Source organism: Xanthomonas sp. (genome assembly GCF_017163755.1).
GTDB lineage: Bacteria > Pseudomonadota > Gammaproteobacteria > Xanthomonadales > Xanthomonadaceae > Xanthomonas_A.
This window is the reverse complement of record NZ_JAFIWC010000011.1, coordinates 57,540-150,663: the sequence shown is the minus strand read 5'-3', so window position 1 is coordinate 150,663 and position 93,124 is coordinate 57,540. Positions and strand designations below refer to the sequence as shown.

The 93,124-nt window shown below is 70.6% G+C and carries 72 protein-coding genes and 1 pseudogene (1 of these 73 running past the window's edge); 34 read left to right on the top strand and 39 right to left on the bottom strand.

Annotation, left to right across the window (positions count from 1 at the left end; genetic code table 11):
• Positions 1-33: 33 nt before the first annotated feature.
• Together JR065_RS09535 and JR065_RS09530 are read right to left on the bottom strand one after the other, a co-directional pair.
• On the bottom strand, positions 34-1,524 hold the full coding sequence (locus JR065_RS09535) for an MFS transporter (RefSeq protein ID WP_206233847.1): 1,491 nt from the start codon (positions 1,522-1,524) through the stop codon (positions 34-36).
• Between the two features lie 184 nt (positions 1,525-1,708).
• Positions 1,709-4,660 (bottom strand): TonB-dependent receptor, encoded by a 2,952-nt coding sequence (locus JR065_RS09530; protein WP_206233846.1) that lies wholly within the window; start codon positions 4,658-4,660, stop codon positions 1,709-1,711.
• A 520-nt stretch (positions 4,661-5,180) separates the two neighbouring features.
• On the opposite strand from JR065_RS09530, the gene JR065_RS09525 reads away from it, so the two are divergent.
• The 8 genes from JR065_RS09525 to JR065_RS09490 all read left to right on the top strand — a co-directional run bounded on the left by JR065_RS09525 (position 5,181) and on the right by JR065_RS09490 (position 14,876).
• On the top strand, positions 5,181-6,479 hold the full coding sequence (locus JR065_RS09525; RefSeq protein WP_206233845.1) for an MFS transporter: 1,299 nt from the start codon (positions 5,181-5,183) through the stop codon (positions 6,477-6,479).
• Positions 6,480-6,710: 231 nt separating this feature from the next.
• Positions 6,711-8,129: a glucuronate isomerase gene (gene uxaC, locus JR065_RS09520; protein WP_206233844.1), complete on the top strand. Its 1,419-nt coding sequence runs from the start codon at positions 6,711-6,713 to the stop codon at positions 8,127-8,129.
• Positions 8,130-8,365: 236 nt separating this feature from the next.
• On the top strand, positions 8,366-11,113 hold the full coding sequence (gene galB / locus JR065_RS09515; RefSeq protein WP_206233843.1) for a beta-galactosidase GalB: 2,748 nt from the start codon (positions 8,366-8,368) through the stop codon (positions 11,111-11,113).
• 83 nt (positions 11,114-11,196) lie between these two features.
• On the top strand, positions 11,197-12,390 hold the full coding sequence (locus JR065_RS09510; protein ID WP_206233841.1) for an endo-1,4-beta-xylanase: 1,194 nt from the start codon (positions 11,197-11,199) through the stop codon (positions 12,388-12,390).
• Between the two features lie 83 nt (positions 12,391-12,473).
• Positions 12,474-13,511 (top strand): SMP-30/gluconolactonase/LRE family protein, encoded by a 1,038-nt coding sequence (locus tag JR065_RS09505; protein ID WP_206233840.1) that lies wholly within the window; start codon positions 12,474-12,476, stop codon positions 13,509-13,511.
• A gap of 92 nt (positions 13,512-13,603) precedes the next feature.
• On the top strand, positions 13,604-14,065 hold the full coding sequence (locus tag JR065_RS09500) for a DMP19 family protein (RefSeq protein ID WP_206233838.1): 462 nt from the start codon (positions 13,604-13,606) through the stop codon (positions 14,063-14,065).
• A gap of 37 nt (positions 14,066-14,102) precedes the next feature.
• On the top strand, positions 14,103-14,606 hold the full coding sequence (locus JR065_RS09495; protein WP_206233837.1) for a YfbM family protein: 504 nt from the start codon (positions 14,103-14,105) through the stop codon (positions 14,604-14,606).
• Between the two features lie 132 nt (positions 14,607-14,738).
• A complete protein-coding gene (locus JR065_RS09490; protein WP_206233836.1) occupies positions 14,739-14,876 on the top strand; it encodes a hypothetical protein in 138 nt (45 codons plus the stop codon).
• A gap of 173 nt (positions 14,877-15,049) precedes the next feature.
• On the opposite strand, the gene JR065_RS09485 is transcribed toward JR065_RS09490, so the two are convergent.
• Positions 15,050-15,691, bottom strand: coding sequence for a TetR family transcriptional regulator (locus JR065_RS09485; RefSeq protein WP_206233835.1), 642 nt, complete (start codon positions 15,689-15,691; stop codon positions 15,050-15,052).
• A gap of 170 nt (positions 15,692-15,861) precedes the next feature.
• Here JR065_RS09485 and JR065_RS09480 point away from each other — a divergent pair, with 170 nt between their 5' ends.
• On the top strand, positions 15,862-16,446 hold the full coding sequence (locus JR065_RS09480) for an O-methyltransferase (RefSeq protein ID WP_241093511.1): 585 nt from the start codon (positions 15,862-15,864) through the stop codon (positions 16,444-16,446).
• Positions 16,447-16,528: 82 nt separating this feature from the next.
• On the opposite strand, the gene JR065_RS09475 is transcribed toward JR065_RS09480, so the two are convergent.
• The 7 genes from JR065_RS09475 to JR065_RS09445 form a co-directional block, all read right to left on the bottom strand.
• Positions 16,529-16,891: a hypothetical protein gene (locus JR065_RS09475; RefSeq protein ID WP_206233833.1), complete on the bottom strand. Its 363-nt coding sequence runs from the start codon at positions 16,889-16,891 to the stop codon at positions 16,529-16,531.
• A gap of 38 nt (positions 16,892-16,929) precedes the next feature.
• The gene (locus JR065_RS09470; RefSeq protein ID WP_206233832.1) at positions 16,930-18,393 is read right to left on the bottom strand and encodes a mannitol dehydrogenase family protein; all 1,464 of its coding nucleotides are present in this window, start codon (positions 18,391-18,393) and stop codon (positions 16,930-16,932) included.
• Between the two features lie 307 nt (positions 18,394-18,700).
• The gene (locus JR065_RS09465) at positions 18,701-21,442 is read right to left on the bottom strand and encodes a glycoside hydrolase family 3 protein (RefSeq protein ID WP_241093510.1); all 2,742 of its coding nucleotides are present in this window, start codon (positions 21,440-21,442) and stop codon (positions 18,701-18,703) included.
• Positions 21,443-21,445: 3 nt separating this feature from the next.
• Complete coding sequence (locus JR065_RS09460; RefSeq protein ID WP_206233854.1) at positions 21,446-23,113, bottom strand: glycoside hydrolase family 43 protein; 1,668 nt, start codon at positions 23,111-23,113, stop codon at positions 21,446-21,448.
• Between the two features lie 35 nt (positions 23,114-23,148).
• Positions 23,149-24,408, bottom strand: a complete 1,260-nt coding sequence (gene manD, locus JR065_RS09455; RefSeq protein ID WP_206233831.1) for a D-mannonate dehydratase ManD — start codon at positions 24,406-24,408, stop codon at positions 23,149-23,151.
• Positions 24,409-24,418: 10 nt separating this feature from the next.
• The gene (locus tag JR065_RS09450; RefSeq protein WP_206233830.1) at positions 24,419-26,416 is read right to left on the bottom strand and encodes a sialate O-acetylesterase; all 1,998 of its coding nucleotides are present in this window, start codon (positions 26,414-26,416) and stop codon (positions 24,419-24,421) included.
• Positions 26,413-28,617, bottom strand: coding sequence for an alpha-glucuronidase family glycosyl hydrolase (locus tag JR065_RS09445; protein WP_206233829.1), 2,205 nt, complete (start codon positions 28,615-28,617; stop codon positions 26,413-26,415). Before JR065_RS09445 ends, JR065_RS09450 begins: the two co-directional genes overlap by 4 nt.
• A 182-nt stretch (positions 28,618-28,799) precedes the next feature.
• Between JR065_RS09445 and JR065_RS09440 the strand changes: the two genes are divergently transcribed.
• Positions 28,800-29,873 (top strand): LacI family DNA-binding transcriptional regulator, encoded by a 1,074-nt coding sequence (locus JR065_RS09440; RefSeq protein ID WP_206233828.1) that lies wholly within the window; start codon positions 28,800-28,802, stop codon positions 29,871-29,873.
• A gap of 22 nt (positions 29,874-29,895) precedes the next feature.
• Here the strand turns inward: JR065_RS09440 and xylA are convergent, their stop codons facing one another.
• Both xylA and xylB read right to left on the bottom strand, forming a co-directional pair.
• The gene (gene xylA / locus JR065_RS09435; protein WP_206233827.1) at positions 29,896-31,236 is read right to left on the bottom strand and encodes a xylose isomerase; all 1,341 of its coding nucleotides are present in this window, start codon (positions 31,234-31,236) and stop codon (positions 29,896-29,898) included.
• Between the two features lie 98 nt (positions 31,237-31,334).
• A complete protein-coding gene (gene xylB, locus JR065_RS09430; RefSeq protein ID WP_206233826.1) occupies positions 31,335-32,846 on the bottom strand; it encodes a xylulokinase in 1,512 nt (503 codons plus the stop codon).
• A gap of 245 nt (positions 32,847-33,091) precedes the next feature.
• On the opposite strand from xylB, the gene ttcA reads away from it, so the two are divergent.
• Complete coding sequence (gene ttcA / locus JR065_RS09425; protein ID WP_206233825.1) at positions 33,092-33,949, top strand: tRNA 2-thiocytidine(32) synthetase TtcA; 858 nt, start codon at positions 33,092-33,094, stop codon at positions 33,947-33,949.
• Positions 33,950-34,013: 64 nt separating this feature from the next.
• Here ttcA and JR065_RS09420 read toward each other — a convergent pair.
• Positions 34,014-34,091: pseudogene (locus JR065_RS09420) on the bottom strand (tRNA delta(2)-isopentenylpyrophosphate transferase); the annotation flags it as partial.
• Between the two features lie 300 nt (positions 34,092-34,391).
• Here JR065_RS09420 and JR065_RS09415 point away from each other — a divergent pair.
• On the top strand, positions 34,392-35,300 hold the full coding sequence (locus JR065_RS09415) for a recombination-associated protein RdgC (protein ID WP_206233824.1): 909 nt from the start codon (positions 34,392-34,394) through the stop codon (positions 35,298-35,300).
• A gap of 536 nt (positions 35,301-35,836) precedes the next feature.
• Positions 35,837-36,616, top strand: coding sequence for a SprT family zinc-dependent metalloprotease (locus tag JR065_RS09410; RefSeq protein ID WP_206233823.1), 780 nt, complete (start codon positions 35,837-35,839; stop codon positions 36,614-36,616).
• Positions 36,617-36,893: 277 nt separating this feature from the next.
• On the opposite strand, the gene JR065_RS09405 is transcribed toward JR065_RS09410, so the two are convergent.
• Both JR065_RS09405 and hemH read right to left on the bottom strand, forming a co-directional pair.
• Positions 36,894-37,733 carry an alpha/beta fold hydrolase gene (locus tag JR065_RS09405; protein WP_206233821.1) on the bottom strand — a complete coding sequence of 280 codons (840 nt, stop codon included), beginning with the start codon at positions 37,731-37,733 and terminating at the stop codon, positions 36,894-36,896.
• Positions 37,730-38,689 (bottom strand): ferrochelatase, encoded by a 960-nt coding sequence (hemH, locus tag JR065_RS09400; RefSeq protein ID WP_206233820.1) that lies wholly within the window; start codon positions 38,687-38,689, stop codon positions 37,730-37,732. The genes JR065_RS09405 and hemH overlap by 4 nt, the downstream gene beginning before the upstream one ends.
• Before the next feature lie 165 nt (positions 38,690-38,854).
• Here hemH and JR065_RS09395 point away from each other — a divergent pair, with 165 nt between their 5' ends.
• The 4 genes from JR065_RS09395 (at position 38,855) to tatC (ending at position 41,377) form a co-directional block, all read left to right on the top strand.
• Entirely contained in the window at positions 38,855-39,772 is a 918-nt protein-coding gene (locus JR065_RS09395) for a lipid-binding SYLF domain-containing protein (RefSeq protein WP_206233819.1), read from the top strand.
• A 75-nt stretch (positions 39,773-39,847) separates the two neighbouring features.
• A complete protein-coding gene (gene tatA, locus JR065_RS09390; RefSeq protein ID WP_206233818.1) occupies positions 39,848-40,075 on the top strand; it encodes a Sec-independent protein translocase subunit TatA in 228 nt (75 codons plus the stop codon).
• 16 nt (positions 40,076-40,091) lie between these two features.
• Positions 40,092-40,634 (top strand): Sec-independent protein translocase protein TatB, encoded by a 543-nt coding sequence (gene tatB / locus JR065_RS09385; RefSeq protein WP_206233817.1) that lies wholly within the window; start codon positions 40,092-40,094, stop codon positions 40,632-40,634.
• Positions 40,631-41,377, top strand: coding sequence for a twin-arginine translocase subunit TatC (gene tatC / locus JR065_RS09380; protein WP_206233816.1), 747 nt, complete (start codon positions 40,631-40,633; stop codon positions 41,375-41,377). The genes tatB and tatC overlap by 4 nt, the downstream gene beginning before the upstream one ends.
• Before the next feature lie 153 nt (positions 41,378-41,530).
• Here the strand turns inward: tatC and JR065_RS09375 are convergent, their stop codons facing one another.
• Together JR065_RS09375 and JR065_RS09370 are read right to left on the bottom strand one after the other, a co-directional pair.
• Complete coding sequence (locus JR065_RS09375) at positions 41,531-42,430, bottom strand: BPSS1780 family membrane protein (RefSeq protein WP_206233815.1); 900 nt, start codon at positions 42,428-42,430, stop codon at positions 41,531-41,533.
• A 47-nt stretch (positions 42,431-42,477) separates the two neighbouring features.
• The gene (locus tag JR065_RS09370; protein ID WP_206233814.1) at positions 42,478-43,248 is read right to left on the bottom strand and encodes a glutamine amidotransferase; all 771 of its coding nucleotides are present in this window, start codon (positions 43,246-43,248) and stop codon (positions 42,478-42,480) included.
• Between the two features lie 88 nt (positions 43,249-43,336).
• On the opposite strand from JR065_RS09370, the gene JR065_RS09365 reads away from it, so the two are divergent.
• Positions 43,337-43,972: a GNAT family N-acetyltransferase gene (locus JR065_RS09365; RefSeq protein WP_206233813.1), complete on the top strand. Its 636-nt coding sequence runs from the start codon at positions 43,337-43,339 to the stop codon at positions 43,970-43,972.
• Positions 43,973-43,979: 7 nt separating this feature from the next.
• Here the strand turns inward: JR065_RS09365 and JR065_RS09360 are convergent, their stop codons facing one another.
• Positions 43,980-45,803 (bottom strand): GspE/PulE family protein, encoded by a 1,824-nt coding sequence (locus JR065_RS09360; RefSeq protein ID WP_206233812.1) that lies wholly within the window; start codon positions 45,801-45,803, stop codon positions 43,980-43,982.
• A gap of 75 nt (positions 45,804-45,878) precedes the next feature.
• Between JR065_RS09360 and glyQ the strand changes: the two genes are divergently transcribed.
• Together glyQ and glyS are read left to right on the top strand one after the other, a co-directional pair.
• Entirely contained in the window at positions 45,879-46,784 is a 906-nt protein-coding gene (glyQ, locus tag JR065_RS09355; protein WP_206233810.1) for a glycine--tRNA ligase subunit alpha, read from the top strand.
• 162 nt (positions 46,785-46,946) lie between these two features.
• Entirely contained in the window at positions 46,947-49,205 is a 2,259-nt protein-coding gene (glyS, locus tag JR065_RS09350) for a glycine--tRNA ligase subunit beta (protein ID WP_206233809.1), read from the top strand.
• Between the two features lie 1,230 nt (positions 49,206-50,435).
• Here the strand turns inward: glyS and rep are convergent.
• Positions 50,436-52,412 (bottom strand): DNA helicase Rep, encoded by a 1,977-nt coding sequence (rep, locus tag JR065_RS09345; RefSeq protein WP_206233808.1) that lies wholly within the window; start codon positions 52,410-52,412, stop codon positions 50,436-50,438.
• Between the two features lie 113 nt (positions 52,413-52,525).
• Between rep and JR065_RS09340 the strand changes: the two genes are divergently transcribed.
• The gene (locus JR065_RS09340) at positions 52,526-53,266 is read left to right on the top strand and encodes a sel1 repeat family protein (RefSeq protein WP_206233807.1); all 741 of its coding nucleotides are present in this window, start codon (positions 52,526-52,528) and stop codon (positions 53,264-53,266) included.
• 57 nt (positions 53,267-53,323) lie between these two features.
• Positions 53,324-53,944 (top strand): thymidine kinase, encoded by a 621-nt coding sequence (locus JR065_RS09335; protein ID WP_206233806.1) that lies wholly within the window; start codon positions 53,324-53,326, stop codon positions 53,942-53,944.
• A 72-nt stretch (positions 53,945-54,016) separates the two neighbouring features.
• Here the strand turns inward: JR065_RS09335 and JR065_RS09330 are convergent, their stop codons facing one another.
• The 7 genes from JR065_RS09330 to JR065_RS09300 all read right to left on the bottom strand — a co-directional run bounded on the left by JR065_RS09330 (position 54,017) and on the right by JR065_RS09300 (position 63,346).
• Positions 54,017-55,621 (bottom strand): glucan biosynthesis protein, encoded by a 1,605-nt coding sequence (locus JR065_RS09330; protein WP_206233804.1) that lies wholly within the window; start codon positions 55,619-55,621, stop codon positions 54,017-54,019.
• Positions 55,622-55,679: 58 nt separating this feature from the next.
• Positions 55,680-56,657: a DUF4380 domain-containing protein gene (locus tag JR065_RS09325; RefSeq protein ID WP_429001850.1), complete on the bottom strand. Its 978-nt coding sequence runs from the start codon at positions 56,655-56,657 to the stop codon at positions 55,680-55,682.
• 631 nt (positions 56,658-57,288) lie between these two features.
• A complete protein-coding gene (locus JR065_RS09320; protein WP_206233801.1) occupies positions 57,289-60,135 on the bottom strand; it encodes a serine/threonine-protein kinase in 2,847 nt (948 codons plus the stop codon).
• 12 nt (positions 60,136-60,147) lie between these two features.
• Positions 60,148-60,723, bottom strand: coding sequence for an ECF-type sigma factor (locus tag JR065_RS09315; protein WP_206233800.1), 576 nt, complete (start codon positions 60,721-60,723; stop codon positions 60,148-60,150).
• A gap of 69 nt (positions 60,724-60,792) precedes the next feature.
• The gene (gene mutM, locus JR065_RS09310; protein WP_206233798.1) at positions 60,793-61,605 is read right to left on the bottom strand and encodes a bifunctional DNA-formamidopyrimidine glycosylase/DNA-(apurinic or apyrimidinic site) lyase; all 813 of its coding nucleotides are present in this window, start codon (positions 61,603-61,605) and stop codon (positions 60,793-60,795) included.
• A 170-nt stretch (positions 61,606-61,775) separates the two neighbouring features.
• Positions 61,776-62,153 (bottom strand): EF-hand domain-containing protein, encoded by a 378-nt coding sequence (locus JR065_RS09305; RefSeq protein ID WP_206233797.1) that lies wholly within the window; start codon positions 62,151-62,153, stop codon positions 61,776-61,778.
• Positions 62,150-63,346: a DesA family fatty acid desaturase gene (locus tag JR065_RS09300; RefSeq protein ID WP_206233796.1), complete on the bottom strand. Its 1,197-nt coding sequence runs from the start codon at positions 63,344-63,346 to the stop codon at positions 62,150-62,152. The genes JR065_RS09305 and JR065_RS09300 overlap by 4 nt, the downstream gene beginning before the upstream one ends.
• Before the next feature lie 139 nt (positions 63,347-63,485).
• Here JR065_RS09300 and JR065_RS09295 point away from each other — a divergent pair, with 139 nt between their 5' ends.
• Entirely contained in the window at positions 63,486-64,325 is an 840-nt protein-coding gene (locus JR065_RS09295; protein ID WP_206233794.1) for an ABC transporter ATP-binding protein, read from the top strand.
• Between the two features lie 21 nt (positions 64,326-64,346).
• On the opposite strand, the gene JR065_RS09290 is transcribed toward JR065_RS09295, so the two are convergent.
• The 8 genes from JR065_RS09290 to JR065_RS09255 all read right to left on the bottom strand — a co-directional run bounded on the left by JR065_RS09290 (position 64,347) and on the right by JR065_RS09255 (position 73,115).
• Positions 64,347-65,975, bottom strand: coding sequence for an MFS transporter (locus tag JR065_RS09290; protein ID WP_206233793.1), 1,629 nt, complete (start codon positions 65,973-65,975; stop codon positions 64,347-64,349).
• Complete coding sequence (locus JR065_RS09285) at positions 65,968-66,390, bottom strand: DoxX family protein (RefSeq protein ID WP_206233791.1); 423 nt, start codon at positions 66,388-66,390, stop codon at positions 65,968-65,970. Before JR065_RS09285 ends, JR065_RS09290 begins: the two co-directional genes overlap by 8 nt.
• Before the next feature lie 123 nt (positions 66,391-66,513).
• Positions 66,514-68,403, bottom strand: a complete 1,890-nt coding sequence (locus JR065_RS09280; RefSeq protein ID WP_206233790.1) for an amidohydrolase — start codon at positions 68,401-68,403, stop codon at positions 66,514-66,516.
• On the bottom strand, positions 68,396-68,686 hold the full coding sequence (locus JR065_RS09275) for a DUF1427 family protein (protein ID WP_206233789.1): 291 nt from the start codon (positions 68,684-68,686) through the stop codon (positions 68,396-68,398). Before JR065_RS09275 ends, JR065_RS09280 begins: the two co-directional genes overlap by 8 nt.
• Before the next feature lie 15 nt (positions 68,687-68,701).
• A complete protein-coding gene (locus JR065_RS09270; RefSeq protein ID WP_206233787.1) occupies positions 68,702-69,355 on the bottom strand; it encodes a hydrolase in 654 nt (217 codons plus the stop codon).
• Positions 69,356-69,679: 324 nt separating this feature from the next.
• Positions 69,680-71,104 (bottom strand): alginate export family protein, encoded by a 1,425-nt coding sequence (locus tag JR065_RS09265; protein WP_206233786.1) that lies wholly within the window; start codon positions 71,102-71,104, stop codon positions 69,680-69,682.
• Between the two features lie 176 nt (positions 71,105-71,280).
• Positions 71,281-72,186 carry a glyoxalase gene (locus JR065_RS09260; protein ID WP_241093509.1) on the bottom strand — a complete coding sequence of 302 codons (906 nt, stop codon included), beginning with the start codon at positions 72,184-72,186 and terminating at the stop codon, positions 71,281-71,283.
• Between the two features lie 503 nt (positions 72,187-72,689).
• Entirely contained in the window at positions 72,690-73,115 is a 426-nt protein-coding gene (locus JR065_RS09255) for a winged helix-turn-helix transcriptional regulator (RefSeq protein ID WP_206233785.1), read from the bottom strand.
• 157 nt (positions 73,116-73,272) lie between these two features.
• On the opposite strand from JR065_RS09255, the gene JR065_RS09250 reads away from it, so the two are divergent.
• Entirely contained in the window at positions 73,273-74,181 is a 909-nt protein-coding gene (locus tag JR065_RS09250; RefSeq protein ID WP_206233784.1) for an SDR family oxidoreductase, read from the top strand.
• Positions 74,182-74,211: 30 nt separating this feature from the next.
• On the opposite strand, the gene mnmE is transcribed toward JR065_RS09250, so the two are convergent.
• The 5 genes from mnmE to rpmH all read right to left on the bottom strand — a co-directional run bounded on the left by mnmE (position 74,212) and on the right by rpmH (position 80,746).
• On the bottom strand, positions 74,212-75,555 hold the full coding sequence (gene mnmE / locus JR065_RS09245; RefSeq protein ID WP_206233783.1) for a tRNA uridine-5-carboxymethylaminomethyl(34) synthesis GTPase MnmE: 1,344 nt from the start codon (positions 75,553-75,555) through the stop codon (positions 74,212-74,214).
• A gap of 27 nt (positions 75,556-75,582) precedes the next feature.
• A complete protein-coding gene (locus JR065_RS09240; RefSeq protein WP_206233782.1) occupies positions 75,583-78,291 on the bottom strand; it encodes a tetratricopeptide repeat protein in 2,709 nt (902 codons plus the stop codon).
• A gap of 95 nt (positions 78,292-78,386) precedes the next feature.
• The gene (gene yidC, locus JR065_RS09235) at positions 78,387-80,114 is read right to left on the bottom strand and encodes a membrane protein insertase YidC (RefSeq protein ID WP_206233780.1); all 1,728 of its coding nucleotides are present in this window, start codon (positions 80,112-80,114) and stop codon (positions 78,387-78,389) included.
• An 18-nt stretch (positions 80,115-80,132) separates the two neighbouring features.
• On the bottom strand, positions 80,133-80,609 hold the full coding sequence (rnpA, locus tag JR065_RS09230) for a ribonuclease P protein component (protein ID WP_241093508.1): 477 nt from the start codon (positions 80,607-80,609) through the stop codon (positions 80,133-80,135).
• The gene (gene rpmH, locus JR065_RS09225; RefSeq protein ID WP_003469983.1) at positions 80,606-80,746 is read right to left on the bottom strand and encodes a 50S ribosomal protein L34; all 141 of its coding nucleotides are present in this window, start codon (positions 80,744-80,746) and stop codon (positions 80,606-80,608) included. The genes rnpA and rpmH overlap by 4 nt, the downstream gene beginning before the upstream one ends.
• A 257-nt stretch (positions 80,747-81,003) precedes the next feature.
• Between rpmH and dnaA the strand changes: the two genes are divergently transcribed.
• From dnaA to JR065_RS09175, 10 genes are all read left to right on the top strand, one after another.
• Positions 81,004-82,338, top strand: coding sequence for a chromosomal replication initiator protein DnaA (dnaA, locus tag JR065_RS09220; protein WP_206233778.1), 1,335 nt, complete (start codon positions 81,004-81,006; stop codon positions 82,336-82,338).
• Positions 82,339-82,612: 274 nt separating this feature from the next.
• Entirely contained in the window at positions 82,613-83,713 is a 1,101-nt protein-coding gene (gene dnaN / locus JR065_RS09215; RefSeq protein ID WP_206233777.1) for a DNA polymerase III subunit beta, read from the top strand.
• Between the two features lie 638 nt (positions 83,714-84,351).
• Positions 84,352-85,452, top strand: coding sequence for a DNA replication/repair protein RecF (recF, locus tag JR065_RS09210; protein WP_206233775.1), 1,101 nt, complete (start codon positions 84,352-84,354; stop codon positions 85,450-85,452).
• 112 nt (positions 85,453-85,564) lie between these two features.
• The gene (gene gyrB, locus JR065_RS09205; RefSeq protein ID WP_206233774.1) at positions 85,565-88,012 is read left to right on the top strand and encodes a DNA topoisomerase (ATP-hydrolyzing) subunit B; all 2,448 of its coding nucleotides are present in this window, start codon (positions 85,565-85,567) and stop codon (positions 88,010-88,012) included.
• Between the two features lie 75 nt (positions 88,013-88,087).
• On the top strand, positions 88,088-88,921 hold the full coding sequence (locus JR065_RS09200) for a CPBP family intramembrane glutamic endopeptidase (RefSeq protein WP_206233773.1): 834 nt from the start codon (positions 88,088-88,090) through the stop codon (positions 88,919-88,921).
• Between the two features lie 67 nt (positions 88,922-88,988).
• Entirely contained in the window at positions 88,989-89,795 is an 807-nt protein-coding gene (locus JR065_RS09195) for a M48 family metallopeptidase (protein WP_206233772.1), read from the top strand.
• 143 nt (positions 89,796-89,938) lie between these two features.
• A complete protein-coding gene (locus JR065_RS09190) occupies positions 89,939-91,141 on the top strand; it encodes a heme biosynthesis protein HemY (protein WP_206233771.1) in 1,203 nt (400 codons plus the stop codon).
• A 150-nt stretch (positions 91,142-91,291) separates the two neighbouring features.
• Entirely contained in the window at positions 91,292-91,966 is a 675-nt protein-coding gene (locus tag JR065_RS09185) for an energy transducer TonB (protein WP_429001848.1), read from the top strand.
• A 96-nt stretch (positions 91,967-92,062) separates the two neighbouring features.
• Positions 92,063-92,827: a TonB-system energizer ExbB gene (gene exbB / locus JR065_RS09180; protein ID WP_206233770.1), complete on the top strand. Its 765-nt coding sequence runs from the start codon at positions 92,063-92,065 to the stop codon at positions 92,825-92,827.
• A 41-nt stretch (positions 92,828-92,868) separates the two neighbouring features.
• On the top strand, positions 92,869-93,124 hold the 5' portion of the coding sequence (locus JR065_RS09175; protein ID WP_206233769.1) for an ExbD/TolR family protein. Its footprint extends 170 nt past the window's final position; 256 of the gene's 426 nt are visible here — the first part of the coding sequence; it begins with the start codon at positions 92,869-92,871; its stop codon lies off the right edge, out of view.

Below are 93,124 nucleotides of genomic sequence, written 5' to 3'. Positions count from 1 at the left end.
GCGCGGTCGTGCTCCGGGGGGATCGTGTCGGGTTCAGCCGATGGCGCCGGAGGGCGCGCGCAGGCGGCGCGCCTCCAGCTCGCGCTCGATGCGCGCTTCCATGGGCTTGTTGATTTCGTAGAGGAACAGCGCGGCCACGCACAGCAGGAACGGGATGGCGCTGTACACGCTCACCGCCAGGCGGATGCCGTGGGTGACGGCGGCGCTCTGCTGCGGCAGCGCCGCGTCGTAGCCGTAGAACGCCAGGATCGCCGCGACCAGCGCGCCGCCGACGCTCAGGCCGATCTTCAGCCCGCACATCATCGCCGAGAAGATGATCGCGGTGGCGCGGCGGTGGTTCTTCCATTCCGAGTAGTCGGCGACGTCGGCGATCATCGCCCACAGCAGCGGGATGGTGATGCCGTAGAAGAAGCCGTGCAGGATGTAGGAAGCGAACACCAGCGCGATGGCGTCGGGCGGATACAGGTAGAACGCCAGCAGGAACAGCGTCGACACCAGCAGCGCGGCGCCGAACACGTCGCGCTTGCCGAAGCGGTCGGCCAGGGGCTTGGAACAGCCGATGCCGACGATCATGAACACGATGCCGCCGGCGCTGAACGCGCTGAACGCGGAGGTGGGCGCGTCCTGCGGCCACTGCAGCGCGGCCAGGCCGGCGCGGGTGGTCATCGCGTTGGCGCCGGCGATCAGCGTGTTGAAGCCGCTGCCGTCGAGGAACCGCGACAGCGCGCCGGCGTCGAGGTAGTACTTGAAGTAGTAGACGTACATGCCGCCCTTCATCGCCAGGTTGACGAACACCAGGATGGTCAGGGCCAGCATCACCAGCCACGGCTTGTTGCGCACCAGGTCGGTCAGGTCCTCGCGCACGCTGGAGGCGCGCTCGGACAGCGGCAGCACCCGTTCGCGGGTGGTGAAGAAGGTGATCAGGAAGCACAGCGTGCCGGTCGCCGCGAACAGCGCCATCGCGTTGTGGAAGCCGCGCGCCTTGTCGCCGTCGCCGAGGATCAGCACCAGCGGCAGCAGCAGCACCTGGATGATGAACTGCGCGATCATCACCGCCACGAAGCGGTACGAGGACAGGCTGTTGCGCTGGGCCATGCTGCCGGTGAGCACGCCGCTCAGCGCCGAGTACGGCAGGTTGTTGGCCACGTAGACCAGCATCAGCAGCGAGTAGCTCGCCAGCGCGAAGACGGTCTTGCCGCGCTCGCCGAGCTCCGGCGTGGTGAACGCCAGCAGCGAGGCGGCGCCGAACGGGATCGCGGTCCACAGGATCCACGGCCGGAACTTGCCCCAGCGGCTGCGGGTACGGTCGGCGAGGATGCCCACCAGTGGCGTGAACACGAACGCGCCGAGCAGGCCGACGACGAAGATGATGCTGGCGGCCGACGAAGCCGGGATCTTGTAGACGTCGGTGTAGAAGAACGCCAGGAAGGTGATCAGGGTCTGGAAGATGATGTTCGCGGCCAGGTCGCCGAGGCTGTAGCCGATCTTTTCCGCGATCGAGAGGCGGTGCGCGGTGGGGGTCATGGACGGGAGCCGGTGATGGGGGCGTTGCTCCCCTCTTCCGGCGGAAGAGGGTCCGCGGACGAGGGTACGGCGAAGTCGGCGCCCCGCGAGGCGCGGAGCGGGAGAGGCGACCGTCCGGGTCGGCGCTCTCCCGCCCGCGGCGGCGCGGCGGTGTCCTGGGCGTAGGCCATGGCCGCGGCGGAGATCAGAACGAACCGCGGATGCCGAGCATGATCGTGCGTCCGGGCTTGTACAGGTCGTAGGTCGCGTTGGGATACTGGAAGGTGGTGCGCAGCGGCTCGTCGGTGATGTTGGTGACGTTGAGGGTGATCTGCGGGGCGGAGCGGATCCACGACAGCGTGTAGCTGGCCGACAGGTCCAGCTGGCCGCGCGCGTCGGACATCAGCCGCGCGTCCGGGATGCCGTTCTGGTTGGCGCCGGAGATGACCATGTCGTCGTTCCAGGCATAGGACATGCGCACCGAGGTGTTGTTCTTCTCCCAGTACACGGTGCCGTTCCACAGGTTCGGCGCCACCCCCACCGCCACCGCCTGCACGCCGTCGCCCTCGGACTCCTGCTTGACGTGGGTGTAGTTGAGGCTGAAGCCCAGGCCGTCGAGCAGGCGGTCCAGCGGCTGTACCCAGATCGCCTCCACGCCGCGGATGTTGAGCACGCCGTCGGCGTTGACCTGGGTCTGCACGTCCACCGTGGCCGCGTTCGGCCCGCCGCGCTGGTCGATCGCGGCCTGCTGGGTCGCGGTCAGGTCGGCGTACGGCACGCCCAGGTCGAGGAACGGGATGCGGCGCACGCCGTTGACGGTGAAGCCGTCGATGCGCTTGTTGAACACGGTCAGCCCGACGAAGCCTTCCGCGCCGGTGTACCACTCGCCGCCGATGTCCACGTTGGTCGACAGGTACGGCGCCAGGTTCGAGTTGCCCTGGGTGGCGGTCTGCGCCGACGGATCGCTGAAGTTGGTGTTGGGCAGCATCGCGCTGGGATCGGGCCGGGTCAGCGTGCGCGAGCCGGACAGGCGCAACACCACGCTGTCGGCCACGTCCCAGGCCACGTTGAACGAGGGCAGGATCTCCTTGTAGTCCGAATCCTGCGTCTGGTAGCGGCGCACGCCGCCGACCGTCACCGGGCCGCTGATGGTCTGGTCGGTGGTGACGTAGCGCACGCCGGCGTTGAAGCGCAGCGCGCGGTTCCACACCTCGGTCTGCGCATTGGTCTCGACGTAGAAGCCCCAGTTCTTTTCCTCGATCGCGCCGGTGGACGCGCCGGTGTTGGCGGCGTTGGTCTCCGGCGCCGCGTCGCGCAGGGCGTAGTAGTTGGTATCGCGCAGGAACCGGTCGAAGTCCACGGTGATGAAGCCGCCCGGGCCCGGCGTCAGGTACGACGCCAGCGCCGACTGCGGCACCAGCGAGCCGGGGCCGCCGGTGCAGGTGGCGCCGCCGCCGCGGCACACCGCCGTCTCCCAGGCCGCGCTGTTGTCGAAGCCCTGGATCGTGCGCTCGGCCTGGTCGTAGGCGACGCCGACCTTGACGTTGCGCGTGTCCTCGCCGAACTGCAGGTCGGCGCGCCCGCCACGGGTCTCGGTGACGCGCTTTTCGTTGTTGATGTTCAGGCGTCCGCCGGTCCAGCCCCAGCCCAGGTTCGGGTCGTTGAGGTCCAGCGGGCTTTCGATAGACGGCTGGTCGCCGCCCTGGTTGCTGTACTGGACGGTGGTGAACGGCGAGGTCACCAGCACGCTGGGCGATTCGCGGAACATCCAGCTGCGCGTGGCGTTGGCCTGCACGTTGAGCTTGATGTCCTGCTCGGCGCCGAACAGCAGCTCGGCGCCCGGATTGACGCTCCAGAACTTGACCTCCTCGCGGTACGGGCGCGCTTCCAGGAAGTACTGCGCGTTGGCGAAGGTGGCGTCGGTGACGACATTGTTGCCGTCCAGCTGCATGCCCAGCGGGATCATGTTCCCGTTGCGGCCGATCAGGTTCATGCTCAACCGGTCGGTGACGCGCTTGGCTCGGGAGAACAGCGTGTCCAGGTAGAAATGCGCGCTGTCGCTCGGCCGCCATTCCAGCGACATCACCGACGAGTCGCGGTCGCGATCGCCCTGCATGTACACGCTGCGGCCCAGCCGCGGAATCCGCGCATCGCTGATCTGGTCGATGCTCAGCCCCGGGTTGTTCGCCAGCAGCCACGCCGCGTCGATGGTCTGGCCCGGGGTCAACCCGGCGCCGGCGGCGGTGACCGGCACGGTGTCGGGGATGCGCCAGTTGCCGCCGCCGTTGACGTTGCACGCGGCCGGCTGCGCGGTCGCCGGGGTGCCGGCCGGCGGGGTCAGGCCGCACTGGGTGTAGGTCAGGCCGGGATTGGTCCAGCCCACGGTCTCGAAGCCTTCCACGCCGGTCTTGCTGCGCACCGAGGCCACGCCGAACAGCGCGCCGAAGGTGCCGGCGTCGTTGGTCCAGCTGCCCATCAACGCGCCGCGCGGGGTGGTCTTTTCGCTGGTGCTGTTCCAGTCGCCCTGCAGCTGGTAGGTCAGGTGCGTGCCGACCCGGTCGAACGGGCGCGCGCTGCGCATGTCGACCACGCCGGAGACGCCGCCTTCGAGCATGCTCGCGGTCGGCGTCTTGCTGACCGTGAGCTGGGTGAAGAACTCGGTCGGGAACAGGTTGAGGTCGACCTCGCGGTTCTGGTTCTGCGCGTTCATGCCGATCGACGCGGTGGCGATGCTGGCGCCGTTGAGCGTGGTCTTGGTGAAGCTGGTGCCCAGGCCGCGGATGGCGATGTTCAGGCCTTCGCCGTTGACGTCGCGCGAGAGCTGCACGCCGGGGATGCGGTTGAGCGACTCGGCGATGTTCATGTCGGGGAACTTGCCGATGTCCTCGGCGAACACCGTGTCGCTGAAGGTGACCGAATCGCGCTTGGCGTCGGTGGAGAACTGGATGCTGCGGCGATAGCCGGACACGGTCACCGTATCCAGCTGGGTCACCGCATCGCCGGAAGCGGATGCGTCCTGCGCGGGTGCGGCGGGGGCGGGCTGCGGTTCGGCCGCGCTCGCCGGCGCGGTCTGCGCCCAGGCCGGCGCGCCGGCCATGCCCAGCAGGATCGATCCCAGTGCGTACGACAACGTGGTTCTTGCGTAGCTGTGCTTCACCGTAAATCTCTCCCTCGGGTCGTGGATGCCCTGCGAGCGCCCCTGCGCAGGATCTGCCTGCCGCAGGTTGCGACGCGCCGGCAGGTCGCTGCCGGACATCGCATTTCGATCGGGGCGCCGGATGTTAGCGCTATCAATTCTGGATTCTCACGCTGCACGGCAACATAAATCGCCCGCCACGCGCATGCGCAGCGGTCCGGAAACGCTTGCAAGTCCCGCAGTGGCGGCGCATCGCGTCGCCGAAGGCGCACAGGCAGTGGATTTGCGCGAACCCGGCGTGCTAATGGTAGCGCTATCAACCGTGGCCCCGATGCCACGCCATGGGATGGTCGCCTGCGATGAAACGAGCCCGCGAGCACGTCGTTGAGAGGGTGCGGTGCGCAACCGGCGCCCCGCGCCGGACGCAGCGACACCGATACCTGGCGCCGGCGCCACGCGCGCGCGTTCCTTGTTGCGCGCGCGCTCGCACCGCGCCGGCGCATCGCGTATCCGCCGCCGTCGCGCGCGCGAGGAACTCCGCATGAGCGAACCGCTGCCGCTCGCCGCCACGGGGCCCGCCGGCGCCCGCGTCGGCCGTTTCCGCTGGCGGATCTGCGCGCTGCTGCTCGCCGCGACCACCATCAACTACATCGACCGCCAGGTGCTCGGCGTCCTGGCGCCGTTCCTGCAGACCGAGATCGGCTGGAACGAGATCCAGTACGGCTACATCGTCACTGCGTTCCAGGCCGCCTACGCGCTCGGCCTGCTGTGCAGCGGCGCGGTGATCGACCGCTTCGGCACGCGCGCCGGCTATGCGCTGGCGATCGGCATCTGGAGCGTGGCGGCGATGAGCCATGCGCTGGCGACCAGCGTGGTGGGCTTTGCGATCGCGCGGTTCTTCCTCGGCCTGGGCGAGTCGGGCAACTTCCCCGCCGCGATCAAGACCGTGGCCGAATGGTTCCCGCGCCGCGAGCGCGCGCTGGCCACCGGCATCTTCAATTCCGGCTCCAACATCGGCGCGATCGTCGCCCCGCTGCTGGTGCCGGTGATCGCCACCGCGTGGGGCTGGCAGGCCGCGTTCCTGTTCACCGGCGTGCTCAGCGCGGCGTGGCTGCTGGTGTGGTGGCTGAGCTATCGCGCGCCCGAGCAGCAGCCGCGGCTGTCGCCGGCGGAACTGGCGCACATCCGCAGCGACCCGCCCGAGGCGGGACGGCGGCTGTCGTGGGCGCAGGTGCTCGCCCACCGCCAGGCGTGGGCGTTCGTGCTCGGCAAGTTCATCACCGATCCGATCTGGTGGTTCTTCCTGTTCTGGCTGCCCAAGTTCCTGCACGCCGAATACGGCCTGAGCCTGCTGCAGCTCGGCGCGCCGCTGATCGTGATCTTCGTGCTGGCCGACATCGGCAGCATCGCCGGCGGCTGGGTGGCCGGACGCTTCATCGCACGCGGCTGGAGCGTCAACCGCGCGCGCAAGACGGCGATGCTGATCTGCGCGCTGGCGGTGGTGCCGATCGTGTTTGCCGCGCGCGCCGACAACCTGTGGCTGGCGGTGGCGCTGATCGGGCTGGCCACCGCCGCCCACCAGGGCTGGTCGGCGAACCTGTTCACGCTGCCGTCGGACATGTTCCCGCGCCACGCGGTGGCCACCGTGGTGGGCATCGGCGGCTTCGCCGGCGCGGTCGGCGGCATGCTGATCGCCACCTTCATCGGCTTCCTGCTCGAGGCTACCGGCAGCTACCTGCCGGTGTTCCTGATGGCCGGGTCGGCCTACCTGCTGGCGTTGGCGGTGGTGCACGCGCTGGTACCGCGGCTGCAGCCGGCAAGGCTGGAGGAGCGTGCATAGTGTCCGCCGGATGCCGGCACGACGAGCACCCGCGGAGGCGCCACAATGAAAACGATCGGTACCTGCCCGCGCCGTTTCGCGCACGGCGCATGTTCCTGCGCCGGGCAAGTGGCCATGCCGATCCGCGACGGCGGCGGACGCCCGCGCTGAGGCAGCTGCCGCCGCGCGCAACCCGCCGCACCTGAATCCCCCAACGACCGCATCGACCGATTCCACGAGTCCCGAGCCGCCATGCCCACCCCGCCCCTTTCGCTCCACCAGGACCGCCTGCTGCCGCCGGACCCAGGCATGCGCGCGATCGCGCGCCGCCTCTACGCGCAGGTGTCCGGCCTGCCGATCGTCAGCCCGCACGGCCACACCGATCCGGCCTGGTTCGCCGGGGACGCCGCCTTCGCCAACGCCACCGAACTGCTGCTGGTGCCGGACCACTACGTGTTCCGCATGCTCTACAGCCAGGGCGTGCCGTTGGACGCGCTGGGCATCCCGCGCGCGGACGGCACCCGCGCGGCGGTGGATCCGCGCCAGGCCTGGCGCACGTTCGCCGAGCGCTTCCAGCTGCTGCGCGGCACGCCGTCGGCGCTATGGCTCGACCACGTGTTCCACGAGGTGTTCGGCCTGCGCGTGCGGCTGCAGGCCGATAGCGCCGACCTGTACTACGACCGCATCGGCGAGGCGCTGCAGACGCCGGCGTTCCGCCCGCGCGCGCTGTTCGAGCGCTTCAACATCGAGCTGATCGCCACCACCGAATCGCCGCTGGATCCGCTGCAGCATCACGCCGCGATCCGCGCCAGCGGCTGGGGCGGGCGGGTGATCACCGCCTATCGGCCCGACGCGGTGATCGACCCGGAGCACGAGCAGTTCCCCGACGCGCTGCGGCGCTTCGGCGAGCTGACCGGCGAGGACGTGCACGACTGGGACGGCTACCTGCGCGCGCACCGCCAGCGCCGCGCGTTCTTCGCCGCCGCCGGCGCCACGTCCACCGATCACGGCCACCCCAGCGCCGCCACCGCCGACCTGGCCCCGGCGCAGGCGCGCGCGCTGTTCGAGACGGTGCTGCGCGGCGAGGCCACGCCCGCGCAGGCGGAGCTGTTCCGCGCGCAGATGCTGACCGAGATGGCGGCGATGAGCCTGGACGACGGGCTGGTGATGCAGCTGCACCCGGGCTGTTTCCGCAACCACAACCGCGCGCTGTTCGAACGCTACGGACGCGACAAGGGCGCCGACCTCCCGCTGCGCACCGACTACGTGCACGCGCTCAAGCCGTTGCTGGACCGCTTCGGCAACGCGCCGGGCTTCACCCTGATCCTGTTCACCCTGGACGAGAGCACCTACGCGCGCGAGCTGGCGCCGCTGGCCGGGCACTACCCTGCGCTGCTGCTCGGCCCGGCCTGGTGGTTCCACGACGCGCCGGAAGGCATGTGGCGCTTCCGCGAGCAGACCCTGAGCAGCGCCGGCTTCTACAACACGGTAGGCTTCAACGACGACACCCGCGCGTTCCTGTCGATCCCGGCACGGCACGATGTCGCCCGCCGCGTGGACTGCGCGTTCCTGGCCAAGCTGGTCGCCGAGCACCGGCTGGACGAGGACGAAGCGGCGGAGGTGGCGGTGGACCTGGCCTACCGCCTGCCCAAGCGGGCCTACAAGCTGTGACGCAGGCGCGCTGCACTGCGGCCGTGCCCACGCGAGATCCGGCACACGCCGGGCGCATCGGCCCGCATCGCGGCGCGGCCCTGCAGGCCCGCACCCTTGCACGAGGGTTCCCGGACGCGGCGCGGTCTCGCCCCGCCGCGTTCGCAGGCAGGCCGCCGAACGACGAAGCCATCCGCGCGCCGGGACCGGGCCTCGGCCTTCCGGAGACGCAAGCCGGTAGCGCGCGCCGCCGCACGATGCGCACCACAGCGCAGCCGACCTTGCCGCTGCGCCGCGCCCGCGCGCTGCTGCTGGCCCTGGCGGCGCTGGCCGCCGGCACGCTGTGCGCCGCGCCGCCGCAGGCGCCGCGCGAGCGGCTGTCGCTCGATGCAGGCTGGCGCTTCCACCGTGGCGATGCGCCGGGCGTGGGCGATACGCTGGACTACGACGTGCGCCCGCAGGTGGTGCGCAGCGCCGACGGCAAGGTGGCCGATGCGCGTCCGGAGGATGCCGAGCGCGTCGCGTCGCGCAGCCGGCCGGTGCTCAAGCCGTGGATCCTGCCCAGCGGCAACGCCTTCATCGCCGATCCGGCGCGGCGCCACGTCCGTCCGCCCGGCGACCCGGGCAGCGAGGTGGCCTTCGTGCAGGCCGGTTTCGACGACCGCCACTGGGCCGCGGTGGACCTCCCCCACGACTGGGCCATCGCCGGGCCGTTCATCGCCGACGGCCCGTACGGCGGCATGGGCCGGCTGCCGAGCTGGGGCATCGGCTGGTACCGCAAGCGGCTGGACCTCCCGGCCAGCGACCGCGGGCGCTCGATCTTCCTCGACGTCGACGGCGCGATGTCCTACGCCACCGTCTGGCTCAACGGCAGGCTGGTCGGCGGCTGGCCGTACGGCTACAACTCGTGGCGGCTGGACCTGACGCCCTACGTGGTCTTCGGCGGCACCAACCAGCTGGCCATCCGCCTGGACAATCCGCCGGATTCGGCGCGCTGGTACCCGGGCGGCGGGCTGTACCGCAGCGTGTGGCTGACCAAGACCGCGCCGGTGCACGTGGCGCAGTGGGGCACGCAGGTCACCACGCCGCAGGTGTCGGCGCAGGCGGCGACGGTGCGGCTGGCGGTCGCGCTCGACAACGATGGCGCGCAGGACGCGCAGGTGCAGGTCGCCAGCGCGATCTATGCGCTGGATGCCGATGGCGTGCGCAGCGGCGAGGCGCTGGCGCGCACCGCCCCGGTCGCGGCGAAGGTGCCGGCGCGCGGCCGCGCCACCGTCGACGGCAGCGTCGTGCTGGCCAGGCCGCGGCTGTGGGGGCCGCCGCCGACGCAGCGGCCGCACCGCTACGTCGCGCTCACCGAGGTCTCGCAGGACGGCCGCGTGCTCGATCGCTACGAGACCCGCTTCGGCGTGCGCACGATCCGCTTCGACCCGCAGCGCGGGCTGCTGGTCAACGGCGAGCACGTGCCGATCCGCGGCGTGAACAACCATCACGACCTCGGCGCGCTCGGCGCGGCGTTCAACCTGCGCGCGGCGCAGCGCCAGCTGCAGCTGCTGCGCGACATGGGCGCCAACGCGATCCGCATGAGCCACAACCCGCCGGCGCCGGAGCTGCTGGAGCTGACCGACCGCATGGGCCTGCTGGTGGTGGACGAGGTGTTCGACAGCTGGGAGATGAAGAAGACCCCGCTGGACTTCCACCTGATCTTCCCCGACTGGCACGAGCCGGACCTGCGCGCGATGCTGCGCCGCGACCGCAACCATCCCTCGATCGTCCTGTGGAGCGTGGGCAACGAGGTGGGCGAGCAGTACACCGGCCAGGCCGGCGCGGCGATCGCGCAGCGGCTGCAGGCCATCGTGCGCGAGGAGGACCCGACCCGGCTGGCCACCGCGGCGATGAACTACGCCGCGCCGGACATGCCGCTGCCGGCGGCGCTGGATGCGATCAGCCTCAACTACCAGGGCGAAGGCATCCGCGACACGCCCGAGTTCGAGGGCACCGAGCGCATCCGCAAGACGCCGCAGTACCCGGCCTTCCAGGCGAAGTTCCCGCACAAGCCGATCCTCAGCAGCGAGACCGCCTCGGCGCTGAGCAGCCGCGGCGTGTACCTGTTCCCGGTGACGGCCGACAGCAGCGCGCCGGTGCGCGACGGCCGCGGCGGCGATCCGGTGGCGCGCCAGGTCAGCGCCTACGAACTGCATGCGGTGGATTTCGGCGCCAGCGCCGACAAGGTGTTCGCCTCGCTCGACCGGCATCCGTTCGTCGCCGGCGAATTCGTCTGGACCGGCTTCGACTACCTCGGCGAACCCACGCCGTACTACAGCGCGCGCAGCTCCTACTCCGGCATCTTCGACCTGGCCGGCTTCCCCAAGGACCGCCACTGGCTGTACCAGGCGCGCTGGCGCCCGCAACTGCCGATGGCGCACCTGCTGCCGCACTGGACCTGGCCCGGACGCGAAGGCCAGCTCACGCCGGTGCACGTGTTCACCTCCGGCGACGAGGCCGAGCTGTTCGTCAACGGCGTCTCGCAGGGCCGCCGCAAGAAGGCGCCGTATCAGTACCGGTTGCGCTGGGACGAAGTGGTCTATGCGCCTGGCGAACTGCGCGTGCAGGCGTACAAGGACGGACGGCCGTGGGCCAGCGACACCGTGCGCACCGCCGGACCGGCCGCGCGCCTGCAGGCCACGCCGGACCGCGCCGCGATCCGCGGCGACGGGCGCGACTTGGCCTTCGTCACCGTGCGCCTGCTCGACCGCGACGGCCGCCCCGCGCCCACCGCCGGCGACCGCCTGCGCTTCCGCCTGGACGGCCCGGGCGAGATCGTCGCCACCGACAACGGCGACCCTACCGACCTGGAATCGTTCACTTCCCGCGAGCGCAACGCGTTCAACGGCCTGGCGCTGGCGATCGTGCGCGCGCTGCCGGGCAAGACCGGCACGCTCACGCTGCACGTCGAATCCGACACGCTGCAGCCCACCCGCACGCGCGTGCAGGTGCAGCGGTGAGCGGCGCGCACGCGCGACGCACGCAGCGCAGCGCGGGCACGCCCCATCCGCATGCCGCCCACGACCGACGCAGGACCACCGCCATGCCCGCACTGCGCAACACGCTCGTTCCGGCCCTGCTGCTGGCCTGCCTGCTCGGCACCGCGCCGGCCGCCGCCGATCCCGCGGCCGCAGCGCGCACGCCGGCCGGCGCGGCCGCCGGCGCCGGGCTCAAGGACGCCTACGCCGACGCGTTCCTCATCGGCACCGCGGTCAATGCCGACATCGTCTCCGGCAAGGACGCCGCCTCCGCCGCGCTGGTGCCGCGGCACTTCAATGCGGTCACCGCCGAGAACGTGATGAAGGCCGAGGTGGTCAATCCGCGCCCGGGCGTCTACGACTTCGCCGCCGCCGACGCGTTCGTCGACTACGGCCGCCGCCACGGCATGTTCGTGGTCGGCCACACCCTGGTCTGGCACAACCAGACCCCGGACTGGTTCTTCGTCGACGCGCAGGGCCGGCCCAACGGCCGCGACGCGCAGATCGAGCGCATGCGCGCGCACATCCAGGCGGTGGCCGGGCGCTACGTGGGCAAGGTGCAGGCCTGGGACGTGGTCAACGAGGTGATCGACGAGGACGGCAGCTACCGCAAGACCAACTGGGTGGAACGCGTCGGCGACGGCGACGAACTGGTGCGGCAGGCGTTCCGTTTCGCCGCGCGGTACGCGCCGGACGCGCAGCTGTACTACAACGACTTCAACGCCTGGCGCCCGCAGAAGCGCGACGGCATCGTGCGCATGGTGAAGATGCTGCAGCGCGACGGCATCCGCATCGACGGCATCGGCATGCAGGGCCACTGGGGCCTGGACTATCCCAGCCTGCACGACATCGAGGCGGCGATCGACGCCTACGCCGCGCTCGGGGTCAAGGTGATGATCACCGAGCTGGACGTGGACGTGCTGCCATTGACCAAGGAAGGCCAGGTGATCGGCACCGTGATGGCGCACAAGCAGTTCCAGCTGCCGGAGTTCGAGCGCTACCTCGACCCGTACCGCGACGGCCTGCCGGCGGACGTGCAGGCGCAGCTGCGCGACCGCTACGCCGAGCTGTTCCGGCTGTTTTGGCGCAAGCGCGACACGCTGGCGCGGGTCAGCGTCTGGGGCGTGGACGACGGCATGTCGTGGAAGAACGACTATCCCGTGCCCGGGCGCCGCAACTATCCGCTGCTGTTCGACCGCCAGCGCCAGCCCAAGCCGGCGTTCGACGCGGTGCTGGCGGTGCCGGCGCAGGCGCGGTAGCCGGCCCGTCGCGCGAAGGTCGAACCCTCCACCGCGGCCGATGGCATTATCGGCCTGATCCCCTCCACGCCTGGAACCTGACGATGCGACTGCCGACCCGTTTGCTTGTGGCCATTCCGTTGCTGGCCACGCTGGCCGCATGCACCAAGGGCGACCCGCCGCCGGCGCCCTATCCGAGCGTGGGCCGCCTGACCGCGTTCGATCCGGCCTTCGCCGAGGTGGTCGACGCCGGCGCGCGCATCGAGAAGGTCGCCGAAGGCTTCACCTGGTCCGAAGGGCCGGCGTGGGTCCGCGACGGCGGCTACCTGCTGTTCAACGACGTGCCGCAGAACACCATGTACCGCTGGTCCGAGCGCGACGGGCTGTCGGTGTTCCTCAAGCCGTCCGGCTACGCCGGCCCGCCGCTGGACGCCTTGCGCGAGGCCGGCGCCAACGGCCTGTACGCCGAACCCTCCGGCAGCGTGCTGCTCGCCGATTCCGGCACCCGCATCGTCGCCCGGCTCGACCCTGCCACGCGGCGCAAGACGCCGCTGGCCAGCGCCTACGACGGCCACCGCCTCAACAGCCCCAACGACCTGGTACGCCGCAGCGACGGCGTGGTGTTCTTCACCGACCCGCCGTACGGCCTGAAGGATGGAGACAAATCCCCGGTCAAGGAACTGCGCTTCAATGGCGTCTATCGCCTGGACACCGACGGCAGCGTGCACCTGCTCGACGACAGCCTGAGCCTGCCCAACGGCATCGCGCTGTCGCCGGACGAGCGCACCCTGTACGTGGCCAATTCCGACCCGGCGCGGCCGATCTGGAACGCCTACACGCTCGACGCGCGCGGCAACGTCAGCGGCAAGCGCCTCTTCGCCGACGCCTCCGACATCGTCGGCGACGCCAACCCCGGCCTGCCGGACGGCATCGCCGTGTCCACCGACGGCCGCCTGTTCGCCACCGGCCCGGGCGGGGTGATCGTGTTTTCGCCCGACGGCCGCCGCCTGGGCCGCATCGAGACCGGCGGGCCCGTCGCCAACTGCACCTTCGGCGACGACGGCCGCACGCTGTACATGACCTCGCACAAGATCCTGGCGCGGGTGCGGGTGCGGGCGACGGGGTTGGGGTTTGCGCCGTAGCCGGCCGGCCCTGCCCGTCCATTCAATCCAGCCGCCTCGCGCGGCGAACGCAGGCATTGAGCCCCAGGGAAATCATGCGATTCGCGGATGCAATGAAGCAGGACGAACCCGCACATGCGGTCTTCATGGCGGCGCTCGCCGTGGTCTTCGACAAAGGCGACGGAATTACCGAGCATGTCGGCCGCCTTTCCCCCGAAGCGCGACGTGTTTACTTGTTGTGGTGCTTCGACGGAGAGGTACACAATGGCGGCTTCGACCAACTCTTCACAAACTCGCTGGGCAACCATTGCATCGAGATCCTGGGCCATCTGGAGGCCATCGGCGCAGGCAAGTCCCACCACCTTCTGTCCAAGGCAGTTTCGTGGTTTCCGGACTCGTCGCCATCGAAAGACCGCCAGGTCAGGTGGTCGCAACGTGAATCCTTCTCTGGCATGCCCGGGTATGAGGCGGAGATCGACAGGCTGGATGCCGAGTTCTACAAGTACGAGGACAATCTCGGCTCGCTGCTGAACTCGTATGTGGCCCAGCACCCCGATGCGTCGATCGGAGCCTGATATTCAGTTCAAACGTTCGGCCTCTTGGGAGACTTCCATGGCTTGCTTAGGTGTCCATTTCGCGTTGTCGGACGAGGATGTCGCCGTTCTTCTGTCCAAGCAAAGCGACGAAGACCGCCTGGCCTTCGTCCAGGAGGACATCGAGGGGCGCTACTTCGAGCAGCCCGGGACCTACATCGCGCAAAGCGACAAGGCGTGGGATGCGATGCACCGGGCCTTGGCGGATGGTTCGCCCGGCAATGGCGGCGGCACCTATCCGCTGAATCACGTAGTGCTCGGCGGCCGGTCACTGTACGGCCGCGACGACTACATCATGCGCCTCAAGACGCCGGCGCAGGCGGGCGACATAGCGGGTGCGACCTCCGGCATTACCGAAGACCTGTTTCGGGCACGCTATGAGGCCATAGATCCGGCGCAGTACGGGCTCGAGTTGTCCGACGAGGACTTTCGATATACCTGGGGATGGTTCCAGGAGGTTCGCGCCCTGTATCAGACGGCGGCCGCTGAAGGTCGCCATGTGCTGTTTACCGCCGACCAATAGAAGGCGTCAGCGCGTCCGGGGGGAAGCCGCTTCGCGGGCCGGCTTGCGTCGACGGCTGCATCGATACAGGCTTGCCGCGTACCTGCCGGACTTCCATCGCCGAGCGCAGCATGAACGTGTCGCAATGCCTCGATGAAGCGCACCGATTCCACGATACGAATGCTGTTTTCCATGCAGGAACTGCAGCCATGTCGCGGCCAGCCTGCCGGTTGCGAGGCGCAGCCGCAGCGGCATCCGGCATCCATGCGGCCGCTCGCCAATCCCGCCTGAGTGAACCGATTACGACGTGACAGCGCTGCTCGGCCTGGCCTGGTGGTTCCACGACGCACCGAAGGCATGTGGCGCCGGCTTCTACAATACGGTGGGCTTCAACGACGACACCTGCGCGTTCCTGCCGGCGCGCACGCGGCGCATCCGCCGCCGTGTCACGGCTCGCGCCTCGGCTATGCCGCCGAACGCGACGCGAGCCCTTGCAGATACGCGCAGAACATGTCGGCCATGGCATCGGCATAGGCACGGATCTGCGCAGCGCTGCGCGGCGTTTCCGAAAACTCCTTGCCCGCCGCGGCAAGCGTCGTCTTGATCAGGTCACCGGCCAGGGTGCGGGTGGCTGCCGGAACGTCGGGCAGCACCTCGCGCATGAAGCGCCGCAGCGTGCGCTTGCCCGATGCACGCGCCTGCTGCGCCTCGGGCGCGTCGCGGTACAACGGTGCGGCACTGGCCAGCGCCGTGCGCATCTGCGCCTCCTCGCATTCGGAGCGCACGAAGGCGTGCACCAGCAGGCGCAGCCGTTCCAGCGGCGGACGCGGCGCGTCCTCGAGGATGCCGCGCAGCAGGTCGCTGGTCTGCCGCCATTCGTCGCTCTGCAGCCGGAACAGGATCGCCGCCTTGTTCGGGAAGTACTGGTACAGCGACCCGATGCTGACCCCGGCCTTCTCGGCCACCCGTGCGGTGGTGAAGCGCTGCATCCCTTCCTTGGCCAAAACCTGAGCTGCCGCCTCCAGGATGACCGCCACCAGCATAGTGGAGCGCGCCTGTTGCGGCTGTTTTCGCGGGGAAATCCTGGTTTTCTTAGGCTCGGTCATGCGGCGCGCTCAATGCGAATAGCGAATGTGACGGATCAGTCGCATTCTATTCCGGTCCGACGATGGACGCACAAACCGGCAAATATCCAATGACCACCCTGACCACTGCACCCCTCGCTCCCCTGCTCGGCCGCCTGTTCGACGAAGCTGATGCGACGACGGCGACGGCGATGTCCGCATTCGCCGAAATCCCGGCCGACGAGCGCGAGCGCCTGATGCGAAGCAAGACCGACTACGTGGAGTTCTACAGCCGGCTGAAGGAGCTGCCGCTCGCCGTCTCGCGCGAGACCGGCCTGCTGCTGTACATGCTGGCGCGCAGCTGCCGCGCGCGCACGATCGTCGAGTTCGGCACCTCGTTCGGCATCTCCACCCTGCACCTGGCCGCGGCCCTGCGCGACAACGGCGGCGGCCGCCTGATCGGCAGCGAGTTCGAACCGTCGAAGGTGGCGCGCGCCCACGACAACCTGCGCGCCGGCGGGCTCGCCGACCTGGTGGAGATCCGCGAAGGCGATGCCTTGCAGACGCTGCGCAGCGACATGCCCGACGGCATCGACCTGCTGCTGCTCGACGGCGCCAAGGCGCTGTATCCGCAGGTGCTGGCGCTGCTGGAACCGCGCCTGCGGCCCGGCGCGCTGATCGTCGCCGACAACGCCGACTACAGCCCGGAGTACCTGGCTCAGGTGCGCGCGCCCGCGTCGGGCTATCTGTCCATCCCATTTGCGGAGGACGTCGAGCTGTCGATGCGCCTCGGCTGACCGCGATGCGTTCCCGGGCGTGGGGGCACGCATGGGTGGCAGTCCCGCCGGGCGCATAGGCCGGGCAGCCCGCCGATCGACCTCAACCCTCGTCCGGCCACTGGCGAAAATTCACGCACACCGTGGTCTTGTCCAGCATCGCGAACTCGCGCGAGCCCCACGGCTTGAGCGCGACGGTGTTGGCGTTGGGGTGCAACAGCTGCGGCGCGCGCGCGGACATTTCCGCGAAGATCGCGTCGACATCGTCGGTGTCGATGCCCAGCTCCGGACGGTCCTTCGCCGCCCACTCGGGATTCTCGACCAGATAGGCCTTGGCGCCGTCGCGTGCGACGACCGCCATCAGGGCGTCCTGGTACACCACTTCGAACCCCATGCCATCGACGAAGAAGTCGAGTCCGTCCTGCAGCCGTTCGTAGAAGATCTTCGGGATGAGGTTCTTGAACATGGGGATTCCTGCACTGAAGAAGGAAGGCGCGGCGGATGCTACATCGGTGCGAGGGCGTGTCGCGTGCCTGCAGGACTTCCGTCGCCGAGCGCAGCATAAGCGCTTCGCAACGTCTGCGCGAAGCGCGCGTCTTTCGACAGCGGCGCGAACACCGCATCCAGCGCGAGAAATGCACTCACATCGTGCCCGGCATCGCCGGTCGCGCTGCGCCCGATTCCGCTCAACGTCTCGCCCAGCGGATCCACCAGCGCCACGCCGTTGCGCGCCTGCCGCCGCACGAACTGCATCCACGCGGCCAGCGGCAGGCACAGGCGGTCGATGCGGCGTCCTGCGTGCAGGGCGTCGGCGATGGTGCCGAGCAGGCGCACCGGGAGTTTCTGCGAGCCGTCCCAGGCGATCTGCGCCAGGCGGTGGGCGATGGCGGGGTTGCGGAAGCGGGCGAGGATGGCCCCGGCGTAGCGCTGCGGGTCGAAGCCGGGCATCGGCTGCAGGGTGGGCGCGATATCCTCGCGCATCAGGGTTTCGACGAAGGCTGCCAGTTGCGGATGGCGCATGGCGTCGGCGACGGTCTCCAGTTCGAGCAGCGCGCCGAGGTAGGCCAGCGCCGAGTGCGGGCCGTTTAGCAGGCGCAGCTTGGCGCGATCGTAGCCGGCGATGTCGTCGCCGAGGGTGACGCCGGCGCGCTCGAAGCCGGGGCGGCCGTTGCAGAAGCGGTCTTCGATCACCCATTGGCTGTAGCGCTCGCGCTGGATCGGCCAGGCGTCGTGGCAACCCAGTTGCGCGGCGACGCGTTCGCGCAGGGCGTCGTCGCTGGCCGGGGTGATGCTGTCGACCATCGAGCACGGGAAGGCGGCTTCGGTCTCGATCCAGGCGGCCAGTGCCGGGTCGAGGGCGTGCGCGAACTGCAGCACGGCGCGGCGCAGCTTGCCGCCGTTGTCGGGCAGGTTGTCGCAGCTGAGCACGGTGTAGGGCCGGCCGCCGTGGCGAAGGCGTTCGCGCAGGCCGGCGACGAGATAACCGATGGCGCTGTGCGGGGCGTGGGGCGTGGCCAGGTCGTGGACGATGTCCGGATGCGCGAAGTCCAGTTGCTCGCCGGCCAGGCAGTAGCCCTTCTCGGTGACGGTGAGAGTGACCAGGCGCACGGCCGGGTCGGCCAGGCGCGCCAGCACCGCGGCCTGTTCGTCTTGCGCGCACAGCACTTCGCGGATGGCGCCGATCACGCGCAGCTCGGGATGCTCGTCGAGCAGGGCCAGGGTGTAGAGGCCGTCCTGCGGGCGCAGCGCATCACGCACCTGCGCGCTGTGCAGGGAGACGGCGCTGATCGCCCAGTCCGGTTCGTCGGCGAGCAGGTCGTCGAGGTAGACGGCCTGATGGGCGCGATGGAAGGCGCCGGCGCCGAGGTGGACGATGCCGATGCGCACGCGGTCCAGGGCGTAGGTTGGGCGGGCGATGGCGGGCGGCAGGTGGGGGAGCGTGGTGGCGGTGAGGCGCGGTTCGGTCACGGGAGATCCAGGTGGAGGATTTCGGTCTGAGGCATGGTCGGTAAGGCTGTCGGGACTGAAGTCCCTCCCACAGTGAGCGAGGCGAGATGGTGTTTGGTCGATAGGGCGGTCGGGACTGAAGCCCCTCCTACAGGGCGCTGTGGCGGGTGGTGTTTGGTTGGCAAGGCCGTTGGGGCTGACGCTCCTCGTACCGGGGAGTCGGTCGGCTGATGCGTGGTCGGTGAAGTGCTCGGGGCTGAAAGCCCGACGCCATCCATAGCCACGCCTCGGTGGTGCGAGCGGTCACGGCTCGCACCACCGGTCGCGGTCATTGCCGCGGCGATGGCGCCGCCGCGGGCGACGGTTGCACGCTGAAGCGCTGGCGTGCACGTACGTCGGTGCTGGAGGCGCCGACCTGCAGTTCGTAGTCGCCCGCGTCCACGACGTAGGCCTTGCGCGCTTCGTCGTAGATGCGCAGGTCGGCCTGCGGCGAGAGGCTGAAGCTGACCTCGCGGGTTTGGCCCGGTTCCAGCGCGATGCGCTCGAAGCCGCGCAGCTCCTTGCGCGCTCGCTCGCGTTGCGGCGCCAGCGGCTGCAGGTACAGCTGCACCACTTCCTCGCCGGCGCGCTGGCCGGTGTTCTTCACCTTCAGCGTGGCGCGCAGGCTGCCGTCGGCCTGCAGCTTGCTGCGGTCCAGGCGCAGGTCGGAATAGGCGAACTGCGTGTACGACAAGCCATGCCCGAACGGGTACAGCGGGGTGCCGGCGAAATAGCGATAGGTGCGCCCGCGCATCGCGTAGTCGTCGAAGGCCGGCAGCTTCTCGTTTTCCCGGTAGAAGGTCACCGGCAGGCGGCCGCCGGGGCTGGCGTCGCCGAACAGCACGTCGGCCACCGCGCTGCCGCCGCGCTGGCCCGGGTACCAGGCCAGCAGGATCGCCGGCACGTGCTGCTGCGCCCAGTCGATGGCCAGCGCCGAGCCGGTGGTCAGCACCGCCACCACCGGCTTGCCGGTGGCGTGCAGCGCCTGCAGCAGTTCGCGCTGCGGCTTGGGCAGGCGCAGGTCGGTGCGGTCGCCGCCGGCGAAACCGGGATAGTTGACCTTCATTTCTTCGCCTTCCACGTCGCCGGTCAGGCCGCCGACAAACACCACCACGTCGGCGCGGCGCGCCGCGTCCAGCGCTTCTTGCAGCGGCGGCTTGGCGCCGGGTTGGCGCCAGGCCAGGCGCACGCCCGCATCGCGGTCGCCTTCGTAGTACTCCAGGCGCAGGTCGTAGGCGCGGCCGGCTTCCAGGCGCACGTCGACGCCGTCGGCGTGCAGGCGGTCGCTGGCGCTCCAGCGGTCGATCACGCGCTTGCCGTCCAGGTACAGGCGCACGCCGTCGTTGGCGGCCGTCTCCAGGTGGTAGGTGCCGCTGGCCGGCGGCACCAGCTGGCCGCTCCAGCGGATGCTGAAGTCGTCCGCCGGCACCGCTTCGCCCGGCCCGGCTTCGCCGCGCGCGAGCAGGTTGTCGGTGGGCGAGCCGCGGTCCCACTTGAAGCCGATCTGCGCATCCACCCGCACCAGCGCCGGGGTGCCGGACAGGTCGCGGTTGCGGAAGTATTCGCCGCGCAGGCCGCGCTCGGGCGAGTCGGCCGACGGGCGCAGGTACTGCGGTTCGATCAGCGGCGTGGCGGTGGGGTCGTCGCGCCCTTCGACCAGGTCGGCGCCGCGCGCATAGAGCACCTCGGCGTCGGGCGCGGCCTCGCGGATGCCCTGCAGCACGGTGACCGGCGCGGCCGGCGTGCCGTAGTAGTTGCCCAGCAGCGCCATGGTGTCGTCGGCGGTGGGGCCGACCACGGCGATGCGCTTGATCTTCGCTCGCGACAACGGCAGCACGCCGTCGTTCTTCAGCAGCACCAGCGACTCGCGCGCGGTGCGCCGCGCCAGCGCGTCGTGTTCGGGCGACTGGTTCACCGAGGCGGGGATCTGCGCCCAGCGCAGCTGGCCCGGCGGATCGAACATGCCCAGGCGCATGCGCGCGGTCATCAGCTTGCGCAGCGCTGCGTCGACTTCCGCTTCGCCGATCAACCCCTTGCGCACGGCGGCCGGCAGTGTGGCGTACTCCTCGCCGCATTCCAGTTCGGTGCCGTTCTTCACCGCCAGCGCGGCGGCTTCCTCGCGGGTGGCGACGATCTTGTGGTGCTTCCAGATGTCCACGATCGCCCAGCAATCGGACACCACATAGCCGTCGAAGCCCCACCGGTCGCGCAATACGTCGCGCAGCAGGAACTTGCTGGCGCTGGCCGATTCGCCGAACACGCGGTTGTAGGCGCCCATCACCGAATCGACCCGGCCTTCCTTGACCAGCGCCTCGAACGCCGGCAGGTAGGTCTCGTACAGGTCGCGCTGCGAGGGGTGCGCGTCGAAGTGGTGGCGGTCGGCTTCCGGGCCGCTGTGCACGGCGAAGTGCTTGGCGGTGGCATCGAGCTTGCGGTAGGTCTGGCCCTGCGCGTTCTTCGGCGCGTCCGCGCCGTCGGCCTGCAGGCCCCGCACGAAGGTCACGCCCATGCGCGCGGTGAGGAACGGATCCTCGCCGTAGGTCTCCTGGCCGCGGCCCCAGCGCGGGTCGCGGAAGATGTTGATGTTCGGCGACCAGAACGTGAGTCCCTGGTAGCGGCCGTGCTGGCCGCGGCGCAGGAACTCGTGGTGCTTGGCGCGCGCCTCGTCGCTGATCGCGGTGGACACCTCGCGTATCAGCGGCGTATCGAAGGTGGCCGCCAGCCCGATCGCCTGCGGGAACACCGTGGCGCCGCCGGCGCGGGCCACGCCGTGCAGCGCCTCGTTCCACCAGTCGTAGGCCGGCACGCCCAGGCGCGGGATCGCCGGCGCGGCGTTCTGCATCTGCGCGGCCTTTTCCTCCAGCGTCATCCGCGACACCAGGTCGGCGGCGCGCTGCTCGAAGCTGCGCTGGGTGTCCAGGTACGGCGGCGGCGCGTCGGCGGCATGGACCGCGCACGGCGCGATGGCCAGCAGCAGCGCCAGCGCCGAGGCGTGGCGGATTCCCTTGCGCGGGGCAGTATCGGTCTGCATTGCCTACTCCTTGGTGGATCGATCCGGTTCGCGGCGGGCATACGGCCCGATCGTGGCGCCGACGAAGCCGCCGGCCAGGGCGGTGCTGAGCATGCCCGCATCGTCGTCGCGCAACAGCCATTGCCAGCCGCGGCCGTCGCCGGCGTCGAAGGCGAAGCCGTAGCGTCCGCCGTCGCCGGCGATCTTCAGGCGCAGCGTCGGCGCGGTGTCGATGGTGCGGCGGGCGACCGTGCGGGTGGCGGCGCCGGCGCGTTTGTCTACGAACACCTGCATGCGCCCGCCGTCGCGGCGCACGCCGAGCGTGTACCAGGCATCGGCGTTCTGGAACGCCGCCAGCCCCGCGCTGATCGCCGCGTCGCCCGGCGGCGCCAGCACCGTGCTGGCCTCGAAGCGGGTGTGCTGCTGGCGGTGGGCGAGGAAGGCGGGATTGCCGTCGCCGTCCAGGCCGCTGGCGTCCGGCGCCAACGTCAGCCAGCCCGGGCGCGCGCGCAGGTCCCACCAGTCGCGCTTGGGCACGCGCAGGAACAGCCAGCGGCGATCCAGCGCCGGCGCGTCGAATTCGTCGCGCCAGTCGAAGTTGCCGCTCATGGGCGCCTGCGCGGCCGCGGCGCGCAGCCCGGCCGGCCCCGACGCCACGTAGGGAATCGGCTCGCCTGCGGGCAGGATCGACGGCCAGCCGTCGCGCCAGGCGACCGGCAGCAGGAAGGTTTCGCGGCCGGTGTTGTAGCGCTCGCCGGCATACGGGCGGCTGGCCAGGAACAGCGCCCACCACCGGCCATCGGGGCCTTCGACCAGATCGGCGTGGCCGGCGTTGCTGACCGGATCGGCGCGCGCGGGCGGCAGGTCGCGCTGGGTCAGGATCGGATTGTGCGGCGCCGGCGCGTAGGGCCCCCACGGCGCGCGGCTGCGCAGCACCACCTGCGAATGCTGCGGCCCGGTGCCGCCTTCGGCACAGGACAGGTAGTACCAGCCGTCGCGCTTGTACAGGTGCGGGCCTTCGATCCAGATCGGCTTGCTGGCCAGGTCGACGCCGCCGTTGACCAGCACCTTGCGCGGCCCGACCGGCTGCCGCCGCTGCAGGTCGAAGCGCTGCATCCAGATCGCGCGATGGCCTTCGTACAGCGGCTCGCCTTTGGGCGGACCGTTGTTGAGCAGATAGGCGCTGCCGTCGTCGTCGAAGAACAGCGACGGGTCGATCCCGTCCACGCTCGGCAGCCAGTCCAGCGGCGACCACGGGCCGGCCGGGTCGTCGGCGCTGGCGATGAAGTTGCCGCCGCTGTCGACCGCGGTGCCGACCACGTAGAAGCGCCCGCCGTGATGCGCGATCGACGCGGCGAACATGCCGCGCGACACGCGCAGGCCGTCGAAGTCGAGCTGGTCGCGGCGTTCGACCACGTTGCCGACCTGGCGCCAGTGCACCAGGTCGGCGCTCTCGAACACCGGGATCGCCGGAAAGTAGGCGAACGTCGAGTTGACCAGGTAGTAGCGGTCGCCGGCGCGGGCGACGCTGGGATCGGGATAGAAGCCGGCCAGCACCGGATTGCGGTAGTGCCCGGGCGGCAGCGGCGTGGCGAACACCGCGTCGTCGCCGCGGTACTCGAAGCGGTCGAACGCCACCGTGCCCTGCGCCTGCGCCTGCGCCGCGGCCACGGCGGCCACGCACAGCGACAGGCCGGCGACGAATGCGCGCAGCGGCCGCATCGCCGTCACCAGTCCCACATCGCGCCGTCTTCCAGCCGCGCGACCGGCAGTTGCTTGGGCGCGTACGGGTAGCGCGCCGCCAGCGCCTCGTCGATGTCCACGCCGTGGCCGGGCGTGTCCCCGCAATGCAGGCGGCCGTCGCGGAAGCGGTAGTCGTGCGGGAACACCGCGTCGGTTTCCTCGGAGTGGAACATGTATTCCTGGATGCCGAAGTTCGGCACCCAGGTGTCGAAGTGCAGTGCCGCGCCCATGCACACCGGCGACAGGTCGGTGGCGCCATGGAAGCCGGTGCGCACCTGATGCAGGGCGGCGAAATCGGCCAGCCGGCGGATATGGGTGATGCCGCCGCCGTGCACGAGGGTGGTGCGGATGTAGTCGATCAGCTGATGCTCGATCAGGTGCTTGCAGTCCCAGATCGAGTTGAACACCTCGCCCACCGCCAGCGGGGTGACCGAATGCTGGCGGATCAGCTCGAACGACTTCTGGTTCTCGGCCGGGGTCGCGTCTTCCAGCCAGAACAGCCGGTAGGGTTCCAGGTCGCGCGCCAGCCGTGCCGCTTCGATCGGGGTCAGCCGGTGATGCACGTCGTGCAGCAGTTCGACCTCGGTGCCATGGTCCTTTCGCAGCTGTTCGAACAGCCTGGGCGCGGTTTCCAGATAGCGCGGCGTGTTCCAGACCGTCTCGGCCGGCAGTTCGCTTTCGGCAGGTTCGTACGGCTTGGTGCCGGTGGAGATGCCGTAGGCCTTCTTGACGCCGGGCACGCCGCATTGCGCGCGGATGGCCAGGAAACCCTTCTCGCGGTACATGCCGACCTGGTCGCTGGCCTCGGCGATGTCGCGGCCGTTGGCGTGCGCGTACACCAGCGCGCCTTCGCGCGAGCGGCCGCCCAGCAATCGATAGATCGGCATCCCGGCCATCTTGCCGAGGATGTCCCACAGCGCCACGTCGACCGCGGCGATCGCGGTCATCGTCACCGGGCCGCGGCGCCAGTACGCGCCGCGGTACAGGAACTGCCACAGGTCCTCGATGCGCCCGGCGTCGCGGCCGATCAGGTTCGGCACCACGTGTTCCTGTAGGTAGGCGGCCACCGCCAGTTCGCGGCCGTTGAGCGTGGCATCGCCCAGGCCGGTGACGCCCGAGCGCGTGCGGATCTTCAAGGTGACGAAGTTGCGCCCCGGGCAGGTGACGATGACCCGCGCCTCGACGATCTCGCGATCGCGTGCCGAGCCTTGGGCGGAAGTTGCGGTGTCGGAGGTCTGGGTCATCTCGGATCGCTCACGGGGAAGGGGCCGCGGCCGGCGCGGACGCGGGCGGGACGGGCAGTTCGAACGGACCGGCCGGCAGCCCGGCGCGATCGAACAGAGTGCACACCGGGCTGTCGGCCCAGCCGTAGCGCACGCGGGTGGGCGCGGCGACCCCGGCCGGCAGCGCCAGGCGCACCCGCGTGCCGTGCAGTTCGGCGCGGGCGTAGCGGCAGCTGCCGGGCGCGGCGGCGCACAGCTCGAAGCCGATCGGCGCCGCCGCGCCGTAGGCCACCAGCGCGCCGTCGACGTCGCCGAACTCGACCGTCACCGCGTCGCCGTCGCGGCGCACCGCGGTGGGCACCGGCCCGGAGGCGGGCAACGCCTCGCCGTACGCCGCGTGCCGCGCCGCGCGCGCCAGGCGCCGGCCCAGCTCCTGCTTGTTGGCCGGATGGATGTCGTAGCGGTCGCCGATGTCGATGGCCACCGCCAGCGCCGCGTGCGGATCGGCGGCGACGAAACGGCGCTGCGCCTCGCGCAGTTGCGCCCAGCCGCTCTCGCCCGGCTCGGTCGGCGGCGTGCCGTAGTTGGCCAGCTGCACCAGCAGCAGCGGCAGCGCGGCGCCGAAGCGCTGGCGCCAGTCACGCTGCCAGGCGTCGAGCAGCGCCGGGTAGCCTGCGGCGTCGCCGGTATTGGATTCGCCCTGGTACCACAGCACCCCGCGCAGGCCGAGCTGGCCCAGCGGCGCGATCATGCCGTTGTACAGCGTGCTCAGCCCGGCGGCCGACGACCACGGCGCGCGCGGCGGCGTGCCCAGCGACGGCGGCGCGACGCGGTACTGCCACGGGCCGCGCAGCGGCACCGCGCTGCCGTCGGCCAGGCGCAGCGCGCGCGTGTCGGCCGCGCCGAGCAGGCCGCCGCGGCGATAGGTGTTGAGCACGTTGACCACGACGGTGTTGTCGCCGGCGCGCAGCAGCCCGCGCGGCAGCCGGTACTGGCGCGGCTGGTCGGCGCCGTAGCTGCTGCCCACGCCCTGGCCGTTGACCCAGGTCTGGTCCAGTTCGTCGACCGGGCCCAGCGCCAGCGTCGCCGCCTGCGCGGCCTGCGCAGCGCTCAGGGTGACGGTGGTGCGGTACCAGACCATGCCGTTGAAGTTCACCAGCTGCGGCACGCCCCAGTCGTCCCACGCGCCAAGCGCGGCGGGCGCGTCGCGCCAGTCGCCGCCGGCGCCGGGCTGCCAGGGCGCGTCGTCGGCACGCGCGCGCCACCACGCTTCCCACAGCCGCGCCCAGCGCGGCGCGGCCTGCTGCGGATCGCGCGCATAGCGCGCCAGCACGTCCAGCGCCGCGCCGTAGTCGCCGGCCTGGCGCAGCGCCGGCGCGCCGATCCACGCCTGCATCTGCGAACCGCCCCACGAGGCGTTGATCAGCCCCATCGGCACGTCGACGTGCTTGCGCAGCTCGCGGGCGAAGTAGTAGCAGGCCGCGGAGAAGTCGCGCACCGTGTCCGGCGTGGCCGGCTGCCACGCCACGGCGCCGCCGAAGCCCGCCTGCGGCGTCGCGCTGGACTGGGCCGGCACCTTGAGCAGGCGGATCGCCGGATGCGCGGCGTCGGCGATCTCGCTGCGCGAGTCCAGCGTACGGTGCACCGGCAGTTCCATGTTCGACTGGCCCGAGCACAGCCACACATCGCCGATCAGCACGTCCTGCACGCGCTGCGTGCTGCCCGCGCCGCTGCGTGCCGACAGCGTGTACGGCCCGCCGGCCGGCAGCGGCGGTAAGTGCGCCTGCCAGCGGCCCTGGCGGTCGGCGCGCGCGCTGGCCCGCTGTTGCGCCAGTTCCACGCTCACCGTCGCGCCGGGCGCGGCCTGGCCCCATACGCGGATCGGCGCATCGCGCTGCAGCACCGCGTGGTCCTGGAACAGCGCATGCAGCAGCGGCGCATCGGCGGCCTGCGCCAGCGCTGGCGCGAACGGCGCGCCGGCCGCCGCCAGCCACGCCACGCGGGCCCACAGGCGCGACGACCGGGTCATTTCGGATTCCCCGGCGCGTACGGGAACTGCAGGCCCTGGTAGTACGCCAGCGGATGCGGCGGCGGCGCGGCGCCCGGCGGCAGCGGAAGGCCGTTGACGCTCTGGAAGTAGGCGATGCTGGCGTCGCGCCACCACTGCGCTTCGTGCTGCTGGATCGCCAGGAAATCGGCCACCTGCCGGTAGCGCTGCGCATCCACGTAGCAGTCCAGGCCGTCCCAGGTGCCGCGCATGCGCCTGACCGCGTCCACGCCGTGGTCGTAGCGCCACACCAGCTCGTCCCACAGCGGGCGCCCGGAAGCCATGCGGTGGTCCCACGGCACGTGGTGGAACCACAGCAGGTAGCGCTCGGGCACGCGGCGCACGTCGCCGAACTCGCGCGCCACCGGCGGCGCGTACTGCGCCACGGCATCGCTGCCGCTGGCGCTGCGGTCGAAGCCGACGCCGGCGCGGTCGGCGCGGTGGTAGTACACCGGGTCCCAGTCCGGGCGCTGGCTGCCCGCGTCCCAGGGCGCCGGCCCGTAGTGGTGGCCGCGGCCCATCAGGTGGTGCAGGCCGAGCGGGGTCATGTAGTCCACCACCGCCTCGCGCGAGTCCATCATCATGCCGACCACCGGTTCGACGAACACCGGATCGTTGGAGAAGGTCATGCGCACCCAGTCCTGCGCGATCGTCCGCGCCGACTGCTGCGGATCCCACGCCAGGCGCCCGAACGCGTACCAGTTGGCCTGGTCGAACACCGAGCCGCTCCAGTTGCGGTCGGCGCCGATGTTGGCGACCCCGGCGATGCCGCTCAGCCGCCCGGCGCGGCCAGCGCCGTGCTGCAGCGTGCCGTCGACGATCCTGGCCACGGTCGAGCCCTTGCCGCGGGCATGGGTGTCGGCCTGCAGCGTTTCCTCGTACAGCGCGCCCAGGTACACCAGGTGGGTGGCGAAGCCCAGGTATTCCTTGGTGATCTGGAATTCCAGCATCAGCGGCGTCCTGCGCATCGCGCCGAACAGCGGATGGAACGGCTCGCGCGGCTGGAAGTCGATCGCGCCGTTCTTCACCTGCACGATCACGTTGTCGCGGAACGCGCCGTCCAGCGGTACGAACTCGGTGTAGGCCTGCTTGGCGCGGTCGTCCGGCTGCTCGTGCGAGTAGACGAAGGCGCGCCACATCACCACCCCGCCGTGCGGCGCCAGCGCGTCGGCCAGCAGGTTGGCGCCGTCGGCATGGCTGCGCCCGTAGTCCTGCGGGCCCGGCTGGCCTTCGGAATTGGCCTTGACCAGGAACCCGCCGAAGTCGGGAATGCGCCGGTAGATCTCGTCGGCCTTGTCGCGCCACCAGCGCCGCACCTGCGGATCGAGCGGATCGGCGGTCTTCAGTCCGCCGATCTCCAGCGGCGCGCTGAAGCGCGCGCTCAGGTAGACGCGGATGCCGTACGGGCGCAGCGCCGCGGCCACCGCGGCGGCCTTGTCCAGGTACACGGCGGTCAGGCTCAGCGCGCTGGCGTTGACGTTGTTCAGCACCGCGCCGTTGATCCCCAGCGAGGCGTTGGCGCGCGCGTAGTCGGTGTAGCGCGGGTCCACGTAGCCAGGCAGCTTGTGCCAGTCCCAGATCGACGCGCCGGCGTAGCCGCGCTCGACGAAGCCGTCCAGGTTGTCCCAGTGGTCGAGCACGCGCAGCTGCAGCCGCGGCGACTGGCGCAGGTCCAGGCCGGCCAGCGGTTGGCGCGTCTGCAGCAGGCGCAGGAAATGGAACGCGCCGTACAGCGCGCCGACCTCGTCGCCGCCGACGATCGCGGTGGCGGCATGGCCGTCGACGACGACGCTGCGGATCAGGTAACCCTGCGGGCCCAGGCCGCGGGCGTCCACGCGCAACCGCGCCAGCAGCGGCGAGCCCGCCGTGGCGACGACGATGGCGCCGTCGCGGTCCACCGCGCCCGCCAGCGGCGGCGCGGCGCCGAGCAGCCCGCCCAGGCCGCGCAGCAGCTCGGCGCGCGTCGCGGCGCGGGTCGGCGTGTCGGCATCGGCGACGAGCTGGCGGGCGAAGCCGCGCGCCTGTTGCGCATAGTCAGGCTCGGCTGCGGCATAGCGCAGCCACAGCTCGTAGCCGTCTTCGGCCTGCGCCGGCGCCGCGCACAGCGCCGCGGCCAGCGTGCACGCCGCACCCACTACCAGGCGCCGCAGCGCGGCCGCCGAACGTGCGAACCCGGCGCTCATGCGCCGGCTCCGCGGGCATGGCGGTGAAGCAACGCTATCGCCGGCCCGGTGGGTTCCCGGTACGATGAAGCGCAAAGTCGCATGTGCAGCTGTACCGGAATCGCACGACTCCGCGTGCCGGATCCGCACCGGATCCCGCCGCTTCGGTCGCTGCGGCCGCACGCCATCTGAAGGGACGAGTCTTGGAGAAGGTCAGGAAATCGGTCCGCCGCAAGAGCCGCGCGATCACCATCGACGAGGTGGCCGCACTGGCCAAGGTCTCGCCGATGACGGTATCGCGCGTGGTCAACGGCAACAGCAACGTGCGCGACGCGACCCGCGAGCGGGTCATGCGCGCGGTCGACAAGCTCGGCTACACGCCGAACCTGGCCGCCAGCTCGCTGGCCGCCGCGCAGAGCACGCGCATCGCGCTGATCTACAGCGACCCCAGCGGCGCGTATCTGCGCGAACTGCTGATCGGCGTGCTGCAGGTCGCCTCGCATACCGCGATCCAGCTGGTCATCGACTGCTGGGACGACCTCGACGCCGAGGCCGAGCGCAAGGCCGCGCGCAAGCTGGCGCGCAGCGTGTCCGGGGTGATCCTGCCGCCGCCGCTGTGCGAATCCAAGGCCGCGGTGCAGGAACTGGTGCGCGCCGGCATCCCGGTGGTGGCGATCGCCTCGGACCGCTTCAGCGACAAGATCTCCTGCGTGCGCATCGACGATTTCCGCGCCAGCAAGGAAATCACCGAGCACCTGATCGCGCAGGGCCATACCCGCATCGGCTACATCCAGGGCCGCTCCAACCTCACCGCCAGCGCGCGCCGCTTCGAAGGCTTCCAGGCCGCGCTCGACGAGGCCGGTATCGCGCTGGACCGGCACCTGGTGCAGGAAGGCGACTACACCTACCGCTCCGGGCTGGAGGCGGCCGAGAAGCTGCTGGCGCGGCGGCGCGCGCCCAGCGCGATCTTCGCCAGCAACGACGACATGGCCGCCGCGGCGGTCTCGGTGGCGCACCGGCGCGGCCTGGACGTGCCGCGCGACCTGTCGGTGGTGGGCTTCGACGACACCTCCGCGGCGACCGCGGTGTGGCCGGAGCTGACCACCATCCGCCAGCCGATCGCGGCGATGGCCGACATGGCCATCGACCTGCTGCTGCGCAGTATCCGCAGCCGGGAACGCGTGGCGCTGACGCGGGTCGATCATGTGTTCGCTCATCTGCTGGTGAAGCGGGACTCGGTGGCCGCGCCGGCGGCGGCCGGCGCGACCAAGCGGTGACGGCGGCCGCGCGGCCGCCGCGTCAGCGCAGCAGGTACTGGTTGATCAGGTTCTCGTAGGCTTCCTGGCGGCCGCTGCGCTGCTGCGGCGCGCCGACCTTGAGCGCATGCGCGTGCAGCTGCGCCAGGGTGCTGCGGCCAGCGGCGAACTCGGCGCCGGCGCCGCTGTCGAAGCTGGCGTAGCGCTCGGCCCGCCACTGCTCCAGCGGCGAGGACGTCAGCAGCGCATGCGCCACCTCCAGCCCGCGCGCGAACGCGTCCATGCCGCCGATGTGCGCCAGGAACAGGTCCTGCGGGTCGGACGACTCGCGCCGCACCTTGGCGTCGAAGTTCAGTCCGCCCGGCGCCAGACCGCCCTGCCGCAGCACCACCAGCATCGCCCCCACCGTGTCGTACAGGTCGGTCGGGAACTGGTCGGTGTCCCAGCCGTTCTGCGGGTTGCCGCGGTTGGCGTCGATGCTGCCCAGCAGCCCCGCATCGGAAGCCACCTGCAGGTCGTGCTCGAAGCTGTGCCCGGACAGCGTGGCGTGGTTGGCCTCGATGTTGAGCTTGAAGTCCTTGTCCAGCCCGTGCTCGCGCAGGAAACCGATCACCGTGGCGCTGTCGAAGTCGTACTGATGCTTCATCGGCTCCATCGGCTTGGGCTCGATCAGGAAGTTGCCGGTGAAGCCGATGCTGCGCCCGTAGTCGCGCGCGGCGGTCAGGAACCGCGCCATGTGCGCCTGCTCGCGCTTCATCTGCGTGTTGTGCAGGCACGCATAGCCTTCGCGCCCGCCCCAGAACACGTAGTTCTCCCCGCCCAGCGCCACCGTGGCGTCCAGCGCCGCCTTGACCTGCACCGCCGCGCGCGCCACCACGTCGAAGTCCGGGTTGGTCGAAGCGCCGTTCATGTAGCGCGGGTGGCTGAACAGGTTCGCCGTGCCCCACAGCAACTTGATCCCGGTGTCGGCCTGGCGCTGCCTGGCGATGCCCACCATGTGCTGCAGGTTGGCCTCGTACTCGCCGATGTCCTCCGCGTCCGGCGCCAGGTCCACGTCGTGGAAGCAGTAGTACGGCACCCCGAGCTTGGTGAAGAACTCGAACGCCGCATCGGCCTTGGCCTCGGCGCGCGACAGCGCCGCGCCGCCGGCATCCCACGGATAGGCGCGCGTGCCCGGCCCGAACGGATCGGCGCCGTTGCCGCAGAAGCTGTGCCAGTACGCCACCGCAAAGCGCAGGTGCTCGGCCATGGTCTTGTCGCCGATCCGCTTGTCGGCGTCGTAGACCTTGAACGCCAGCGGGTTGTCCGAGGCCTTGCCTTCGAACGGGATGCGGCCGATGCCGGGGAAATATTCCTGGGCGCCGATGAAAACGGAAGTGCTCATGACGAAGTCCTGGTTGCGTGCGGGGGAATGCGAAACGTAGGAGCGCACCTGGGCGCGAAGGCATGTACCGGCTACTGCGGTCGCGTCCGGATGCGCTCCTACGGGGAGGTCGGCTGGGCGGCGTAGAGCGGCCGCACGGCGTCGAGGTGGTCGAGGAATTTCCGGTACGGCTCGCGGTAGGCCGCCACCTGCGCGGGCACCGGCGAGACGCCCAACGCCTCGTCGCTGGCCACGTGCAGCGCCGCCAGCGCCTGCAGCGTCGTCATCTCGCCCTGCGCCTTGCGCAGCGACCACCACGCCTGCAGCGCGGCGCCGAACGCCGCGCCCTCGCTGTGCCGGGGCACCTCGACGCGCAGGTCGAAGACGTCGGCGACCATCTGCCGCCACGCCGCGCTGTTGGCGCCGCCGCCGGTCAGCACGATGCTGTCGAAGCGCATGCCGGCGGCGACGAAGGCATCGAAGCCGTAGCGCAGGCTGTAGGTCGCCCCTTCCATCGCCGCGCGGTACAGCTGCGCCGGCTCGGTGTTGTGCAGGTCCATGCCGGCCAGCACGCCCTTGCCGTGCGGCAGGTCGGGCGTGCGCTCGCCGTTGAGTAACGGCAGCAGGGTCAGGCCGCCGGCGCCGGGCGCGGTGGCGTGGATGCGCGCGTCGCCGTCGCGCGCGCCGAAGCCGAACAGCCTGGCCATCGCCTCCACGGCGACGGTGCAGTTCATCGTGCAGATCAGCGGCAGCCAGCCGCCGCTGGACGAGCAGAACGCGGCCCAGGCGCCGGCCGGGTCGATCACCGGCGTGTCCGAATACGCGAACAGCGTGCCCGAGGTGCCCAGGCTCATCGACAGCCGGCCGGGCACCACGCAACCGGTGCCGATCGCCGCCATCATGTTGTCGCCGCCGCCGGCCGCGACCATCGCGCCGCGCGGCAGGCCGAGTTCGTCGGCGATGGCCGGCGCCAGCGCGAACAGCGCGTCCGGCTCGACCAGCGGCGGCAGGCACGCGGACAGGTCGCGCTGCGGATCGGTGGCCCGGAGCAGGGCCGGCGACCAGCGCCGCGTGCGCACGTCGAGCCAGCCGGTGCCGGACGCATCGCCGTACTCCATCCAGCGCTGGCCGGTCAGCCAGAAGTTCACGTAGTCGTGCGGCAGCAGGATGTGCGCGAGCGCGGCGTACGCGTCCGGGCGATGCTTGCGCGTCCAAGGCAGCTTGGAGGCGGTATAGCCGGCCAGGATCGGGTTGCCGGCCTGCGCGATCGTTTCGGCGCTGCCGCCCACCGCCGCCATGATCTCCTCGCATTCGCGCTGGGTGCTGGTGTCGCACCACAGCTTGGCCGGCGCCAGCACCCGGCCGTCGGCGCCGAGCGGCACGAAGCCGTGCTGCTGTCCGGACACGGCGATGGCGGCGATGCGCATGCGCGTGCCGGCATCGAGCTGCGCGAAGCAGTGGCGTATCGCGTCCAGCCACCACGACGGCTGCTGCTCGCGGCTGCCGTCCTCGCCGGCCAGCAGCTCCAGCGGGCAGCTGTGGGTGGCGACCACCGCGCGCGCCTGCGGATCGTAGGCGACCAGCTTGACGCTCTGCGTGCCGACGTCCAGCCCGGCGACCAGGCCGCTCATGCCGGCACCCGCGCCCGCGCCGGCCACGTGATGTTAGCGCTACCAAACTGCGGCCTAAAAAAAGCCTGGTCGGCTGCGGAAGCTGCTGGTGCCATTTGCCGGGTCCCGGTACGCGGAGATTCGGACTCTACCAGCAGATGGAAAAAACGCTTGCTGCGCTGCGAAAGAACCGGGCGCGCAGGCGTGTCGCCCTGGACTGCGTCGCGCGCCGCAGCGCGCCGCGCGCGGCCGCCTACAATGGCGCCATGAGCGCTGCCCTGCCCTTGGTCGATCCCGTCCCGCGCCGCGAACCGTTGCGCCTGGCCAAGCGCCTGCGCCGCCAGGTGGGCCAGGCGATCGCCGATTTCGGCATGATCGAGGCCGGCGACAAGGTGATGGTGTGCCTGTCCGGCGGCAAGGACAGCCACACCCTGCTCGACCTGCTGCTGCAGCTGCAGCGCAAGGCGCCGGTGCCGTTCGAGCTGGTCGCGGTGAACCTGGACCAGAAGCAGCCGGGTTTTCCCGCACACGTGCTGCCCGACTACCTGCGCGCACTGGGCGTGCCGTACCACGTGATCGAGCAGGACACCTACTCGGTGGTCAGCCGTGTGGTACCGGAAGGGGCGACGATGTGCTCGCTGTGTTCGCGGCTGCGCCGCGGCGCGCTGTACCGGTACGCCGCCGAGCACGGATTCAGCAAGATCGCGCTCGGCCACCATGCCGACGACCTGGTCGCCACGTTCTTCCTGAACCTGTTCTTCCACGCCAAGCTCGCGGCGATGGCGCCGAAGCTGCTCAGCGACGACGGCCGCCACGTGGTGATCCGCCCGCTGGCCTACCTGCGCGAGCACGACATCGCCGAGTACGCCGACGCGCGCGGCTTTCCGATCATCCCGTGCACGCTGTGCGGCAGCCAGGACAACCTGCAGCGCCGCCAGGTGCAGCAGATGCTGCAGCAGTGGGAGCGCGATCACCCCGGGCGGGTCGCGCAGATCGCGCGCGCGCTTGGGCAGGTGCGTCCGGCGCAGCTGGCCGACCCGCAGCTGTTCGACTTCCTGTCGCTGGGGCGGCACGGCATGGCGCCGCCGCCGGCCGACGGCTGGGGCGCCGGCGACGAGTCATGACGCCGCCGCTGCGGCGCGTGCCGCGGCGGCGGGTTCTGCGATGCGCGCCGGTCGGCCGCCCGCTCGGGCCGAACCCGCGCGCGTCGAGTGCGCCGCGCAGCCAGGTCGGCTGCCGCTTGGCCAGCTGGCGGGTGGCGAAGACGGGCGGACTCGTCGATGCGGCGCGCGCTCCCCTCGGTCGGTCCGGGTGCCACTGGCGGCTGGTGCGCAGCGGACGCCGCTGCCGATGTGGCCATGACCGGGCCCCAGGTTTGCCTGGTTCTCCGGCGTCCGCGCCCTTCCGGCGGGCGCGGGTACGGCCACGCGTCCGTCCGGTCCGCACGCGCCGCCATGAACGCAGGCGCATCGCGATGCGGTGCGGCGGCTGGGCGGATGAGACAATAGCCGCGCCCCGACCCGGCGCCCGCCGCCGGCCGTCCCTGTTCCTTCTGCTGGATGCTCGATGTTCTTTCGCAACCTGACCCTGTTCCGCTTCCCCACCACCCTGGACTTCTCCGAAATCGACACGCTGCTGCCGGAGGTGCGGCTCAAGCCGGTCGGCCCGCTGGAAATGACCTCGCGCGGCTTCATCTCCCCGTTCGGCCGCGACGAGCAGGAAGTGCTCTCGCACCGCATCGCCGACTTCCTGTGGCTGACCGTCGGCGGCGAGGACAAGATCCTGCCCGGCTCGGTGGTCAACGACCTGCTGGCGCGCAAGCTGGCCGAGATCGAGGAGAAGGAAGGCCGCAAGCCTGGCGGCAAGGCGCGCAAGCGGCTCAAGGACGACCTGATCCACGAGCTGCTGCCGCGCGCCTTCGTCAAGACTTCGCGCACCGACGCGATGCTCGACCTGCAGCACGGCTACGTCGCCGTGGACACCTCCAGCCGCAAGAGCGGCGAGAACGTGATGTCGGAGATCCGCGGCGCGCTGGGCAGCTTCCCGGCGCTGCCGTTGAACGCGGAAGTGGCGCCGCGCTCGATCCTCACCGGCTGGATCGCCGGCGAGCCGCTGCCCGAGGGCCTGAGCCTGGGCGAGGAATGCGAGATGAAGGACCCGATCGAGGGCGGCGCGGTGGTCAAGTGCCAGCACCAGGAACTGCGTTGCGACGAGATCGACAAGCACCTGGAAGCCGGCAAGCAGGTCACCAAGCTGGCGCTGATCCTGGACGACCACGTGTCCTTCGTGCTCGGCGACGACCTGGTGATCCGCAAGCTGAAGTTCCTCGACGGCGCGCTGGACCAGCTGGAGAACGCCGACCAGGACGGCGTGCGCGCCGAACTGGACGCGCGCTTCGCGCTGATGAGCGCCGAAGTGCGGCGCCTGTTCCTGCTGCTGGAAGAGGCGTTGAAGCTGAGCAAGGCGGAGGCCTAAGCGAGGCCGGGCGCGCTCCCGCCGCGTCGGGATGCGCTACCGACCAGCGTGCGAGTCGACCAGCTTCCCGACTCCGCTCGTCGCGGCTGAAGCCGCTCCTACAAGGCGACCGATGTGCCGGCTGGGCACACTGTAGGAGGGGCTTCAGTCCCGACAGCTTTCAAAACCGGCCAGCTTCCCGGCTCGCTCGTCGCGGCTGAAGCCGCTCCTACAAGGCGGCCGATGTACCGGCTGGGTGCACTGTAGGAAGGGCTCCAGTCCCGACAGCTTGCGAACGGCCAGCTTCCCGGCTTCGCTCGTCGCGGCTGAAGCCGCTCCTACAAGGTTGGCCGATGTGCCGGCTGGGTGCACTGTAGGAGGGGCTCCAGTCCCGACAGCTTGCGAAGTCGACCAGCTTCCCTGCTTCGCTCGTCGCGCTACGCAGGTGCATCATTGAAGAGGCTGCTCCGCGTGGCGCCACACATTCAGCTGAAACATGCGATGCGATCGGTGCGCGCTGTCGCCGTGCGCACATGCATGGGCGGTATGCTGTGCGCATGCCCGACTTCCTCCGTCGCCTGATCGCGCCGCCTGCCGCGGTGGTCGAACGCGACCTCGTCCGCCTGCGGTTGGACGAGCGCGACATCGACGTGCTGCGCGTGCGCGATCCGCGCGCGCGGCGGATCAAGCTCAGCGTGGACGAACGCGGCGCGCGGCTGACCCTGCCGCTGCGCGCCAGCCTGGTGGCCGGCGAGCGCTTCCTGCTCGAGCATCGCCACTGGCTCAGCGAACAGCTGTCGCGCTTCCACGACGAGGACCCCGATCCGGCACCGCAGCGCGGCGTGCCCGGCTGGCTGCCGTTGCGCGGCGAGCGCCTGCCGCTGCGCTGGAGCGAGGGCCGCTACGCGCGCCTGCAGGTGGATGCCGAAGGCGCCCAGTTCCAGCTGCCGCCGCGCGCCGGCGAAGCGGCCATCGCGCGCGGGCTGCGCGAGTTCTACGAAGCGCAGGCGCGCGCCGACGTCGGCCGCTGGCTGCCGAAGTACCTGCCCTCGCTGCCGCGCGCGCCGGCGCGGCTGCGGCTGAAGGTGATGTCGTCGCAATGGGGATCGCTGGCGCCGGACGGCTCGATGGCGCTGGACCTGGCGCTGGTGCTGGGGCGGCCGTCGGCGTTCGAATACGTGCTGGTGCACGAGCTCTGCCACCTGATCCAGGCCAACCACTCGCCGGCGTTCTGGCGCGAGGTGGAAGCGCGTTTCCCGGGCTGGCGTGCCGAGCGCGACTATTTCCACGAGAACGGACGGCGCCTGAAGGCGCAGTTGCGGCGGTTGCTGGGCTGAGCGCGCGCATCGGCGGCGCGGTTTGGCGCATGGCGCGCGTTTGACCTCAGCGCTGCGGTAGAAGAACTCCATGCGCAGCGCCCGGCAGGCCCCCTCTCCCCGCCTACCTCCAGCCTGGCGCGACCTCCGGCGCCAGCGAAGCGAACGATCTGGGGCGGCTTTACGCCGGCATGTCAGGACGCCGGGATGGAGCCGCGAACGCAGTACGTCTCGCGTCTACGCCTAATGTCGGCAGGCGCGCGGCGAACTTTAGCGGGTTTTTACCGGGACACAAGTCTCAGAAGAAACCGTCCAGCAGCGCCGCCACCGCGGCCGGCTGTTCCATGTGCAGGTGGTGGGTGCCGGGCAGCACATGCAGCTGGCCGTGCGGCAGCCGCGCGGCGCGTTCTCGGCGCAGCGGCTCGGGGAAATACGCCTGCGGCGGATCGGCGTAGATGACCCGCGCCGGGCACTGGATGCCGGCCAGCAGCGCCTGGATCTGGGCCTCGGTCAGGCGCACCGCGGTGGGCAGGGTCAGGCGCTGGTCGCTGCGCCACACGTAGCCGCCCTCGACCGCCCTGACCCCGCGCTCGACCAGCAACCGCGCCGCGCCTTCGCTGAGCTGGTTGGCCAGCATCCGCGCGCGCACCGGCGCGGCCAGCTCCGGAAACACCCGCAGCGGCCGGCTCGGCGTGCGCGCGGCGGCGACGCTGTCGCGCAGCCGCGCGAGCGTGCCTTCGACCGTTTCGGCCAGCCCGCCCAGCGCCTCGATCGCCACCAGCCGCTCGACCCGCTGCGGCGCCGCCGCGGCCAGGGTGCTGGCGATCGCCGCGCCCATCGAGTGGCCGATCACGCCGAACCGTTCCCAGCCCAGCGCATCGGCCGTGTCGAGCAACGGATGCAGCGCGCCGGTCAGCAGGTAATCCGCGCCGGCCGGCAACGCCGCGCTGTGGCCGTGGCCGGGCAGATCCAGCATCACCAGGTCCAGCTGCGACATGTGTGCGCTAAGCGGCACGAAGCTGGCGGCGTTGTCCAGCCAGCCGTGCAGCGCCAGCACCTTGGGCCCGTGCGGATCGCCGCTGCGCAGCCCCGCCAGCGTGCCCACCCGCGACGGGCAGGCGAACTCGCGCAGGCTCATGCGGCGCGCGCGGCCAGCTGCGCCAGCGCGCGGGCATGCGCCGGCGCGTCGTTGAGGCAGGGGATGTAGCGCACCTGCATGCCGCGCGCGGCACAGGTCTCGACGAAGCCCATCGCCACTTCCTCCAGCGTCTCCAGGCAATCGGTGGCGAAGCCGGGACAGACCACGTCGACCCGTTTCACGCCCTGCCCGGCCAGCGCCCACAGCGTCGGCTCGGCGTACGGCTGCAGCCAGCGCTCGGCGCCGAAGCGCGACTGGTAACCCAGCTGCCACTGGTCCGCGGCCAGGCCCAGCGCGGCGGCGATCGCCTGCGCGCTGGCCACGCAGCGCTGCGGGTAGGGATCGCCGTTGTCGGCCACGCGCTGCGGCAGGCCGTGGAAGGAGAAGAACAGTGTCTCGCCGCGCCCGTGCTGCGCCCAGTGCGCGCGCACGCTGTCGGCCACCGCCTCGACCCATGCCGGGTCGGTCGGGTAGTCCTCGATCAGCGTCACCGGCAACTGCCGGTTGCGCGCCTGCCACCCCTGCACCACGTCCTCGATCGACGCGGTGGTGGTGGTCGAATACTGCGGATACAGCGGCAGCACCACGATGCGCGCCACGCCGGCATCGCGCAGCGCGTCCAGCGCCGGCGCCAGCGCCGGCTGGCCGTAGCGCATCGCCCAGGCCACGCGGTGCGCGGGCAACTCGCGCTGCATGCCCTCGGCCAGGCGGCGGGTGTAGACCGCCAGCGGCGAGCCTTCCGGCAGCCACACCAGCGCGTACTTCTCGGCCGAGCGCGGCGAACGCCGCGGCAGGATCACCCAGTTCAGCAGCGGCCACCACAGCAGCCGCGGGATCGCGACCACCCGCCTATCGCCGAGGAATTCGGCCAGGTAGCGACTGACCGCCGGCGCGGTGGGCGCATCGGGGGTGCCTAGGTTCACCACCAGCACGGCGGTCTTGGGTGCGTCGAGCATGCCCGCATTGTGGCAGAGCCGCCGCTGCGCCGGCTTCACTTCGACCGATCGGCGCGATCGACGCGGCCGGTCGTCGGCCCGGTGCCGCTCACTGCCGATTCATTGCGGCGCGACTAACTTCAACGACTTGCAGTATCTTTCTGCGGACCTGCTTTGGAGCCCGCCATGCCCCTCCTGCCGCGCCTCGCCCTGTTGTTGAGTGCCACCTTGTTCGCCAGCCACGCCGTGGCCGGCCCCGAAGAGGACGAGCGCGCACGCAATGCGCTGCGCGTGCTGACCGACATCCAGGAGATCCCGGAGCAGTCCATCCCCGACAAGCTGCTCGACGAAGGCCGCGCGATCGTGGTGATCCCCGACACGCTCAAGGCCGGCTTCGTCATCGGCGGGCGCCGCGGCCACGGCCTGATGTCGGTCAAGCGGCCCGACGGCACCTGGTCCAACCCGGTGTTCGTCAAGCTCACCGGCGGCAGCATCGGCTTCCAGGTCGGCGTGCAGTCCTCCGATGTGGTGCTGGTGTTCCGCAACGACCGCAGCCTGGACAACATCGTCAACGGCAAGTTCACCCTCGGCGCCGATGCCGGCGTGGCCGCCGGCCCGGTCGGGCGCAACGCCGCCGCGGCCACCGACGGCCAGCTCAAGGCCGAGATCTGGTCGTGGTCGCGCGCGCGCGGGCTGTTCGCCGGCGTCGCGCTGGACGGCGCGGCGCTGCAGATCGACGATGCGGCCAACCTGAACGTGTACGGCAGCAACACCACGCCGCGGATGATCTTCGAAGGCCGCAGCAGCGGCCTGCCGAGCAACGACGTGGTCGCCTTCCGCGACCGGCTGGAAGAGGCCACCTACGCGGCGCGGCAGAACCGCGGCACCGACAGCGGCGGCGCACGGGCCGACAACGGGTCGGGCATGGCACCCCCGCCGGCGGCGCTGCCGCCGCCGTCCGCTGCTGCCGGCGCGCCCGACGCGGCGACCGGCGCGGCCAGCACCGCGCCGCTGCAGGCGCCGGCGCAGCCGCCGCAGCAGCAGGGTTTCCAGCCGGTGTCCGAAGGCGAGATCCGCACCGAGACGCTGGACGGCAACCAATAACCGCGCACGGTCAAACGCGCTGCGCTGCGGTGCGTTATCCTCGACGTCCCCTAACGACTTTTCTGCGAGCAGATCATGGGCAGTTTCAGCATCTGGCACTGGCTCGTCGTGCTGGTGATCGTGCTGCTGGTGTTCGGCACCAAGCGGCTGACCAGCGGCGCCAAGGATCTGGGCGGCGCGGTCAAGGAATTCAAGAAGGGCATGCGCGACGAGGACAAGCCGGCCAGCCAGCTCGGCGACGAGTCGCGCAGCAGCGAGTCCTCCCGCGAGAGCCAGGCCGAACGCGACCGCGACGCGCGCTGACCAGGAAGGCGCCGGCGTGTTCGATATCGGATTCAGCGAACTGCTGGTGATCGCGGTGGTGGCCCTGGTGGTGCTCGGCCCCGAACGCCTGCCCAAGGCGGCGCGTTTCGCCGGGCTGTGGGTGCGCCGCGCGCGCGCGCAGTGGGATTCGGTGAAACAGGAACTGGAGCGCGAACTGGAAGCCGAGGAACTCAAGCGCAGCCTGCAGGACGTGCAGGCCTCGCTGCGCCAGGCCGAATCGCAGCTGCGCGACAGCGGCCAGCAGCTGCAGCGCGAGACCGACGCGCTGCGCCGCGAGATCGACCCGAACGGGCCGCCGCCTGCGCCGGCGACTGATCCGGCCGATCCACTGGCCGTCGCAGCGGACCCGGCAACCGGATCCGCTGCGTCGTCCGACAGCGCGGCGCCGACCATCGAGCACGACGCTGCGGCGGTGCCCAGCGTGCCGGCGGACACCGCGCCGGCCGTCGACACCCCGCAGCCGGCCGATCCCTCGCCGCGCCCGGCGCCTGCGCCCGACCGCGCGACCTCCCTGCCCGACCCGGAGCCGCGGCGATGAACCCGGCGCATCCGGAAGCCGAGAGCAGCCTGATCGAGCACCTGGTCGAACTGCGCGCGCGGCTGGTGCGCGCGCTGCTCGGCCTGGGCGTGGTGTTGCTGGCGCTGCTGCCGTTCTCGCGTCCGATCTACTCGTGGCTGGCGATGCCGCTGATCTCGCGGCTGCCGGTCGGGCAGACGATGATCGCGATGAATCCGGCCGGCGCGTTCTTCGCGCCGCTGAAGCTGACCTTCTTCACCGCGGTGTTCATCGCCGTGCCGTGGCTGCTGTACCAGGCCTGGGCGTTCGTCGCCCCGGGCCTTTACCAGCGCGAGAAGAAGCTGGCGCTGCCGCTGCTCGGCTCGGCGGTGCTGCTGTTCTACGTCGGCTGCGCGTTCGCGTACTTCCTGGTGCTGCCGGCGGTGTTCCACTTCCTGACCACGTTCAAGCCGGACGTGATCGCGATCACCCCCGACGCCAATTCGTACCTGGATTTCGTGCTGGTGATCTTCTTCGCCTTCGGCACCAGCTTCGAACTGCCGGTGGCGCTGGTGATCCTGGCGCTGCTCGGCTGGGTCACGCCGAAGCAGCTGAGCGAAGGCCGCGGCTACGCGGTGGTCGGCATCTTCGTGCTGGCCGCGGTGCTGACCCCGCCGGACGTGGTGTCGCAGCTGATGCTGGCGATCCCGATGTGCCTGCTGTACGAGATCGGCATCATCGCCGCGCGTGCGGTGACGAGGCCGGCAGTGGAGATTCGGGATTAGGCATTCGCAGAAGCGGCCCGGAACCGCCCTGCGCGACAGGCGATGCCGAAAGCATCGGGGCCGACGCCTCCTAAAGCGAGACGCCACGCAGCACCCGGGAGCGCCGTTGCCGCGACGAATCCCGACTCCCGAATCCCCGATTCCGCCTTCAGCTCACGCCGCAAACACGTTGGCCGACGGCGGCGGCGACGCCGCGCCGGCGTCGTCCGCGTGCACGAACATCTGCTTCCACGCCGCGTAGACCGCGCCGGCCAGCGCCGGCATCGCCACCGCCATCAGCAGCAGCTGGGCGACCCAGGCGGCGACCATCGGCCCGGCCAGCAGCTGCACCACCAGCATCACCAGCACCACGGCGAAATACACCGCGAACATCGCGATGAACGCCAGCACGAAGAACACCAGCATCGCCGGCAGGTTGTGCAGGCACGCGCGCAGGCTGTTGCGCATCGCCACCAGTCCGTTGCTGCGGTCGAACATCACCTGCGGCGGCAGCACGAACAGGGTCAGGGTCAGCACCGCGAACGCGGCGAACACCAGCAGCAGCCACAGCAGGATGCGCCCGGCGGGCAGGCTGGCGACCAGCTGCTCGACCTGCGCCGGGTCCGGCTGGGTGGTGGACTGGCTCAGCGCGTTGAGCTGGGCCATCACCTCGCCCAGTTGCTTCAGCCCGTCCTGGCCGATCAGCAGCAGCAGCAGGATGCCCAGCGCCAAGCCGGCGATCAGCTGCGGCAGCAGCGCGGCCAGCAGGTTCGGCGCACGGCCCTCGTGCAGCCCCTGCAACAGGTGCGCCGGCTGCGCGGCGCGGCCCTGGTCGACCTCGCGCACCGCCCAGATCAGCCCGCCGAAGAACAGCGGACCGGCCAGCGCCAGCAGGAACTGCGCCAGCATCCCCAGGGTCGGGCTGAGCAGCGCGGCGAACAGCACCAGCAGCGCCGACAGGCCCCAGATCACGCCCAGCAGGCCAAGCGCCAGCGGCGCACGGCGCAGCAACGAAAACCCGGTCAACAGCCATTCCGCGCCGGCGGAGGCCGGCAGCTTGCGAATCTCGATCATTGCCAATCCGAAGTGGGGGGCGCCGGACACCGCGGCGCCTGCACAGATTATCGCGGTTTTGCGTGGCCGCCAGCGGGTTGCTGGCCGCGCGCGTGCTGAACGAAACGCCGCAGCAGCTTGCGCGCCAGCGGCGCGGCGCTGACGTCGCGGGCGATGGTCCGGGCGCAGCGGCCGGCGCTGCGCAGGCACTCGGCGCGCGCGCGCACGTAGCCGCGCATGTGGTGGGTGGCGAACTCGGGGTGGAACTGCACGCCCCACGCCGCCTGGCCCCAGCGGAAGGCGTGGCACTGGTCCTGCGCCGAGCGCGCCAGCACGGTGGCGCCGTCGGGCGCGCGCAGCACCGTCTGCAGGTGCGTGGCATGCGCCGGGAAGCGCCCGGGCAGGCCGGCGAACAGCGGGTCGTCGAACGCCGGCGGATGCAGGTCGATGGCCACGGTGCCCGATTCGCGCCCGGCCGGGTTGTAGGCAACCTCGCCGCCCAGCGCATGCGCCAGCAGCTGGTGGCCGTAGCAGATGCCCAGCAGCGGGGTGCCGGCATGCGCGGCCTCGCGCAACCAGTCGGCCGAGCGTTCGCTCCACTCGGCGCGGTCGGTGACGAAGGCGGCCGAGCCGGTCACGATCACCCCGGCGAAGCCGCCGCGCGCCGGCAACGCGGCGCCGGCGGCGACGTTGGCGACCACCGTGTCGCGCTCGGCCAGGCCGGCGGCGACGCGGATCCAGTGCGGAAACCGCCCATAGCGCCGCATCGTCGCCACCGGTTCGCCGGTTTCGAGGATCAGGAAGGGCGCGGCGGACGGACGGTAGGATCCCAGCGGCATGACTCGATTTAGACAGCATCGGCAGGCGCTTTTCAAGCGCCGCCGGTGTCCGGCGCTATCATCGGAGCGCATCGACTCCTGTGGCGCCATGGCCATTTCGTCCCCTGCGATCGACCTGCCGCTCGTCCAGGCCTGGCTGCATGCGCGCTCGGTAGGGCGCGGACTGCCCCTGCCGGTGCACGATCATGGCGGGCTGCGGGTGGACACCGGCCAGGCGCAGGAACGCATGCGCTACGTCTTCGCCGAACCGGTGGCGGGGCTGGCCGCATTGGCCGCGCGGATCGAGCAGCCGCGCGTGTTGCTGAAGTTGTGCGGCAGCGCGCGGCGATTGGCCGAACACCTGCCGCCGCGCTGGCAACTGCAACCGATGCGCTGGGTGATGCAGAGCCGGTCGGCGCCGCCGTCCTGTGCCTTGCCGGCCGGCTATCGCCTGGAGCGGTCGGCGCACGGCCCGGTCTGGACCGTGGCGATCCTGCGCGGCGACGATGTCGCCGCCACCGGCTACGCGATCGCCGCGGCGGGCGTGTTCGTCTACGACCGTATCGCCGTCGCGCCGGCACACCGCCGCCGCGGCCTGGGCCGCTGCCTGATGCAGGCGCTGGGATCGACGCGCCGCGCGCCGGATCCGCAGATCCTGGTGGCCACCGACGAAGGCCGCGCGCTCTACCGCGCGCTGGGCTGGCAGGTGCGCGCGCCGTTCGCGACCGCGGTGATCCCGGGATAGGCGCCGCCTACTCGCGCGGCGGCAGCACCGACAGCACTTCCTCGATCGTGGTCAGGCCCTCGGCGACCTTTTCCAGCCCGGCGCGGCGCAGGCTGCGCACGCCTTCCGCCAGCGCGGCGCGGCTGAAGCCGGCCAGGTCCATGTCGGCGCGGATCAGGCTGCGCAGCTTCGGGGTGACCGGCAGCAGTTCGTACAGGCCGACCCGGCCCAGGTAGCCGGTGCGGCGGCACTCCAGGCAGCCGACCGGCGCGTACGCCTGCAGCGGCGCCGGCAGCGCCTCGCCCGGGTCGCGCAGCGCGTCCCATTCGAGGTCGCTGAGCGTGTGCGGGCGCTTGCAGTGGCTGCACAGCGTGCGCACCAGGCGCTGCGCCAGCACGCCGTTGAGGGTGGAGGCGACCAGGTAGTGCGGCACGCCCAGGTCGAGCAGGCGGGTGATCGCCGAGGGCGCGTCGTTGGTGTGCAGCGTGGACAGCACCAGGTGCCCGGTCAGCGACGCCTGCACCGCCATCTGCGCCGTCTCCAGGTCGCGGATCTCGCCGATCATGATGATGTCCGGGTCCTGCCGCAGCAGCGTGCGCACGCCGCTGGCGAAATCCAGGTCGATGTTGGTCTGCACCTGCATCTGGTTGAACTCCGGCGCGATCATCTCGATCGGGTCCTCGACGCTGCACACGTTCACGTCGGGCGTGGCCAGGCGCTTGAGCGTGGAGTACAGCGTGGTGGTCTTGCCCGAGCCGGTCGGGCCGGTGACCAGCACGATGCCGTGCGGGCGCTCGACCAGCGCGTTCCAGCCGGCCGCCTCCTGCGCGCTGAAGCCGAGCTGGTCCACGCTCTTGAACGCCGCGTCCGGGTCGAAGATGCGCATCACGCACTTCTCGCCGAACGCGGTGGGCATCGTCGACAGGCGCATCTCGGTCTCGCGCCCGCCCGGCGAGCGGGTCTTGATGCGCCCGTCCTGCGGGCGCCGGCGCTCGGCCAGGTCCATGCGCCCGAGCACCTTGATCCGGCTGACGATCGCGGTCATCACCGCCGGTGGCACTTCCAGCACCTTGTGCAGCACGCCGTCGATGCGGAAACGCATGCGCCCGGCCTCGCGCCGCGGTTCCAGGTGGATGTCGCTGGCGCGCTGCTCGAAGGCGTACTGCAGCAGCCAGTCGACGATGTGCACGATGTGGTGGTCGTCGGCGTTGACGTCGCCGGCGCGGCCCAGTTCCACCAGCTGCTCGAAGCTGGGCAGGCCGCTGCTCTGCTCGGTGCGCCCGTCCTTGGCCCCGCGCACCGAGCGGGTCACGCCGAAGAATTCCATCGTGTAGCGGTGCAGGTCCAGCGGATTGACCACCGCGATCTCGATCCGGCGCCGCGCCAGGTGCTGCAGGTCGGCCAGCCAGTCCAGCGCCAGCGGCTCGCTGGTGGCGACCAGCAGGCGCTCGGCCTCCAGCGCCAGCGGCAGGATGCGGTGGCGGCGCGCGTAGGCGTGCGAGACCACGCCGGTGACCGCGGCCACGTCGACCCGGGTCGGGTCGATGCGCAGGTAGCGCTGGCCGCAGCGCTGCGCCAGCCATTCGGTCAGCCGCTCCAGGCCCAGCTCGCTGCCCGGCGGGCGGGTCGCGGCCAGCTTCAGGTTGGACAGCAGCACCAGCGGATGCACCTCGCTGGCGCTGCGCGCGCTCTGCGCGGAGAACTGCATGCGCCCGCGATCGGCCGGCGCGACCAGGCCGTCGGCGAGCAGCGCGGCGGCGACCCGTTCGAAGCTCAGCCGCCCGGGCGGCAGCGCGACGGCGGCGGCGGGCGGAAGCGCGGGCGGCTGCCCGGCGGCGGGTCGCGATTCCATGGTCAGGTCCGGTGCGCGGAAGTCCCCGCAAGTCGGTCGTTATACTAGCGCACCCCTTTTGCCGGCCTTTGCTAGATGTCCGTCTCCCGGTCCGTACCGATCACGTTCCAGGGCCTGATCCAGACCCTCAACCAGTACTGGGCGCAGCAGGGCTGCGTGCTGATCCAGCCGTTGGACCTGGAAGTGGGCGCCGGCACCTTCCACCCGGCCACGTTCCTGCGCGCGCTCGGGCCCGAGCCGTGGAACGCGGCGTACGTGCAACCGTGCCGCCGCCCCACCGACGGCCGCTACGGCGAGAATCCCAACCGCCTGCAGCGCTACTACCAGTACCAGGTGGCGATGAAGCCGAACCCGGACAACATCCAGCAGCTGTACCTGGATTCGCTCAAGGCGCTGGGCATCGACCCGCTGGTGCACGACCTGCGCTTCGTCGAGGACAACTGGGAATCGCCCACGCTGGGCGCCTGGGGCCTGGGCTGGGAGGTGTGGCTCAACGGCATGGAGGTGACCCAGTTCACCTATTTCCAGCAGGCCGGCGGCCTGGAGTGCCGGCCGGTGCTCGGCGAGATCACCTACGGCCTGGAACGGCTGTGCATGTACCTGCAGAACTGCGACAACGTCTACGACCTGGTGTGGACCGAAGGTCCGCAGGGCATCGTCACCTACGGCGATGTCTACCTGCAGAACGAAGTGGAGCAGAGCGCGTACAACTTCGAGCACGCCGACGTGGCCGAGCTGTTCCACCGCTTCGACGCCAGCGAGAGCGAGGCGCAGAAGCTGGTCGAGCTGGGCCTGCCGCTGCCGGCCTACGAGCAGGTGTGCAAGGCCAGCCACAGCTTCAACCTGCTCGACGCGCGCCGCGCGATCTCGGTGACCGAACGCCAGCGCTACATCCTGCGCGTGCGCGCGCTGGCGCAGGCGGTGGCCAAGGCGTATTACGCGCAGCGCGAGAAGCTGGGCTTCCCCGGCGTCAAACGCTGAGGCTGTAGCCCCCTCTCCCGTCGGGAGAGGGGTTGGGGTGAGGGTACGTCTGCACGGACAGCCCGCCGCCCTGAACCTCCCAGGCTCCGCCCGTACCCTCATCCGCCCCTTCGGGGCACCTTCTCCCGCAGGGAGAAGGGAACCGCTAGCAAGGTCTGACACATGAGCGCACTACGTCCCCTCCTGATCGAACTGGGCACCGAGGAACTGCCGGTCAAAGCGCTGCCCGGGCTGGCGCAGGCCTTGTTCGATGGCGTACTCGCCGGGCTGGAGAAGCGCGGCATCGCGGTCGAGCGCGGCGACGCCAAGCCGCTGTCCACGCCGCGGCGGCTGGCGGTGCTGCTGCCGGGCGTGGCGCTGGAGCAGCCCGAGCAGCGCTCGGAGGTGCTCGGGCCCTACCTCAACATCGCGCTGGACGCCGAAGGCCAGCCGACCAAGGCGCTGGCCGGTTTCGCCGCCAAGGCCGGCATCGACTGGACCGCGCTGGAACGCACCCGCGACGCCAAGGGCGAGCGCTTCGTGCACCGCGCGCTGACCCCGGGCGCGCAGACTGCGGCGCTGCTGCCGGAGATCGTGCGCGAAGCGATCGCGGCGATGCCGATCCCCAAGCCGATGCGGTGGGGCGATCACGACTACGGCTTCGCGCGGCCGGTGCACTGGCTGGTGCTGCTGCTGGGCAGCGAGGTCGTGGCCACCGAACTGCTCGGCGTCAGCGCCGGCCGCATCAGCCGCGGCCACCGCTTCCTGCACGATGCGCCGGTGAGCCTGGCGCAGCCGGGCGACTACGTGGCGGCGCTGGAAGCGGCCAAGGTGCTGGTCGATCCGGACGCCCGGCGCGCGCGCATCGTCGCCGAGGTCGAGCAGGCCGCGCGCCAGGCCGGCGGCAGCGCGCGCATCGCCGACGACAACCTGGAGCAGGTGGTGAATCTGGTCGAATGGCCGTCGGCGGTGCGGTGCCGCTTCGAGCCGGCGTTCCTGGCGGTGCCGCAGGAGGCGCTGATCGAGACGATGGAGAGCAACCAGAAGTTCTTCCCGGTGCTCGACGCCGGCGGCCGGCTGACCGAGCACTTCATCGGCATCGCCAACATCGTCTCGCGCGACGTGGCCGAAGTGGCCAAGGGCTACGAGCGGGTGATCCGGCCGCGCTTCGCCGACGCCAAATTCTTCTTCGACGAGGACCTCAAGCAGGGCCTGGTGGCGATGGGCGCAGGGTTGGCGAGCGTGACCTACCAGGCCAAGCTCGGCAGCATCGCCGACAAGGTGCAGCGCGTGGCCGCGCTGGCCGAGGCGATCGCGCCGCAGGTGGGCGTGGACCCGGCGCAGGCGCGGCGTGCCGCCGAGTTGAGCAAGAACGACCTGCAGTCGCGCATGGTCAACGAGTTCCCGGAACTGCAGGGCATCGCCGGCCGGCACTACGCCACCGCCGCCGGCGAGCCGGGCGAGATCGCCCTGGCCATCGACGAGGCCTACCAGCCGCGCTTCGCCGGCGACGACATCGCGTTGTCGCCGCTGGGCAAGCTGCTGGCCATCGCCGAGCGCCTGGACACGCTGGCCGGCGGCTTCGCCGCGGGCCTGAAGCCGACCGGCAACAAGGACCCGTTCGCGCTGCGGCGCAATGCGCTGGGATTGGCGCGGACGGTGATCGAGTCGGGTTTCGATTTGGACCTGCGCGAGGCACTGGTCGCCGCCGTCCATTCTTCCAGCACTGCCACCGTGCTCGCCAAGGCGGTCAAGCAGCAGGCCGACGCCGAGGCCGCCGAGCGCAAGGGCGTCAAGGTCGCCGAGGTGCAGGTCGGGAGCGGGCACATGGTCGATGACCGTGACGTCGCGAACGAGATCTTCGACTTCGTCCTCGACCGCCTGCGCGGCTACTACGCCGACAAGGGCGTACCGGCGACGCATTTCAACGCGGTGGCGGCCTTGTTCTCGGTCGGGGTTGATCCCGAGAAGGGGACAGGCGCCTTTCCTGCGGCTTCTGTAGGAGCGGCTTCAGCCGCGACCGCCGCGCTCGGATCGTTGTACGACTTCGACCGCCGCATCGACGCGATCGGCACCTTCGCCACGCTGCCCGAGGCCGAGGCACTGGCCGCGGCCAACAAGCGCATCCGCAACATCCTGCGCAAGGCCGACGGCGCGATCCCGGCGCAGGTGGACGCGTCGCTGCTGACCGAGCCGGCCGAAAGCGCGCTGGCCGAGGCGGTGGAAGCGGCGATCGGCGAGACCGACGCGGCCCTGCACCAGCACGACTACGTCACCGTGCTGAACTTCCTGGCGCGGCTGCGCCCGCAGGTGGATGCGTTCTTCGACGGGGTGATGGTCAACGTCGACGACCCGGCGACCCGCGGCAACCGCCTGGCCCTGCTCAAGCGCCTGGGCGACCGCCTCGGCAGCGTCGCGGCGATCGAACACTTGTCCTCGTAAGTCGCGCGGCGGTGAAGACATATCAGGGGCTGCGAAAGCAGCCTCTTTTTTTTGTGGAAGCGACTCTGGGTGGCCTTGGGCCATCAGTCGCGACAAACGAAGTCGGCCATCTCCATCCGCCAACTGAAAAGCGTCGGGGCCGAAGCCCCTCCTACAGTGCACCCAGCCGGCCGTATACAAGCACCCGTATTGAGCCCCTCTCCCCCCGGGAGAGGGGTTGGGGTGAGGGTACGCCGGCGCAACAACAGCCCGGCACGCTCGAACTTCCCGGGCTTCGCCCCGTACCCTCATCCGCCCCTTCGGGGCACCTTCTCCCGCAGGGAGAAGGGAACTGCAGCAGGTTCGACCGTTGCCGGCCGACGACGCGTCGAGCACGCTCGCCATCGCGACGCGGCACCGTTGCCAATCCCCAATACCGGATCCCCACTCCCCGGCTCCTATGCAAGCACCCGTATTGAGCCCCTCTCCCCCCGGGAGAGGGTTGGGGTGAGGGTACGCCGGCGCAACAACAGCCCGGCGCGCTCGAACTTCCCGGGCTTCGCCCGTACCCTCATCCGCCCCTTCGGGGCACCTTCTCCCGCAGGGAGAAGGGAACTGCAGCAGGGTCCGACCGTTGCCGGCCGACGACACGTCGAACGCGGCCGCCATCGCGGCGCGGCACCGTTGCCAATCCCCAATCCCGGATCCCACTCCCCGGCTCCTATGCAAGCACTCGCATTGAGCCCCTCTCCCCCCGGGGGAGGGGTTGGGGTGAGGGTACGCCGGCGCAACACAGCCCGGTGCGCTCAAGCTTCCCGGGGCTTCGCCCCGTACCCTCATCCGCCCCTTCGGGGCACCTTCTCCCGCAGGGAGAAGGGAACTGCCAACAAGGTCCGACCGTTGCCGGCCGACGACGCGTCGAGCGCGCTCGCCATCGCGGCGCCTTGCCAATCCCCAATCCCCAATCTCGGATCCCACTCCCCGGCTCCTATGCAAGCACCCGTATTGAGCCCCTCTCCCCCCGGGAGAGGGGTTGGGGTGAGGGTACGCCGGCGCAACAACAGCCCGCACGCTCGAGCTGCCCGGGCTTCGCCCGTACCCTCATCCGCCACTTCGGGGCACCTTCTCCCGCAGGGAGAAGGGAACTGCAGCAGGTCCGACCGTTGCCGGCCGACGGCGCGTCGAGCGCGGCCGCCATCGCGGCGCAGCGCTGTTGCGAATCCCCACAATCCCGGATCCCCCATCCCCGCTTCAATCGAACAACGCCTGGATCGCCGCCAGCCCGGCATTGGCGCGATCCTTCTTGCGCTCGGCGTCGGCCACCGGGTCGGCGCCGTCGCGCTGCATCTCGTCGGCCGGGATCTCGTCGAAGAAGCGGCTGGGCTTGAGCCGGATCTGTTCGCCGAACTTGCGGGTCAGCTTGCTGTAGCTCATCCACAGCTGCTCCTTGGCGCGGGTGATGCCCACGTACAGCAGCCGCCGCTCCTCCTGCAGGTTGCCTTCGTCCAGGCTCACCTCGTGCGGCAGGGTGCCGTCCTCGCAGCCGACGATGAACACGTAGCGGAACTCCAGGCCCTTGGACGCGTGCAGCGTCATCATCCGCACCTGGTTGCCGCCGTCGTCCTTGTCGTTGCGCGACAGCAGCGCCAGCTGCGCGGCCAGGTCGCCGGCGCTGGCGCCGCGCGGGCCGCCCTCGAACCACTGCGCGAGCTCCTCCAGGTTGGCGCGGCGACGCTGGAACGTGGCTTCGTCCTTGCACTGGTTGCGCAGGTCGGTCAGCAGCCCGGACTTTTCCGCCAGCCGCCGCACCAGTTCGCCGGCCGGCATGCCGCTGGCGTGCGCGCGCAGGTCGCGCAGGATGTCGGTGAACGCGCTCAGGCCGTTGGCCGCGCGCGGCGGCAGCAGCTGCAGCGCGCCCATCGACTCGGCCGCGCGCGACATCGGCACGTGCTTGGACGCGGCCAGCTCGGCCAGCTTGGCCAGCGACGTCGCGCCCACCTCGCGCTTGGGCGCCTGCACCGCGCGCAGGAACGCCGCATCGTCGTCGGGGTTGACCAGCAGCCGCAGCCACGACAGCACGTCCTTGACTTCCTGCCGCTCCAAGAACGCGGTGCCGCCGGTGATGTGGTACGGCACGCGCAGCAGCTGCAGCGCCTTTTCCAGCGGCCGCGACTGGAAGTTGCCGCGGAACAGGATGCAGAAATCGCTCCACGGCACCTGCTTGGCGGTGCCCAGGTAGGAGATCTCCGCGGCGACCTTCTCCGCCTCGTGGTCACTGTCGCGGCATTCCCACACGCGGATGCGCTCGCCGTCGGCCTGGTCGCTCCACAGCGTCTTCAGGTGCTCGTGCGGGTTGTGCGCGATCAGCGCGTTGGCCGCGCGCAGCACGCGGTTGGAGCAGCGGTAGTTCTGCTCGAGCTTGATCACCTGCAACGCCGGATAGTCGCGCGCCATCTGCATCAGGTTTTCCGGGTTGGCGCCGCGCCAGGCGTAGATGCTCTGGTCGTCGTCGCCCACGCAGGTGAAGTTGCCGCGGGTGCCGGCCAGTATCTTCAGCAGCCGGTACTGCGCGTCGTTGGTGTCCTGGCTCTCGTCCACCAGCAGGTAACCGATGCGTTCGCGCCAGCCCAGCGCGATCTCCTCGTTCTGTTCCAGGATCTGCACCGGCAGCCGGATCAGGTCGTCGAAATCCACCGCGTTGAAGGTGGTCAACCGCGCCTGGTAGCGCTCGTACAGGCTGGCCGCTTCCTTCTCGCGCGTGCTGCGCGCGGCGGCCATCGCCTGCTCCGGCGACAGGCCGGCGTTCTTGGCGCGCGAGATCAGGTTGCGCGCGTCGTCGATGACGTCCGGCTTGGCGCCGTGCATCAGGTCCTTGAACTGCGCCGCCGAATCGTCCGCATCGAAGATCGAGAAGCCGCGCTTCAGCCCCACCGCGGCGTGCTCGATCTGCAGGAACTTCAGCCCCAGCGCATGGAAGGTGCAGATGGTCAGCCCGTCGGCGGCGTCGCCGCGGATGCGCTTGGCCACGCGCTCGCGCATTTCCTTGGCCGACTTGTTGGTGAAGGTGATCGCGGCGATGCGCTTGGCCGGGTAGCGGCCGGTGGCGATCAGGTGCGCGATCTTTTCCACGATCACGCGGGTCTTGCCGCTGCCGGCGCCGGCCAGCACCAGCAGCGGACCTTCGCAATGCAGCACCGCGGCGCGTTGGGGGGGATTGAGACCGTGCATGAAGACTTCCCTGGGCGGCGCATTGTAGCGGCCCACGGCGGCCGCTCCGATGTTGACGTAGCGATAGCGATTACGTAGAACCGTGGGTCTCACCATGCAGGGAAGGCGGTGCCATGGCGTGGAACTGGTCTGCTCATATCGCGATTGCGGCGCTTGCATCGGTGTTAGGCAGCGCGCCCGGAGTCGCACGCGCCCAGGAGCCTGTGGCTCCATTCACCTTCGAAGACGCCGACATCGTCACCTCGCGCGGCTTCTTGAGCTCCCATCCCGACCATTACTATCGCCAGCTTGGTATCCAGGCCATGGCCGATGGGCGCAACTCGCAGGCGCGTGGCTATTTCCGGCAAGCCGCGCGCTATGCGGATAAATTGTCGCAAGGCGCGCTGGCGGAAATGCTGTGGCGCGGCAAGGGAGGTGACGCGGACCGCGCGCTGGGCTATGCCTGGATGGATCTCGCGGCCGAACGCGGCACTCCGGCGCTGATCGCCCAGCGTGAACGCTACTGGGCTGAACTGAGCACGCAGGAACGCGAAAGGGCCGTAAGGGAAGGCAGTGCGATCTATGCCGAATACGCCGACAAGTTCGCCAAGCCCCGTCTGGAGCGCGAACTGCGCGTTGCGCTGAAGCGCGCCACGGGCAGCCGCGTCGGCGGGCTTCCGCGAGCCCATGTCTGCGTGAGCGAATTTTTCAGGGGCCAGTGCCGCGAGCCGATTCCCAGCGCAAGGTACTACCAGGAGCGCTACTGGCAGCCTGAGGCGTACTGGCGGTGGCAAGACGAAATATTGAACAGCCCTGCGCTCCGTGGCGGAGTGGATATCGGGCCAATCGAGCAGGTACCGCAACTCGGCGAATGACCGGCCGGACGTAAATGGTACGTCCGCTGGGTGTGTCGCCGACAGTAGAATTGTCCTATGGCCAAGCTCTACTTCTACTATTCGGCGATGAACGCCGGCAAGACCACGACGCTGCTGCAATCGGCGCACAACTACCGCGAGCGCGGCATGCGCACGCTGATCCTGACGCCGAAGCTGGACCACCGCGCCGGCAGCGGCGTGGTGGCCTCACGCATCGGCCTGCGCGCCGACGGCGAGACCTTCGTGCCGGATACCGACCTGCAGCAGCTGGTCGAACGCGACATCGCCCGCCAGGGCGAGCTGAACTGCGTGCTGGTGGACGAGGCGCAGTTCCTCAGCCGCGCGCAGGTGTGGCAGCTCAGCGAGGTGGTGGACCGGCTGCGCATCCCGGTGCTGTGCTACGGCCTGCGCACCGACTTCCGCGGCGAGCTGTTCGAAGGCAGCCAGTACCTGCTGGCCTGGGCCGACGAGCTGCAGGAGATCAAGACCATCTGCCATACCGGCAGCAAGGCGACGATGACCGTGCGCGTCAACGAGGACGGCCATGCGGTCCAGGACGGACCGCAGGTGGAGATCGGCGGCAACGAGCGCTACGTGTCGGTGAGCCGCGCCGAATTCAAGAAGATCATGCGCGGCGAAGGGCGCGTCGATCCGTTGCAGGCGGCGCTGCCGCTTTGAGCCTGCCGGGGCAATAGCCGTTCAGAGACCAAGGCTGGCGATCATCCGCTGTGCGGACGATCGCCAGCCCCGTCAGTACAGCGTGCGCTCGGCCGCCGGCGGCGGCGTCCACTGGTACAGCCAGGTCTCGGTCAGCGGCTTGCCGCCGGCGCGCAGGAACAGGCGGATGTCGATCTGCTGCGTGCCCTCGTCCGGCGGCACCACGTCGAACATCGCGCGGTAGCCCTTGATCTCGTGCAGCGGCCGCGCCGAGACGATCTCGGTGCTGCCGCGGCTGAGCTGCAGCACCGCCTCGACCTTGGCGTCCTTGTCCTGGGCCAGCCGCGCCAGCTCGCCGCCGGCGAAATCCACCGCGAAGCGCCACGAGAAGTGCTTGCGCTTCTGCCCGACGATGCCGCCCAGGCCGGTGCGCGTGGCCACGCAATGGGCCAGCGGCGAGGCCGCCGGCGGCTGCGCGCCCCAGTACAGCCGGTAGCCGAACAGCAGTTCCTGGCCCGGCTGCGGCTTGTCCTGCGGGTTCCAGAACGCGACGATGTTGTCGAAGGTCTCGTCGACCGTGGGGATCTCCACCAGCTGCACCGAACCCTTGCCCCAGCCCTGCTTGGGCTCCACCCACAGGCACGGGCGCTTCTCGTAGAACACGCCGTCGTCCTGGTAGTGGTCGAAGTTGCGGTCGCGCTGCAGCAGGCCGAAGCCGCGCGGGTTTTCGTCGACGAACATGTTGAAGCGCAGGTGTGGCGGGTTGCACAGCGGCCGCCAGATCCATTCGCCGCCGCCGGTCCACATCGCCAAGCCGTCGGTATCGTGGATTTCCGGGCGCCAGTCCCAGTCCATGCGGCGGTCGTTCTCGCCGACCTGGTACATGCTGGTGCACGGCCCCAGGCCCAGCCGTTCGATGGACTTGCGCGGGTACAGCGCGCTGTCGATGTCCATCACCAGCACGTCGCCGTTGGTGATCGCGAAGCGGTAGGCGCCGGCCACGCTCGGCGAGTCCAGCAGCGCGTAGACCACCACGGTGTCCGAACCGGCCTTGGGCTGTTCCAGCCAGTAGGCGATGAAGTCGGGGAATTCCTCCGGCCCGCCGGTGCCGGTGTCGATCGCCAGCCCGCGCGCGGACTGGCCGTACTGGCCTTCCTTGCCCACCGCGCGGAAATAGCTGGCGCCGAGGAAGGCGGCGAAATCGCGGTCGGTGTCCTGCTTGGTGTTGAGGCGGAAACCGGCGAAACCCAGTTCCTTGGGCAGGTGCTTGCCCTTCAGGCCGCTGCTGCCGTAGTCGAACGCGGCCGGGTCGTAGGCCAGTTCCTGCGCCTGGCCGTCGACCAGGTCGAACATGTGCACCGGCGACTTGAAGTACAGCCCCAAGTGGAAGAACTTGGCCTGGAACCGGGAGTCGTGGTCGACCGCCCACAGGGCGTGGTCCTGGCGGTAGCGGATCGACTGGTACTGGTCCCAGTTCAGCGCCTCCACCGGCGCCGGCAACACCCGCTTGTGGCTCTGGTACGGCGCGGCGGCCATGGCGCGGGCGTGGCCCTTGAGCCAGGCGTAGTCGAAGGGCTGCGGCTTGCCCAGGCGGCGCAGGCCGACCGCGGGCGCGGCCTGGCCCAGCATCGGCAGGGCGGGCAAGCCCATCGCGGCGAAGGCGGCGGCGGCGTTCTTGAGGAAATCGCGTCGTTGCATGGGCCGGATCGAAGTGGAAGGGGAGCCCATGATAGACAAGCGCCGTTAAACGCGAGAGCTACGGCGCGCCGGCGGCGCCGGCGCATGCGCCGGCCAGGGCCAGCGCCGCGGCGTGTTCGCACAGGAAGCGGCGCTGCTGCTCGGGATCGTCGCCGCCGGCGTAGGGCAGCAGCGTCCACAGCTCTTCGGCCTGCATGCGCTGGCCGGGCGCCAGCGTGCGGTACGGCGCGTGCACTTCCATCTCCAGCAGGCCGCTGCCCGGATCGTGCGCCGGCGCATCCAGGTAGAACTCGACCTGGCCCTGCTCGGGATGGATGCGCGCGCGCGGCTGGTGCGCGAAGCGGATCACCCAGGCCTGGCGTCCGGCGAACGCGGCGATCCAGCCGGCCGACGGCTGCAGCAGCAGCTTGCCGCGCTGGCCGGCGTTGCCCGCCGGCGGCGCGGCGGCCAGGAACATCAGCCCGTGCCGCAGCGCGTAGCCGGGCGCGACGAAGCCGGCATCGGTCGGCGGCTGGGTGCGGATATCGGCGGCGCCGGCCACCGGCACCACCACGCGGGTGCTGGCCGCGGTACGCGTGTTGAACCACAGGTCCCAGGCCACCGCGGTCTGGCGCACGTTGCGCGCGTCCACCTGCACGCGCACGGTGTCGGCGCGCTGCGTGGACAGGACGAAACGCTTGTCCAGGCGCACGCCGCTGACCGGGCTGTCGATGCCGCGCAGGTGCAGGCGCTGCGGCGTGCGCTGCAGCACCGTGGCGGTGGCGTAGCCCAGGTACGGGTCCGGCGGCCAGTTGGCGCGTGCCGCGCGCCGCGCCGGATTCACCTGCTGGTGCAGCCACCACTGGCTCTGCGGCCCGACCCACACGTCGTGGCCCAGGTACGCGATGTCGCCCGCATCGGCGCGCACCGGCGGCCGCGGCTGCTGGCGCACCGCCTCGCCGATCTTGACCAGGTTCGCCTCGCCGGCGCGCTGGAAGCCGAGCACGCGTCCGCCGAGCGTGGGGGTGACGGTCAGGCGCAGCACGCCGTTGTCCAGCACCCAGGGCGGCGGCGCATCGGCCTGCGCCGCCGCGGCCGCCGCCATGGGCGCTACGCCCAGTAGCGCGAGCAGCGCCGCGAACGGGCGCGGCCATCGATTCTGCGTGTCGGCGCGCATGGCGGCCTGCGGTCGGCGAAAGGAAGCGCGATTGTGGCCGCTGCGCGGCGGCGGCGACAGCCCGGCCCGTGGCCGCTGGTATTCGGTCCAGGCAGGTCGCGCCGCCCGTGCGACGCCTAGGCAGGCAAGAGCGAGGACGTGAACGCGCGCGTCCAGGCCGGAGCGATACGCGGTGCGCGGACCATGACCTTTCGGGTCGGACCGGCGGGAATGGATGTCCGTGGAGCAGTCTGCTCCTCTGCGGGCGAACGCTTGTGGGGCGCGGTTGTGGTGGATTCGGCGGCGTGACGACAGGTTCGTCGATAGAGCCCGTCGCGACTGAAGTCGCGCCCACGGTGCTTCGCCGGCCCTACCTGGGCTGAAAGTGCCTGGCTAGCGCGCCGCGGTCAGCGGCGCCGGATCGCCGTAGCCGGCGCTGAGTTTGTCCACCTCGCGACAGCGTGCCGCCTTGCGGCTGCGCCACTCGCTCCCACGGTGTCTCGCCGGTCATGCCTGGGCCGAAAGCGTCTGGCTAGCGCGCCGCGGTCAGCGTCGCTGGATTGCCGCAGCCGGCGCTGAGCTTGTCCACCTCGCGCGACAGCGTGCCGCCTTGCGGCTGCGCCTGCGCCAGCTCGCCCTGCAGCGTGCGCAAGGCCTGGCGACCGGCAGCGGCGGCGTCCGGCGCGCGGCAGCGGATGTCCGCCGCGTAGGCGCGCGCGCGCCAGCGCAGCTTGCGGCTCTCGATGCCGTCGCCGTCGTCGTCCCCCCGCGCCTGCGCCTCCAGTTCGCGCAGGGCGTCCTGCTCGCGGCCGAGCGCGGCCAGGTTGTGCGCCCACGCCAGGCGCGCGGCGCGGGTGCGTGGATGCGCCGGGCCGTAGCCGGCCTCGGTGTGCCGCAGCGCCTGCTGCAGCAGCGCATCGGCCTGGCGCGGATCGCCCAGCGCCGCGCGCGCCTCGCCGATCAGCCGTTCGCTGTCGCCGACCGCCGGGTGGTCGCGGCCCAGCTGCGCGATCCAGCGCTGCCGCGCCTCGTACAGCGGCGCCAGCGCGTCCTGGTGGCGGCCGGCCGCCGACAGCGCCAGGCCCTGGTTGATCAAGCCGTAGGGCAGCATGGCCTGGCTGTCGGGCGCGCGCAGGATCGCCACCGCATGCGCCATGTCGCGTGCGGCCTGCTCGCCCTGGCCTTGCTCCATCGCCAGCATCGCCAGCGAACTCCAGCTCATGCCGGTGTCGCGATGCGCCGGGCCCAGCCGTTCGACGGTCAGCGCGTGCGCCGCGCGCAGCTCGCGCTCTGCGCTGTCCAGCCGGCCCTGGTCGACCATCACCGCGGCCAGCAGCCGGCGCACCGTCAGCGTGTCCGGGTGGCGCTCGCCGTGCAGCGCGCGCGCCAGCGCCAGGGCCGCGGCCACCACCTGCTCGGCCTCGGCGACGTCGCCGCGGTCGCGGTAGGCCACGCCCAGGCTGCGCCGCAGGGCGATGCCGAGCGGGTGCCGCGGCCCGGCCTGGCGCTCGAGCAGCGCCAGCGCTTGCCGGTAGCCGGCGATCGCCGCGTCGGTACGTCCGACGTCGCTGTCCATCGCGGCGATGTCGGTCATGTTCTCGACCTCGCCGACCGGGTCCTTGAGCACGTCGCGGCGCAGCGCCAGCGAGCGCTCGAACCAGGCGCGGGCCACGTCGCGCTCGCCGAGCACGCGCCGGCAGCGGCCCAGCTGCGAGAAGAAGCCCGCCGCCTGCAGCGGCAGCTGCGCCTGCTGCTGCAGCGCCTGCGTCGCCAACGGCTCCAGCACCGCGGCGCACTCGCGCGAGCGGCTCAGCAGGCGCAGCGCGCGCCCGTGCTGGGTCGCCGATTCCAGGCGCAGCGCCAGCGGCACCTCGTCCAGCGTGGCCAGCAGCGCGCGCTGCCGCTCCAGCAGCGCCAGCGCCTCGCGGTAGTCGCCCAGGCCGATGCGCAGGCGCCCGATCACCCCGAGCAGTTCGGCGCGCGCCAGCGGCTGCCGCGCCAGTTCGCGCTCGCCGCGCTGTTCGCCGGCGCTGAGCAGGCCGCGCACGTCGAAACCGTCGCCGCGCTGCGCGTTGCCGGCGCGGTCGAACAGGCCGATCACGAAATCCTGCATCGCCTGCGCGCGCGCGGTCTCGCGCCGCGCCTCGCGCGCCTGCCACAGCGCCACGGTCGCCGCGCCGAGCAGCGCCGCCACCACCGCGCTGCCCAGCGCCACGCTCCAGCGATGCCGCTGCAGGTATTTCTGCAACCGGTACAGCAGGCGCTGCGGACGCGCCTGCACCGGCCGTCCCTGCAGGTAGCGGCACAGGTCCTGCGCCAGCGCCTCGGCCGACGAGTAGCGCTGCGCCGGCGGCTTCTGCAGCGCCTTGAGCAGGATGTTGTCCAGGTCCCCGCTCAGGCGCCGCGCCAGCCGCCGCGCGTCGGCCGCCTCGCAGCGGCCCTGTTGCGCGGCGCGCTGCACCGCCAGCGACGGACGCGGCGCCTCCACCGCCAGGATCGCCCGCTCCCACTCCGCGTCGCTGTGCCGGCGCAGGTAGTAGGGCTTCTGGTCGGTCAGCAGTTCGTACAGCACCACCCCGAGCGAGTACACGTCGGTCAGCGTGCTGATCGGCTCGCCGCGCACCTGCTCGGGCGCGGCGTAGTGCAGGGTGAAGGCGCGCACCTCGGTGCGCGGGTGCGCCTCGGCGTCGGCATCGGCGTCGAGCAGCTTGGCGATGCCAAAGTCGAGCAGGCGCACCTCGCCGTCGGCGTTGACCAGGATGTTGGACGGCTTCAGGTCGCGGTGCACGATCAGGTTGGCGTGCGCGTGGCTGACCACCTTGCACACCTGCAGGAACAACTGCAGCCGCGCGCTCACCGGCAGGCGCAGGCGCTGGCAGTAGTCGGTCAGCGGCTCGCCTTCGACATAGGCCAGCGCCAGGTACGGCTGGCCGTCGGCGGCGATGCCGGCGTCGAGCAGGCGCGCCAGGTTGGGATGCTCCAGCCGCGCCAGGATCTCGCGCTCGCGGGTGAAGCGCAGGCGCAGGTTGGCGTCGGCATAGCCGGGGCGAAGCAGCTTCAGCGCGACCTGGCGCTGGTACAGGCCGTCGGCGCGCTGCGCCAGCCATACCTGGCCCATGCCGCCCTCGCCCAGCGGCCGTTCCAGCTGGTACGGCCCGATCCGGCTGCCGGGCTGCAGCGTCGCCGCTGCGGCGGCGAGCAACGGTTCGCTGAGCAGGTCGGTGCCGTCGGCGTCCAGCGCCAGCATCCGCGCCAGTTCGTCGGCCGCGTCCGGATCGTCGCCGCGCAGCTGCGCCAGGCGCGCGACGCGCGCGGCCTGGTCGAGTTCCAGCAGTTCATCGAGCAGCGGCGACAGGCGTTGCCAGTGCAGCGCGTCCATGCCGGCGGCCGCTCAGTGGTCCTGCATCGCCGCCAGCAGGAACATGCGTGCCTTCTGCCAGTCGCGCCGGATGCTGCGTTCGGACCGCTGCATCAGCTCGGCGATCTCCTGTTCGGACAGGCCGGCGAAATAGCGCAGCTCCACCACCTTGGCCAGGCGCTCGTCGACCGCCTGCAGCCGGTCCAGCGCCACGTCCAGCGCCAGCAGGTCCTCGTCCAGGCGCACCCCGCCGCTGTCCTCGGGGATCTCGGCCACGCGCTTGAGGTCGCCGCCGCGCTTGCGGGTCAGCCGGTTGCGCGCGTAGTCCACCACCACGCTGCGCATCGCCGAGGCGGCATAGGCGAAGAAATGCGCGCGCCCGTCGAAACGGGCCAGGCCGTTGGAGCCCAGCAGCTTCAGGTAGGACTCGTGGACCAGCGAGGTCGCATCCAGGGTCTGGCCCTGCTGCCCGGCCAGCTGGCGCCGGGCCATGCTGTGCAGTTCCTGGTACAGCGTGCTCAGCACGCGGTCCAGCGCCTCGCGGTCGCCGCCGCGCGCGGCGTCCAGCCACACGGTGATCTCGGGTACCTCGGGTACGGCCTCTACCACGGCGGTCTCTCCTCCGGCCGGGAATGGCGCGGACTATAGCGCGCGCCACCGCGGGAAAGCTGCCGTCCGTCAGCGCTGGCAGCTGCCGCACCAGACGCTGGCGCGCTGGCCGATGCTGGCGTGGCGCAGCGGCCGCCCGCAGCGCTTGCAGGCCTCGCCTTCGCGGCCGTACACCGCCAGCTCCTGCTCGAAATAGCCCGGCGCGCCGTCCGGGCTGATGAAGTCGCGCAGCGTGGTGCCGCCGCGGGCGATCGCATGGCCCAGGATCGCCTTGGCCGCGGCGGCCAGGCGCGCGTAGCGGGCGCGCGAGACCTGGCCGGCTTCGCGCAGCGGATTGATCCCGGCCTGGAACAGGCTTTCGGCGGCATAGATGTTCCCGACTCCGACCACGATGCGTTGGTCCATCAAGAACGTCTTCACCGGCGCGCGGCGGCCACGGCTGCGCTGGAACAGGTAGTCGCCGTCGAATTCGTCCGACAGCGGCTCCGGCCCCAGCTCGCGCAGCAGTTCATGGATGTCGCCGGGCGCCTGCCACAGCAGGCAGCCGAAGCGGCGCGGATCGTTGAAGCGCAATACGCGGCCGTCTTCCAGGCTGATGTCGACATGGTCGTGGGCGCGCGGCGGGGTGTCGCCGGGCAGCACGCGCAGGCTGCCGGACATGCCCAGGTGCAGCAGCGCGCTGCCGGCCTCGGTGTCCAGCAGCAGGTACTTGGCACGGCGGCGGATGCCGGCGATGCGCTGGCCCGGCAGCCGCTCGGCCACCTGCGGCGGAATTGGCCAGCGCAGGTCGGGCCGGCGCAGGATCACGCCGTGGATGCGGCGCCCGCGCAGGTGCGGCTCCAGGCCGCGGCGGGTGGTTTCTACTTCGGGTAGCTCGGGCATGGGGGAAGTCTAGAGCGGTTTTGCGTGGTCCATTCTCAGGCGGCCGATCCCGTGGGAGCGGCTTCGACCGCGACAGGCGTTGACGGCGACGCGTGCGGCGGCGGCGCGATGCGGTGGCGGCGCCACTTGTCCTGGTCCGGACGCCTGCGTCCGCCGATACCTGCGCCTCGTCAGCGCGGCGGCGCCGCCAGTTCGCGCGCGCTCAGGTAGCCGTTGCCGTCGGCGTCCTGCTTGCGGAAGCGCGCGGTCAGCGTGGCCTGGTGCTGCGCGCGGGTGAGCGGCTGGCCGCGTCCGCCGGGCAGCTCGGCGGCGCTCAGCACCCCGTCGCGATCGCTATCGCGCTCATCGAAGGCGTAGCTCATCCACGCCAGGTATTCGTCCAGGCCGATGCGGCCGTCGCCGTCGCGGTCCATGCGCTGCAGGTAGTCGGCGGTGCTGCTCACCTGCGCGGCGGCGCCGAAGCCGGTCGCGGCCAGCGCCAGCAGCGCCCACGATGCGCGCCGCGGCAGGCGGCGACCGCGTCCGGGCGCAGATTGTGCCGGGCTCATGCCAGCGCGTAGCCCTTCAGGCGCGCCGCATACGCCTGCAGCGCGGCGATGCCGCTGGCTTCGGCCTCGTGGCACCACGCCTGCAGCTGCTTCAGCCGCTCGCTGGCGTCGTGGCTGCGCGCCTCCAGCAGCGCCGCCAGGCGCGCGCGGTGCTCGACCAGCGTGCGCATGCGCGGCCGTTGCGCGACCCAGTGCTGCAGCTGCTCGCGCGCATCGGGCTTGAGCCAGCGGCCGTCGTCGACCAGGCCCTTGCGCAGGCGCCGCGGCAGCAGCTTGCGCAACTTGGCGCCGGCCAGCGCGGCTTCTTCCTTCAGCGCCGGGGTGAACACGTTGCGCTGGTAGTCGGTCATGGCCTGGAAACGGTGCGACAGCAGGGCGCGCAAGGTGTCGGCGTCGGGCATGGCGATGTTCGGGCGCACGTTGAGGGTCGGCGCCACGCGCAGGATCCTGGCCAGGCGCAGCGCGGCCAGCGCGCGGATCGCGATCCAGCCGATGTCCAGCTCCCAGCGCCGCATCGAGAAGCGCGCCGAACTCGGGAAGGCGTGGTGGTTGTTGTGCAGCTCTTCGCCGCCGATCCACAGCGCCCACGGGGTCAGGTTGGTCGAGGTGTCGGCCGACTCGAAGTTGCGGTAGCCCCACCAGTGGCCCAGGCCGTTGACCACGCCGGCGGCCCAGAACGGGATCCACGCCATCTGCAGCGCCCACAGCGCGATGCCCGGCAGGCCGAACAGCAGGAAATTGACCGCGAACAACGCGACCGGCCCCCAGTTCGCGTGCGGGGTATAGAGGTGCCGCTCGATCCAGTCCTCCGGCGCGCCCTTGCCGTACTGCTCGATGTCCCCGCGCATCGCGCGCGCCTCGCGGTACAGCTCCACGCCGCGCCAGAACACCATGCCGATGCCCTTGGTCTGCGGGCTGTGCGGGTCTTCGTCGGTCTCGACCTTGGCGTGGTGCTTGCGATGGATCGCCACCCATTCCTTGGTGATCATCGAGGTGGTGAACCAGGTCCAGAAGCGGAACGCGTGCGCCAGCAGCGGATGGAAGTCCACGCCGCGATGCGCCTGGCTGCGGTGCAGGTACAGCGTCACCGAGAAGATGGTCAGCTGGGTCGCCACCAGCAACACCGCCAGCAGGCCCCACCAGCCCAGTCCCGCCAGGCCGCCGCTGAGGAAGTCGAGGATCGCGTCGGACATGTGCAGTCGCTCCAGGCCGGCATGCGGCGTGATGGTGTTCGAGCAGACATGATGGGGTCTGTGCCGGCAAACTTCACCCGTCGCACGCGTACGGTGTTCAGCCGCCGCGCGCTCCCTATCACAGAACGGTTTCCCCTCCATGTCCGTTGTTCCAAGCGATGCAACCCCCATGCCAGCGGGCAGCCCGCTGATCGAACTGGACCGCGCCAGCGTGGTGCGCGGCCAAGTGCGGGTGCTGCACGAACTGAGCCTGCGCATCGCGCTCGGCCAGCACACCGCGCTGCTCGGCCCCAACGGCTGCGGCAAGTCCTCGTTCATCAAGTTGATCACCCGCGAGCTCTACCCGCTGGCGCGCGCCGGCGAGGAGCCGCCGGTGCGGGTGCTCGGGCACAGCCGCTGGCGGGTGGACCGGCTGCGCACCCAGCTGGGCATCGTCAGCGGCGACCTGAGCGTCAACCTCGCCGACATGCCCGGCCTGGACGTGGAGAGCGCGGTGCTGTCCGGGTTCTTCGCCAGCTACGTGGTGCCGCCGCATCGCGAGGTGACCGCGGCGATGCGCGAACGCGCGCGCGAAGCGCTGCGCCTGGCGCGGGCGCTGCCGCTGCTGCACCGCGCCTACGCCGAGCTGTCGGCCGGCGAGACCCGGCGCGTGCTGATCGCGCGCGCGCTGGTCAACCGGCCGCAGGCCCTGCTGCTGGACGAGCCGAGCACCGGCCTGGACCTGGTCGCGCGCCAGCATCTGCTGGACACGATGCGCGAGCTCGCGCACCAGGGCATCACCCTGGTGCTGGTGACCCACCACATCGAGGAGATCGTGCCGGAAATCCAGCGGCTGATCCTGCTGCGCGGCGGTCGCGTGTTCGCCGACGGCACGCGCGAGGAGCTGCTGAACGACGCGACGCTGTCGGCGGTGTTCGACGGGCCGGTGCGGGTGCGGCGCGAAGGCGCGCAGTACGTGGCCAGCGTCGCCGCGGGCTGACCTGCGCGGCAGGCGCCGCCGCTACGGCGGTGGCGGTGGCGGCGGCGACGCCTGGCGCAGGTCCAGCGCCAGGAAATGGTGCACCGCCGGCCGCTCCGGGCCGATGTGGTAGCGCAGCGCCACGCCCTGCAGATCGGCGTCGGCGTGCGACACGCGCTGGTGCTGGCGCAGGTGTTCGGCCCAGGATTCGACCAGGAACCACTCCATCACCCGCTCCGGATCGTTGCTGTGCTCGGTGATGCCCCAGGCGTAGGCGCCGTCGCGGCGACGCTCGCGCGACAGCTGCCGCAGCGCGTGCAGGAACGGCGCGCGGTCGGCGATGCGCACGCGGTATTCCACCTGCACCATCACCGGCCCGCGGTCGTGCGCGACCGGCGCGTTGAGCAGCGGCTCGGGCCAGTGGTTGGACGGCTGCAGGTCGGCATCGCCGGTGGGCAGGCGCAGGCGGTGGAAGGCGATCGCGACCAGCAGCAGCGTGCCGGCACCGACCAGCAGCGTCGCGGCCACGCCGATCTGCGCGGCGACCAGGCCCCAGCCCAGGCTGCCGGCGGCCATTGCGCCGTTGAACACGGTCAGGTAGATCGCCAGGCCGCGCCCGCGCACCCAGTTCGGCAGCACCGACTGCGCCACGCCGTTGAGCGTGGTCAGCGCGACGATCCAGCCCACCCCCAGCACCAGCAGCAGCAGCACCGCGACCGGCTTGGGCGGCGCCGCCGCCAGCGCGCTCATCACCACCGCGGCGAGCACCGCGGCCAGCAGCAGCAGGCCGTCGGCATCCAGGCGCTGGCGCAGCCACGGCAACGCGACCGCGCCGACGATCGCGCCGGCGCCGACCGCGCCCAGCAACACGCCGTAGAAGCCGGCGCTGCCGCCGAGCAGGTTGCGCGCGACCAAGGGCAGCAGCGCCCACACCGCGCTGGCGAACAGGAAGAACACCGCCGCGCGCAGCAGCACCACATGCAGCTCGGCGCTGGCGCGTGCATAGCGCAGCCCGGCGCGGAAGGCACCGAAGAACTGTTCCGACAGCCCGCTGTCGGCGGCCTTGGCGCGCGGCCACCACAGCAGCGCGGCGACCACGAACACGTAGCTCAGCACGTCGCCGGCATAGGCGGCGACCGCGCCGAAGCCGGCCAGCAGCACGCCGCCGAGCGCCGGGCCGATCGCGCGCGCGATGTTGATGCCGAGCGAGTTCAGCGCCACCGCGTTCTTCAGGTCCGCGCGCGGCACCAGTTCCGGCACGATCGCCTGCCAGGTCGGCCCCATCAGCGCGGCGCCGATGCCGCCGACGAAGGTCAGCGCGACCAGGTACTCGACGGTGAGCGCGCCGGTCCTGGACAGCAGCAGCAGGCTGCCGCTGACGCAGGCCAGCAGGATCTGCACGAAGATCAGGAAGCGGCGCCGGTCGAGGATGTCCGACAGCACGCCGGCCGGGATCGCCAGCAGGAAAACCGGCAGCGTCGCCGCGGTCTGCATCAGCGCCACCGCCGCCGGATTGCTGGACAGGTCGGTCACCAGCCACGAACTGGCCACGTCGCGCATGAAGCTGCCGACGTTGCCGAGCACCGTGGCCGCCCACAGGATGGCGAACACGCGGTGCTTCAGCGGTGCGAAACTGCCCGCCGGGGCGGGCTTGGCGGGAAGCTCATTCATCGTCGCGCTCGCGCAGGTCGTGCCAGGCCACGAGCAGGAAGCCGCCGACCAGGCCGAGGTGTTCGTAGAAGCTGTTCATCGCCGCGAACCGCGCCGCGCCGTCCAGCGTCCAATAGCGGTTGGCCATGCACGAGGCCGCCAGGGTGAACGCGGCCAGCGCCAGCGCGCCGAGCCAGCGATACGTTCCGCACAGGATCGCCAGCGAAGCCGCCAGCTCCAGCACGATCACCGCCAACGCCAACGGTCCCGGCGGCGACAGCCCGAAATGCGCCATCTCGGCCACCGCGCCGTCGAACGCGAAGGCCTTGACCAGCCCGCCCTGCAGGTACGCCGCGCACAGGCCGAGCAGCGCGAGCCAGCGGATCCACCGCGACGACAGGCCGCGGCGCAGGATCGCGGGCGCGGACTCACCCATCGCGGCGGCTCCGGCCAGGAGGCGGGCAACGCCCGGGCGGCGCAGCGGCGGCGGCCATCGCTATGCATGCACATGCCGGCAGAGCTTCGCGCATGTTGGTGCCTGGAATGCCTGCGCGCATGCTCATACCGCCCAGCACGCGCAACCCAGCGCGCCCCAGAAGCTCTTCAGGTCGGCGATCGGCAGCCGGCTGCTCCACGCGGTGGCGTGCTGGTGGCCGTGGATGCCGCAACCGTGCGCGCAGCCGCACGCGGCCGCGGCCTGCGCCGGCGCGCTCGCCGCCGCCGGCGCCGCCTCGCCCCACCCCGCGTAGCCCTTGAAGGTGCGTACCGGCGACCAGTCCGGCATCGCCGGCGGCGGCGGCGCCTCGTCGTAGGCGGCGAAGTCGCCGCTGGCCCACACCACCTTGCCGCCGACCACGGTCAGCAACGCCGTGGTGTCGGCGATCTCGGCTTCGGCGCAGGCGAAGAAGTCGCGGTCCGGCACCACCAGGTCGGCGAACTGCCCGGCTTCGATGCGGCCCTTCTTGCCGACCTCGTTGGAGAACCAGGTGACGTGCTCGGTCCACATGCGCAACGCGGTCTCGCGGTCCACGCAGTTGCGCTGCGGGTACAGGCGCAGGCCGCCGACGGTGCGCCCGGTGACCAGCCACGCCAGCGACACCCACGGGTTGTACGACGCCACGCGCGTGGCGTCGGTGCCGGCGGACACGTGCACGCCCTTGTCGAGCATGCGCTTGACCGGCGGCGTGGCCTGCGCCGCGCCGGCACCGTAGCGCTCGACGAAATACTCGCCCTGGTAGGCCATGCGGTGCTGCACGGCGATGCCGCCGCCGAGCGCGGCGATGCGGTCGATCGACCGTTCGGAGATGGTCTCGGCATGGTCGAAGAACCAGTGCAGTCCCTGCAGCGGGATGTCCCGGTCCACCCGTTCGAACACGTCCAGCGCGCGGCTGATGGTTTCGTCGTAGGTGGCGTGCAGGCGCCACGGCCAGCGGTTGTGGGCGAGCACGCGCACCACGTCCTCGAGCTCGCCTTCCATCTCCGGCGCCATGTCCGGGCGCGGCTGGCGGAAGTCCTCGAAGTCGGCCGCGGAGAACACCAGCATCTCGCCGGCGCCGTTGTGGCGGAAGTAGTCGCTGCCCTGCTGGTAGCGCGAGGTCGCGGTCCAGGCGAGGAAGTCGTCCTTCTCCTGCTTGGGCTTCTGCGTGAACAGGTTGTAGGCCAGGCGAATGGTCAGCTGGCCGGCATCGGCCAGTTCCTGGATCACCCGGTAGTCGTCCGGATAGTTCTGGAAGCCGCCGCCGGCGTCGATCGCGCCGGTGACGCCGAGCCGGTTCAGCTCGCGCATGAAATGGCGCGTGGAATTGAGCTGGTATTCGTACGGCAGCTTCGGCCCCTTGGCCAGCGTCGCGTACAGGATCGACGCGTTCGGCTTGGCCAGCAGCAGGCCGCTCGGGTTGCCGTCGCCGTCGCGCACGATCTCCCCGCCCGGCGGTGCCGGCGTGTCCTTGCCGTAGCCGACCGCGCGCAGCGCCGCGGCGTTGAGCAGCGCGCGGTCGTACAGGTGCAGCAGGAACACCGGCGTGTCCGGCGCCACCGCGTTGAGCTCGGCGATGGTCGGCAGCCGCTTCTCGGCGAACTGGTGCTCGCTGAAGCCGCCGACCACGCGCACCCATTGCGGCGCCGGGGTGATGGCGACCTGGCGGCGCAGCATGTCCATCGCGTCGGCCAGGCTGCGCACGCCGTCCCAGCGCAGCTCCAGGTTGTAGTTGAGGCCGCCGCGGATGAGGTGCAGGTGGTTGTCGATCAGCCCGGGCAGCACGCGCCGGCCGCCCAGGTCGATCACGCGCGTGGCGGCGCCGGCCAGCGGCAGCACGTCCTGCTCGTCGCCGACGTGGGTGAAGCGGCCGTCCTTGATCGCCACCGCGCTGGCGCTGGGGCGCCGGCGGTCCAGCGTGGTGAACAGACCGCGGTACAGGATCAGGTCGGGCGCGGCGGCGGCGTCAGCCATCGTGGCGCTCAGCGTCGGTGCGTGCAGCGACGGGCAGCGGCGCCGGCGTGCGCTGCGGCAGTTCGCCGAACACGTGCGGCTTCACCTGGTGGTGGAACCACGACGTGGCCCTGGCCTCGCTGCTGCCCAGACGCTTGAGCAACGGCGGGATCTGCTCGCCGAGCAGGATGCCGAGCAGGCCGATCAGCGCGACCACCGGCGGCGCCGGCGAGCGCACCTTGAACAGCGCGTAGATCACCCCGACCAGCAGGCCCAGCGCCAGCGACACCAGATACGTCTTCATTTTCATCCCCCGCGCTCAGCCCTCGTGGGCGCTGAACATCGTCTTGGCGTAGGTGATGCCCAGGCCATAGGCGCCGGCGTACCTGCGCGCGATGCCGGTGGTCATTTCGTAGGAGTCGGTGCGCGCCCAGTCGCGCTGCAGCTCGAGCAGGTACTGCACCGCCGTCATCGGCTGGCCGCCGGCCTGCACGATGCGCTCGATCGCGCGGTTGTGCGCCTCGGCGGACACGTCGCCGCAGGCGTCGGCGATCACGTACACCTCGAAGCCCTGGTCCAGCGCCGACAGCGCCGGGCCGACGATGCACACGCTGGTCCACAGCCCGGCCAGCACGATGCGCGACTTGCCGATCGCGTTGACCCGCGCGATCACCGCCGCGTCTTCCCAGGTGTTCATCGAGGTGCGGTCGAGCAATGCCTGGCCGGGGAACGGCGCCACCACCTCGTCGAACATCGGCCCGGAGAAGCTCTTCTCGGCCACGGTGGTGAGGATGGTGGGCACGCCGAAGCCGGCCGCGGCATTGGCCACCAGTGCCGCGTTCGTGCGCAGCGCGACCGCGTCGATCGAATGCGTGGCGAAGGCCATCTGCGACTGGAAGTCGATCATGATCAGGGCGTGGTCGTGCGGCGACAGCAGCTTGGCGCCCGGGGTGGGCGTGGCGATGAGGGGCATCGGGGTTCCTGGACTGGGTGCTGGATCGGCCTGCAGCATGGCCGCGCGCGGCGGCGCGGTCTTGGACGATTGGAGCGGTCTTGTCGCGCCGCCTGGATGGCACGGCGGCGGCGCGCGCGGCTGCCGCGGTCGATGGCGTGCATGGAAGGCGGCGGCGCCCACGCGGCTGAAGCCGCTCCTGCACGGGCGGGCCGCGTACATCCTGGTGGACGTCAGTTTTGCACCGCTTCGACGCGGGACCGGCTCGTGCTCCGCTCGTCAAAGCCGGAGCCCGAAACGACAACGGCGCTCGTGCAGGACCGCGACGTTCCCGCCACGGCCGCGTCACCAGCCGTATTTCATCTCGATCCCGAGATAGTCGCTGTCGTGCGCGCCCGCGGTCCGCAGCGCATCGCCGACCTGGTAGCGCACCGCTTCCAGCGCGCCATCCAGCTGCGGCGAGAACGCCTTGTCCACGCGCAGCTGCGCGTAGCGTCCGCTCCGGCGCCCGCCCTGCCCGGCGGTGCCGGCGATGGCCACGTTCGGCTGCGCATACACCGCATCGGCGGTGGTCTGCCGCCACAGCAGGCCCAGCGCCAGGGTCACCTCGGTGCTGTCGTCCCATGCCACGCGCAACGACGGCTTGACGTGGATCAGGTTGCTGTAGCCGGTGTAGCCGGCGAGAGAGAAGTAGTAGCCGTTGGGGAACAGCGGGTTGAACGTGCCGAGCGTGCGGTCGCCCGCACGTGCGTCGCCGGAGGCGGCGTCGAGCTGCAGGCCCAGTCGCGGCTGCCACGGCGCGGCCGTCCAGGCGTGACCGCCGCGCGCGCCGAGCGCCCACGCGCGGATCTGCTGCGCACCAACGCTGCCGCGCTGCGCCATCGTCTCCAGGTCCCAGTCCCATGCGCCCGCCTGGCCGGCGAAGCGCAGGTCGAACACGTGGCGGCGCTCGCGGCCGCTGCCGTCCGCGTAGCGCGCCTGGTCCCGCTCGTACCGCGCGTAGTAGCCCGACAGTTCGTTGTCGCCCAGCACGTGGCGCTCCGCGCGCAGCGTGCCGAAGCGGACGCGCCCGCTGGAAGCGTCGTCGAAGGTTTCGCCGTCGGCGTACTGCACCGGCTGGCTGACGAAGCCGATGAAGCGCCAGGTGCCGGTCTCCCAGTCGGCCCACACCGCATCGAAGGACTGGCGCACGTTCGGCCCATCGCGCGAGGACACGAAGCGCTGCAGGTCGAACGCGAAGTCCTGCCGCCCGACCCGCGCCTTGAACGTCCCGGCATCGAAACGGCGGCTGTAGGCGACGAAGGCCAGGCGCAGATCCAACCGGTTCTGGTCGGCGCCCGAACGCGCCCGCTTGGCATAGGCGCGCACGTCTTCCAGTTGCGCGAACGCCTGCCAGTGCGCGGCCAGGCGCAGATCGGCATGCAGTTGCAACCGCTGCAACAGGTAGGCGTCGGCGCCGCTGCCGCCCGCGCCGAGGCCGGGCGCGTCGTTGGACTCGAAGCGCTCGCGCAGGTTCAGGCCGAACGAGGCGTAGCGCTGCGCAGCGCCGTCCGGCAGCGACAGGTACTTCAGCCTGTCCAGCGCCTGGCTGCGCAGCGCCGGATCGGCCAGCGCCGACCAGTCTTCCTGCCAGCGGTTGGTCCCGAGCGCAGGCCGCGCCGGGCTGGCGGCGTCCTCGGCCAGCGCGCACGTGGAGCCGGCGAACGGCAGCACGCCCAGCAACACCGCGGCCGCCTTGCGCGCCGCGCGCGCGTCGCTGCGGCACGGCATGCGGAGGATGCGCTGCGCCCCGGCGGCAGCGTGCACCGCTCGCGGCGACGCAGGCGCACTTGCGCGCCGCGGCCGCGCCGTTGCAGTGGCGTTGTCCGGTGGCCACGCACCCGGCGCGATCCATGGCCCCGGATCGCGCCGCGGCGCCACCGGTGTTCGCGCGCGTGGCGGCACCGTCAACGCGTGCCCGCGCTGTGGATCTCCGCGACGTAGCCGCCGGGAAAGCGCAGCATCGCCGCGCGCCGCCCGTCCGCATCGAACGGCCGCACCAGCGCCTGCGCGCCGGACGCCTCCGCCTTGGCCAGTGTGGCATCGACGTCGGCCACTTCGTAGCCGGTCAGCTCGCGGCCGTACGGATAGGGCAGGTGTCCGTCGCTGACCAGCACCGCCAGCTTGCCGAAGGTGGACTCGATGCGGATGCGGCGGTAGTGGCCGCCCGCACGGCCGATCTCCACGCCCGGCGTATGCGCCTGGTCCGCCACCACCTTGCCGTGCGAGAAGGCGACGAAGCTGCGCACGAACGCATCGGCGCGGTCCGGCGACACGTAGACGCGGTTTTCCGGCACGGTCCGCAGGGCCGGGTACGCCGGCGCGCGGGTATGCCAGTAGAGCTGCGTGTTGACGCCACCCGGCCACTGGATCACCGCATCGCGGCCGATCGGGTCGGGAAACGGCGCCACCAGCACGTCGGCGCCGCTGGCGCGCGCGGCCCGGATCGCCACATCCATGTCCTGGACCAGGTAGCCGGTGCGCTCGGCGCCGAACGGATACGGGATCGGGGTCTTGAAGCCGAACAGCGACACCGTGCCCACCGGCGTCTGCAGCAGTTGCGAGGTGGTGCTGCTCGGTGTCGGCGTCACCGTGGCCACCACCTGCGGCGTGCTCTTGCCGCCGAAGGTCGCCAGGAAGCTGGCGACGAAAGCGTCGACATCCTCCGGCGCCACGTACACGTGCGTGGTGTCGTATTGCGGCCCGACCGCGACCGGCGGCGTGGCGGCGGCGGCGCGGGCCGATGCCGACGGCACGCTCCACGTGGCCGCCGCGGCCAGGGACAGCGCGAGCACGAAACGTTTCAGTTGCATGGGAGATCCTTGAACGCGACGAAAGACGTAGGCGGTTGGACGATGAGCGTGCCGACGGACGCAGCCGGGCGGATGCGCAAGGCCATCGCCACGATCGGCGGCGCATACCACACACCCATGGCTGCCGCTGCCGCCTGTCCTGCGCTGCGGCGACGCCTTGCGGCCTGGTCGTGCGCCTGGCGCGCTCGCGCGGTTGCCGGCGCGTCGTCGGTGCAGGCATGTTGCGCCGCGGGCCGGTGCGCGTATTGGAAGATTGACGCGGTTTTCCGCATTGCCGCGTGGCGATATGCGCCGACGCCGAACGCGACGGCGCGTGTGCGGGCTACCGGGGACGGTGCGCCGTGCAGCCACCTTCCGCTGCGTGCGCCGCGAAGGCCGCGAAGCGCCCACGTGCAACGGATAGCGCGCTAGCCGCGAACCGGCGAATCGATGCGCAGCGCTCCGCGCGGACCGCCATGGATGCATGCAGTCCCAGCGCCACGGCCATCGCCGCGGCGCGCCGCTCAGTGCGCGTCGGCGAACTCGCTGCGCGCTGCGCGGACCGCCGCATGGTTGGCCTCGGCCCAGCGCACCAGTTGCGCCAGCGGTGCGCTCAGCGACTGCCCCAGCGGGGTCAGCCGGTATTCCACGCCCGGCGGCACCAGCGGCAGTACCTGCCGCGCGACCAGGCCTTCGCGCTGCAGGTCGCGCAGGGTCTGGGTCAGCATGCGCTGGGAGATGTCCGGCACCGCGCGGCGCAGCTCGCCGAAGCGGTGCGGCCGTTCGGCCAGCAGCATCAGGAACAGGGTGCTCCACTTGTCGCCGATCTGCGCCAGCACGTCGCGCACCGGGCACTGGTCGATCTGCATGCCCTCGTCCCGGTAGCCGCGCAGCTTCTGGCTCAGCGGCGGGTCGGCGAGCGCGGCGGCGTGCGGGTCGGTGGCGGGCATGGTGGTTACCTCGGGGTAATCAGGGGCGGAAAAACTGCCTTATTTACAGGCCAGCGGTGATCTCTACTATGCACCAGGTTCCTTTTTCAGACCATGGCGTCCGGCGCGCTGCGGCCTCGATGGCACTGCCGGTACCCTCTCCACCAGGAATCCCCCTATGTCCGATCGTCCCGATTCGCTGCTCGTCACCGGTGCCGGTGGCCAGCTCGGCCAACGCGTGCTGGCCCATCTGCTCGACACGCTGCAGCTGCCGCCGGCGCGCGTCGTCGCCCTGACCCGCCGCCCCGACGCGCTGGCCGCCTGGGCGGCGCGCGGCGTCGACGTGCGCCACGGCGACTTCGATGCCCCCGCGTCGCTGGACGCGGCCTTCCACGGCGTCGCACGCCTGCTGCTGATCAGCACCGATGCGCTGGACCGTCCCGGCCACCGGCTCGAGCAGCACCGCGCGGCGATCGCCGCGGCCGAGCGCGCCGGCGTGCGCCACGTGGTCTACACCTCCTGCCCCGAACCGCACGATTCGCCGCTGCTGCTCGCGCCCGACCACGCCGGCACCGAGGACGCGCTGGCCGCCAGCGCCCTGCCCGGCTGGACCGTGCTGCGCAACCATTGGTACTTCGAGAACCTGTTCATGCAGCTGCCGTCGACCCTGGCCTCCGGCCACTGGTACAGCGCCGCCGGCGACGGCCGCATCGCGCACATCGCCCGCGACGACCTGGCGCGCGCCGCTGCCGTGGCGCTGTCCGACGACGGCGACGCCAAGCGCACCTTGACCCTCAGCGGCGCGCAGGCCTACACCACCGCCGAGATCGCCGCGCGGGTCGCGCAGGCCGTCGGCAAGCCGATCCAGGTGCTGCCGGTGCCGGTCGACGCGTTGGTCCAGGGCATGGCCGCGGCCGGCGTTCCCGAACCGCTTGCGCGCGTGCTGGCCTCGTTCGACGTCAACACCGCTGCCGGCCGCGTGGCCGCCGTCAGCGGCGACTACCAGGCGCTGACCGGTCAGGCGCCGCAGCCGTTCGGGCAGTGGCTGCAGGCCAACCGCGCGCAGCTGGCCGCGCTGGCGCCCTGAACGGGCGCGCGCCGGCGGCCTGGCACCGGCCTACTTGCCGATGCAGAAGCTGGAGAAGATCCGGCCCAGCAGGTCGTCGGCGCTGACCTGGCCGACGATCTCGCCCAGCGCGGCGTGCGCCAGGCGCAGCTCCTCGGCGACCAGTTCCAGCCGCTCGTGCGCCAGCTCGGCCGCCGCATGGGCGGCGTGCTCGCCCGCGCGCTGCAGCGCTTCCACGTGGCGCGCACGCGCGGAGAACTCGCCGTCCGCCCCGTCGCCGGCGGCGGCGCCGGCCAGCGCGCGCAGCCGCGCATGCAAGACGTCCAGCCCTTCGCCGGTGGCGGCGGACACGTGGACGCTGTCGTCGTCGCCGGCCGGCACCGTGTCGAGCAGGTCGCGCTTGTTGTGGATCCATAGCCGTTGCGGCACCTGCGCCACCGCCTCGGCGATCGCCGCGCGGCCGGCGGCCGGATCGCGCGCATCGAGCACGACCAGCGCCAGGTCGGCGCGCTGCAGCTCCTCGCGCGCGCGGCGCATGCCTTCGCGCTCGATCGCATCGCCGCCGTCGCGCAGCCCGGCGGTATCCACCAGGGTCAGTTCCAGGCCGTCCAGGCGCACGGTCTCGTGCAGGGTGTCGCGGGTGGTGCCGGCGATGTCGGTGACGATGGCGCGCTCGCTGCCGGCCAGCGCGTTGAGCAGCGAGCTCTTGCCGGCGTTGGGCGGGCCGACCAGCACCGCATGCAGCCCGTCGCGCAGGCGCCGGCCGCGCTCGGCCTCGCCCAGCAGTTGCGCCAGTTCCTGCCGCGCGCGCGCCAGGCCGGCGCGCAGCTGCTCGCCGCCGAGCGTGTCCAGCGCCTCGTCGGCGAAATCGATCGTCGCCTCCACGTGGATCCGCAGCCGGGCCAGCTGTTCGACCAGGGTATCGATGCGGCGCGAGAACACGCCGTCCAGCGAACGCCGCGCCGCGCGCGCCGCGCGCAGGTCGCCGGCCGCGATCAGGTCGGCGATCGCCTCGGCCTGGGCCAGGTCGAGCTTGCGGTTGAGGAAGGCGCGCTCGCTGAACTCGCCCGGGCGCGCCGGGCGCGCGCCGAGTTCGCAGCAGCGCGCCACCAGCTGCCGCAGCAGCACCGGGCTGCCGTGCGCCTGCAGTTCCAGCACGTCCTCGCCGGTGAAGCTGCGCGGCGCCGGGAACCATAGCGCCAGGCCGTCGTCGAGCGTCTCGCCGTGCGCGTCGAGGAAGCGCGCGTACTGCGCGCGGCGCGGCACCGGCTCGGCCACGCCCAGGCCGACCCCGACCAGCGCGGCCAGGGTGCCGGAGATGCGGATCACGCCGACGCCGCCGGCGGCCGGACCGGTGGCGATGGCGACGATGGTGTCGGGAGCGGTCTGCGGCATGGCGGGCATCCTTGTGGTCCGCGCAGGCTACAGCGTCTTCAGTTGTTCGCGTGCATACGCGGCCGACGCGCCGGCCGGCTGCAGCTCCAGGTAGGTCTGGAACGCCCGCCTGGCCTTGTCCGCGTCGCCGAGGCGGCGGTACGCATCGCCCAGGTTCAGATAGGCCACCGCGCGCGAGGGGTCGATCTTCAGCGTGTTCTCCAGCCAGCGCGCCGCCTGCGCGTACTTGCCCTGGCGGTAGTAGATGAAACCGAGGTTGTTGGCCGCCAGCGCGAAATCCGGCCGCAGCTTCAGCGCTTCGGTGAACTGCGCCTCGGCCTCGTCGTAGCGCTTTTCCTTGTACAGCTGCAGGCCGCGGTCGTTGGCGCGCTGGGCGCGCTGCCGGTCCGACAGCGGTCCGGCCGCGGCGGGCAGCGCCAGCGGCCGCTCGCCGCCCTGCAGGTCCTTCACCAGCACCGGCGGCGGCGCCGCGTTCGCCGGCAGGTCGGCCGCCGCCGGCAGCGCCGCCGCATCGACGCGGTCGTTCATCGCGATCGCCGCGGACGACAGCTGCTGCGTGCTGGCGGTCAGGAACTCCTCGCCCTCGGGCACCTGCAGCACGAACTCGCCGCCCTGCGAACCGGGCAGGCTGCCGAACGCCGGCGTCTGCGGCGAGATGCCCGACACCGCCGGCGCCACGTAGGCGGCCAGCTCGGTGCCGGTGATCAGCCCGTCGCCGTTCAAGTCGCCCTTGCCCGACAGCGCCTGCAGCAGCACCCAGGTGAACACCGAATGCCCGTTCGGGCCGCTGTCGGCGACCTGCTGGTCGGCGCCGCCGGCGGTGAGCATCTGCCGCGCGATGCGCCGCCCGTTCTCGCGCAGGTACGCGGCGGTGGATCCGCCGCCGCGGGTCAGGCCCAAGCCGCTGTAGCACGCGTCCATCACGAACAGCACGTGCTTGGCCTCCAGGCTTTCGGCGATGTCCTGGATCTCGGTCATCGGGATCGCGTCGGTGGCGAACTGCGCCGGATCCGAATCGGCCGGCACGATGTAGCCCAGGTCGCGGCCGGAGGCCAGCCTGCGCGTGGCGCCGTGCCCGGCGAAGAACACGAACACGCGGTCGTTCTTGCCCATGCCGCCGTGCGCGAGGCGATCGTGGAACGCGGCCAGGATGTTGTTGCGGGTGGCGTCCTGGTTCTTCAGCACGATCACCTGCGAGGACGGAAAGCCGAAGCTGCCGGTCAGCGTCTGCGCGATCGCCTGCGCGTCGTTGGCCGCGTATTGCAGCTTCGGCCAGCGCGCGTAGTCGTCGATGCCGATGACGATCGCCCACGACTTGTCGTAGCCGCTGGTCACCGCCGGCGCCGCCGCGTTGGCGGCCGGGCGCGCCACGCTGAAGTCGCGCCCGTTCCAGGCCGCGAACTGGTAGCCGTCGGCGCTGAGCCGGTCCAGCACCTGCGGCAAGGCCTTGACCGTGCGTTCGTGGATGTCATGGAACAGCACGATGCCGCGCTGTTCGCGCCCGACCTGCTCGATCACCCGCTGCACGATCGACTCGGGCACCGGATCGGCCCAGTCCAGCGAGTCGACGTTCCACATCACCGACTTCAGCCCGGCCTCGCCGAGGATCTGCATGCCCTCGGCGTTGCGCGCGCCGTACGGGAAACGGAACAGCGACGCGCGCTTGGCGTCGACCGCGCGCAGCATGCGGTCGGTGTCCAGGATCTGGCTGCGCAGCGCGGCGCCGCTTTCCTTGGACAGCTGCGCGTGGGTCAGGCTGTGGTTGCCCACCGTGTAGCCCTGCGCCATCAGCCCGCGGCTGACCTGGGCCAGCGGCGCCAGTTCGACCTGGCCGTCGGCGCCGACCTTGCCCAGGTTGCGGCCCACCTCGAAGAACGTCGCCGGCACGTCGTAGCGTTTGAGGATGGCGACGATCTCGTCGGTGTACGCGCGATGCGGGCCGTCGTCGAAGCTCAGCACCACGGTCTTGGGCGGCAGGTCGCGGCCGAACACCTCGCGGTCGCTGTCGCGCATCGACATCGGGTACGGGGTGATGACCCCGTAGTCGCGCAGGATGCCCTCGCGCGTGTACAGCGTGCGCAGGTGCGCGACGTAGTCGTCCCACTTCTCGCGCTTCTGCGCGATCGCGCGGGTGCGGTCGAAACGGCTGAAGATCGCGGTGATCTCGCGGTTGTAGTTGCGCTCGATCTCGTCCAGCGCCTCCAGGTCCTCGCCGATGCGCTGGTGCAGCTTGATCGCCGGCAGCGACGAGTCCTTGCCGATGCGCTCGTGCAGATCGGCGAGCAGTTCGCGGAAGGCCAGGCGGTCGGCGTCGTACAGGTCCGGCGCCGATTCGATGTAGTCCAGCAGCGTGGCGATCGCCGGATAGCGCGCCGGTTCGCGCAAGGCGAGCAGCGCGTCGAAGCGCGCCAGCAGCGCCGCGCGCCGCTCCAGCCCCTCGTGGAACAGTTGCTGGCCGACGCTGCTGGAGACCTGCCGGTCGTCGGCGCTCTGCTTCGCCTCGTCGGCCAGCAGCACGACGATCTTGCGTTGCGTCGCCAGCTGCTCGCGCAACTGCGCGCCGATCTGCCCGGCCTGCGCGCGGACCGCCTCCGAACCCAGGTCCGCCGCGGCGGCCGGCGCGTTCGCCGCCGCGTCCGCTGCCGGCGGCGCGCGCCCGCACGTGGCAAGCGCCGCGGCCAGGCTCAGGCACACCGCGGCGCGGGACAGCAGGCAGGCGAAGCGGAGGTCGGCCATGACCGGGGCAGCTCGGTTGGAGGTGATGGATGCGTACGGCGCGCGACGCGCGGCCGGCGCAAAGACGACGCCCGCCTGGCGGCGGGCGTTGCGGGTTACTTCTTGGCCTTGGCCGGCGGCTTGGGCGCCGCCGCGGGCTCCTCGCCGTGGCGCTTGATCATCCACCACTGCTGCAGCAGGCCCAGCGACCCGTTGGTGACCCAGTACAGCACCAGGCCGGACGGCACGAAGGCCATCATCACGCCGAACACCAGCGGCATGAACTGCATCATCCGCGCCTGCATCGGGTCCATGCCCGGGGTGGGGGTCAGCTTCTGCGTCAGCCACATCACCGCCACGTTGATCACCGGCAGGATGAAGTACGGATCGCGCGCGGTCAGGTCCTGGATCCAGGCGAACCACGGCGCCTGGCGCAGCTCCACCGACTCCACCAGCACCCAGTACAGGGCGAAGAAGATCGGCATCTGCACCAGCACCGGCAGGCAGCCGCCCATCGGGTTGATCTTCTCCTTCTTGTACAGCTCCATCATCGCGGTCTGGAACTTCTGCCGGTCGTCGCCGTAGCGCTCCTTCAGCTGCGCGATGCGCGGCTGGAACTTGCGCATCTTGGCGCCGCTCTTGTACTGCGCCGCCGACAGCGGATACAGCACCAGCTTGAGCAGGACCACCAGGCCGATGATCGACCAGCCCCAGTTGCCCAGCAGCGTGTGCAGGTGGCTGAGCACCCAGAACAGGCCCTGGCCCAGGATCGCCATCAGCGAGAAGCGGCTGTAGTCGACCACCCGGTCCAGGCCGCGCACGTTCTCCTTGGCGATCTGGTTGACCAGCTTCGGGCCGACCCACAGCCGCGCCTCGCTGCTGGCGCGCTGGCCCGGCGCGACGGTGAAGCCGGGGCCGCGCGCTTCGATCACATGCCGCGGGCCGTCGTTGGACAGCAGGTACAGCGCCGACTGGTCGGCCTGCGGGATCCAGCTGGTGAAGAAGTGGTGCTGCAGCAGCGCGACCCAGCCGCCGGAGATGGTCCGGTTCAGCGGGCCGTCGTCCAGGTAGTCGCTGAACGGGCGGCGCTCGTAGCCTTCCTGCGGGCTGAACCAGGTGGCGCCGTTGAAGCTGAACGAATCCGGGTTGGTCATGCCGCGGCTCACCACCGTCGGCACCCGGCTCAGCTTGCGGAACACATAGCCCTGCCACGGCTTGCTGCCCTGGTTGACGATCTCGTCCTTGACCTGGATCGCGTAATGGCCGCGCTGCACGGTGTAGGTGCGGCGGATGCTGACGCCGTCCGGGCCGTTCCAGACGAACGGCACCGTCAGCGTGTCCTGGCCCTTGGCCAGCACGAATTCGTTGCCCGGCTGTTCCGGACGGAAACCTCCCGGGCCCGGCGACGGCGAGTTGTTCTCGCCGACCCAGCCGCTGGTGGCGGTGTACGGATGCGCCGGGTCCTCGGTCAGCAGCTGCACCGGCGGGCTGCCGTCCTGCTTGGTCTGCGGGAACAGCAGCAGGTCGGCGTCGAACACGCTGCGCCCGTCCAGGGTCAGCTGCAGCACGTCGGTGCGGATGCTGACCCGCGGCGCGGCGCCGGCGACCGGCGCGACACTGGGCTCGACCGCCGTGCCCGGCACCGCCGCGGCACCGGCCGGCGCGGCGCGCGGCACGGCGGCGGCGGCGGCCACGTCGGCGTCCTGCGCCGGCGGCACCGTGGTCGCGGCAGCGAGGGCGGCCGCATCCGGCGCGGGCGCCGAGTGCTCCTTGTTCCACTCCATCCACAACAGGGCCGCGACCATCAGCCAGGCAAAGATCAGGAAAAGGCGGGTCTGGTTCATCGGACAGGCAAGCTCGGCTCAGCCAGAAGGGGGTTCTGGCTTGGAAGGGGAGGAAGGGGTGATGGGCGGCGGCATTGTGCCGTCCGCGGCCGGAGCCGGCAATGCGCCGGCGCGGCGCAGCAGGCGCAGATAGGCCTGGCGCAGCTGTTCGCCGCTGGCCTGGGCGGCGGCGGCGCGCGCCACCACCACGTAGTCGCCGGGCGACAGCCACGGCAGCACGTGCCGCGTGGCCTCGCGCAGCACGCGCTTGATGCGGTTGCGCACGACGGCGCGCTTGTCCACCTTGCGCGACACCGCAAGGCCCAGCCGCGCCGGATGCTCCGCGCTGCGCCAGTGCAGGCTCATCAGCGGTTCGGAGCAGCGCCGCGCCGCGTCGAACACCACGCGGTATTCTGCAGACGTGCGAACCCGCGCAGAGCGAGGAAATCGCCTACGCGGGTCGGGAAGATTCACGGTCGGGATTGCAGGCGCCGCCTGGGGCGGCGAAGCAATCAAGCGCTAAGGCGCTTACGACCCTTGGCGCGGCGACGGGCCAGGATCTTGCGGCCGTCGGCGGTCGCCATACGGGCACGGAAGCCGTGGTCGCGCTTGCGCTTGAGGTTGCTGGGCTGGAAGGTGCGCTTGGTGGCCATCGGGGCGCTCTGTATGAATGAGGCGGAAAGAACCGGAAATTCTATAGAGTCGGCAGGGCTGCGGTCAACTGCCTTGTATCAGGGGCTTAAGGCCGCGCCGGCGCCGGCCTGTGGATGGATCTGTGAATAGATGCGGGAAAACCATTCCCGGCCCCGCCCCCCGATGGTAGTCTGGTTCATCCGCTTTCCTCTTTCACCGGCCGAGTGCGCCGCGATTTTTCGCGCCTCACGCCTGGTCTCTCAACGAATCACACCTGATGGATGCTTGGCCCCGTTGCCTGGAACGTCTGGAAGCTGAATTTCCAGCCGAAGACGTTCACACCTGGTTGAAACCGCTGCAAGCCGAACAGCGCCATGACAACAGCATGGTCCTGTACGCCCCGAACGCGTTCATCGTCGAACAGGTGCGCGATCGCTACCTGGCGCGCATCCGCGAACTGATGACCTATTTCGCCGGTTCCGGCGAGGTGGCGCTGCAGGTCGGCTCGCGCCCGCGCGCGCCGGAACCGGCGCCCGTCGCCGAACCGGTCAGCGCGACCAAGCCGCCGGCGCCGTTGCTGGAACCGTTCGCCGGCAACCTGGATTCGCACTACACCTTCGCCAACTTCGTCGAAGGCCGCAGCAACCAGCTCGGCCTGGCCGCGGCGGTGCAGGCGGCGCAGAAGCCTGGCGACCGCGCGCACAACCCACTGCTGCTGTACGGCGGCACCGGCCTGGGCAAGACCCACCTGATGTTCGCCGCCGGCAACGCGATGCGCGAGCAGAACCCCCACGCGCGGGTGATGTACCTGCGCTCGGAACAGTTCTTCAGCGCGATGATCCGTGCGCTGCAGGACAAGACCATGGACCAGTTCAAGCGCCAGTTCCAGCAGGTGGACGCGCTGCTGATCGACGACATCCAGTTCTTCGCCGGCAAGGACCGCACGCAGGAGGAGTTCTTCCACACCTTCAACGCGCTGTTCGACGGCCGCCAGCAGATCATCCTGACCTGCGACCGCTACCCGCGCGAGGTCGAAGGCCTGGAGCCGCGGCTGAAGTCGCGCCTGGCCTGGGGCCTGTCGGTGGCGATCGATCCGCCCGACTTCGAGACCCGCGCGGCGATCGTGCTGGCCAAGGCGCGCGAGCGCGGCGCGGAGATCCCGGACGACGTGGCGTTCCTGATCGCCAAGAAGATGCGCTCGAACGTGCGCGACCTGGAAGGCGCGCTCAACACGCTGGCCGCCCGCGCCAACTTCACCGGCCGCGCGATCACCACCGAGTTCGCCCAGGAGACCCTGCGCGACCTGTTGCGCGCGCAGCAGCAGGCGATCGGCATCCCCAACATCCAGAAGACCGTGGCCGACTACTACGGCCTGCAGATCAAGGACCTGCTGTCCAAGCGGCGCACGCGCTCGCTGGCGCGTCCGCGGCAGGTGGCCATGGCGCTGACCAAGGAACTGACCGAGCACAGCCTGCCGGAGATCGGCGATGCCTTTGCCGGGCGCGACCACACCACCGTGCTGCACGCCTGCCGCCAGATCAAGCACCTGATGGAGACCGACGGCAAGCTGCGCGAGGACTGGGACAAGCTGATCCGCAAGCTCAGCGAGTGAGTTCGCGCCGCCATGCGGGGCCGCTTGATAAATCGGTGGATGATTTCTCGGCAAATCCTGTAGAAACTGTGGATAAATAGCGGTCCTGCGAAGGCCACAAATCTATCCACAGGTTTTCCCACCGCCCCAGGGGCAGTAATACATGGGTTAGCGGTGGCGAATTCCCAAGGCAATACAACGAGTTAGGTCACCTTTGCACCGTTTTTGGCGCTACCATCACCACCAAGCTTTTGATTTATTCCACATCTTTTAAAGCATAGGGGCACGGAACCACATGCGTTTCACACTGCAGCGCGAAGCCTTTCTCAAGCCGTTGGCGCAAGTCGTCAATGTGGTCGAACGCCGCCAGACCTTGCCGGTTCTGGCCAACTTCCTGGTCCAGGTCCAGAACGGGCAGCTGTCGCTGACCGGTACCGACCTCGAGGTGGAAATGGTGTCGCGCATCGCCGTCGAGGATGCTCAGGACGGCGAAACCACGATCCCGGCGCGCAAGCTGTTCGAGATCATCCGTGCCCTGCCCGACGGCAGCAGGATCACCGTCTCGCAGTCCGGCGACAAGGTCACCGTGCAGGCCGGGCGCAGCCGTTTCACCCTGGCCACGCTGCCGGCCAACGACTTCCCGTCGGTCGACGAGGTCGAAGCGACCGAGCGCGTCGCGGTGCCGGAAGCGGCGTTGAAGGAACTGATCGAGCGCACCGCGTTCGCGATGGCGCAGCAGGACGTGCGCTACTACCTCAACGGCCTGCTGTTCGACCTGCGCGACCAGACGCTGCGCTGCGTGGCCACCGACGGCCACCGCCTGGCGCTGTGCGAGACCGAGCTGGAGAACGCCGGCGGCGCCAAGCGCCAGATCATCGTGCCGCGCAAGGGCGTCACCGAGTTGCAGCGGCTACTGGAAGGCGGCGATCGCGAGGTCGAGCTGGAGGTCGGTCGCAGCCACGTGCGGGTCAAGCGCGACGATGTCACCTTCACCTCCAAGCTGATCGACGGCCGTTTCCCCGATTACGAAGCGGTGATCCCGATCGGCGCAGACCGCGAGGTCAAGCTGGATCGCGAGGCGCTGCGCGCATCGCTGCAGCGTGCGGCGATCCTGTCCAACGAGAAGTACCGCGGCGTGCGCGTGGAAGTCTCGCCGGGCCAGCTGAAGATCAGCGCGCACAACCCGGAGCAGGAAGAGGCGCAGGAAGAGATCGAGGCGGACACCAAGGTCAGCGACCTGGCGATCGGCTTCAACGTGAACTACCTGCTCGACGCCCTATCGGCGTTGCGCGAGGAGTTCATCGTGATCCAGCTACGCGACGCGAATTCGTCGGCGCTGGTGCGCGAGGCCAGCAGCTCGAAGTCGCGCCACGTGGTGATGCCGCTGCGGCTCTGACAGCTCCGCATGTTCCACGTGGAACGTAGAGAACCCGGCTTAGGCCGGGTTTTCTCGTTTTCGGAGGTCTTCGTTCCCACTAACGGACGCGGACGCTTCGGATTGCTACCCAACGAGCGGGGCGCTCTGGGCACATGTGGTTTATGCACGGCTGTCGGCCAAAGGCCGGTGCGGCGCACTGCGAACGGCCCTTGGTTCGTGGGTTGGGCCACGCGCCGGAGGGCTGCATCAACTAGCTTGCCGTGGATTGGCCGTCCGAGGCCGGTCAGCGAGGATCGGTAGCCGTTGTCAGCAAGCCTACCCGTGACTAGAGGCCGTTGCTGCCCTATTCGTTGTTCGAAGGGTTCTGCGGCTCCGACAGTCGTTGTTCCACGTGGAACAACGTGGGGAGTAGGCGCCAGCGGCCGATCAGGACCAGCGATAGCCTGACGCACCGCATTTCCGCCTGAAGTGCCGACGTAGTAGCCATGAATCTTCTTAGCCTCATTCGCGAGACGGATGGCCGTCGCTTTCCGCCCGGTTGCTGACGGGCAGCCCGCGCGGGCAGCGACGCCACCATTCCGATTGGGTATGCTCCGCCCTCCTCCAGACCACCTGCCGGCACGCGCCGAGTCTCCTTCGCAGCGATCCGGCCCCGCATGCACGTCACCCGCCTAGACCTTCACCATCTGCGCCGTTTCGCCTCGGTCGAACTGGCGCCCGCGCCAGGGTTGAACCTGATCACCGGCGACAATGGCGCCGGCAAGACCACGGTGCTCGAGGCCATGCATCTGATGGCCTATGGGCGGAGCTTTCGCGGACGGGTACGCGATGGCTTGGTCAGCCAGGGCCAGGCGGCGCTGGAAGTGTTCGTCGAATGGCAGGAGCGCGGCGCGGACCCCGCGTTGCCCCGCCGCCGCCGTGCCGGGCTGCACCACAGCGGCCAGGAATGGCGCGGGCGTCTGGACGGCGAGGACGTGCCCTACCTCGGTACCCTTTGCGCGGCACTGGCCGTCGTGACGTTCGAGCCCGGCAGCCACGTGCTGGTCAGCGGCAGCGGCGAGCCCCGGCGCCGCTTCGTGGACTGGGGGTTGTTCCACGTGGAACCTGATTTCCTGGCGCTGTGGCGCCGCTACGCCCGGGCCCTCAAGCAGCGCAACGCACTGCTGAAGAGTGGTGGCGGCGGCGCGGCGCTCGACGCATGGGACATAGAACTGGCCGAGGCCGGCGAGCCGCTGACCTCGCGGCGCCAGCGCTATCTCGAGCGGCTGCTGGAGCGGTTGCTGGCGCTCAGCCCGGAACTTGCGCCCGCGCTGGGCATCCAGCACCTGGAGTTCGTGCCTGGCTGGCGCCGCCACGAGGTCTCGCTGGCCGATGCCCTGCTGCTGAACCGGGAGCGGGACCGCCTGCACGGCTACACCTCGGTGGGACCGCACCGGGCCGACTGGACGCTGAGCTTCGCGCAGATCCCGGGGCGAGACGCGCTGTCGCGCGGCCAGGCCAAGCTCACCGCGCTCGCCTGCCTGCTCGCCCAGGCCGAGGACTATGCCGAACAGCGCGGCGAGTGGCCGGTGATCGCCCTCGATGACCTAGCGTCGGAACTGGACCAGCACCATCAGCACCGGGTGCTGGAACGCCTGCAGCGCGGCCGGTCGCAGATCTTCATCACCGCCACCGAAACCCCGCAGGCGCTCGCCGACCGCTCGCTCCCGATCGCTCGGTTCCACGTGGAACATGGGCAGCTGGCGCCCGCGACCTGAGCATCCGGCAGCCGGTCGCCCCTGGCTGCTATAATTCTGTCGCAATCCCCTATCTTTCGGCGCGATGCGGCCAGCCCGTCGTCGCCCGACTCGCGGAGCCTACGGCAAGCGCATGACCGAAGAACAGATCCAGCCCACCCCGCCCGCCAACACCAACTACGACTCCAGCAAGATCACCGTGCTGCGTGGCCTGGAAGCGGTGCGCAAGCGTCCCGGCATGTACATCGGCGACGTCCACGACGGTACCGGTCTGCATCACATGGTGTTCGAGGTCGTCGACAACTCCATCGACGAAGCGCTCGCCGGCCACGCCGACAATGTGCTGGTCAAGATCATGGTCGACGGCTCGGTGCAGGTCTCCGACAACGGGCGCGGCATCCCGGTCGACATCCACAAGGAAGAAGGCGTATCCGCGGCCGAGGTGATCCTCACCGTGCTGCACGCCGGCGGCAAGTTCGACGACAACAGCTACAAGGTGTCCGGCGGCCTGCACGGCGTCGGCGTGTCGGTGGTCAACGCGCTGTCCGAGCACCTGTGGCTGGACGTGTGGCGCGACGGCTACCACTACCAGCAGGAATACAAGCTGGGCGAGCCGCAGTACCCGCTGAAGCAGCTGGAGGCCTCCGACAAGCGCGGCACCACCCTGCGCTTCAAGCCGGCGGTGGAGATCTTCAGCGACGTCGAGTTCCACTACGACATCCTGGCGCGGCGTCTGCGCGAGCTGTCGTTCCTGAACTCCGGGGTCAAGATCACCCTGCAGGACGAGCGCGGCGAAGGCCGCCAGGACGTGTTCCAGTACGAAGGCGGCATCCGCAGCTTCGTCGAGCACCTGGCGCAGCTGAAGACCCCGCTGCACCCCAACGTGATCTCGGTGACCGGCGAGCAGAACGGCATCGTGGTCGACGTGGCGCTGCAGTGGACCGATGCCTACCAGGAAACGATGTTCTGCTTCACCAACAACATCCCGCAGAAGGACGGCGGCACCCATCTGGCCGGCTTCCGCGCGGCGCTGACCCGCACCCTGTCCAACTACATCGAACAGAACGGCATCGCCAAGCAGGCCAAGATCACCTTGTCCGGCGACGACATGCGCGAAGGCATGATCGCGGTGCTGTCGGTGAAGGTGCCCGATCCCAGCTTTTCGTCGCAGACCAAGGAGAAATTGGTCAGTTCCGACGTGAAGCCTGCCGTTGAGAACACGTTCGGCGCGCGTTTGCAGGAGTTCCTCCAGGAGAACCCCAACGAGGCCAAGGCCATCGCCGGCAAGATCGTCGATGCCGCGCGTGCCCGCGAAGCGGCGCGCAAGGCCCGCGACCTCACCCGCCGCAAGGGCGCGCTGGACATCGCCGGCCTGCCCGGCAAGCTGGCCGACTGCCAGGAAAAGGATCCGGCGCTGTCGGAGCTGTTCATCGTCGAGGGCGACTCGGCGGGCGGCTCGGCCAAGCAGGGCCGCAACCGCAAGAACCAGGCGGTGCTGCCACTGCGCGGCAAGATCCTCAACGTGGAACGTGCACGCTTCGACCGCATGCTGGCCTCCGACCAGGTCGGCACGCTGATCACCGCGCTGGGCACCGGCATCGGCCGCGACGAGTACAACCCGGACAAGCTGCGCTACCACCGCATCATCATCATGACCGACGCCGACGTGGACGGCGCGCACATCCGCACCCTGCTGCTGACGTTCTTCTACCGGCAGATGCCGGAGCTGATCGAGCGCGGCTACGTGTACATCGGCCTGCCGCCGCTGTACCGGCTCAAGCAGGGCAAGCAGGAGCTGTACCTGAAGGACGACAATGCGCTCAACGCCTACCTGGCCAACAGCGCGGTCGAAGGCGCGGCGCTGATCCCGGCCGCCGACGAGCCGCCGATCACCGGCAGCGCGCTTGAGAAGCTGCTGCTGCTGTTCGCCAGCGCCAACGACGCGATCGCGCGCAACGCGCACCGCTACGACCCGGCGCTGCTGACCGCGTTGATCGACCTGCCGCCGCTGGACGTGGCCGAGCTGCAGGCCGAAGGCGAGCGCCATCCGAGCCTGGAAGCGCTGCAGGCGGTGCTCAACCGCGGCAGCCTGGGCACCGCCCGCTACCAGCTGCGCTTCGAGCCGGCGACCGAGCAGCGTGCGGCGACCCTGATCGCGGTGCGCCGCCACATGGGCGAGGAACTGATCCAGGTGCTGCCGATGGCGGTGTTCGAAAGCGGCGAGCTGCGCCCGCTGCGCGACGTCGCGCAGGCGCTGAGCGGGCTGGTGCGCGAGGGCGCGCAGATCGTGCGCGGCAACAAGACCCAGGCGATCACCAGCTTCGCGCAGGCCCACGCCTGGCTGTTCGACGAGGCCAAGAAGGGCCGGCAGATCCAGCGCTTCAAGGGCCTGGGCGAAATGAACGCCGAACAGCTGTGGGAAACCACGGTCAATCCGGATACGCGCCGTCTGTTGCAGGTGCGCATCGAGGATGCGGTCGCGGCCGACCAGATCTTCAGCACCCTGATGGGCGACGTGGTCGAACCGCGTCGCGACTTCATCGAGGAAAACGCGCTGAAGGTCGCCAACCTCGATATCTGACCGCGGTATCGCCCGCCCTGCGCTCGCGCCAGGGCGGCGCCACCCTTCCCTAGCCTGCTCTCGCCCAGGATCGCGATGACCTCGCTGCCGTCGCACACTTCTCCCGTTCCGCCGCCGCTCGCCCCGCAGGCCTGGTGGCGGCGGCCGCTTCCCGGTTTCGCGCTGGACCTGGTGCTGGCCGCCGTGGTGCTGGTGGTGGTCAGCGTGCTGTGCGGCGTGGCCTGGAGCGTGCTGCGCGGCTTCCAGCTGGCGATGCAGGCGCGCGAACAGGGGCTGACCCCGAGCGGGCTGATGGCGCAGGTCGGGCAGCCGGGCGCGCTGGCGCAGCTGTTGATCGCGCTGTTCAGCACCTCGGCCGCGGCGCTGCTGCTGTATTTCCTGCGCCGCCCGGCCAGCGCCGCCGAGCGCCGCGGATCGTGGCAGGCCGCGGGGCGCCCGGCGACGTGGGCGTGGACGTTGCTGGTGGCCGCGGCGGTGTTCGTCGGCAGCAGCCTGATCAGCGCGGTGTGCGCGCAGTTCGGGATCAAGCCGGTGCCGACCAACCTGCCGCTGATGCGCGAGGCGATGGCGCAGATGCCGGTGTTCCTGTTCGTGTTCGCGGTGCTGATCGCCCCGGCGTACGAGGAACTGCTGTTCCGCCGCGTGCTGTTCGGGCGCCTGTGGGCCGCCGGCCGTCCCGGCCTGGGCCTGCTGCTCAGCAGCGCCGCCTTCGCGCTGGTCCACGAACTGCCCGGCACCAGCGGCAACGGCCCGGCCGAGATCGCGCAGCTGTGGCTGGTCTACGGCAGCATGGGCGCCGCGTTCGCCTGGCTGTACCGGCGCACCGGCACCTTGTGGGCGCCGATCGCCGCCCATGGCCTGAACAACGCCATCGCGGTGGCCGCCTTGTACTGGTTTGGCGCAACTTGAAGCTTTGTTTGACGAAAAGTTAAGACGTCACCGGACACACTGTGAGACGTGTCATAAGGGGACAAGTATGAGAAGCGTGTTATTGGGCGCATCGATCGCGGTGCTGGTGGCTGCGTGTGCGACCACGACCTCGCCGACCGGCCGCAGGCAGGTGGTGGGCGGCGTCTCCCAGCAGCAGCTGGACCAGTTGGGCGCGCAGGCGTTCGCCGAATCCAAGGCGAAGGAGCCGATCGACAAGAATCCGCAGCAGAACGCCTATGTGCGCTGCGTGGTCAATGCGCTGGTGGCGCAGCTGCCGCCGCAGTGGCGCAGCACCGGCTGGGAAACCGCGCTGTTCGCCGACGACGAGCCCAACGCCTTCGCCCTGCCCGGCGGCAAGGTCGGCGTCAACAGCGGCATCTTCCGCGTGGCCAAGAACCAGGACCAGCTGGCGGCCGTGCTCGGCCACGAGATCGGCCACGTGATCTCGCGCCACCACGAAGAACGCATCACCCGGCAGATGGGCGCCCAGACCGGGCTGAGCCTGCTCGGCGCGCTGGCCGGCGCGCGCTACGGCAGCGCCGCCGCCGACACCGTCGGCCAGGTCGGCGGGATGACCGCGCAGGCGGCGTTCCTGCTGCCCGGTTCGCGCACCCAGGAAAGCGAGGCGGACGTGGTCGGCCAGCGGCTGATGGCGCAGGCCGGCTTCAATCCCGCGCAGGCGGTGGACCTGTGGAAGAACATGATGGCCGCCGGCGGCCAGCGCCCGCCGCAGTGGCTGTCCACCCATCCGGACCCCAGCGCCCGCATCGGCGAACTGCAGCGCGACGTCGCCGCGCTGCAGCCGGTGTACGCGCAGGCGCGCAGCGCCGGCCGGGTCCCCAAGTGCGGGTGAGCCAAGGCTCGCCCGGCGCCGAAGCGCCGAAGCGGCCTAAACCGTTTTCACGGCGTACAGGTTTCTGTTAGTTTTGCTGGCTCGGCCTGGATGGCCGCTTACGTCTTTCCGTGCCGCTCCGGGCGGTTCCACCGAGGTGATCCATGAAATTCAGTACCCACAAGCACGCGCTGTTGTCTCTGGTGATCGCCACCGCCCTCGGCGGCGCGGTGGTCGCCGACGCCGTGGCGCAGTCCGGCTCCGAGCGCGCCGAGCAGCGCCAGTCGCGCAAGTCCAAGGGCGGCGACAAGGCCGAAGTGATGTTCCCCAACGCCACCCGCAAGGAGCCGACCGGCAAGCCGTCGTCGAAGCTGGGCAGCAAGCTGCAGAAGCTCATCGACACCTATAACAAGGGCGAGGACTACGCCGCGGTGCGCGCGCAGGCCGACGAGGTACTGGCCAACGGCTCGGCCAACGAGTACGACAAGGCGATCGCCGCGCAGCTGGCCTCGCAGGCCGCCTACAACCTCGACGACAACGCCGCCGCCAAGCAGTACCTGCAGCAGGCGATCCAGTTGAACGGCCTGGACAACAACGGCCACTTCCAGTCGATGCTGATGCTGGCGCAGCTGCAGCTGCAGGACGACCAGACCGCCGAAGGCCTGGCCACGCTCGACAAGTTCCTGGCCGAGTCCAAGTCCACGCGCGCCGAGGACCTGATCCTGAAGGGGCAGGCGCTGTACCAGACCGAGCGCTACCAGGAGGCGATCCCGGTGCTGCAGCAGGCCATCGCCGCCTCGCCGGAGCCGAAGGACAGCTGGAACCAGCTGCTGATGGCGTCCTACGCCGAGGCCGGCCAGACCGGCGAAGCGGTCAAGGCGGCCGAGGCATTGGCGGCCAAGACCCCGAACGACAAGAAGGCGCAGATCAACCTGGCCAGCATGTACATGCAGGCCGACCAGATGGACAAGGCCGCCGCGGTGATGGACAAGCTGCGCGCTTCCGGCCAGCTGACCGACGAAAAGGAATACAAGCAGCTGTACTCGATCTACGCCAACACCGACAACAAGGAAAAGGACGTCATCGCGGTGATCAACGAGGGCCTGCAGAAGGGCATCCTCAAGCCCGACTACCAGACCTACCTGGCGCTGGCGCAGTCGTACTACTACACCGACCAGGTCCCGCAGGCGATCGAGAACTGGCAGAAGGCCGCGCCGCTGTCCAAGGACGGGGAGACCTACTTGAACCTGGCCAAGGTGCTGCATTCGGAAGGACGCATCCCGGAGGCCAAGCAGGCGGCGCAGCAGGCCCTGGCCAAGGGCGTCAAGAAGCCGGAAGACGCGAAAAAAATCGTCAACCTGAAGTAAACCGCGAAAAAAGCCCCCGAAAACCAGTGCTTAAAGTAGTGCAGGTCGCCGGGATTGGTATAAGCTTGGAGGTTCCTGCGGTGTGACACCGCGTGAACTGGGATTCAGATTCATCGCGAATCCCGGCCCCCCCTAATGAGTCATTGGCGCATGACGGAACAACTGGTCATTCATCGGCATTACGACACGGATGAAGCTTCCGGCCTAAGCTGGCCGCGCATCATCGGTATTGCCTTCGTAATTGCACTGCATCTGGCGGCGCTGATGCTGTTGCTGATTCCTGCCGTGGCGCCGAAAGCGCCTGCGGAAAAGGAACGCAACATCGTCGTGACTCTGGTCGACGCCCCACCGCCGCCCCCGCCGCCGCCGCCGCCGCCGCCGAAGCCGCCGGAAACGCCGCCGCCGCCGGTCAAGAACCTGGCGCCGCCGAAGCCGACGCCGTTGCCGCCGCCGCCGGAAGCGCCGGTGATCGACGTGCCGGAACCGCGTCCCAGCGACATCGCCACCCCGCCGTCGCCGCCGGCCCCGCCGGCTGCGCCCAGCGACATCGGCGCCAGCGTGGACATCTCGTCGAAGGCCATGAACCCGCCGAAGTACCCGCCGGCCGCATTCCGGGCGGGCGTGGAAGGCGAGGTGATCCTGATCATCGATGTCGATCCCAACGGTAACGTCACCAACGTTTCCGTCGAGAAATCCAGCCGCAACCGCGACCTGGACCGCGCAGCCATGGAAGCAGCGCGCAAGTGGCGGTTCAATTCCGCTGTCGTAAATGGACAGAAGACTGCCGGCCGCGTACGCGTCCCCGTCAACTTCGCGCTGAACTGATGCAAAGGTGGGTCGGTACCGGCGCACCCGCCGGACCGCCCGCTCTGTCTACTCTTTGCACCACCCTCACCACCACACACAACAAAGGTAAGCGTCATGCTGCAGGAAATTTTCATCGCCGCTGCTGCGGGGGGCAACAACGCATCGAACGCCCTGTCGCAGATGGGCTTCGAGCACCTGATCACCGAGATGACCTCCAATCCGGGTGACTTCGCCGTCTCCTGGGTGGTGCTCATCACCCTTATCATCATGTCGGCGCTGTCCTGGTACTGGACCGTCATCAACATCTTCCGCGCCACCCGTCTGAAGAGCCAGGCCGACCGCGTCACCAGCCTGTTCTGGGATACGCCGAACGCGCAGGACGCCATCCGTGCGATGGAAGAGCAGCCGGCGAGCGAGCCGTTCTCGAAGATCGCCCTCGACGCCGCGCAGGCCGCTGCGCACCACCAGCGTGCAGAAGCCGGCACCGGCACCGGCCTGGGCGAGACCCTGAGCCGTTCGGAGTTCGTCGATCGCGCGCTGCGTCAGGCCGTGACCCGCGAAAGCACCAAGCTGCAGTCGGGCATGACCCTGCTGGCCACCGTCGGTGCGACCGCGCCGTTCGTCGGTCTGCTCGGTACGGTCTGGGGCATCTACGGCGCGCTGATCAAGATCGGTGCCACCGGTTCGGCCTCGATCGACGCCGTCGCCGGCCCGGTCGGCGAAGCGCTGATCATGACCGCGATCGGCCTGTTCGTCGCGATCCCGGCCGTGTTCGCCTTCAACTTCTTCAGCAAGGTCAACAGCACCGCGATCGCCAAGTTCGATACGTTCGCCCACGACCTGCACGACTTCTTCGCCACCGGCTCGCGCGTTCGCTGATCCGGTCCGAGTAGTCCACGCAACGATTAACGGAGCCCGTTATGGCTTTCAGTAGTGGTAACAGCGGCGGCCCCATGGCCGACATCAACGTCACGCCCCTCGTGGACGTGATGTTGGTGCTGCTGATCATCTTCATCATCACGGCGCCCCTGATGTCCCACAAGGTCAAGGTGGAACTGCCCGAAGCCAACCTCAAGCAGGATCCGGAGGAAGCGGAAAAGCGCACCGCTCCGATCACGCTGGCGGTCAAGGAAGACGGGTCGCTCTACTGGAACGATCAGCCGATTTCCAAGGAAG

Bases quoted from the DNA above. Each gene is read 5' to 3' on its own strand.
- JR065_RS09535 (WP_206233847.1), bottom strand. From the start codon at position 1,524: ATGACCCCCACCGCGCACCGCCTCTCGATCGCGGAAAAGATCGGCTAC.
- JR065_RS09525 (WP_206233845.1), top strand. From the start codon at position 5,181: ATGAGCGAACCGCTGCCGCTCGCCGCCACGGGGCCCGCCGGCGCCCGC.
- uxaC (WP_206233844.1), top strand. From the start codon at position 6,711: ATGCCCACCCCGCCCCTTTCGCTCCACCAGGACCGCCTGCTGCCGCCG.
- galB (WP_206233843.1), top strand. From the start codon at position 8,366: ATGCGCACCACAGCGCAGCCGACCTTGCCGCTGCGCCGCGCCCGCGCG.
- JR065_RS09510 (WP_206233841.1), top strand. From the start codon at position 11,197: ATGCCCGCACTGCGCAACACGCTCGTTCCGGCCCTGCTGCTGGCCTGC.
- JR065_RS09505 (WP_206233840.1), top strand. From the start codon at position 12,474: ATGCGACTGCCGACCCGTTTGCTTGTGGCCATTCCGTTGCTGGCCACG.
- JR065_RS09500 (WP_206233838.1), top strand. From the start codon at position 13,604: ATGAAGCAGGACGAACCCGCACATGCGGTCTTCATGGCGGCGCTCGCC.
- JR065_RS09495 (WP_206233837.1), top strand. From the start codon at position 14,103: ATGGCTTGCTTAGGTGTCCATTTCGCGTTGTCGGACGAGGATGTCGCC.
- JR065_RS09490 (WP_206233836.1), top strand. From the start codon at position 14,739: ATGAAGCGCACCGATTCCACGATACGAATGCTGTTTTCCATGCAGGAA.
- JR065_RS09485 (WP_206233835.1), bottom strand. From the start codon at position 15,691: ATGACCGAGCCTAAGAAAACCAGGATTTCCCCGCGAAAACAGCCGCAA.
- JR065_RS09480 (WP_241093511.1), top strand. From the start codon at position 15,862: ATGTCCGCATTCGCCGAAATCCCGGCCGACGAGCGCGAGCGCCTGATG.
- JR065_RS09475 (WP_206233833.1), bottom strand. From the start codon at position 16,891: ATGTTCAAGAACCTCATCCCGAAGATCTTCTACGAACGGCTGCAGGAC.
- JR065_RS09465 (WP_241093510.1), bottom strand. From the start codon at position 21,442: ATGCAGACCGATACTGCCCCGCGCAAGGGAATCCGCCACGCCTCGGCG.
- manD (WP_206233831.1), bottom strand. From the start codon at position 24,408: ATGACCCAGACCTCCGACACCGCAACTTCCGCCCAAGGCTCGGCACGC.
- JR065_RS09450 (WP_206233830.1), bottom strand. From the start codon at position 26,416: ATGACCCGGTCGTCGCGCCTGTGGGCCCGCGTGGCGTGGCTGGCGGCG.
- JR065_RS09445 (WP_206233829.1), bottom strand. From the start codon at position 28,617: ATGAGCGCCGGGTTCGCACGTTCGGCGGCCGCGCTGCGGCGCCTGGTA.
- xylA (WP_206233827.1), bottom strand. From the start codon at position 31,236: ATGAGCACTTCCGTTTTCATCGGCGCCCAGGAATATTTCCCCGGCATC.
- xylB (WP_206233826.1), bottom strand. From the start codon at position 32,846: ATGAGCGGCCTGGTCGCCGGGCTGGACGTCGGCACGCAGAGCGTCAAG.
- ttcA (WP_206233825.1), top strand. From the start codon at position 33,092: ATGAGCGCTGCCCTGCCCTTGGTCGATCCCGTCCCGCGCCGCGAACCG.
- JR065_RS09415 (WP_206233824.1), top strand. From the start codon at position 34,392: ATGTTCTTTCGCAACCTGACCCTGTTCCGCTTCCCCACCACCCTGGAC.
- JR065_RS09410 (WP_206233823.1), top strand. From the start codon at position 35,837: ATGCCCGACTTCCTCCGTCGCCTGATCGCGCCGCCTGCCGCGGTGGTC.
- JR065_RS09405 (WP_206233821.1), bottom strand. From the start codon at position 37,733: ATGAGCCTGCGCGAGTTCGCCTGCCCGTCGCGGGTGGGCACGCTGGCG.
- hemH (WP_206233820.1), bottom strand. From the start codon at position 38,689: ATGCTCGACGCACCCAAGACCGCCGTGCTGGTGGTGAACCTAGGCACC.
- JR065_RS09395 (WP_206233819.1), top strand. From the start codon at position 38,855: ATGCCCCTCCTGCCGCGCCTCGCCCTGTTGTTGAGTGCCACCTTGTTC.
- tatA (WP_206233818.1), top strand. From the start codon at position 39,848: ATGGGCAGTTTCAGCATCTGGCACTGGCTCGTCGTGCTGGTGATCGTG.
- tatC (WP_206233816.1), top strand. From the start codon at position 40,631: ATGAACCCGGCGCATCCGGAAGCCGAGAGCAGCCTGATCGAGCACCTG.
- JR065_RS09375 (WP_206233815.1), bottom strand. From the start codon at position 42,430: ATGATCGAGATTCGCAAGCTGCCGGCCTCCGCCGGCGCGGAATGGCTG.
- JR065_RS09370 (WP_206233814.1), bottom strand. From the start codon at position 43,248: ATGCCGCTGGGATCCTACCGTCCGTCCGCCGCGCCCTTCCTGATCCTC.
- JR065_RS09365 (WP_206233813.1), top strand. From the start codon at position 43,337: ATGGCCATTTCGTCCCCTGCGATCGACCTGCCGCTCGTCCAGGCCTGG.
- JR065_RS09360 (WP_206233812.1), bottom strand. From the start codon at position 45,803: ATGGAATCGCGACCCGCCGCCGGGCAGCCGCCCGCGCTTCCGCCCGCC.
- glyQ (WP_206233810.1), top strand. From the start codon at position 45,879: ATGTCCGTCTCCCGGTCCGTACCGATCACGTTCCAGGGCCTGATCCAG.
- glyS (WP_206233809.1), top strand. From the start codon at position 46,947: ATGAGCGCACTACGTCCCCTCCTGATCGAACTGGGCACCGAGGAACTG.
- rep (WP_206233808.1), bottom strand. From the start codon at position 52,412: ATGCACGGTCTCAATCCCCCCCAACGCGCCGCGGTGCTGCATTGCGAA.
- JR065_RS09340 (WP_206233807.1), top strand. From the start codon at position 52,526: ATGGCGTGGAACTGGTCTGCTCATATCGCGATTGCGGCGCTTGCATCG.
- JR065_RS09335 (WP_206233806.1), top strand. From the start codon at position 53,324: ATGGCCAAGCTCTACTTCTACTATTCGGCGATGAACGCCGGCAAGACC.
- JR065_RS09330 (WP_206233804.1), bottom strand. From the start codon at position 55,621: ATGCAACGACGCGATTTCCTCAAGAACGCCGCCGCCGCCTTCGCCGCG.
- JR065_RS09320 (WP_206233801.1), bottom strand. From the start codon at position 60,135: ATGGACGCGCTGCACTGGCAACGCCTGTCGCCGCTGCTCGATGAACTG.
- mutM (WP_206233798.1), bottom strand. From the start codon at position 61,605: ATGCCCGAGCTACCCGAAGTAGAAACCACCCGCCGCGGCCTGGAGCCG.
- JR065_RS09305 (WP_206233797.1), bottom strand. From the start codon at position 62,153: ATGAGCCCGGCACAATCTGCGCCCGGACGCGGTCGCCGCCTGCCGCGG.
- JR065_RS09300 (WP_206233796.1), bottom strand. From the start codon at position 63,346: ATGTCCGACGCGATCCTCGACTTCCTCAGCGGCGGCCTGGCGGGACTG.
- JR065_RS09295 (WP_206233794.1), top strand. From the start codon at position 63,486: ATGTCCGTTGTTCCAAGCGATGCAACCCCCATGCCAGCGGGCAGCCCG.
- JR065_RS09290 (WP_206233793.1), bottom strand. From the start codon at position 65,975: ATGAATGAGCTTCCCGCCAAGCCCGCCCCGGCGGGCAGTTTCGCACCG.
- JR065_RS09285 (WP_206233791.1), bottom strand. From the start codon at position 66,390: ATGGGTGAGTCCGCGCCCGCGATCCTGCGCCGCGGCCTGTCGTCGCGG.
- JR065_RS09280 (WP_206233790.1), bottom strand. From the start codon at position 68,403: ATGGCTGACGCCGCCGCCGCGCCCGACCTGATCCTGTACCGCGGTCTG.
- JR065_RS09275 (WP_206233789.1), bottom strand. From the start codon at position 68,686: ATGAAGACGTATCTGGTGTCGCTGGCGCTGGGCCTGCTGGTCGGGGTG.
- JR065_RS09270 (WP_206233787.1), bottom strand. From the start codon at position 69,355: ATGCCCCTCATCGCCACGCCCACCCCGGGCGCCAAGCTGCTGTCGCCG.
- JR065_RS09265 (WP_206233786.1), bottom strand. From the start codon at position 71,104: ATGCCGTGCCGCAGCGACGCGCGCGCGGCGCGCAAGGCGGCCGCGGTG.
- JR065_RS09260 (WP_241093509.1), bottom strand. From the start codon at position 72,186: ATGCAACTGAAACGTTTCGTGCTCGCGCTGTCCCTGGCCGCGGCGGCC.
- JR065_RS09255 (WP_206233785.1), bottom strand. From the start codon at position 73,115: ATGCCCGCCACCGACCCGCACGCCGCCGCGCTCGCCGACCCGCCGCTG.
- JR065_RS09250 (WP_206233784.1), top strand. From the start codon at position 73,273: ATGTCCGATCGTCCCGATTCGCTGCTCGTCACCGGTGCCGGTGGCCAG.
- mnmE (WP_206233783.1), bottom strand. From the start codon at position 75,555: ATGCCGCAGACCGCTCCCGACACCATCGTCGCCATCGCCACCGGTCCG.
- JR065_RS09240 (WP_206233782.1), bottom strand. From the start codon at position 78,291: ATGGCCGACCTCCGCTTCGCCTGCCTGCTGTCCCGCGCCGCGGTGTGC.
- yidC (WP_206233780.1), bottom strand. From the start codon at position 80,114: ATGAACCAGACCCGCCTTTTCCTGATCTTTGCCTGGCTGATGGTCGCG.
- rpmH (WP_003469983.1), bottom strand. From the start codon at position 80,746: ATGGCCACCAAGCGCACCTTCCAGCCCAGCAACCTCAAGCGCAAGCGC.
- dnaA (WP_206233778.1), top strand. From the start codon at position 81,004: ATGGATGCTTGGCCCCGTTGCCTGGAACGTCTGGAAGCTGAATTTCCA.
- dnaN (WP_206233777.1), top strand. From the start codon at position 82,613: ATGCGTTTCACACTGCAGCGCGAAGCCTTTCTCAAGCCGTTGGCGCAA.
- recF (WP_206233775.1), top strand. From the start codon at position 84,352: ATGCACGTCACCCGCCTAGACCTTCACCATCTGCGCCGTTTCGCCTCG.
- gyrB (WP_206233774.1), top strand. From the start codon at position 85,565: ATGACCGAAGAACAGATCCAGCCCACCCCGCCCGCCAACACCAACTAC.
- JR065_RS09200 (WP_206233773.1), top strand. From the start codon at position 88,088: ATGACCTCGCTGCCGTCGCACACTTCTCCCGTTCCGCCGCCGCTCGCC.
- JR065_RS09195 (WP_206233772.1), top strand. From the start codon at position 88,989: ATGAGAAGCGTGTTATTGGGCGCATCGATCGCGGTGCTGGTGGCTGCG.
- JR065_RS09190 (WP_206233771.1), top strand. From the start codon at position 89,939: ATGAAATTCAGTACCCACAAGCACGCGCTGTTGTCTCTGGTGATCGCC.
- JR065_RS09185 (WP_429001848.1), top strand. From the start codon at position 91,292: ATGACGGAACAACTGGTCATTCATCGGCATTACGACACGGATGAAGCT.
- exbB (WP_206233770.1), top strand. From the start codon at position 92,063: ATGCTGCAGGAAATTTTCATCGCCGCTGCTGCGGGGGGCAACAACGCA.